The sequence below is a fragment of the Pseudoalteromonas sp. Bsw20308 genome (assembly GCF_000310105.2).
In the GTDB taxonomy this organism is placed as follows: domain Bacteria; phylum Pseudomonadota; class Gammaproteobacteria; order Enterobacterales; family Alteromonadaceae; genus Pseudoalteromonas; species Pseudoalteromonas fuliginea.
The window spans coordinates 1,672,472-1,787,814 of record NZ_CP013138.1 but is presented as its reverse complement, the minus strand read 5'-3'; the positions used below and the strand labels follow the sequence as shown (position 1 = coordinate 1,787,814).

The 115,343-nt window shown below is 38.1% G+C and carries 96 protein-coding genes and 1 pseudogene (2 of these 97 running past the window's edge); 29 read left to right on the top strand and 68 right to left on the bottom strand.

The genetic code is table 11. The features are described from left to right. The 9 genes from D172_RS07670 to D172_RS07625 all read right to left on the bottom strand — a co-directional run. Window positions 1–22, bottom strand: partial view of a CRTAC1 family protein gene (locus D172_RS07670; RefSeq protein WP_007375142.1) — the 5' end (the start) only. It extends 1,850 nt beyond the left edge of the window; 22 of the gene's 1,872 nt are visible here — the first part of the coding sequence; the start codon lies at window positions 20–22; its stop codon lies off the left edge, out of view. Between the two features lie 25 nt (window positions 23–47). Beyond that, on the bottom strand, window positions 48–1,490 hold the full coding sequence (locus D172_RS07665; RefSeq protein WP_007375143.1) for a sulfatase-like hydrolase/transferase: 1,443 nt from the start codon (window positions 1,488–1,490) through the stop codon (window positions 48–50). Window positions 1,491–1,559: 69 nt separating this feature from the next. Beyond that, window positions 1,560–3,083 (bottom strand): sulfatase-like hydrolase/transferase, encoded by a 1,524-nt coding sequence (locus tag D172_RS07660; protein WP_007375144.1) that lies wholly within the window; start codon window positions 3,081–3,083, stop codon window positions 1,560–1,562. 231 nt (window positions 3,084–3,314) lie between these two features. Next, on the bottom strand, window positions 3,315–5,741 hold the full coding sequence (locus D172_RS07655) for a hypothetical protein (RefSeq protein ID WP_007375145.1): 2,427 nt from the start codon (window positions 5,739–5,741) through the stop codon (window positions 3,315–3,317). Between the two features lie 1,156 nt (window positions 5,742–6,897). Then, complete coding sequence (locus D172_RS07650; protein WP_033022886.1) at window positions 6,898–8,046, bottom strand: N(5)-(carboxyethyl)ornithine synthase; 1,149 nt, start codon at window positions 8,044–8,046, stop codon at window positions 6,898–6,900. A gap of 400 nt (window positions 8,047–8,446) precedes the next feature. Then, window positions 8,447–8,962, bottom strand: a complete 516-nt coding sequence (locus D172_RS07645; protein WP_007375148.1) for a ClbS/DfsB family four-helix bundle protein — start codon at window positions 8,960–8,962, stop codon at window positions 8,447–8,449. 159 nt (window positions 8,963–9,121) lie between these two features. Further along, complete coding sequence (locus tag D172_RS07640; RefSeq protein ID WP_033022888.1) at window positions 9,122–9,562, bottom strand: hypothetical protein; 441 nt, start codon at window positions 9,560–9,562, stop codon at window positions 9,122–9,124. 773 nt (window positions 9,563–10,335) lie between these two features. After that, window positions 10,336–10,917, bottom strand: coding sequence for a hypothetical protein (locus tag D172_RS07630; RefSeq protein WP_007375150.1), 582 nt, complete (start codon window positions 10,915–10,917; stop codon window positions 10,336–10,338). A 532-nt stretch (window positions 10,918–11,449) separates the two neighbouring features. Beyond that, window positions 11,450–11,950 carry a nuclear transport factor 2 family protein gene (locus tag D172_RS07625; protein WP_007375151.1) on the bottom strand — a complete coding sequence of 167 codons (501 nt, stop codon included), beginning with the start codon at window positions 11,948–11,950 and terminating at the stop codon, window positions 11,450–11,452. Window positions 11,951–12,114: 164 nt separating this feature from the next. Between D172_RS07625 and D172_RS07620 the strand changes: the two genes are divergently transcribed. Beyond that, a complete protein-coding gene (locus D172_RS07620; protein WP_007375152.1) occupies window positions 12,115–12,999 on the top strand; it encodes a LysR family transcriptional regulator in 885 nt (294 codons plus the stop codon). A 456-nt stretch (window positions 13,000–13,455) separates the two neighbouring features. Here D172_RS07620 and D172_RS07610 read toward each other — a convergent pair whose 3' ends face one another. The 7 genes and pseudogenes from D172_RS07610 to D172_RS07580 form a co-directional block, all read right to left on the bottom strand. Next, on the bottom strand, window positions 13,456–14,034 hold the full coding sequence (locus D172_RS07610; RefSeq protein WP_007375154.1) for an NAD(P)H-dependent oxidoreductase: 579 nt from the start codon (window positions 14,032–14,034) through the stop codon (window positions 13,456–13,458). 72 nt (window positions 14,035–14,106) lie between these two features. Beyond that, window positions 14,107–14,445: a MerR family transcriptional regulator gene (locus D172_RS07605; RefSeq protein WP_008138200.1), complete on the bottom strand. Its 339-nt coding sequence runs from the start codon at window positions 14,443–14,445 to the stop codon at window positions 14,107–14,109. Window positions 14,446–14,871: 426 nt separating this feature from the next. After that, window positions 14,872–15,315: pseudogene (locus D172_RS21700) on the bottom strand (alpha/beta hydrolase); the annotation flags it as partial. Window positions 15,316–15,728: 413 nt separating this feature from the next. Beyond that, window positions 15,729–16,751, bottom strand: coding sequence for an acyltransferase family protein (locus D172_RS07595; RefSeq protein WP_007375156.1), 1,023 nt, complete (start codon window positions 16,749–16,751; stop codon window positions 15,729–15,731). A gap of 84 nt (window positions 16,752–16,835) precedes the next feature. Next, window positions 16,836–17,504, bottom strand: coding sequence for a hypothetical protein (locus D172_RS07590; RefSeq protein WP_007375157.1), 669 nt, complete (start codon window positions 17,502–17,504; stop codon window positions 16,836–16,838). Window positions 17,505–17,546: 42 nt separating this feature from the next. Then, complete coding sequence (locus tag D172_RS07585) at window positions 17,547–18,902, bottom strand: M23/M56 family metallopeptidase (protein WP_007375158.1); 1,356 nt, start codon at window positions 18,900–18,902, stop codon at window positions 17,547–17,549. After that, the gene (locus D172_RS07580) at window positions 18,902–19,279 is read right to left on the bottom strand and encodes a BlaI/MecI/CopY family transcriptional regulator (RefSeq protein WP_033022890.1); all 378 of its coding nucleotides are present in this window, start codon (window positions 19,277–19,279) and stop codon (window positions 18,902–18,904) included. Before D172_RS07580 ends, D172_RS07585 begins: the two co-directional genes overlap by 1 nt. A 280-nt stretch (window positions 19,280–19,559) precedes the next feature. Between D172_RS07580 and D172_RS07575 the strand changes: the two genes are divergently transcribed. Then, window positions 19,560–20,420 (top strand): alpha/beta hydrolase, encoded by an 861-nt coding sequence (locus D172_RS07575; protein ID WP_007375160.1) that lies wholly within the window; start codon window positions 19,560–19,562, stop codon window positions 20,418–20,420. A 518-nt stretch (window positions 20,421–20,938) separates the two neighbouring features. Here the strand turns inward: D172_RS07575 and D172_RS07570 are convergent. From D172_RS07570 to D172_RS07560, 3 genes are all read right to left on the bottom strand, one after another. After that, window positions 20,939–23,695: a glycosyl hydrolase family 8 gene (locus D172_RS07570; RefSeq protein WP_007375161.1), complete on the bottom strand. Its 2,757-nt coding sequence runs from the start codon at window positions 23,693–23,695 to the stop codon at window positions 20,939–20,941. A gap of 558 nt (window positions 23,696–24,253) precedes the next feature. After that, on the bottom strand, window positions 24,254–25,657 hold the full coding sequence (locus D172_RS07565) for a sugar porter family MFS transporter (RefSeq protein ID WP_420713808.1): 1,404 nt from the start codon (window positions 25,655–25,657) through the stop codon (window positions 24,254–24,256). Window positions 25,658–25,716: 59 nt separating this feature from the next. Further along, window positions 25,717–26,757 (bottom strand): LacI family DNA-binding transcriptional regulator, encoded by a 1,041-nt coding sequence (locus D172_RS07560; RefSeq protein ID WP_007375163.1) that lies wholly within the window; start codon window positions 26,755–26,757, stop codon window positions 25,717–25,719. Window positions 26,758–26,968: 211 nt separating this feature from the next. Here D172_RS07560 and D172_RS07555 point away from each other — a divergent pair, with 211 nt between their 5' ends. Beyond that, window positions 26,969–28,579, top strand: a complete 1,611-nt coding sequence (locus D172_RS07555) for a glycoside hydrolase family 43 protein (RefSeq protein ID WP_007375164.1) — start codon at window positions 26,969–26,971, stop codon at window positions 28,577–28,579. Between the two features lie 105 nt (window positions 28,580–28,684). Here D172_RS07555 and D172_RS07550 read toward each other — a convergent pair whose 3' ends face one another. Next, on the bottom strand, window positions 28,685–29,641 hold the full coding sequence (locus tag D172_RS07550; protein ID WP_007375165.1) for a Gfo/Idh/MocA family protein: 957 nt from the start codon (window positions 29,639–29,641) through the stop codon (window positions 28,685–28,687). A gap of 162 nt (window positions 29,642–29,803) precedes the next feature. Between D172_RS07550 and xylB the strand changes: the two genes are divergently transcribed. The 6 genes from xylB (at window position 29,804) to D172_RS07520 (ending at window position 37,147) form a co-directional block, all read left to right on the top strand. After that, on the top strand, window positions 29,804–31,261 hold the full coding sequence (xylB, locus tag D172_RS07545) for a xylulokinase (RefSeq protein ID WP_007375166.1): 1,458 nt from the start codon (window positions 29,804–29,806) through the stop codon (window positions 31,259–31,261). 30 nt (window positions 31,262–31,291) lie between these two features. Continuing rightward, window positions 31,292–32,611 (top strand): xylose isomerase, encoded by a 1,320-nt coding sequence (gene xylA, locus D172_RS07540; protein ID WP_007375167.1) that lies wholly within the window; start codon window positions 31,292–31,294, stop codon window positions 32,609–32,611. A gap of 36 nt (window positions 32,612–32,647) precedes the next feature. Further along, window positions 32,648–33,589 carry a transaldolase gene (gene tal, locus D172_RS07535; RefSeq protein WP_033022893.1) on the top strand — a complete coding sequence of 314 codons (942 nt, stop codon included), beginning with the start codon at window positions 32,648–32,650 and terminating at the stop codon, window positions 33,587–33,589. 58 nt (window positions 33,590–33,647) lie between these two features. Further along, the gene (gene tkt, locus D172_RS07530; protein WP_007375169.1) at window positions 33,648–35,666 is read left to right on the top strand and encodes a transketolase; all 2,019 of its coding nucleotides are present in this window, start codon (window positions 33,648–33,650) and stop codon (window positions 35,664–35,666) included. Between the two features lie 106 nt (window positions 35,667–35,772). Next, window positions 35,773–36,156 carry a hypothetical protein gene (locus D172_RS07525; RefSeq protein ID WP_007375170.1) on the top strand — a complete coding sequence of 128 codons (384 nt, stop codon included), beginning with the start codon at window positions 35,773–35,775 and terminating at the stop codon, window positions 36,154–36,156. Window positions 36,157–36,169: 13 nt separating this feature from the next. Then, window positions 36,170–37,147, top strand: coding sequence for an aldose epimerase family protein (locus D172_RS07520; RefSeq protein ID WP_007375171.1), 978 nt, complete (start codon window positions 36,170–36,172; stop codon window positions 37,145–37,147). Window positions 37,148–37,204: 57 nt separating this feature from the next. Here the strand turns inward: D172_RS07520 and D172_RS07515 are convergent, their stop codons facing one another. Beyond that, complete coding sequence (locus D172_RS07515) at window positions 37,205–38,344, bottom strand: endo-1,4-beta-xylanase (RefSeq protein WP_007375172.1); 1,140 nt, start codon at window positions 38,342–38,344, stop codon at window positions 37,205–37,207. A 157-nt stretch (window positions 38,345–38,501) separates the two neighbouring features. On the opposite strand from D172_RS07515, the gene D172_RS07510 reads away from it, so the two are divergent. Both D172_RS07510 and D172_RS07505 read left to right on the top strand, forming a co-directional pair. Then, complete coding sequence (locus D172_RS07510; protein WP_007375173.1) at window positions 38,502–40,349, top strand: DUF5060 domain-containing protein; 1,848 nt, start codon at window positions 38,502–38,504, stop codon at window positions 40,347–40,349. Window positions 40,350–40,363: 14 nt separating this feature from the next. Beyond that, a complete protein-coding gene (locus tag D172_RS07505) occupies window positions 40,364–40,801 on the top strand; it encodes a cupin domain-containing protein (protein WP_007375174.1) in 438 nt (145 codons plus the stop codon). A 58-nt stretch (window positions 40,802–40,859) separates the two neighbouring features. Here D172_RS07505 and D172_RS07500 read toward each other — a convergent pair whose 3' ends face one another. Beyond that, complete coding sequence (locus D172_RS07500) at window positions 40,860–41,747, bottom strand: LysR family transcriptional regulator (RefSeq protein WP_007375175.1); 888 nt, start codon at window positions 41,745–41,747, stop codon at window positions 40,860–40,862. A gap of 137 nt (window positions 41,748–41,884) precedes the next feature. Here D172_RS07500 and D172_RS07495 point away from each other — a divergent pair, with 137 nt between their 5' ends. Together D172_RS07495 and D172_RS07490 are read left to right on the top strand one after the other, a co-directional pair. Next, window positions 41,885–42,256 carry a DoxX family protein gene (locus D172_RS07495; protein WP_007375176.1) on the top strand — a complete coding sequence of 124 codons (372 nt, stop codon included), beginning with the start codon at window positions 41,885–41,887 and terminating at the stop codon, window positions 42,254–42,256. Window positions 42,257–42,522: 266 nt separating this feature from the next. Beyond that, window positions 42,523–43,476, top strand: coding sequence for an MBL fold metallo-hydrolase (locus tag D172_RS07490; RefSeq protein ID WP_007375177.1), 954 nt, complete (start codon window positions 42,523–42,525; stop codon window positions 43,474–43,476). 199 nt (window positions 43,477–43,675) lie between these two features. Here the strand turns inward: D172_RS07490 and D172_RS07485 are convergent, their stop codons facing one another. Both D172_RS07485 and D172_RS07480 read right to left on the bottom strand, forming a co-directional pair. After that, entirely contained in the window at window positions 43,676–45,901 is a 2,226-nt protein-coding gene (locus D172_RS07485; RefSeq protein ID WP_007375178.1) for an endo-1,4-beta-xylanase, read from the bottom strand. A gap of 570 nt (window positions 45,902–46,471) precedes the next feature. Beyond that, the gene (locus tag D172_RS07480; protein WP_007375179.1) at window positions 46,472–47,605 is read right to left on the bottom strand and encodes an endo-1,4-beta-xylanase; all 1,134 of its coding nucleotides are present in this window, start codon (window positions 47,603–47,605) and stop codon (window positions 46,472–46,474) included. Between the two features lie 115 nt (window positions 47,606–47,720). On the opposite strand from D172_RS07480, the gene D172_RS07475 reads away from it, so the two are divergent. After that, window positions 47,721–48,695 (top strand): SMP-30/gluconolactonase/LRE family protein, encoded by a 975-nt coding sequence (locus tag D172_RS07475; protein WP_007375180.1) that lies wholly within the window; start codon window positions 47,721–47,723, stop codon window positions 48,693–48,695. A 123-nt stretch (window positions 48,696–48,818) separates the two neighbouring features. Here D172_RS07475 and D172_RS07470 read toward each other — a convergent pair whose 3' ends face one another. From D172_RS07470 to D172_RS07425, 9 genes are all read right to left on the bottom strand, one after another. Continuing rightward, window positions 48,819–50,099 carry a glycosyl hydrolase family 8 gene (locus D172_RS07470; protein ID WP_007375181.1) on the bottom strand — a complete coding sequence of 427 codons (1,281 nt, stop codon included), beginning with the start codon at window positions 50,097–50,099 and terminating at the stop codon, window positions 48,819–48,821. 208 nt (window positions 50,100–50,307) lie between these two features. Continuing rightward, window positions 50,308–51,135, bottom strand: coding sequence for a ThuA domain-containing protein (locus D172_RS07465; RefSeq protein WP_007375182.1), 828 nt, complete (start codon window positions 51,133–51,135; stop codon window positions 50,308–50,310). Window positions 51,136–51,142: 7 nt separating this feature from the next. Next, entirely contained in the window at window positions 51,143–51,853 is a 711-nt protein-coding gene (locus tag D172_RS07460) for a DUF6445 family protein (RefSeq protein ID WP_007375183.1), read from the bottom strand. Window positions 51,854–51,858: 5 nt separating this feature from the next. Further along, window positions 51,859–53,343: a tryptophan halogenase family protein gene (locus tag D172_RS07455; RefSeq protein WP_007375184.1), complete on the bottom strand. Its 1,485-nt coding sequence runs from the start codon at window positions 53,341–53,343 to the stop codon at window positions 51,859–51,861. Between the two features lie 22 nt (window positions 53,344–53,365). Beyond that, window positions 53,366–54,376 (bottom strand): cupin-like domain-containing protein, encoded by a 1,011-nt coding sequence (locus D172_RS07450; RefSeq protein ID WP_007375185.1) that lies wholly within the window; start codon window positions 54,374–54,376, stop codon window positions 53,366–53,368. A 10-nt stretch (window positions 54,377–54,386) separates the two neighbouring features. After that, window positions 54,387–55,133, bottom strand: coding sequence for a SapC family protein (locus tag D172_RS07445; protein ID WP_007375186.1), 747 nt, complete (start codon window positions 55,131–55,133; stop codon window positions 54,387–54,389). A gap of 176 nt (window positions 55,134–55,309) precedes the next feature. Next, entirely contained in the window at window positions 55,310–58,339 is a 3,030-nt protein-coding gene (locus tag D172_RS07440) for a TonB-dependent receptor (RefSeq protein WP_007375187.1), read from the bottom strand. 385 nt (window positions 58,340–58,724) lie between these two features. Then, window positions 58,725–59,792 (bottom strand): glycoside hydrolase family 43 protein, encoded by a 1,068-nt coding sequence (locus D172_RS07430; protein ID WP_007375188.1) that lies wholly within the window; start codon window positions 59,790–59,792, stop codon window positions 58,725–58,727. Window positions 59,793–59,854: 62 nt separating this feature from the next. Beyond that, on the bottom strand, window positions 59,855–61,210 hold the full coding sequence (locus tag D172_RS07425) for an MFS transporter (protein WP_007375189.1): 1,356 nt from the start codon (window positions 61,208–61,210) through the stop codon (window positions 59,855–59,857). 364 nt (window positions 61,211–61,574) lie between these two features. On the opposite strand from D172_RS07425, the gene D172_RS07420 reads away from it, so the two are divergent. Then, window positions 61,575–62,303 (top strand): NUDIX hydrolase, encoded by a 729-nt coding sequence (locus D172_RS07420; RefSeq protein ID WP_007375190.1) that lies wholly within the window; start codon window positions 61,575–61,577, stop codon window positions 62,301–62,303. Between the two features lie 90 nt (window positions 62,304–62,393). Here D172_RS07420 and D172_RS07415 read toward each other — a convergent pair whose 3' ends face one another. The 5 genes from D172_RS07415 to D172_RS07395 are packed head-to-tail and all read right to left on the bottom strand — an operon-like array spanning window position 62,394 to window position 66,068. Beyond that, window positions 62,394–64,313 carry a DUF7305 domain-containing protein gene (locus D172_RS07415; protein ID WP_007375191.1) on the bottom strand — a complete coding sequence of 640 codons (1,920 nt, stop codon included), beginning with the start codon at window positions 64,311–64,313 and terminating at the stop codon, window positions 62,394–62,396. Continuing rightward, on the bottom strand, window positions 64,314–64,826 hold the full coding sequence (locus tag D172_RS07410) for a PilW family protein (protein ID WP_007375192.1): 513 nt from the start codon (window positions 64,824–64,826) through the stop codon (window positions 64,314–64,316). Continuing rightward, on the bottom strand, window positions 64,823–65,233 hold the full coding sequence (locus D172_RS07405; RefSeq protein WP_007375193.1) for a type IV pilus modification PilV family protein: 411 nt from the start codon (window positions 65,231–65,233) through the stop codon (window positions 64,823–64,825). Before D172_RS07405 ends, D172_RS07410 begins: the two co-directional genes overlap by 4 nt. Continuing rightward, a complete protein-coding gene (locus D172_RS07400; RefSeq protein WP_007375194.1) occupies window positions 65,227–65,679 on the bottom strand; it encodes a GspH/FimT family pseudopilin in 453 nt (150 codons plus the stop codon). The genes D172_RS07405 and D172_RS07400 overlap by 7 nt, the downstream gene beginning before the upstream one ends. Beyond that, on the bottom strand, window positions 65,670–66,068 hold the full coding sequence (locus D172_RS07395; RefSeq protein ID WP_007375195.1) for a type IV pilin protein: 399 nt from the start codon (window positions 66,066–66,068) through the stop codon (window positions 65,670–65,672). The genes D172_RS07400 and D172_RS07395 overlap by 10 nt, the downstream gene beginning before the upstream one ends. Before the next feature lie 798 nt (window positions 66,069–66,866). Here D172_RS07395 and D172_RS07390 point away from each other — a divergent pair. Continuing rightward, a complete protein-coding gene (locus D172_RS07390; protein WP_007375196.1) occupies window positions 66,867–67,739 on the top strand; it encodes a gluconeogenesis factor YvcK family protein in 873 nt (290 codons plus the stop codon). Here the strand turns inward: D172_RS07390 and D172_RS07385 are convergent. After that, window positions 67,718–68,068: an Hpt domain-containing protein gene (locus tag D172_RS07385; RefSeq protein WP_007375197.1), complete on the bottom strand. Its 351-nt coding sequence runs from the start codon at window positions 68,066–68,068 to the stop codon at window positions 67,718–67,720. The genes D172_RS07390 and D172_RS07385 overlap by 22 nt on opposite strands. Before the next feature lie 21 nt (window positions 68,069–68,089). On the opposite strand from D172_RS07385, the gene D172_RS07380 reads away from it, so the two are divergent. Beyond that, on the top strand, window positions 68,090–69,100 hold the full coding sequence (locus D172_RS07380) for a glycosyltransferase family 4 protein (protein ID WP_007375198.1): 1,011 nt from the start codon (window positions 68,090–68,092) through the stop codon (window positions 69,098–69,100). Window position 69,101: 1 nt separating this feature from the next. On the opposite strand, the gene D172_RS07375 is transcribed toward D172_RS07380, so the two are convergent. From D172_RS07375 to D172_RS07310, 14 genes are all read right to left on the bottom strand, one after another. Continuing rightward, window positions 69,102–70,502 carry a sigma-54-dependent transcriptional regulator gene (locus D172_RS07375; protein ID WP_007375199.1) on the bottom strand — a complete coding sequence of 467 codons (1,401 nt, stop codon included), beginning with the start codon at window positions 70,500–70,502 and terminating at the stop codon, window positions 69,102–69,104. A gap of 79 nt (window positions 70,503–70,581) precedes the next feature. After that, window positions 70,582–72,042 (bottom strand): SpoIIE family protein phosphatase, encoded by a 1,461-nt coding sequence (locus D172_RS07370; RefSeq protein ID WP_008135518.1) that lies wholly within the window; start codon window positions 72,040–72,042, stop codon window positions 70,582–70,584. Window positions 72,043–72,049: 7 nt separating this feature from the next. Beyond that, entirely contained in the window at window positions 72,050–72,754 is a 705-nt protein-coding gene (locus D172_RS07365) for a ParA family protein (protein ID WP_007375201.1), read from the bottom strand. Further along, window positions 72,751–74,832, bottom strand: coding sequence for an SLBB domain-containing protein (locus D172_RS07360; protein ID WP_007375202.1), 2,082 nt, complete (start codon window positions 74,830–74,832; stop codon window positions 72,751–72,753). Before D172_RS07360 ends, D172_RS07365 begins: the two co-directional genes overlap by 4 nt. 3 nt (window positions 74,833–74,835) lie before the next feature. Then, window positions 74,836–75,690, bottom strand: coding sequence for an OmpA family protein (locus D172_RS07355; protein WP_007375203.1), 855 nt, complete (start codon window positions 75,688–75,690; stop codon window positions 74,836–74,838). 16 nt (window positions 75,691–75,706) lie between these two features. Then, entirely contained in the window at window positions 75,707–76,015 is a 309-nt protein-coding gene (locus tag D172_RS07350; RefSeq protein ID WP_007375204.1) for an STAS domain-containing protein, read from the bottom strand. A 166-nt stretch (window positions 76,016–76,181) separates the two neighbouring features. After that, the gene (locus D172_RS07345; protein WP_033022900.1) at window positions 76,182–77,987 is read right to left on the bottom strand and encodes a sugar transferase; all 1,806 of its coding nucleotides are present in this window, start codon (window positions 77,985–77,987) and stop codon (window positions 76,182–76,184) included. 10 nt (window positions 77,988–77,997) lie between these two features. Further along, on the bottom strand, window positions 77,998–79,074 hold the full coding sequence (locus D172_RS07340) for a glycosyltransferase (RefSeq protein WP_007375206.1): 1,077 nt from the start codon (window positions 79,072–79,074) through the stop codon (window positions 77,998–78,000). 1 nt (window position 79,075) lies between these two features. Next, window positions 79,076–80,569 (bottom strand): GumC family protein, encoded by a 1,494-nt coding sequence (locus D172_RS07335; RefSeq protein ID WP_007375207.1) that lies wholly within the window; start codon window positions 80,567–80,569, stop codon window positions 79,076–79,078. A gap of 131 nt (window positions 80,570–80,700) precedes the next feature. Next, window positions 80,701–81,837, bottom strand: coding sequence for a glycosyltransferase (locus D172_RS07330; protein WP_007375208.1), 1,137 nt, complete (start codon window positions 81,835–81,837; stop codon window positions 80,701–80,703). A gap of 4 nt (window positions 81,838–81,841) precedes the next feature. Further along, window positions 81,842–82,546 (bottom strand): acyltransferase, encoded by a 705-nt coding sequence (locus D172_RS07325; RefSeq protein ID WP_007375209.1) that lies wholly within the window; start codon window positions 82,544–82,546, stop codon window positions 81,842–81,844. Between the two features lies 1 nt (window position 82,547). Further along, window positions 82,548–83,903: an O-antigen ligase family protein gene (locus D172_RS07320; RefSeq protein WP_007375210.1), complete on the bottom strand. Its 1,356-nt coding sequence runs from the start codon at window positions 83,901–83,903 to the stop codon at window positions 82,548–82,550. After that, window positions 83,896–85,308: a lipopolysaccharide biosynthesis protein gene (locus D172_RS07315; RefSeq protein ID WP_007375211.1), complete on the bottom strand. Its 1,413-nt coding sequence runs from the start codon at window positions 85,306–85,308 to the stop codon at window positions 83,896–83,898. Before D172_RS07315 ends, D172_RS07320 begins: the two co-directional genes overlap by 8 nt. An 8-nt stretch (window positions 85,309–85,316) precedes the next feature. Further along, window positions 85,317–86,468 (bottom strand): glycosyltransferase, encoded by a 1,152-nt coding sequence (locus tag D172_RS07310; RefSeq protein WP_007375212.1) that lies wholly within the window; start codon window positions 86,466–86,468, stop codon window positions 85,317–85,319. 204 nt (window positions 86,469–86,672) lie between these two features. Between D172_RS07310 and D172_RS07305 the strand changes: the two genes are divergently transcribed. Next, window positions 86,673–87,593: a glycosyltransferase family 2 protein gene (locus D172_RS07305; RefSeq protein ID WP_007375213.1), complete on the top strand. Its 921-nt coding sequence runs from the start codon at window positions 86,673–86,675 to the stop codon at window positions 87,591–87,593. A gap of 84 nt (window positions 87,594–87,677) precedes the next feature. On the opposite strand, the gene D172_RS07300 is transcribed toward D172_RS07305, so the two are convergent. The 3 genes from D172_RS07300 to D172_RS07290 are packed head-to-tail and all read right to left on the bottom strand — an operon-like array spanning window position 87,678 to window position 91,308. Then, a complete protein-coding gene (locus D172_RS07300; RefSeq protein ID WP_007375215.1) occupies window positions 87,678–88,628 on the bottom strand; it encodes an endonuclease/exonuclease/phosphatase family protein in 951 nt (316 codons plus the stop codon). A 35-nt stretch (window positions 88,629–88,663) separates the two neighbouring features. Next, entirely contained in the window at window positions 88,664–89,116 is a 453-nt protein-coding gene (locus tag D172_RS07295; RefSeq protein ID WP_007375216.1) for a hypothetical protein, read from the bottom strand. Beyond that, window positions 89,116–91,308 carry an LruC domain-containing protein gene (locus D172_RS07290; protein ID WP_007375217.1) on the bottom strand — a complete coding sequence of 731 codons (2,193 nt, stop codon included), beginning with the start codon at window positions 91,306–91,308 and terminating at the stop codon, window positions 89,116–89,118. The genes D172_RS07295 and D172_RS07290 overlap by 1 nt, the downstream gene beginning before the upstream one ends. Window positions 91,309–91,738: 430 nt before the next feature. On the opposite strand from D172_RS07290, the gene D172_RS07285 reads away from it, so the two are divergent. Together D172_RS07285 and D172_RS07280 are read left to right on the top strand one after the other, a co-directional pair. Beyond that, entirely contained in the window at window positions 91,739–93,229 is a 1,491-nt protein-coding gene (locus tag D172_RS07285; RefSeq protein WP_007375218.1) for a SulP family inorganic anion transporter, read from the top strand. 10 nt (window positions 93,230–93,239) lie between these two features. Next, complete coding sequence (locus tag D172_RS07280) at window positions 93,240–94,091, top strand: universal stress protein (protein WP_007375219.1); 852 nt, start codon at window positions 93,240–93,242, stop codon at window positions 94,089–94,091. A 76-nt stretch (window positions 94,092–94,167) separates the two neighbouring features. On the opposite strand, the gene D172_RS07275 is transcribed toward D172_RS07280, so the two are convergent. Then, window positions 94,168–95,073 (bottom strand): LysR family transcriptional regulator, encoded by a 906-nt coding sequence (locus D172_RS07275; RefSeq protein ID WP_007375220.1) that lies wholly within the window; start codon window positions 95,071–95,073, stop codon window positions 94,168–94,170. Window positions 95,074–95,189: 116 nt separating this feature from the next. Here D172_RS07275 and D172_RS07270 point away from each other — a divergent pair, with 116 nt between their 5' ends. From D172_RS07270 to D172_RS07260, 3 genes are all read left to right on the top strand, one after another. Beyond that, entirely contained in the window at window positions 95,190–95,813 is a 624-nt protein-coding gene (locus tag D172_RS07270; protein WP_007375221.1) for a glutathione S-transferase, read from the top strand. A gap of 535 nt (window positions 95,814–96,348) precedes the next feature. After that, window positions 96,349–96,519: a hypothetical protein gene (locus tag D172_RS07265; RefSeq protein WP_007375222.1), complete on the top strand. Its 171-nt coding sequence runs from the start codon at window positions 96,349–96,351 to the stop codon at window positions 96,517–96,519. Further along, entirely contained in the window at window positions 96,519–96,926 is a 408-nt protein-coding gene (locus D172_RS07260) for a type II toxin-antitoxin system death-on-curing family toxin (protein ID WP_007375223.1), read from the top strand. The genes D172_RS07265 and D172_RS07260 overlap by 1 nt, the downstream gene beginning before the upstream one ends. 87 nt (window positions 96,927–97,013) lie before the next feature. Here the strand turns inward: D172_RS07260 and D172_RS07255 are convergent, their stop codons facing one another. Beyond that, the gene (locus tag D172_RS07255) at window positions 97,014–99,158 is read right to left on the bottom strand and encodes a pyridoxamine 5'-phosphate oxidase family protein (RefSeq protein ID WP_007375224.1); all 2,145 of its coding nucleotides are present in this window, start codon (window positions 99,156–99,158) and stop codon (window positions 97,014–97,016) included. 394 nt (window positions 99,159–99,552) lie between these two features. Between D172_RS07255 and nirB the strand changes: the two genes are divergently transcribed. The 6 genes from nirB (at window position 99,553) to D172_RS07225 (ending at window position 108,979) form a co-directional block, all read left to right on the top strand. Further along, entirely contained in the window at window positions 99,553–102,126 is a 2,574-nt protein-coding gene (nirB, locus tag D172_RS07250) for a nitrite reductase large subunit NirB (RefSeq protein WP_007375225.1), read from the top strand. Further along, window positions 102,113–102,466, top strand: a complete 354-nt coding sequence (nirD, locus tag D172_RS07245; RefSeq protein ID WP_007375226.1) for a nitrite reductase small subunit NirD — start codon at window positions 102,113–102,115, stop codon at window positions 102,464–102,466. The genes nirB and nirD overlap by 14 nt, the downstream gene beginning before the upstream one ends. A 9-nt stretch (window positions 102,467–102,475) precedes the next feature. Then, window positions 102,476–103,339: a uroporphyrinogen-III C-methyltransferase gene (gene cobA / locus D172_RS07240; protein WP_007375227.1), complete on the top strand. Its 864-nt coding sequence runs from the start codon at window positions 102,476–102,478 to the stop codon at window positions 103,337–103,339. A 273-nt stretch (window positions 103,340–103,612) separates the two neighbouring features. Further along, a complete protein-coding gene (locus D172_RS07235) occupies window positions 103,613–104,875 on the top strand; it encodes a nitrate- and nitrite sensing domain-containing protein (RefSeq protein ID WP_007375228.1) in 1,263 nt (420 codons plus the stop codon). Between the two features lie 813 nt (window positions 104,876–105,688). Beyond that, a complete protein-coding gene (locus D172_RS07230; RefSeq protein ID WP_007375229.1) occupies window positions 105,689–107,200 on the top strand; it encodes a PAS domain-containing sensor histidine kinase in 1,512 nt (503 codons plus the stop codon). Window positions 107,201–107,263: 63 nt separating this feature from the next. Continuing rightward, a complete protein-coding gene (locus D172_RS07225) occupies window positions 107,264–108,979 on the top strand; it encodes a two-component system response regulator (protein ID WP_007375230.1) in 1,716 nt (571 codons plus the stop codon). Window positions 108,980–109,105: 126 nt separating this feature from the next. Here the strand turns inward: D172_RS07225 and D172_RS07220 are convergent, their stop codons facing one another. From D172_RS07220 to D172_RS07175, 10 genes are all read right to left on the bottom strand, one after another. Then, window positions 109,106–109,552 (bottom strand): response regulator, encoded by a 447-nt coding sequence (locus D172_RS07220; protein WP_007375231.1) that lies wholly within the window; start codon window positions 109,550–109,552, stop codon window positions 109,106–109,108. Beyond that, the gene (locus D172_RS07215; protein WP_007375232.1) at window positions 109,549–111,003 is read right to left on the bottom strand and encodes a sensor histidine kinase; all 1,455 of its coding nucleotides are present in this window, start codon (window positions 111,001–111,003) and stop codon (window positions 109,549–109,551) included. Before D172_RS07215 ends, D172_RS07220 begins: the two co-directional genes overlap by 4 nt. A gap of 166 nt (window positions 111,004–111,169) precedes the next feature. Then, on the bottom strand, window positions 111,170–111,832 hold the full coding sequence (locus D172_RS07210; RefSeq protein WP_007375233.1) for an MOSC domain-containing protein: 663 nt from the start codon (window positions 111,830–111,832) through the stop codon (window positions 111,170–111,172). Next, a complete protein-coding gene (gene moaE / locus D172_RS07205; protein ID WP_007375234.1) occupies window positions 111,832–112,290 on the bottom strand; it encodes a molybdopterin synthase catalytic subunit MoaE in 459 nt (152 codons plus the stop codon). Before moaE ends, D172_RS07210 begins: the two co-directional genes overlap by 1 nt. After that, on the bottom strand, window positions 112,290–112,589 hold the full coding sequence (locus tag D172_RS07200) for a MoaD/ThiS family protein (protein ID WP_007375235.1): 300 nt from the start codon (window positions 112,587–112,589) through the stop codon (window positions 112,290–112,292). The genes moaE and D172_RS07200 overlap by 1 nt, the downstream gene beginning before the upstream one ends. Then, a complete protein-coding gene (gene moaC / locus D172_RS07195; RefSeq protein ID WP_007375236.1) occupies window positions 112,567–113,037 on the bottom strand; it encodes a cyclic pyranopterin monophosphate synthase MoaC in 471 nt (156 codons plus the stop codon). The genes D172_RS07200 and moaC overlap by 23 nt, the downstream gene beginning before the upstream one ends. A 1-nt stretch (window position 113,038) precedes the next feature. Beyond that, entirely contained in the window at window positions 113,039–113,578 is a 540-nt protein-coding gene (gene moaB, locus D172_RS07190; protein ID WP_007375237.1) for a molybdenum cofactor biosynthesis protein B, read from the bottom strand. Further along, complete coding sequence (locus tag D172_RS07185) at window positions 113,575–114,255, bottom strand: molybdenum cofactor guanylyltransferase (RefSeq protein WP_007375238.1); 681 nt, start codon at window positions 114,253–114,255, stop codon at window positions 113,575–113,577. Before D172_RS07185 ends, moaB begins: the two co-directional genes overlap by 4 nt. 1 nt (window position 114,256) lies before the next feature. Next, window positions 114,257–115,228, bottom strand: a complete 972-nt coding sequence (moaA, locus tag D172_RS07180; protein WP_007375239.1) for a GTP 3',8-cyclase MoaA — start codon at window positions 115,226–115,228, stop codon at window positions 114,257–114,259. A 16-nt stretch (window positions 115,229–115,244) separates the two neighbouring features. Beyond that, window positions 115,245–115,343, bottom strand: partial view of a nitrate reductase gene (locus tag D172_RS07175; protein WP_007375240.1) — the end only. The gene runs 2,598 nt beyond the window's last position; only the last 99 of its 2,697 coding nucleotides appear in the window; the start codon falls outside the window, past its right edge; it ends in the stop codon at window positions 115,245–115,247.

Below are 115,343 nucleotides of genomic sequence, written 5' to 3'. Positions count from 1 at the left end.
ATACAATTGTTTTTACTTTCATAAAGCCTCCTTGAATTTGATGAAACTTACTTGGTTGTCTTAAACGTTTTATCAAATCGTGGCATGGCATCTAATCGCCAATTCGCACCTTCAGTAGTTTCGTGAAACCATTTTGGCTGTTGGTTATCCCAGCTCCATTTTTCCATTTCGCGAACCATGTCGGTTAACAGTGCCTTGTTAGATTTACTTACATCATGTTTTTCAGAAATATCGTTTTCGATATTAAATAACTGCCACGGTTGCTGGTTAACTTTTAATGCTTTCCACTGGTTCATACGAATTGCAGCATCGCTGTAACCTTTACGATGGCGAAGTGCATAAATAGGCTCATCTTTATGTGGGTTTTCATTTTTAATAAACGCAGGCCACATATTTGTACCGTCTAAATGTTGGTTTTCTTCAACTTTAGCGCCCGCTAAAGCTGCAAATGTTGGGTACAGATCAAGTGCCGATACAGGATGCGAAAAGCGTTTGCCCGCAGGTACATGCTTAGGCCAATGAAACAACATAGGGACTCTAAAGCCACCTTCTTGTGTACTGCCCTTACCTGCTTTAAGTGGGAAGTTATTAGCACCTTTACTTAATTTGCCACCGTTATCACTCATAAATACGATAAGCGTATTATCATATTGATTATTTTTTTTCAGGGTTTCTACTAGTTTACCCACGCCGCGGTCAACTGCGTAAACCATACCTGCGTAGGTTTTACGGTCTTTATTTTTTATATTAGGAAACATCGCCATATCTTCATCCTTAGCTTGCAATGGCACATGCGGTGCGTTGTAAGCTAAATATAAAAAGAATGGATTTTTTTTGTTCACTGCTTTGTCTACAAAATTAACGGCTTCGCGCGAAAGTGCATCAGTAATGTACTGCGTTTCTTTTACTTCTTTGCCGTTGTGCTCTAGCGGTGTAATGTACTCAAAAATATTTTTTAAGCCTTGTGCCTGTTGCTTTTTATACTGGGGTTGGTACTGATCAGGAAAGTAATTATGCCCACCCCCTAAAAAGCCATAGTATTCATCAAAACCACGTTTATTTGGATGATACTGCGGCGCATCGCCCATATGCCATTTACCTAATGCACCGGTAAAATAGTTGTTTTCGTTTAGTAGTTTACTAATAAACTTGGCGTCAGTAGGCACGCCTACGTTTGAGCCGCGTGTAGGTAAATTAAATTGTGAGCCAATCTTATGTGGATAACGACCGGTCATTAATGCCGCTCGGCTTGGGCCACAGAATGGGTGCGCTACGTAAGCGTCTGAAAAAGAGGTACCCGATTTAGCAAGATCATCAATATTTGGGGTAATAATGTCCTTAGAGCCGTTAAAACCGACATCTGCATAACCTAAGTCATCTGCAACAATAAGAATAATATTGGGTTTTTGTTCACTTGCGTGTCCCCCCGCAGAGCCAATTAATAATGTAAGCGATAATAAAGCGCTCAATAATTTTGTGTGTGTTTTCATAGTGCCAATCTCAATTTTGATAATAAAAAACAATAGGCCAATTAAGGCCTACCAAAGAGCATTACTCGGCTATAAAAAAGCTTTCATGTGGTGGTTAAATTTTGTTAATGATGGGTCGTCAATACGGTTTAACTCTCCCGCCATTTTATGCACTAAATCAGTAAGCTGTTTTTTGTATTTAGGATTATCTATTTGGTTTGTGATTTCGTACGGATCATTTTTTAAGTCGTATAATTCATCGCGGCTATCACCTGGATTCCATACAAATTTCATTTCAGGGGTACGTATAGCTCTAATACCAAACCATCCGCCGTTGTACCATTCGTAGGCATATAACGAAATATCATCTTTACCAGCATCTGCACTATCGCCTTGTTTCATTAATGGTAAAAGTGAACGCCCGTCTTCGTCGCCATCAAGTGGTAGTGTCATCCACTGGCGAAGTGTTGGCGCTATGTCGAGCATAGACACTTGGCGGTTAATTATTTTAGGCTCAAGGCTAGGGTCACGAATAATAAGTGGCATACGCATTAATTCGTCATACGCATATGGGCCTTTGTCATAAAGGTTATGCTCACCTAACATACTGCCCTGATCGCCGACTAAAATAATGTGCAGGTCGTCGTATAAACCTTCTTCTTTGGCCGTATTAATAAGCTCGCCAACTGCGTGGTCAATCATGGCAATAGCGCCATAGTAAAAACTATGTGCTTTGCGCCAATCGGTTTCAGTCATGTGACTTACATCGTGCCAGGGCCACCAAATATCATCTTGCGCCATTGGTTTATGTTTACGTTTTATACCAAAGTTTTTGGGAAGTTTTATATCTTTGTAGTCGTACATGCTGGCGTAAGGCTCTGGTACTCGGTACGGTGGATGAGGTTGTTCAAAGCTAACAATACCAAAAAATGGCTTGTCTGATTTAGCCGCATTTTGCAGCATTAGTTTGCCTTCGTTTACTTCTTTAGCCGTTACTGTATCAGCATATGTACCCGCAAGTGTTTTGTAGTAATCATGCTTTTCGCCATTTTTATCACGTTCTCCTGCGTTCATACGGGCTACATTTTTTTGCGTTTGATAAGGCGTAAAAGGACGGCCGTTACGTTCTTCATCTTTATCGTGTCCCCACATAAAGTTTGCACCGCGCAGTGCTGGGCCTTGTGCACCTAAATGCCATTTACCGACATAACTAACATCGTAGCCTATGCTGGTTGCACGTTTAATTACGCTGCCTTCACTGAGTGATAACTCCGAAAGACGAGAATGATAAAGACCTACGTTATCGTCAAGACCCGTTTTATGTCCCCAGCGCCCAGTAAACATAGCCGCGCGCGAAGGTGAGCATAATCCAGTAGAAGTCATCGCTTGATCAAATCGCGTGCCTTCGTTTGCTAATGCATCAATATTTGGCGTTGAAACTGGCCCATTACGGTATGAAAATGTGTCAAAACGCATATCATCAAACATTAAAATAAGCACATTAGGTTTTTTGGTTTCTGCTCGCTTATTTTCAGAATTATTTGCATATACATTAGGTGCGGTTAGCGCGCAGCACCCGATAAGCATCAATAACTTTATATTGGATACTTTCATTGTGTGTGTCCTTTTATGCTGAAAGTTATGCTAAGCCTATATGCTTAGCCCCGTAGGCTATTTAAAAAACAATATTGTAATGAGTGTATCTATTCGACACCAAATTGATAAAAACAATATAAAAATATGATGTTTAATCTTGCAACAAAAATACCTACTACGTTAAAAGCAATCATTTATGAGTTACAAAAAAACCAGCATATAAAATATATACTGGTTAATTTTCACTTGCTATTTAGCTGTAACTTCTAATAAAAGCACACCCTCTGAAGGGATATCGAACGTGTTCTCTAATTGATTACTCGTCATTAAATTTTTAACTGTAATCGCTTTGCCGTTTGTAAGTGATAATTTTAAATTTGCTGTTCCATGGCCCAAATTTAAAATATTAACCAGGTAGCTGCCGTTGTCTTGCTTAACCGTACGCCATGTTGTGGTTTTAAATGACTCACCATTGTCTACTTTTACAATAACATCAGGCGTGCTGCTCGAAACCTCTGCTAGTGCAGTTTGTTTAATGGCTTCAACGTCTGCACCTTTAGGCATAACAATAAGCTTACCTTTATTGGCTAACAACTTAGCATTACGCGTATGTCCGTACTCATCTAAAGACAAGCTTTTCGCTGAGTCTAAAATAACGGTACCACCTTTATTTAAGTACCCTTGAAGCGCACTAAACTCTTCATCTGTAACAAAGTTATTGCGATAAACCAGTATTGCATCCCAATTGTTGTTATCTTGCTTTTCAATTACATTTTTAGTGACAAAACCAAGTGGGAAACCTTCAAAAAATAGATTTTCGTAAAGCTTATAACCCTTCGTCATATAGTCATTTGTATTGATCGCTGTTGTTTCAGAATAAAACAATCGAAGAGGACGACGCTGCTCTCTAAGTTCTATAATTTCCTCAGAAAAACTATTAAGATCAAACATCACTTGAGTAACTTCGTTAGTTACATGTGGCTGCATGTTATTAGAGCCTGCAAATGCACCACCAAGACCTGGGTCAAAAAAGTCGAGATCACCTTCTAAGCGATCCTCAGGTGAACCATCTGGATCACGCGCCCAAAACCAACCCATATTGGCATCCATTCCAAGTAGAGTTGCAAGCCAATAAACACTTCGAACATAACTTGTACGTGTATCTAAATCTCGCCACTGACCCGAAGATAAAAAGTGAGATTCTGAATTTACATTAATTTTATTAGGTGCAACTGATTCCATAAAGTCATGAAACATCGTTACAATGCCCCAATTGTAAGCGTATTTCTCAATCCACTTAGAGGACTTACCAGGACGGATGTTTTCGCTTCCAAAAGACTTAGCATCGTGCCCTACCATAGTTGTTAACTCGGCTAATGCTTCTGTATCAATACCACCAGAACGCGAATCATCCATAAACATGCGCGGCATAATTTTTATATGGGTATCGGCGTTTTCATTTACAGAATGCAGCTCATTTTGAACGTAAGTAAACCAGTCAGTACTTCTGTCCATATTATAACGTGTCCAGTCGTACCACTTAGGCTCGCCTTTAATCGCAGGATCGATAGGTATCTCAATAGCTATATCTGAAAATTGACTAAAATGCGTTCCCCAGTTTTCATTTAACTCGTTAATATCACCTTGGTACTTTTTATCTAACCAGCTTCTAAACTTGTTTAATGTGTATGAAGAAATACTGGTCATTTCTTGGAATTTTTGTGTCCAGTGGCCTTTTTCAGCATACCAGTGTGGTTCATTAGCTAACACAAACCCTACTTCAGTTACTTTTTTACCTTTAGTAAGCTCGCCCGTTTTACGGATTATTTTACCCCAAATATCTCGCGCTAATGGGTTATCAATATCGAATCCAGTAAATAACGAGCGGCCTTTTCTAACTTCTGGTTCTTGCTCTTCAACCCACTTTGGAATGCCCATTAACCAATAAACCAAAAAGCCAATGTTGGTATCAGGGATGCGCGTTAGCTCTTTCATTAACTCTTCGTCAAAGGTGCCATCTTCACGTACTAAAAATGAATTAATAGCGCGGTCATGATCCACCGGATACAAATCTTCACCACCATGGTAAAGCGCACCTAAATGATCGTTATAAACATCTTTATTAGTAAGTGGCTGGCCAACACTCTTTGAAAAATAGTCATATAAAAAAATAGGCTTATCATTACTAACAAACATATTGTCTTGTGCTTTTGTGTTTTGCCAATCAACCTTATTTACAGGGCGACGTTTAATTTCACCTGAAAGCTCTTGCCCAAGCTCTTTAATGCCTTTATCTAAAATTTGGATGACTTTTTCGCGCTCAAAATTTGGTAACTCTTTTGCTAGTTTTTCTTTGTCGGCAGCGTAATGACGCTCGTAGCCAAATAACTTTACAACTGCGTCGTAATTATTTTCATCCCAGTTAGCAAATTTTAAGAACTGTTCTGCAAACCAGATAATGCTCTGCTCACGCGTTACATCAATTTGCTTACTTTGTGCTTGTTGCATCATTTTTTTTAATTTTGCTATTTTTAGAGTCGCAGTTTGCTCGTATTTATTTTGCGTTGCGCTTAGCGTTTCATTGTTATCAACTTTAGCTACGCTTTCTTGCTGCGAGCATGCTGTTGTAAGCAAAAATAAGGGGGCTAGTGTGAAGCCTAAAAGATGTTGTCTCATATTTTTCTCCCGTTGAGGTCGTTATCTGTTAACAGGTTTTTGCACTGTTGTTATTATTTAATATCGACAACATACATCATATGTTTATATTTGTAATTCCTTTTCTTTGCCAAAAGTAAAATATTTCATGGTGGGATCCCACACTTATTTATAATAAATATTTAAATATGAAATACTTTATATCTAATTTATATATGAATACTTTTTGTATTTCGATTGGCACTCTAGTTGATGATAAATTAGGGCATTGATAGAGAGAAGTTTATCTGGGCGCTTATATTTTCAAGGTCATTGGTGCCATCTACATCAATCTTTTTTGTACGTTCGTAGGAGAATCGACCTGAAGATCGAATGCTCAATTTGGTTTTTCACAAAGTACTGTTGTAGTGATAATGTAATCTATAATGGTATTAAAATTTAAGGACAAATAAATAGTAGTACGAACTTAATTACGTGGTTCATGCGCTACTTTGACATGGTAGAAAGTGGCAATTCAACCTACTCGAAAATACAAAGTAGTCATCAACTACTTAAAATAACATTCTGAATTTAAGAGTTTAATATCGACTAACAAACACTTCGCCTTAAAATTACTTGCATTAAAACGAAGTGCACACCCCTAATTAATCTATGGTCTGTTGATCTTTGCGGATTAAAATTTGTTCAAACTAGGCGCTATTTAATCGCGACGCGAGATTTGTAACCGAGTGGGCTCGATAGCTCCTGCGTTATTCTAATGGCTTACATCCATGTAAGAATAAGTAGCTCCTAGAAAGAACCCTTTAGGCAGCGCCTGTTTGGCATTAATGCTACGTTATTGCCCATTTATGGGGAATAACCACACTGCATAGGCTCTGCCTTGCCTAAATACCAAACAGACTACTGCAAATTTAACCTCTAAAGTTCAATAAACCCTTATGTAAAATTAGATTAGAGATAAATTTAATACCAGTTCGCTTAATTAAATGATCTATTTTGAGGATGGAAAAACGTGTTGATAGCTAGGCAAAAAATTCGCTATTTAGTTGTTCTCGGCAATTGCTCCTGCATTGCTCTACCTTCTGCATCCATGCAGTCGTAAATGAGAGTTTTTTAACACAGGTAGCGACACGTTTAGCCCCGTAAAATGATTAAGTATTATTGCGGATTGGTATAATCATTGTGTTATTACGTTATAAGGGTAAATATTTTCGCGGTTTTGGAATGCCAAAATTGCCGTATTTTTAATTATTCCTTGCTCAATGTTTATTGCACGGCGAATGGTTTCATCTTTTTGCCACTGCAAAGCACCTTTGAGTATCGTTTGTAAATATACAATGAGCGCCGCAGAGATTGAACGCGTCGCGCTTTCCCATAAATAACTCGGTGTATGATCAACGCCATAATAATCCGTGTTGTTATATCGAAATAAAGGGTTTTTAAACGTTGTCGGCTTTGCAAAAAAGAATCCCATCCCCTCATCACAGCTAACATCAATAATTAAGCTGTTTGGTTTTAAGCACTCGGCTTCTGATTCAATGACAAAGTTAACCGGATGAGCTGTTTCTTGATAAGTCCCGTTCACTATAATATCGGCTTCGCTAATAAGATCGCTAAGTGGCCGATTAGTCCCATCATGCTCAACAACCATCATGCGAGACTCTCCTTCAATACCTTCTCGTACCTTAACATAGTGACAATCTAATATTTCTTCACGCACTTCGTGATCAGGACGCTGAATACAAATTGTAATATCTCTAAAGCCATGCGCTTTAAGAGCGTAAATAGCGCCTCTACTCACTGCACCAAAACTAAATATAATCGTTTTACGTTGATCGCCATAATGACCATCAATACCCTTAAGTTGCAAAGCATGTATTACTGCGCAATACCCTGCCATTTCATTGTTTTTATAAAAAGTATGGCGCCCTACATTTCCGTTTGGTGACCACACATACATATCTTCAAAAGCAATTAAGGTAAGTTTACGTTCAATTGCCGCTTGTGTTATTTCATGCTGTTGAACGCAGTGGGCATAACCCCAAATAGTGCCTCCTTCGCGCATTTCTTCTAAATCAGCAAGTACAGGCTTTGCAATAATGGCCGTTCCAATATGGGTAAGTATTTCGCTGCGCGATGCAATGCCACCCGTTAACGTTGCAATATATTCATCGCTAACATTAAAAGCGGTGCCATAGCCTTGTTCAAACACCATTTGTTTTCTAAGGTTTTCTGGAATTCGTAATAAGTGCTCTGGGTGAATAGGATACCGTCTTTCATCTGTCTTGCGGGATGTTCCGATAACGCCGATAGTTAATTCACTCATGCTAAGTCCTGTTTATAAAGTAAGTACGCTTGAGTTCACCAACGAATCATCATACTTCGCCAATAAACTTAGGCGGTGTTTTTATGTACGTTTTTGGCTCGGATGAACCAACTCTATTTTACAAAGGTGTAATTTTGGCAATAAATAATGAAGAGCAGTGAGTTAACTTGCATTAAGTTGCAAGCTGAAGACTATTACCTTTTGAGTAAAAGTGCTGACTGAGTATATCAGAAATAAGTACTACTAACTTGAGTATCTCAAAATGAAATATAGAGAGTACTAGCCTGTAGAGCAGATTTAATCCACTTTAAATTGGGCTAGCTGAACGTTCAGCTTTTATATCAACTTCGGCTATGCCCATGAGCGAACGGTGGCACCAAAGTCACTTGTTATGTGATTTTTATCTTATATCATTGCTCTTCTTAAATTTTTTTACTTTAGCGCGCATATTTTTCATTGGTGATGAGGTATTAAGCTGGATCATTCTACCTAATGTATATTTTTTATACCAAGCAACACCGTAAAGATCATGCTCACTTAATGAACTAACTAGCGACAAAATATTATTTGTTGTTATTTTAAACTCAGAGATTAAGTCATTGTAGCTCCAATCACGATACTCAAAATAAAAACTTTGAGCTAGCCTTCCTAGTTCATTCCATTTATAACCAGTTGCAGGAAGCTCCACACATTGCTTAGCTGACGTAAGTTTATTCCACTGAATTACTAGCTTTCCCCAACCAATTAGATAAGCAAGCGTATCACTAACACTTATTTCTGTTCCTTTAACATTCCCTTCTACTCTAACAGTTCTAGATAGCTCTTCAGGAATGCTTGAGTAGTCCGCTAGAATTTTATCAAATATTAGTTGAATTGCTTGTTCCAATTCTTGTTTATTTTGGGGGACAGATGACAAGGGTGACTCCATTAACATAACGAGGCCGTAGAATAACTCCAACAGCCAAAATTAATTAAAAAACGAGCCCCAGCAATTAACTCTAAGCATTTTTAGAGCATTAGGTAATCCATTTGGATCCCATAAAACAGGCTGTTTTACTTCCATTTAAGTGCCTTGTTAACTGCTTTTTACTACGATTGCTAACGCAGCCACAATTAACGACGCAATAGCTGTAATCCAAGGGCCTAATTGCGCAATTTTATTGCGCCGTTCTTCGGCGGCCTTAAATATTACAAAGTCTAAAAGCTTAGTTAAATACTCCACTTCAAGCGGAGGTTTTTTAGAGTCTTCATTCTCATCGTCAGTTTCGTTTAGCCACTGTTTAGCATGCCGAATTTGTAAGCTATAAAAATAGTCAGCAGTTTTTTTGCTTTTATTCTTCGATTTCCTAAATAGACCTTTAAAAGAACTAAGAACTACTTCAATTTCATCTTTATCTATTGATAGTGCTTTTGCTAAATTTGATGGAGTGCGTGCAGACCAACTGCTCATTGATAAATGTGTAACCAAAGCAATTAATGATTCTTGATGTTCTGAATATTTGGGATTCTGACTCATGGCTACCCTTGGCAGTTAACGAGCCTGTAGATTAACTCGTTTTTTATTTATTTTTATTGATAAATCAACCATAGCTGAGTTCCTATTTTGGTTCAATCGATTACTGTATTTTTCATAGAATATAAAAGCTGGTTTGGTATTGTTTTAACTGGCGTTTTGGAAGGGTTTACGGGTGTTTCAGTGGCTTTATTTTAAGTTAAAAGGGCTTACCCTTCTCAATGCATCGTGTTTTTCAGCTTTTCTATATTATGAACAAGGCAATACAGTTGCCGCAGCGTAAACTAAAGGCATTCACTTTCATTTTGTCTACATAGCTCAGCTTTTTACGTGATTCATTATTTATAACAATGCACTCTTCATACTGTTTTTGTTGGCTTTTTAGTAATAATTAGGATGAGTGTCATCCTAATTGAGCTTTAGCGCTTGCTGTCCACCTCAGGGCGTATTGTTATAAGTTTACTTTATATCCTGTCGGCTAATCTTAGGCACCAATGATTCAAACAATACGCTATCTGAATAAGCGATATGTTCCGTGTGCCGTGAATAACTAAAACCTGGAATATTTGATTCTCTTGAAAAATAATGCATCATTGCACTTTCACATAGAACACCCAAGCATTTATTACTCATTCCTGCTTTAAGTTTTTCAAGTTTCTGCCTTATAAAGTTATTTGAAGCTCCTCGATGGATCGCTATTGTTGCTGACATTGAATCTGGGAAAAGCATATTCGTTTTTGGCAATAGATCTGTCACATTGATTGCAACCAAACCTTTTACTTTACTTTACTTGATTTGTGTAATTGAACTCTTTTAATAATTTGTTTGTTCGCTTTTTTTACATTTTTATCTATTCTGTTTTCAGATTTAATACGTTTACATTCAACAAACAATGTACCATCAATACCAAGATCTACGACTACATCACAAACCCCTTTTAATGAGACAGGAAAACCTGCTTTAATAAAGCGACACGCCACTGATAGTTCAAATAAAAAATCTCTAGCTTGATCATTATCACTGTTAGCTCGAAACTCTTGACCAGAAACAATTATTTTTATTTGTTCTATGAATTCTGAAGAGTTGATTGATTTTAAGTTATTGTAAATTCTTATTATTTCATTAACTTCAATGTATGCATTATCGAATTTTCTTTTAAATTTTATTAACTCATCTTTATCGTCTGGAACTGATGATGTTTTTGCCATTTCAATGAACTTATCAAAATGTCTTTTATACAAGCCATATCTATTTTTTGAATAAGAAAAACCCAATTCATTAAACCAGTCACATACTTCACCGTACATATCAATTACGTCTTCGAATTGATGTACAAAATTATCAGGGCGATTATCCACGAACCTTTCCTAAACTTATAACGAGCCTGTAGATTAACTCGTTTTTTTATTTATTTTTATTGATAAATAAACCATAGCTGAGTTCCTATTTTGATTCAATCGATTACTGTATTTTTCATAGAATATAAAAAGCTGGTTTAGTATTGTTTTAACTGATGTTTTGGAAGGAATTACGGGGATTTCAGTGGCTTTTATTTAGGATAAAAGGGCTTACCCTTCTCAATGCATCGTGTTTTTCAGCTTTTCTATATTATGAACAAGGCAATACAGTTGCCGCAGCGTAAACTAAAGGCATTCACTTTCATTTTGTCTACATAGCTCAGCTTTTTACGTGATTCATTATTTATAACAATGCACTCTTCATACTGTTTTTGTTGGCTTTTTAGTAATAATTAGGATGAGTGTCATCCTAATTGGTGATTTTGTTCAAAATTTAGGATAGGTGTCTTGTTAATTTTTATACATGTTGAATAAAAGCTTGATATCCTGACAGAGGGAGCCAAGCTTTTAAGATTACTTTGGTGAGTACAATTTATTTCTTGGCGTGATAGGCTTTTGAGATTGCGTAGCTATCCTCGAGCCAGTTCCAACTTTTAACCTTGCCATCCTCAACCTGAACGCGTACCGCCCAGCTGAATTTGCCAGTATCTACACCGGAATGGTTAAGAATTGCGCTCATGGTGCCCATAAATACGGCTTGGTTATCGTATGCAAAGCTGTAATCAGTCGTCCAGCTAGTGGTTTTAAGGGCTGCTCCAAATTCGGGAAAAAATTTATTTAGAACTGTGTCTTTTCCTTCCCAATTACCAATCCATGGCAATGACTTGTCGCCTTCGTTATGCCAAACAAAGTCATCGCTCATTAACGACTTAATTTTTTCCATATCACCAGAGCCCGCAGCCCATAAAAATGCTTGGGCCGTTTCAAGGGTTTTTGTTGAGTCAACAGTCTTTGCATCGCCTGCCTGTACAGCTGTTAGTTGGAACAAAGCAAAGAGGCTAGCGAGGCCAATGAGTAGTGTTTTTTTAGTCATTCTCTTTCTCCTGGTTGTCAGTATTCGAAGTCGAATGCATGAGAAGCAGGAACTTTTCGTCGCGTATGCTTAGGTTTCGCTCTCGCTCATTGCATTTGTCTAATAACTATACCTGTGCTAAATTTTAATAAAACTCGCTAATTAAACACATTAAGTATGCAAAAATGCACAACATAAGGTGGGGGGACCTTCAATACCTTCTCTCAGTTGCAAATGAGGGGTCGTTGTCTGCTGCTGCCCGGTCACTTGGGGTAAATCACAGCACCGTTTTGCGCCGGCTCGACACTTTTGAGCATCGCCACAAGTTAAGGGTATTTCATAAGCTTCCTACTGGATACAAATTAACGGTTGAGGGACAGAAACTCTTGGAGTCAGCAGTTGCGTTAGAGTCGACCGTGAAGGAGTTGGAGCGCAAGATTTTTGGACAAGAAATGAAGCTGGAAGGCTTGCTGCGCATAACCACAACAGACGCACTTTTCCGCTTAGTATTGGGTAATCATTTGGCTGCTTTTCACCAGCTTTACCCAAAAATTCAGTTAGATCTGAGTCTGACGTCACGTCGATTAGATATAGCCCATTTGGATGCAGATGTAGCGATACGCCCAGCTAGCGAGCTGCCAGATCCCTTAGCTGGTATGAAGTTGTGTGAGATTGCCTTTGGTGTATATGGAACTCCAAATTACATAAACAGCCTTCACGGTAAGCATCTGCTCGACTCAGCATCGTGGTTAGTCATGCACCAAAGTAAAGCATCGCTGCAGTTTTTTGAGCGCATATCGGAAGAAAAGATAGTGATGAAAACGGACTCTTTCGAGCCTCTGCTAATCGCGGCGGAGCAAGAGATGGGGCTGGCGTTCCTGCCCCGATTTATTGGTGATAGTTCTGGCACTCTGCAAAAAGTTGATGTGGAAATAAAACAGCAAAGTATAGATCTTTGGATTATGACGCATCGCGATCTTAAGAAGTCTGCCAGAATAGAAGCATTTTTTGATTTTATGAAAGAAGCAATTAAGCCAGATCATACTCGTTTGGCGGGTTTCGGCACTTAAACTCCGAGATTTCGGCACTCGATAATTTTTAACGTGTGCCTGCCCTACTTATTCAAGATTCGACGTCTCCCCGTCTTCAGTAGCAGATGGCTTTAGAGTCCTGGGTCAATGTAGCGGCTTTCGAGGCCAGTAGCTCTGTATAAGCCGATGGGATCATTTTAAAGCTCCTGTAAGTGTGCCACTCATCACTTGCGGCCTAACGAGGCTGTAGAATAACTCCAACAGCAAAATCCAATTAAAAATCGAGTTCCTGTAATTAACGCTAAGCGCTTTTAAAGCATTAGGTAATTCATCTGAAAACCATAAAATAAACAAGACAGCCACTTTAATTAAGCAACAAGATTGCACCATTAAATTTAATTTTTAGGTTAATAATTTATCTTTTATTACGGTAAAAATGGTCAAAAATAACATTAATACCTATTGACAGAGTTAAGGCTCATATATGATGTGAGTTTAGTTAGCAGTAGCCCCTAGTTTTGACATATCATAAATCCATTTAATTCTAGACTCTTTAGTAGAGCTTATAATAGGGCCAATCATTTTACTTTTCACAGAACCAAAACCAACGAATTTGAGTGTTGTTGTCTTTAATTGTTTGATAGCTGGGGCACCTTGAATCCAAAAGTAATACCATGGTGGGGTATCCATCGTCATCACAATTCGGGCTGTTTTCCCTTTAAGTAATTTTTTGGGAATAGAGTTACCTTTCTCGTATTCAAATGCAAAACCAGGCAGAAATGTTCGATCAATAAGTCCTTTTAATTTTGCAGGTACTGACCCCCACCAAATGGGTGTGAAAATAACTAAATGATCGCACCACTCAATATAGGCCTGAAATGACTTTAACGTATCTTCTAAGGAGGCTTTTTCATCATATCCGCTGGAAAGATCGATGTTGAACTCCATATCTGATATTTTTATCAGCTGGACCTCGTGTTTATTTTTAGCTGAATCTAAGTAAGCCTCAGCTAAAGAACTTACAAAACTATCTTTCTTAGGATTTCCCACCAGAACTAATACCCGCTTACCCATCTCATTATCCAATAATTAATTATGTGAGATGGAGTTTACCGTCTCCCCATTAGGGGAGAGTCAAATGTTTATTTAGGGATTTATCTGGTTATAGCATTTATCAATATTATTGACTTGCTTATTTATATCCTCAATTTTGCTAATTAATTCTTTTCTTATCTCGCTTAAAAATTGTTTAATTTTTTTCCAGTCAACTTTGTTATCATTGTAAACGATAACGCCTCTAAGTTTAGACAGCGTTATTCCTAAATCCTTTGCCTCTTTAATTAATATGAGAAGCTCTATATCTGTTTCATCATATACTCTATAGCGGCCTTTTCTTTCCGGCTGCCTTATCAATCCTTTTTCTTCATAGAATCGAATTGCCTTAATAGATAATCCTGTTTTTTTTGATGCTTCACCAATGTACATATAATACCGACTTATAACGAGGCAGTAGAATAACTTCAACAGCCAGATTCAATTAAAAAATGAGTCCTATAATCAACTTTGAGCATTTTTATTGACGTAATGCCGACTATCTATAAGACCTACTAGAAGCACTACTAGCCTCTATTTATTCTTTCACTTTACCTTTAGGAGGCCAAAAATGGAGGACACCTTCCCTATTTTAGCGCGAAAATATCCTTATTTTATAAGTTTTTATTAATACCAAAAAGTATAAGCTATTGCTATTAATAAATATTATGCTTGGGCTAGATTGTTTTATCATGTAAAGGTGAGTAAAGTTTCATTTAGCTAATGACAACTAATCCTCAATGACCGCTATTCGCTGAAGTACTGCTGGGTGCCATTAATGGCCATAAAAATCTTAGCCACTGGTTAGTTACCTTTGCTTTATTTAGAAATAGCTTTTTGAAGACCATAGGTTAATAACACTGCAAAAGCACTGCGGTGAGACAACCCTGCTAATACTTTGGATTGGATACTTAACCCTCGACAATTTCGTGACTTTAACTGAGTCTCAAATGCTAGCATTTCTTCAACCATGCTGCCCTCCTCACTACCAATGTATATAAACACTTGTGCTTTCATGGCCTTATTGCTTTTTGCATAGTTACTTTCCAGCCGAAACATCGCTTTATTGTCATACCAGAACGATGGACTACCTAAAATGTAATACTCAAACAATTCAGGATGAGTGATCAAAATGTTGGCGCCAAGCAACCCGCCATATGAGTAGACAACAAATATCTTTTTGTCCGGCTTAATTCGGTACATATGGTTAATAAGAGGTAAAACTTCATCTGAAATGAAACTTATGTACTGGTTGGCTTGACCAGAATGCTTTTGAGGTTGGAGCGAGTGCCCCCTTCATTTGAGGCATATGTTGGTGTGTAGTCACTTGTACGACTAATCAAAGGGTCATGTCCTTTGGAGTATGAAATCCCGACTATAATGACATCCTTAAAATATCTGCCCCCATTAGATGTACAATGCCACTCGCCGCTGCAACGAAGTAGCCCGTGTCTTTCAATAATACCAGAGGGTACTTTTTATTGCTTTGTGAATAATTGTTGGGCAAGCGTATATGAAGCTCATATTCTAATCCACTTTTTTCATGTTTGATTTCAAGGTATGCGTATTTCGAATTTTAACTTCTGTAATCTTCTTCGCACTTAACGCTATAGAGCAAAAAACAACAGCAAAGGCCAGCTTAAAAACATTCTTTCTTTTCCTTAGATGTGTAAAAACTAAATTTTTTGCTGCTTTTTATTCGAAAGACTTCTAATTTTATTTGCAATAGGCCTTTCGAAGAAAACATACGATACATACGCAAAAAACACACTTAAGTTCAGTGATAACAACAACTTAAGTTCGTTGTTTAAATTTAATTTATTAACTATTCCGATAATAGGCATATGCAATAAATAGAATGAGTAAGACACCTTCCCTAAAAAGTCACCAATTTTATTTGCTAAAACAATATTGTTATTTGGTACTAAAAAAACAACACAAAAGAATACTGTGCTCATAACAAATAAAACTTCATAACTAAGCCACATCTTTTTTTTGTCGCCCTCGTTAATAGGTGAAAACTCAGGATACAATAGAGGTATTAAACATAAAGCTAATATAAACCAGTTACTTTTCATATAACTTGGCACTTTAAGTGATTTGTAATGCAAACCAAATATAACGCCAATAAAAAAATACGGAAACGTTCTTAAAGTACTAAAAAAGTTGTAAGGAATACTTTCAATTTCACCAAATAACCTTGGGAAATCAGCTAAATACCAAAACATCATAAAGGCTACGATTAATAAATATATATACCCTTTCCTTTCGCCTGCTAAAGACCAGAAAGCTACAAATATAATATAAAATTGTATTTCTGGTGGAATTGACCAAAGCACACTTTCGCCATGTATAAACAAAAGGTGCCCTATTAACGAATTAAGATCAGTTATGTTGTATAAAATATCATAGTTATTTTGTGTTAATAAGTAAGAGCTAAATACAATTACAAGGTATAGGGGTAAAACTCGGCCAGCTCTGGCTAATAAGTATCGTTCAATATTTGCTCTGCTAAACTTAGTGTCTAAATAAAGAAGTGACATTAAAAACCCACTAAGAAGGAAAAATAACATTACACCATAGGCTCCAGAACCACCCCCTAGAGAGCCATTTAACCAATGAGTTATATCTGAAAAGTGGGTAACAAATACAATAAGGGCGGCTAAAGCTCTTAAAGAGTTTAATTTTCTAATTTCCATGAAGTTGATTTAATCCTTAGCTTATTACTTTTTAAGTTGTTCAAATTGAATTATCGGCTGTATGATCTTAGATCTTATACAATACTACTGAGGCTTTTTACGTTTTAACCAGGCTTTAACGGGTACTATCCATTCTTTTCTGGGGATAAAAAAAGCGCCATGTTCTTTACCCGTTGAAATCGAAACTTCTTTATAAGAACTAACAGTGCCAAGATTCCTAGCAACTACATTGTCACACGAACCAACAGAATCAGATGTTTCATATACTGATAATAAATGACCATAAATAGCGATTTCTGCTCTTTTAGCTAATCCGCTTGTACAAGCCGCTAAGATTACAAAGTTAATATCCATGTTTTTTAAATTACTCGATGCAATTGCCGTGATAAACCCACCACGGGAAAAGCCAACTAAGGTTATGTTACTTGCAAGTACGCCATTTTTTAGTAATTTAGTTACTTGTTTAGATAGCTGTTCAGCATATTTAAAAGGATGGGTTTTCGCTGGTCGATGAGTAGCAATTAAATGATAGCTTGAGTCACCAAGTTCCTTTTTAATAGCTGGAAAATTATATTGCCCCCAGCGCTCATGGACAGGTTTAGGATCTATGCCCTCTACAATGAATCCGTGAGAATAAAAAACATATTTATCAGATGAATTTATTGTGTCTGGGAGACTATCAAATATTTCACTGCCATAGCTAAATGAACTAAAAAGAATAGTAAAAATAATAAAACATTTTTCTTTAAACATATCATACCTTTATAAAGCTATAAGTGCCTGAAATAGAAGCTATTACCTTGTAGTTTTAGCGCCGAGCACTAAACTAGGATCAACTCTTTGATTGTCTTTAATTACTTCAAAATGAAGATGAACCCCTGTCGCTTTACCTGTATCACCAATAACGCCAATAACCTGCCCAGCTTTAACCCAAGAACCGACTTTGGCCTTACTCGATTCTAGATGTGCATATAACGTTTGGTAGCCATTCTTATGTTGAATTAATACAGTATTTCCATAGTTCGAATGCAAGGTTTTGTTATCTGAAATAACTATTATTCCATCAGCAGCAGACAGCACAGGGCTACCTCTTTCTCCAACATAGTCAACACCACGATGTGGCTTATAATCTCTAACCTTGCTGATGCTACGAAATGTTGAGCTTATCGTATGGTTATCTAGTGGGTGCTGCCAAGTTAGATTGCCTGTCATTGCGGAATCTTTTAAAAATATATGCAGACTAAAAATAACAAGTAACATTAAAAAGAACTTTAAAGTTAAAGTAAGTCGGCTTTTATTCGTTGGATAAGCAATGTGTGTAAGCCTCGCTTTGTAATCATCAGCGCAAAGCGCACCAGAATTAAATTGAGCGACTGGATTGTTGTTATCAAATTGAACGCTTTTTTTTAATGATTGCAACAGTGCCTTGGCATAATCATGTTTGTTAAAATTAAAGCGACATATTGTCAGCCTGTCACACTTGTGTTCCATAGCGCGAATAAACTGCCATTCCATCTTTTTAACAAATGGGTTTATCCATAAAAGGGTGCTTAAGACCCTCCATAAAAGAATTGTAATATGATCTTTGTTTGTAATATGCGTTAGCTCATGTTGGATCAAAATGTTTTGTTGATCCTTTTTTAGCGATGAAAAATAGTTAGGTAGCACGATATAGGGCGCCGCTATGCCAATGACAAAAGGGCTATGGTTTAGCGAGGAAATTACAACCTTCACTTTACTAGTCGACAGCTCATTTATTAACTCAGATGCTCTTGATAAGCTTTTGAGGTTTTGCCAAACAGCTAATAGTTTAATTAATTTTAAGCAGGTAAAACCAAAGTAACCAACAATTAGCGCTGTTGCGATTAAATCTACTTTCTGCAAACTTGCATGAGTAATACTGGCTTGTTTTACTATTTGTACACTTTCTAAGCTTGAGTTTATATAATCCAAATCAGCAATAGGTATATTAATAGTGCCAAGAGACAAAGGGATAAAGGGTAAAAAGCTAGCTAAAAGCGCTGACCACCAAATACTTGGCGAGGTATTATCGTACTTGGTTATATAAGATGAGTAAGCATAAGCAAAGCCAGAAAATATAAGCCAAGGAAAAATACGATTTACTATGAATTGAATAATGAAAGAGTCCACTACTTTTGTTTTTCATCCTTTGAGAGTTGATTTAATAGTTCCTCTAATTCATCGATTTCTGCTTTATTTATTAAACGGCTATCAGCGAACATAGTGACAGGTAGAGGTTCATCTAACTCTAAGACATTGGTTGCGAACTCCTGCATGTAGGATGCAAGCGTCGGTATTTTCTCAATTAATGCCTTAAAGGTTTTTTTGTTGCCTGAGGAACCTACTTCTAAAATTCCCTTATTGCCCATTCTTTCCAAGGTTTTACGTGTAGATGAGTATGACCATCCATACTTTAATGCCAAGTATTCATGGATTTCTTTGGCTGTGCGTGGCTGCTTTTTCCAAAGTAATTTCAGTATTTCTAACTCTGTTGAATTTGGCTTCATATAAAAATTTAAAAAGTGTGACTTGTGTCGCACTTTAACATTCGGTATGTTACAAAGCAACTTTGTGACACATGTCACACTTTGATTTTGGAAATTTATGAAAATTTATTTTAAATATGTGATTTATAGCTTCCGTTTGAATTTTTGTAACCCTTCACTCGGAAGAATCGAACTTCGAACAAGTTTTTGCAGACTGATTTAACTACTTTTTTAATCGCTGGGTATACGGCCAAAAATTCCAATATTAAACTTATAAAGCAAAATTAAGGAAAAATATCAGATGAAACTGTTTTTTGTAAAATGCTTAACTTTTATTATTATGTTTAACGTAAGCTGCAACAATGCAGCAGTTGCTGAAGATCGTAGTTTTGAAATTGCTAACAGCAAGGTTGTGACGATTGACTCTGAAGTACTGGGCAAGAAATATGATTTATTTATCAAAGTGCCTCGTAGTTACTTCTTGGAAGGAAATAAATCATTTAAGTATCCTGTACTTTACTTAAATGATGGTGCTTATACCTTCAAAGTTGCTGCTGGTGCAACTCACATGCGAAACATGGATAACGTCATTGTGGTTGGTATTTCATTTGCTCATGGAGAAAATGGCCAATTCAGTCGAGTTAGGGATTTAACCCCTGTAGTTAACAAGAGCTGGACAAAATACACTACAGGTGGAGCAAACAAGTATTTAGAGTTTATTGAAAAAGAAGTCTTTCAATACATTGATCACAATTACCGAGTTAACGCTAAACAGCGAATATTGTCTGGGCAATCATTGGGAGGTTTATTTGGCGCTTGGGTACTGTTAACCAGGCCGGAGCTGTTTTCTGCTTACATCTTAACTAGCCCTTCGCTTTGGTTTAAAAATGATTGGATATTTGAATTAGAAGATAAGTATGCCAAGAAGAATAAGTCCTTGAAGGCCAATGTGTTTATGGCAACTGGCGCATTAGAGACTTTAGATAATGGTATGAAAGAAGATATGGTCGCAGGTCATATGAAGTTTGCTAACCGTTTACGAGCACGCAATTACCAAGGATTAAAACTAGAGGATGAAGTAGTAAAAGGAACAGATCACTACTCAACTTTTCCTGTTGGACTTTCAAAAGGGTTGGTACTATTTTACGAATCACAAAAATAACGCTAGTGTGATAGTCTGCTTTTCACTGCAGACTATTAGCTTTATGTGCTTTTTAGTTGCTTATTACACAAACTGCGCAACTACGTCTTTTTACAAAAACTACGTCACGTCTAATGTTATTCATTTTCACAACATGGCCGAAAGTTGATAACCCAGTTAACAACCAAAAACAATAAACAAAGCGGTCACTCTAATTACTAAAACCCTCACTTAACAAGCGAATTCAATTCTAAATTAGGGTACGGAATGACAATTAAATCCCTACAAAAGTATTGATTCAGATCATGGTCGCATAGAAGAAAGGATAGTGACTTCATGCAACCAACTTGATTGGCTTATTGAATGGTAACGACTATATATCATAATTTATTCACTGCGATAAATTAAAAATCACTCTATTTTAGCTGTTTGTTAAACATCATGAAACGATTTAATGATAAGTATTAAGAAGGTGTTAGCAATTTGATTGCTAACACCTTTTATTTTTTCAGATTACAGACTAAGTAATAAACCTTTTTTTAATTACAAATTGTGCCCGTAACATTTATTGCTGGTGCTGCTGAACTACTCGTAGACTTAGAGTTCTGTGTACCAAACTCAATAGATTGTCCTGGTTGTATCGTGCTATCCCAGCTATTAGGTGTTGCTGTATATGGATTTGAACCTGTAACCGTTCCATTCCAGCTATTAGTAAGACCGTACCCTGAAGGATATGACCAGGTAACAGACCAATTGCCTGATACAGCAGTATCACCATTATTGGTTACTTTAATATTACCTGAAAAACCTGAATTCCAATCATCCCCTAATACAAATTCACAAGTCACACTGTTGCTTGGAGCTGGTGTAGGATCTGGATTAGGTGTAGTACCACCACCATTTTTAATGAACTTAAAGTAATTCACATTAAATAAGTAACCGCTACCCGTAAAATTAGTCCGAATAGTTTGATTACCCGCAGCTAAATCAACTGTTGTAGAAACCGTTTGATAGGTCTGCCATCCGCCAGTGTTTGATACGTTAATAGAACCAATACTGTTTGTTCCATTTAGTAAATACGTTAATGTACCACCATTAGAATCAGATGCTACACGCGCTTCAACGGTATAAGTACTCGCCTCTGCAACATTAACAGCAAAGTCTAAATAATCACCATTTTGAATATAGCCGACATTTAAACCACCACCTGAATCACCAGTATCTTCAGTTTTCGTACCACTTTCAAGTACAAACGCTTCAGCTTGAACAGTTCCTGGAATAGAAAGGCGATCTGTTGGTGTAGTGCCACCACCATCATCAGTAACACTAACCGTTACGGTTGCGTTGTTACTTGTTGTTGTACCATCGGTTATTGCATAGGTAAAGCTATCAGTACCGGTATATCCAGTATTTGGCGTATAAACTAAACTATTACCATTTTGGCTAACAGAGCCATTACCCGCTTGTGAGTAAGTAGTAATACTGATTGAATCACCATCTGCATCACTATCATTTGAAATCACATTTTTAGATACATTGGTATTTTTGGTTGTTGAAATTGAGTCGTTGTTGGCTACAGGTGCATTATTACCACCGTCTCCAGGTCCTGGATCAATTACGCTACCTTCACAGCCGTTATTTGGACAATAGATTCGGTAGTTACCACTCATCGCTAACATACCGAACATATATAGAGTTCCGTCATAATAACGATACTTTCCCTCCGGCACAGGTGTATTCCAAAATGCATCAACAAACTCCCAAGCATCTGACTTATTAGACGCTAAACTTGCTATCGCGTTCATAGCAACTAAACCGGGTGAATGGTCGGTATTATTTGGATCATATAATGAACCATTTAGGTTATATAAACCTGCGTAGGTATCAATCCCCTTGCCTTTAAAGAAAGATTGTAAACGTGTTGCCCACGTAACTTGCCACTCATCTTTTTTAAACCACGAATAATCCATTGCGGCATTGCTAATAGTACGCCATGCATCATATTGAAAAGTTTCTTTCCATTTTTGGAAACTGCCATGTGGACTACCATCAAAGTTGGCATAATCAGGTGATAAGCCGGTACTAGAATTTGCAGTTGTCTTAAAAAATTTACGACTTTCAACCGCCATTTCAGCCCATAAGTCATTATTATTATCAGCCCATCGAGCCCACAATTCATAAAAGGCAGGTAAATGATATGAAGGGTCGGTCCAGTTACGGTCAGTAGGGGTAGATGGCGAGAATACGATTTGTTTGTTCGCTTTATCAATTAAGGTATATTGTTCTAACTGCCCTTGATTGTTATAACGTGTTTCACCATTACCAACCATGTCTTTTAATATTTGGTTTGCGTGTGCTTCATAGTTATAAATACCTGAGCCATTACCCCATCGGTTAGCAGCAAAAAATAGTGCTGTTACAAAGTACTCTTCACCATCAGGCGCCGGCGCAGCATCTTGCACTTGGCCACTTGTACTTACTTTCCATGCAAAATAACCTTTATTGTTGCCTGATTTATTTAAAGAATAAGTATTGGCCCATTTCCATAATTTATTAAAGTCATCTTGGCGATCCATTTGAACAGCCGCCATCATACCGTATGACATACCTTCGGAGCGTACATCGTTATTACCCACATCCCAAATGTAAGCCATATCATTACCAGTAGGAATGAAAATCGCTTTATTAGCTGTATCGGTAGAATGGAATAATTGATCATAAACTTTATTTAAACGCGCTGTTACTTCTGACGAAGAATAACCAAACTCTTGGAACATACTACGATATTGACCAGAGTCGAATGCTCCTTGGCTTGGTAACGTAGGCGCAGCAGGCGCTGCAGGAATGTCGCCAACACGGTGTAATTCATAAAAATCTAAAAAGGTGTCATTGCCACCATTATCAGATTCTAAAACAAACTTAAGTTTTGTATTACTGGGTTGACTCGATAATTTAAAATCTATACTCGATACGCTAGCAGATGAACCACTAAAGCTGGTTGCGCCCACTTTTTTATCGCCAAGGTATACACTAATACCGGCAGCGCTGTTATCGGTACTTGCACCACGAATATCTAAACGAAATTTCCCCGGTATGCCACTCACTTGGGTATTTACTTCCACGCCATCATTGTTAGCAAATGCCGCGACACCGTTAAAAGGTGTATCTATAACACTAGAATAACCAGGTAGTAATGTACCGCCTTCTAATTCACCACTTGCCAATTGTTGAGCGTAAGCACTTGTTGTTAATATACTTACACCTAAAATCGGCAATAATAATTTATTAATTTTCATAACAATCCTATTTTTAATATTTGATTACTTTACGATCCATGTTTTTTATTATTTAGAAATACATGAATGTAGAGCTACTTGCTAAACACTTGTAATAAACTCGTAAAACACTGCGTACAACAATCAACTCAAATATCACAACCAGCAAAACCAGATTTCACATATCACCTAGTTTATTTATGTTGTTTTTTTGAATAATTAACAATCAATGCACAGATGATTACAGATGTTAATGTCATTTTGACAATAATAGCTTAAATAAATAATATTTTTGTCATTAAATATTAACAATTAAGGGGGGGGGACGGCGATGCAAGCAGATTAAATAGGAATAATAAAAATTGAAAAATGATGTTAAACGCTATTGCAAATCGTGATATTGAACAAGCGACTTACACTTTACTTAAATGCATTAGTAATTTAACTATTGAGAAGTGAGATAGTTGCTGCGAGTTTATAAAGTGTTTGGGTTTAGTAAAAAAAAAGCTTAACGAGTGAGGTAGTCTAACAACGCCAAAACTATTGCTTTAGTTTTGGCGCTTATTAAAGGGGTAATATTTACCCTTTCATTTGTTCAAGCTCTTTGCCTTTGGTTTCGTGTAAAAACTTAAATACAAATATAACTGAAACAAACGCGCAAAATGCGTAAAAACCATAAGCCCCAGCTAAACCTATACCGGTGAGCATAACAGGGAACGACCAGGTAATTAAAAAGTTAGCTATCCACTGGGCAAAGCCGGTAACTGCAAGACCAGAGCCGCGAATTTGGTTAGGGAACATTTCGCCTAACATAACCCACATTACAGGGCCCCACGATAAGTTAAAAAAGAATACATACGCATTAGCGGCAATTAAAGCAACTATGCCCTGCTCTCCTAATTCTAAGTTACCTGTTGAGCCAATATCTGCGTTTAAAAAGGCATAAACAATAACCGAAAGCGTCACCGTCATACCAACTGAGCCGGTTAACAAAAAAGGTTTTCTGCCAATTTTGTCTATAAAATACATGGTAATAAACACCGCTAAAATACTTACAAAGCCGCTTATTATATTAATGAGTAACGCGTCAGATTCAGTAAAACCGGCTGCTTGCCAAAGTACCGCGCCGTAGTAAAAAACAACATTAATGCCGACTAATTGCTGAAATGTAGCTAAGCCAATTCCTATCCAAACAATGGGGCGTAAACGTTTTTTAGGTTTATCAATAAGATCAGATAATTTAGGTTGGTGTTTATCGCCAGCAAGAGACTCTGCTATTTCATTTAATTTAAGAACGGCAGTTTCAGCACCATATAATGACGATAAAACACGTGCAGCAGCGTCTTTTTTACCAACCATAATTAAGTATCGAGGGCTTTCGGGAATAAAAAATAAAGCGATTAAAAACAAGCATGCAGGTAATAACTCAACCCAAAACATCCAACGCCATGTTTCAAAGTCGAGCCAAAATATAGCCGTAGAGCCGCCAGCCGTATTTGCTAAAAAATAGTTACTCACAAATGCGCTAAATAAACCAAATATAATAGCCACTTGTTGCAGTGTAGAGAGCGTGCCTCTGTATCGTGCGGGGGCAATTTCGCTAATATAAGCGGGGGTCATAACCGATGCAGCCCCTACAGCTAAGCCGCCTAAAATGCGATAAATCACAAATTCAAACGATGTGACCGACACACCCGAGCCCCAAGCACTTATAATAAATAAAGCAGCGGCAAAAAGTAAAATTGGACGCCGACCAAATTTATCAGCCAATCGACCTGCGCAAAACGCACCAATGGCACAACCAATTAGCATGCTCGATACGTTAAATCCCGTACCCGCACTACTGGAGCCAAACGCCGTTTGTAATCCATCAACAGTGCCGTTAATTACGCCGCTGTCAAAACCAAATAAAAAACCGCCAATGGTCGCAACAAAGCAAACCAGTACTATTAAAAGTACATTTTCTTTCTCGTTCATAAGTATCCATATTGTGTGTTGTTGTTATTTTATATAGATTTTGAAGCTCAAAAGGGTGTGCTTATTTAGTTGTTTTTATTGGTTGAGCTTGATTCTCTTTCTATTAATTCAAAATCTAAAATATGTCTTAAGTCTAAGCTTTTTACATTGCTTAAATCGTTGTACTGACCCGATGCAAGTAAAGTAATCGCAAGCTCAGCCATTTCATTAATGGGCTGTTTTACCGTAGAAATATTTGGCCAAACTATAGTTGCAAGTTGCGTGTCATCAAAGCCAACAACCGACAGTTCGCTTGGAATATTAATACCTTGTTTTTGAGCTATTGAGATTACAGCGGCCGCCATATCATCGTTAGCAGCAAAAATAGCTGTTGGTTTATCATCAAGCGAAAGTAATTTTATTGCCGCTTCCATGCCCGATTGATAAGTAAAACTGCCCTGCTCTATATACTCAGGTGGCGTTATTATTTTATTAGAGCGCAGTGCATCTAAATAACCTTGGTAACGCAAACGGCTAACACCTTGTTTAGTGTCGCCAATAATATGTGCAATTTTGCTGTGCCCTTGATTTATTAAATGCTCTGTAACATCAAACGCCGCTTGGTAATCGTCCATGCATATATAAGGGGAGCGATTTAATTTTGTATCTGGCGTTATTCTTACAAACGGAATATTTGCTTTAGTAAGTACATCTAAAACCTGTTCGTTGTCGCACATAGGAGGCAGTAAAATCATGCCATCAACCTGTGTAACATCAATAAGTTGCTTTACCGATTCAATTGTTTTGTCAATATCGGTATGCGCTTCGTCAACAACAAGGTGGTAGCCCAATGCACGGCATTTTTTAAGCGCTGCCAATAAAAATTGGCTTATGTAAGAGTCACTTGGGTTATCGTATAAAAGCCCTAAAAAGAATGACTTAGTACTAGCAAGGCGCCTAGCAGACACATTTGGCCTGTAATTTAATTGCTCAACAACAGCCATTACTTTTTCGCGGGTTTTGTCGCTTACTTTTTTGTCTTGGTTGAGCACGCGCGAAACTGTCATCATTGATACACCAGCCTGCTCGGCTACATCTTGTATTCTTGCTCTTTTAGGATCGGCCATTACTGTTATTACCTACTCACAATCAGTGGATTGTTATAATTAACTTTCTTAATTTTCATTATACATAATTGTAAAGCTTGATATTGTTTACAGCGCGTTTTAAATGATTACTTATTGACAAAGTCTTATACTACACTGAAAATGTTAGCGCTAACAACAAATTTATAATATTCACACCCAACAATATAAAAAACTTAAAAAGGCCTATATTATGAGCATGCTGCAAAACCCAATTCTAAGAGGCTTTAACCCAGACCCAAACATTGTCAGAGTTAATAACGACTACTACATAGCCACTTCAACATTTGAATGGTTTGGCGGTGTGCAAATTCACCACTCTACCGATTTAATAAATTGGCGAGTTATAGGCCAAGCACTTAACACCGTAGAGCAACTCAATATGCGAGGAGTGCCTGATTCTTGCGGCGTATGGGCTGCGCAACTTAGTTACAATAATGGCCGTTTTTATTTGGTATATACCAATGTAAAAAGCTTTGATGGCCCTTACAAAGACACGCCAAACTATTTTGTATCAACCACTGATATTACCGGTAACTGGTCACAAGCGACTTACTTAAATTCTAGCGGTTTTGATCCGTCTATTTTTCACGATGATAACGGTAAAAGCTATTTACTAAACATGCTGGTTGATCACCGCAACAACGCACTATTTGGTGGCATAGTAGTGCAAGAGCTTTGCCTAAAAACCAATAAATTAATAGGCGATGTTAAACCTATATTCTCAGGCACAAAACTTGGTTGCACTGAAGGCCCACATATTTTAAAACGCGGTGATTACTACTATTTGATTACCGCTGAAGGTGGCACTGGGTATGAACACTGCATTAGTGTTGCGCGCTCTAAAAACGTATTTGGCCCTTACCAAGTACACCCGCACAACCCCGTTATTACAGCAGCCCACGAGCCGAGTAATACGCTACAAAAATGTGGCCATGGAGATTTTTTTCAAACACAAACCGGTGATTGGTACACGGTATTTTTAACATCTAGACCACTGACTGAGCGTGGCCGCTGCATTACAGGGCGTGAAACAGGGATTGAGCAAATAATCTGGAAAGACGATGACTGGCCTTATGCCAAACACACAAATAAAGCCCCGAGAATACACGTACCCGTTGAAGGTTTAACGCTAAACCCACAGCCGCAACCCACAACACATATTGATTTTAGTAAAGATGATCTGACTGTTGATTTTCAGTCATTGCGCATACCTATGTGCAAAAATTGGGTGTATAAAAACACTCAAAAAGCATCGCTTACCCTAGTAGGTAAAGAGTCTTTAAGCTCATTGCATCAGCAAAGTTTTATTGCCAGGCGTGTACAGGCTCATCATACTGTTAGCAGCACATGCGTTGATTTTGCGCCGAGCAGTTTTCAACAAATGGCGGGGCTAGTATGTTATTACAACACCGCGCATTACTACTATTTGCATATAAGCGGCGGCGATGTAGGCGATGAAACCACACCGCGTTATTTAAATATAATAAGCTGCGATAAATACCAAACAAGTACGCCTGTTGCACCGCTTTTGCTTAAAACAAACAAACCTGTTTACTTAAAAGCTGATTTTAATGGCGCTCAGCTGCAGTTTTACTACGCCAACGAAAAAAACTGCTGGATAAAGTTTGGTCCAGTGCTCGATGGCAGCATTTTATCTGATGATTACGTGCAGCAATCACCGCAAGGGTATCGCCCGTGTTTTACCGGCGCTTTTGTTGGTATGGCTTGCCAAGACTTATCGGGACAAAATAAAGAAGCTCACTATTCATTTTTTAATTATGACGAACCTAGCGGCGAATAAATCGCCGCCAGTTAAGTTTATTATTTGATTGAAAGCTTTTTGAAACTGCTTTAAAGCTCATTCAAAACTCTTTTAAAGCTCTATTAAAGTTCTCTTAAAACTATTTTAAAACAGGGCTTTAATACGCTCCATTTGTGATTGTAAAAGTAAACTTTGAGAGTGGCTCATAATGTCACTCTCTCGTTTGTTTTCGCTCAGTAAGCGCCCTACTTCTTGCGCTTCAAAGCTATAACCTTGTGACTGCCTGCCATCTTCAAAATGCTCAATTAAGTCATCAAGCTCATACAAAGAGCACTCGTAAGCCCTAAATGCATCGGGTATTTTTATATAACCTTTGTCGCCAATAATATACGCGCCATTTCCTAACCGGCATTGAAATGACGTTGCTAAGCTCACCATTACATCGCCACAATTAGCAGTAATAAGTACATCGTCTTCCACGCCTTTGTAGCGAATATTTGCTCTTACGTGTAAATTTTCTAAGTCGTTATTTAAAAAGTAATTAGCGATAGCCAGCGGATAAATTCCCATATCAAGTAAACAACCGCCCGCTAAATCTGGGTTGTATTCACGCCCATCGGGATTAAAAGGCACAGGATAGCCAAAGTCAGCTTTAACATGTTTAATAGTGCCAATTCGCCCTTGCTCTACCCATTGTTTTGCTTTTTGTATTGCAGGTAAAAAGTACGTCCACATGGCTTCCATTAAAAATACGTCGTGCTTTTTAGCCAGTAAAGACAACTGCTTGCACTCTTCAGCCGAAACCGTAATGGGCTTTTCGCACAATACATGCTTACCTGCTTTAATAGCATCGCTGGCATTTTTAAAGTGAAAGTTATGCGGGGTCGCAATGTAAACTACATCAACGTTTTTATCGTCAAATAATGCCTGATACCCTTCGTAGGCATTGGCCGCACCATACTTGCTCGCAAAAGCGGTTGTATCATCCCCATTTCTTGCTGCAACTGCGTACGCAACACCATTATTTGTATGTGCTAAGTCTTCACAAAATTGTGCGGCAATTCGGCCACAACCAACAATACCCCAGTTTATTTTTTTCATAGTGTTTCCTTATGATCTTAAAAAGAAATTTAAGTGAACTCCAACAACCAAGCAATAAACTTGCAAATTAATTGTTAAACATAGTTTAAAACTAGCTTGACTTAACAATATCAAATCATTAATGTTAGCGCTAACACTAAAACAACATTAAGTATCACATTTATGTTCCTTGGTATCGATTTAGGCACTTCAGGTGTAAAAGTAATTATTTTAGACGAGCAAGACCAATTGCTTGCTCAAGCAAGTGGCTCTTTAAGCGTTTCACGCCCAGCACCACTTTTTTCTGAGCAAAACCCTTCAGATTGGTGGCTTGCTACCTGTAGTGCAATCGAGGATCTTAAAAAGACTCACCCTGCATTACTAAAATCGGTAAAGGCTGTGGGCCTTTCTGGGCAAATGCATGGCGCAACGCTGCTTGATAAAAACAATAATATTATTCGCCCAGCCATTTTATGGAACGACGGGCGCAGTGCTGCACAATGTGTAGAGCTTGAAAAACGCGAACCAAATTCTCGTAATATTACCGGCAACATAGCAATGCCTGGTTTTACTGCACCTAAATTGGTGTGGTTAAAAGAGTTTGAACCAGAAAACTTTGCAAAAGTAGCCAAAGTATTATTACCAAAAGACTACCTACGCTTTTTAATGACCGGTGATTTTGCATCAGACATGTCTGACTCAGCAGGCACACTGTGGCTAGACGTAGAAAAAAGAGCATGGTCGCAAAAAATGCTTAGCGCTTGCGACTTAACAGAGCAACACATGCCTACCCTTTTTGAGGGCACACAAATTACTGGCAAATTAACAGCCCAAGTTGCTGCTAAATGGGGTATGGAGCAAGTGCCTGTTGTTGCAGGTGGTGGCGATAATGCCGCAGGCGCTGCTGGTGTTGGCGTAGTAAGGCCTAAACAAGCGTTTTTGTCATTAGGTACTTCGGGCGTTTACTTTGTTGCTAACGATAAATACCTGCCTAACCCAGAAGGTGCTGTACATACTTTATGTCATTGCATTGAAAACACCTGGCACCAAATGTCAGTGGTGTTAAGCGCAGCAAGCTGTTTAACCTGGGTCACTAAATTAACCGGTTTTAAAAACGAAAGCGCATTGCTTGAACAAGTAAGTAAATGCGATTTTAGCAAACCAAGCTCAGTCATATTTTTACCTTATTTAACTGGCGAGCGTACGCCGCATAATAACCCCGATGCCAAAGGCGTATTTTTTGGTTTAGATAGCGATACCGATGCAGCAGCCCTTGGCCGCGCAGTACTCGAGGGCGTTGCTTTTGCCTTTGCCGATGGCCAACAAGTACTGCTTGATGCTGGTGCACAAATTGACGATGTAACCGTTATTGGTGGTGGCGCTAAAAGCCCACTGTGGGGAAAAATCATCGCAAGTGTACTCAACCGCCCCCTAATTTACCGAGAAGGCTCAGAAGTTGGCCCCGCATTTGGCGCAGCAAGGCTTGCCCGAATAGCAGTAACACAACTCCCTGCACAACAGGTGTGTGTTAACGGCAAAGTAACGCAAACAATTGAGCCAGACCCAGTCATGCAAAACTTTTACGCACAGCAATACACAACATACAAAGCACTTTACCAAAGTATAAAAACATACTTTTAATACACTATTATAAAATTAATGGAGCACATTATGAGCGAACAATTTTTTACAAACGTTGAAAAAATCAAATTTGAGGGTGAAAACTCTAAAAACCCATTTGCATTTCGTTATTACGACGAAAACCAAGTAGTGCTTGGCAAAACAATGAAAGAACATTTACGTTTTGCAGCCTGTTACTGGCATAACTTTTGTTCTACAGGGTTTGATATTTTTGGTGAAGGTACGTTTGACCGTCCTTGGATCCAACCTGTAGGCAATCAATTAGAACTTGCTGAACAAAAAGTAAAAGTAGCCTTTGAATTTTATGAAAAATTAGGCGTTCCTTACTTTTGTTTTCATGATGTTGATATTGCCCCTGAAGGCAAAACACTACAAGAAAGCCACGATAACGTAACGCACATAGCTAACATTATCGAAAAAGAAATGCAGCGCACAGGTGTAAAACTACTGTGGGGTACTGCTAACTTATTCTCAAATCAGCGTTTTTGTGCCGGTGGTGCAACAAACCCTAATCCTAATACGTATGCATATGCAGCAGCACAAGTTAAACATGCAATGGAAATTACGCATCGTTTAGGCGGCGAAAACTACGTACTTTGGGGTGGTCGTGAAGGTTACGACACGCTACTAAATACAGACCTTGCACAAGAAAGCGAACAGTACGCACGCTTTTTGAAAATGGTTGTAGAGCACAAGAAAAAAATTGGTTTTAAAGGCACATTATTAATTGAGCCAAAACCACAAGAGCCAACTAAGCACCAGTACGATTACGATACAGCAACGGTTGCAGGCTTTTTATACAAGCACGGCTTACAAGACGAAATTAAAGTAAACATTGAAGCAAACCACGCAACACTTGCGGGTCATAGCTTCCACCACGAAATTGCAGTTGCTTGCGCAGAAGGCATTATGGGTAGTATTGATGCTAACCGTGGCGACATGCAAAACGGTTGGGATACTGACCAATTTCCTAACGACGTAGCTGAGTGCACACTTGTTGTTTACGAAATTTTAAAAATGGGTGGTTTTACAACGGGCGGCTTTAACTTTGACACTAAACTTCGTCGTCAATCGTGTGAGCGTGATGACTTATTCATTGGTCACATTGGCGGTATGGATACGATGGCTAAAGCATTACTCAATGCAGCAGCAATGATTGAAGGCGGCGAGCTGACTGATTTTGTTGAAAAACGTTACGCTGGTTGGAAAGAAGACCTAGGTCAAAGCATTCTAAATGGTGAGCAATCACTTGAAAGCCTTTCAGCCTTAGTACACGAGAACAACATCGATCCTAAGCAAGTTTCTGGTCGCCAAGAACTGCTTGAGAATATTGTTAACCGCTACGTATAAGGACATCGCCTCGGTTTTAAAGCCGAGGCGTACATCATTATGAACTTGTTAGAACAACTCAAAAAAGTAACCACAGTCGTTGCCGACAGTGGCGATGTAGAGTCAATCAAAGCCCTACAACCGGTTGATGCAACAACCAATCCTTCGTTAATTTTACAAGCTGCAAAATTACCTCAATATAAACATTTAATTGAAGACGCTATACAAAAAGCTGGCAACAACGTTGACGCTATATGCGACCAACTTATTGTTAACTTTGGCTGTGAAATACTAAAAGTAATACCTGGGCGTATATCGAGCGAAGTAGATGCGCGTTTATCGTTTGATACCCAAGCAAGTATTGCCAAAGGGCGTAAGCTTATTTCACTTTACGAGCAAGCGGGTATTTCAAAAGACCGCGTACTTATTAAACTTGCTTCAACATGGGAAGGCATTAAAGCCGCCGAGCAGTTAGAAAAAGAAGGCATTAAGTGTAACTTAACGCTGCTTTTTTCGATGGCTCAAGCCATTGCGTGCGCACAAGCTAACGTAACGCTTATATCTCCGTTTGTTGGTCGTATTCTTGATTGGTACAAAGCCCGCGATAATAAAGAATACACCCCAAGCGAAGATCCTGGTGTGCAGTCGGTTACAGGTATTTATCAGTACTATAAAAAGTACGATTATAAAACCGTGGTAATGGGCGCAAGCTTTAGAAATACCCAGGAAATAATCGAACTTGCTGGCTGCGATTTACTGACTATCTCGCCATCATTACTTAATGATTTACAAAGCCAAGAAGGTGAACTGGTTACAAAGCTTGACGCTGCAAACATTGCCAAAGGACCGCAAAGCGACATAACCCCACTCACCCGCGAGCAATTTTTATGGCAGCACAACGAAGATCCAATGGCCAGCGAAAAGCTCGGTGAAGGTATTCGTAACTTTGCCAAAGATCAGCGTATTTTGGCTAAATTGGTTGAAGACTTACTAAACTAATTTCCCTCAAGCCTGCTACATAACGTGCGGGCTTTTTTAATTTTATTTGAGGTAATACATGACTCAACTTTCTTCTCGTGCGCCTTTTGCTAATGCCATTCGCGCACTCAGTATGGATGCGGTACAGCAAGCAAACTCAGGGCATCCGGGCGCACCTATGGGTATGGCCGATATAGCCGAAGTACTGTGGAACGATTTTTTAAACCACAATCCAACCGATCCAAATTGGCCAAACCGAGACCGCTTTGTACTTAGTAACGGTCACGGCTCTATGCTTATTTATTCTTTATTGCATTTAAGCGGGTACGAACTACCACTTAGCGAACTTAAACAATTTAGACAAATGCATTCAAAAACCCCAGGTCACCCTGAATACGGTTACACCCCAGGTGTTGAAACAACCACAGGTCCGCTTGGCGCAGGTTTATCAAATGCCGTAGGTATGGCTATTGCCGAAAAAGCCCTAGCAGCACAATTTAACAAAGAGAGTTTTGATATTGTAGATCATTACACTTACTGTTTTATGGGTGATGGCTGTTTAATGGAAGGCATATCGCACGAAGCATGTTCGCTTGCAGGCACATTAGGCCTGGGTAAACTTATTGCTTTTTGGGACGATAACGGCATATCTATCGACGGACACGTTGAGGGCTGGTTTACCGACGACACCGCTAAACGCTTTGAAGCGTACGGCTGGCATGTAATAAAAGATATAGACGGCCACGACCCAGAGCAAATTGCAAGCGCCATTGCACAAGCAAAACAAGTGAGCGATAAACCTACCCTACTGTGTTGTAAAACCGTGATTGGTTTTGGCTCGCCAAATAAATCAGGCTCGCACGACTGCCATGGCTCGCCATTAGGTAATGACGAAATAACTGCGGCGCGCAAATTTTTAAACCTACCAAATGAAGCATTTAGTATCAGTGATGATATTTACGCCCATTGGGACGCTAAACAAAGCGGTAATAAAAAACAAAAACAATGGCAACAACTGTTTAGCGACTACACCAAAAGCCACCCTGAGCTTGCTAAAGAATTTGAGCGACGCGTAATTAAACGCACCCTTCCTGACAACTTCGAAGCTATTGCAAACAACTATATTGCACAGTGCAACAATGACGCCGCTAACATTGCCAGCCGAAAAGCCTCGCAAAACACCATTGAAGCCTTTGCCCCGCATTTACCAGAGTTACTGGGTGGCTCTGCCGATTTAGCCGGTTCTAACTTAACGCTGTGGTCTGGCTCTAAAGGCATAAGCGCAGATGACGCCGGCGGTAATTACCTGTTTTATGGCGTGCGTGAGTTTGGTATGAGCGGCATTATGAATGGCATATCACTGCACAGTGGTTTTATTAATTACGGTGCTACATTTTTAATGTTTATGGAATACGCCCGTAACGCAGTAAGAATGTCGGCACTTATGGGTATTCAAAATATATTTGTGTATACCCACGACTCTATTGGTCAAGGTGAAGACGGTCCAACTCACCAACCTATTGAGCAACTAGCCAACCTACGTATGACGCCAAACCTAGTCACATGGCGCCCATGTGACGCAGTAGAAACTGCAGTATCGTGGAAAAACGCGATACAAAATCAGCAGCAACCTACGGCGCTTATTTTTAGTCGCCAAGGGCTCAACCACCAGCCACGTACCGCTCAGCAAATTAGCGACATAGAAAAAGGCGGCTATATTCTTAGCGATAGCAATAAAGCGCCTGAGCTTATTTTAATTGCAACGGGTTCTGAAGTTGATTTAGCAATGCAAGCCGCAAAAGAGCTTACAGCACAAGGCGTTGCAGTGCGTGTGGTATCAATGCCAAGCACCACATTGTTTGATCTACAATCAGACGATTACAAGCAAAGTGTATTGCCAAACTCGGTAGCAAACCGTATTGCAATTGAAACATCACACCAAGATTACTGGCTTAAATATGTTGGCTTACAAGGCAAAGTAATTGGTATGAGCACTTTTGGTGAGTCGGCGCCAGGTAACGTGTTATTAGAGCATTTTGGCTTTACCACCAAAAATGTAGTGAGCACCGCGCAGGCGTTAATTAAAGCCAACGCCTAATACATTTTGTACGCGTAATGCGCGCAATAATACAATTTTATCCAATTAATGCGCTAAGCCTTTCAAAGCTCGGCGCATTTTTATAATTAACTAACAAAGGTGAACTATGAAATACTTACTATTAATTATGCTTTTTAGTGCAAGTACTAGTTTTAACGCATGGGCAAGTGACGAGCAAAATGATGAACTAATGCTAACGATTTTTTTAAAGCACGACCAATCAAAAAACCTCTCTGAAATAAAAGAAATACTCAACAACGCTAACTTTTACAAGCACTTCCCGCCAGAAGGCGCTACAGTAGAATCTTGGAAAGTAATGATGGGTATAGGGCAAGTAGTTACCTTGCGCTTTCCGGCAGCGTTATTATCAAAAGTAAATTTATCGATTGAGCGCTATGGCTGGAAAGCCTACAGCACTGAGTTTTATCCAACATACGATCTGTACCCAATCGTAAAAGAAGAAATTAAAAAAGCTAGAGCGAACAATTAAAAGAGTAACCAACATGACAACTTCAATTGTTCAATACACACTAAGTAATGAAGCAAACGACACTATTTCTATTATTAACTACGGTGCCCGGCTTACCAGCTGGGTTACCCATGTTGATAGTAAAAAACGAAATATTATACTTGGCTATTCTAATATTAATGACTATTTAAATGACACATTTTACTTAGGCGCTGTAGCCGGCCCTTATGCAAACAGGCTAAGTAACGCCCAAATAAACATTGATGATAAAGCCTATGCACTTAATAAAAACGAAGGAGTAAACCAACTTCACGGCGGCCAAAAAGCATTAAGCGACTTATTTTGGCAGCTCGATTATCATCAAAAAAATGCGTTAAGTTTAAGTATTACTCTACCCGATGGATACAACGGCTACCCCGGTAAAACTATATTTAACGTGCTGTATACCTTTACCACTAACAGTAAAAACCAAAGTAATCTTGATATTAAATTTACGATTACCAGTAATAAAAAAACCATTGCTGGGCCTACAGCGCATCCGTACTTTAATTTAAATGGCATTACTAACAGCGCACAAGGGCATACATTAAAACTTGCCGCCGCGCATTATACCCCCATAGATACAAATGCCATTCCCACAGGTTTAATAGCCCCTGTAGCAAATACAACTTTTGACTACACAAATACGCGTGTACTTAATAAAACCGATAAACTCGATAAACTCGATCATAACTTTGTCACCGAACAAGTGCTTAATCTGCAAGCCAATAAGCAACACGCAGAGCTTACAAGCGCCGATGAAAAAGTAATGCTGAGTGTGCTTTCTAACTACCCTGCTATTCAAGTGTACACGGGGCAGCACTTAAAAAATCCGTTTAACCAATTTGACGGTATTTGCCTAGAGCCGCAATTTTGCCCCGACAGCCCTAATAACCCACACTTCCCATTTAGCTATTTAACACCACAAGTGCCTTTACAAACACTCATAAGTTATTGTTTAACTACTATGTAAACCAAAAAAGGATCGCTATTAAGCGATCCTTTGCGGGAGGTTAAATTTTTAGTGCGATTATAAATCGCTTACAAAGCTTTTAAGTTTTAGCTCACGGTCAATTAATAATGGGTAATCGGTGCGCCCTTGCATTGGCCAATCGTTGCGCCAAGTACGTGCATCGCTTATACCCCAAAAAGTAACACGGCTTACTTTATCGTCATGCTTTTTAAGTATGTCAAACACAGCTTTGTAGCGCTCGCCTAACTGGGTGTTTACTTCACTAGGTAAACCATTCGGGTATGGGTTAAATCGCTCTTGCAGCGCAATATCTAACGAAATATCAGCGCCTTGCTCTTCACCTTCAGGGAACGGTAATACCGAAATATCAAGCTCGGTTATCATCACATCAATACCCGTTGCAGCGTATGCCACAATAGAGTCTTCCATTAACGAAAGCTCTGGGTTATCAAGCGAATAATGCGCTTGCATACCAATACCATCTATTTCAATGCCTTTGCTTTGTAAATTTTTAATAAGCGCAATTGCACCGGCTCTTTTTTCTGGCTTATATAAGTTGTAATCGTTGTAGTATAGCTTGGCATTAGGCGCTGCCTGCTTAGCGTATTTAAAAGCATATTCTATAAAGTCGTCACCAATAATGGTGCTCCATTTAGATTCACGCAGTGTGCCGTCTTCGTTAAGTGCTTCGTTTACCACGTCCCATGCAAAAATGCGGTTTTTATAACGCCCTGCAACAGCATTAATATGGTTTTGCATGCGCATAAGTAATGCATCGCGGGTTAGCGGCTCGCCTTGTTCGTCTTCAAAAACCCAGTCAGGCGTTTGCGAGTGCCACACTAATGTGTGCCCAACTAATTCTTGGTTGTTCTCTTGTGCGTACTGAACTAACGCATCAGCGGCTTCAAAATCATAGGTTTCTAGCTCTGGGTGTATACGCTCCCACTTCATTGAGTTCTCTGGCGTAAAGGTATTAAATTGCGCTTTAGCCACATTTAAATCTTCAGGCAAAGCCCCTAATATTTGGTCGCGGCTAATCGCTGTGCCAATTTTAAAGTGCTCTTTAAATTGCGCTTTAAGCGTTAATTGCTCCGGCGCTTTTAATGTTGGTTTGCTTTGCTCTGCTGAGCCATTACAGCCAAGTGCGAGGCTCGACATTCCTAATAAAATAGCAATCGTAAATTTATTTTTATGCATGATGTACCTGTTGTGTGTTTTTTAGTGTGCAATCTAAACTTAACACCATGTAGTCTTTTTGACAACAACGTTTTGTTAAAATAGACTGAACAAAAATAACACAGTACACATTCCTTAATCACACACTTTACTAGCAACAAAATTAGCAAGGACACACATGAAAAAAATAACAATAAAACGGCTTCTGTTAATTAGCGCATTTTTCGCCTCATTTATATTCAGCGCCCTAATTCGCGCGGAGCAAACCAGCACTCACGTGCCTATCTGGCATAAATTAAGCTTAACCCTTGAAGGCCCGCACACCAGCGAGCTTGCCACGCCTAACCCTTTTACCGATTACCGCTTAGACGCCACATTTACCAGCCCCACTAATAAGCAATATACAGTACCTGGATATTATGCAGCCGATGCAAACACTGCTCAAACACATGCAACAGCAGGCAACAAATGGCAGGTTTTGTTTTCGCCCAACGAGCTTGGCAAATGGCGCTATACACTCTCATTTGTTAAAGGCAGTAATATCGCAAGCGTGCCATTAAATACTGTTACAAATGAGCAATCAGCCGGATTTTTTGATAAACAAACAGGCGAGTTTAATGTTATCGCCGCCACTAAATCATCCAGCAGTAAAGACTTTAAAAGCAAAGGTAAGCTTGAATACGTTAATAAACCCTATTTGCAGTTTAATGGCTCAAAAGAGTACTTTTTAAAAGCCGGTGCTAACAGCCCCGAAGTGCTGCTTGGCTTTTCAGGGTTTGATGCCACTCCCACAAAGCGTAACTACCAAGCGCACATAAAGCATTGGCAAAATAGCGACCCTACATGGCAAACAACCAATACAGAGACTGATAATAGTAGTCATCAATCTTCTAAAGGCATTATTGGGCTAATAAATTATTTAGCGTCGCTTAACATTAACGCGTATTACTTTTTAACCATGAACGCCTACGGCGATGGCGACCAAGTTTGGCCATGGCTTAGCAAAACCCAAACCACACGCTACGATGTATCTAAATTAGCTCAGTGGGATATTGTATTTAGCCACATGCAGCAAAAAGGCATAATGACTCACTTTGTAATGAGCGAAACCGAAAACGAATCACTGTTTGAATGGAACGAAAGCCAGCTTAAAAACGACTTTGCTGTTAGTCGTAAAATTTACTATCGCGAGTTATTTGCCCGCTTTGGCTATCATTTAGCAACCACGTGGAATATAGGCGAAGAAAATGGCTGGCAAGATCCAAGCGGCGACAATAAACAACAAAAAGCTAATACCACAAAACAAAGAAAGCAATTTGCCGATTACTTTCAATCACTCACCTACTACCCTGAGCATATTGTGATACATAACGGCCCGTCGCTCGACTACCACATTTACGATAAACCAAACGACAACATTTTGGGCTACCCCGCCTACACAGGGGCAAGCTTACAAGGTGAACTTAAAACAAACACCACTTATAACGATGTTTCAAAGTACCGCCAGCTTACTCAAAGCAACCCTCACCCGTGGGTGATCACCATGGACGAAGCCTATATTTATGAGTATGCAAATAATGTAGATACGTGGCGTAAAAGTAACGTGTGGGCCACATTTATGGCAGGTGGCGCAGGTATTGAGTTTTATTTAGGCGGTGGCGGCGACCTTGTTGAACAAGATTTAACGCCTTATAAAAATTACTATTTAGCGATGACTAACGCTGTTGCGTTTTTTCAAAAATATGTGCCATTTACAAAGCTTACACCAGCACCTGAGCTTACAAAAACAGGCTGGTCGTTAAGTGATAACTCAGCGTTTTACTTATTTTATTTTAGTAACGCAAGCCAAGCTCAGGTCACATTACCAAACGCGTGTTATACCCTCGACTGGTTTAACCCACGAACTAACAACTACATAAACGGCAAACGCTTTTGTATAAATACCGCAACGAGTACACAACTGGCAACACCACCCAACACACCTAATAACGACTGGGTTTATTTAATTAACCTAAGCGCTAAATAATAAGGATAACAAACATGAATCATTTAACAGCTAAACATTGTGTAACCGGCGTATTACTTTCAGCCGCAGCCATCTTTGCATTGCCTGTAAACGCAGCTGATAAATCCATTCAACTTACATCAGCTATTGTGAGTCAAAAAGATGCGCACATTACTCACTACGAAGGCGGCGATTTTCATACTTACTTTTACGGCGATACACCACTCACCAAGGGCGCTATTACAGGCGTTGCGGTTATTAAACCTAATAACGAAATACACCCCGCCCACCAGCATCCTGATGAAGAATACTTAATGATTTTAGAGGGTTCAGGTACCTGGACGCTTAATGGCAAAAGCCAGCCTGCTCATACTGGAGATATCTTATTTGCAGCCCCTAACGACGTACACGGCATTTATAATAACGGCGATGTGCCGCTTAAGTTTGTGGTAGTAAGATATCAAACTAAGTAGGTTTTAGTGGCTTTTTTAGGGAAGTAATTTAAATACGTTTTTCACATATATGTAATTGTTATATCTGATAGTTTTTAAATTGCTCCCACACGGCCTCTCCTACAGGTCCCAACACTTCTCCCCTTTTCTTAATAATGTAATATTTTAGAGGCGTTATATTTTGCACATCACTAAGTGACAGCATTTTCAGAGTATTATTTGCAATACCTTCATCAGCTAAATAACCTGGTAATTTGCCCCAACCCATTGCACTTTCGATAAGCATTTTTTTAGTTGGAAAGTCATTTACATACCATCGTCGCTGACCTTGCTGTACACCCCACTCTATGTTTTTTGAACCAGTGCCTGAGTCCTGCACAATTATTTGGTATTCGTTCAACAAATCAGTGGCTTGCCTTAGGTTTGGATTTCGCTTTAACAACAAAGGGGAAGCTACATTGATTAATGAGCCGCTATTTAACAAATGCTTTTCAATTTTCTCTTCTTGTACAGAAAATTCCATTGTTGGTGTTATACACAGATCGGCACCGCCATCAAGTAAGGCTTCAATTGCACCTGTTATGTACTCTTGCCTGATTATTATTTGAGTTTCAGGGAACTGATTTTGCATATTTTTTAGTAATGGTAAAATACCTTTTAAATTAAATGATGCTTCAATTGCAATCGTTATACTTACCTCGTTCCCCTGTGCTATGTGGTGTGCAACTTGTTTAAGTTGTGCTGCATCATCTAGCAATTTCATAGCCTTATGAAACATAGTTTTTCCTGCACTAGTAAGCTCTAACCGATAACCATTACGACTAAATAAGGCAAAGTTAAGGGTATTTTCTAGTTGCTTAATACCTTGGCTTATAGCTGGTTGAGTTTTGTGTAAAAGAGCACTTGCTTCACTCAATGATCCAACCTGAGCAACAGTAACAAACATACTAAGCTGTTCTAATTTCATAATTTACGCCAAACATGTAAAGCTAAAGTTTATATCTTATAAAAAAACATTCAATATTAATTAATAAGAACTGTGATTATTCTAACGTCAAAAGCTAAGCATCTGCTTAAATCACTCTTATTAAAGTTGGGAATAACATGAGCACAAAAGTAAAAATAATTTTTATGTATACATCACTAGGATTAACAACACTTGCCTTTATAGCTGCAGGCTCTGCAAAACTAGCAGGAGTTGAGCAAATGCACTTATCTTTTGCACTCATGGGTTTACCTGCTTGGTTTGGCTATTTTATTGGTGCAAGTGAACTAGCAGGTGCTATTGCTATTTGGATAAAAAAACTAAGCATTTTAGCTGCAAGTGGTTTGTTAGTTATTATGGCTGGTGCAACATTTTTTCATGTAGTTTACGACAGTGTTGCCAATGCAATACCTGCCGTTATTTTATGTGCTTTTTTAATTAATATCATAATTAACCGAGTCAATGATATAAACGCCTTGGATAGTAAGTAACCTAGAGCTATTTTCAATACAATGAATAACGATATATTCGCTTCTATCGTTATTCAAACCCTCATTTACAAAATGACAAATGCTTTCACATCTCTAATTTAGCCTAAAGATAACAAACTCGATCTCTAAACAAACAAAGGCTAAGGTTGTTTTATTCATTAAATTTTAATTTTGAGTTCATACCCTGTATTTAATAATTAAATAGACGACGTACTAAAGTTTATTACTTGGGCTTTTAATATGCCTAATTAACTAAGGTGTAAAATATGAAAAAAACATTTTTAGGCATTTTCTCGATTACAGTAATAACTTACTTACTGAGCGGCTGCACAACGTCAAATAACGGTAATATTACAAAATTGAGTGAAGATAAAATAAGTACTAGATTAAATAAATTACCTTCCTCGCTAACCTCTAGTGATTTGTTCAATACCACTGTTGTTGAACCCACTCAGCTATTTGATAACCTTTATTTTGTAGGATATATCAGCGTAGGCACTTTTGTTATCACTACAACTGAGGGCATTATTTTAATCGATACCATGTGGACCCCGCACGATGCCAAACATGTGATTGTTCCTGGACTAAAAGAGTTAGGCTTAAATCCTGAAGATATTAAATACGTTATAGTTACTCACGGCCACAGCGACCATTATGGTGGCGCTCACTACTTTGAATCACATTATGGCGCTAAAATTTTAATGAGAAAAAATGAGTGGGACTACATCCATAATCCAAATGCACCTGTATTAACTGATCCTTTCGGTAACTTTTCTACCGAAATACCATTACCTAGCACTTACACCCAAGTTATCGATGGCGAAAAAATAAGTTTAGGTAAAACTAATTTGACGGTACTTGCTACACCAGGGCATACGCCTGGTGGGTTGTCTTTGATAATACCTGTTACAGATAATGGCATACCTCATACAGTTGCACTTTGGGGAGGTACCGGTTTACCGGATACTAAAGAAGCAAATCAAACTTATTTGCACTCTTTAAATTATTTTCAAAAAATTGCAAACAAAAACGATGTTGATGGAAGTATCTCAAACCACCCGTTTTCACATGATCTAATTAATCAAATTAATACATTAAAAAATCGTAAATCTGATCAACGAAACCCCGTGGTAACCGGTAATAAGGCATTTAATGAGTACATAGACGATGTATTACGAAATAACGTTCAAAAGAAACTTTCGTCATTTGAGTCAAACTAATATAGCTTTTCACGCACCGGCGTTATCGCACCGGCGTTATCGTGCTAATGTATTTATAATGACGGTATATGTCGCTTTAAAGCGATACTCATTACTAATATAAAAGCATAGTGCACTTCTTTTTATGAAAGCCCTCAAAAAAATAGTCTGTATAAAAATACAGACTATCAAATGTGGGGTTAATTACTTTTAGTTTGGTTTATTGTTCTACCAAAGTGACCGATACGTCGTCTACATAAAAATCAGCAGTCAGTTCGTTTGACTCAACATAAAGTAAAGCGGCGCTTTCCTCGGTTGTTATTGAATGGGTATAAGTGCCCGAAAGCTGTACCCAATCGCCTGCAACTACGTTTTTAACAGTGGTTAGCTCGAGGTATTCAGTGCTCGCATGCTCAATTTGCAGTGTGAGCTTAACTCCTGGCGATACCGCTGCATTATCGTCAGATAACTTAACCCACGCAGATACATTATAGGTTTTACCTGCTGTAAATAGGCCTTTTGCATCTTTTTGTAACCCATTCCACGTTTCAGTTCGCCCTTGTACTAAAGCACTATTATTTCCGCTGTGAGCTTGGGTTGTTTCAAGTGAAATAGTAGCACTGCCTCGTGATTGCCATGAATCAAGACCGGCTTCAAAGTCACCATTAGTTAGCAGCTCTGCTGAAGGCTCTGGCTCTGCTACTTCAATTAGCTCTTGCAGCGCATCGGCAACACCTTGCAAAGCCGGTTTTGGTGTATAGTCATTAAAGAATAACAGTGGCCATTCAGTTGTCGGTTCTGGCCAAGTTTGTAACCAACTATCACCATCAATTACACCCCAAATAGTAATACCACCGCGCTGATCTTCAGGTACCGTTTCTAGGTAGGTTTTAACAATATCGTAATAGTACTGCTTTTGTTCATCCGCTCTTTCACTTGTTAAGTAAGTTAGAGGAATGCCGCCTTCGTTGTTCATACGAACATCTAGCTCGGTAATTTTCACTTTTATTTTAGGGCGAATATCGACCACTTTTTGAAGGTGTGCCTGAATGGTTGAAATGTCAGGGCTGTTAAGTGAAATATGAGATTGAAACCCTATGCCATCAATAGGCACGCCGTTGTTGTGAAAATCGTTAACCATAGATATAACGGCATCTAATTTATCGGCGTTCCAAATCAGGTTATAATCGTTGTAATATAAATCAGCATCAGGGTCGGCCGCTCTTGCTGCTTTATAGGCTAACGGTAAAAATTCGGCTCCTATATTTTCAAACCATACAGATTCATCGGCGCTGTCGTTTGTGGTTTTTTCACCACGATATTTACCATTTTCCATAAACGCTTCGTTAACTACATCCCAGCTAACTACGGTATCGTTATCGCCTTCTTCTTCAAAATGAGTGGCAACTTGAGTGATGTGATTTTCCATCATGGTTATCCACGCGGCTTTATCACCTTGAAAACTTTGCATCCAAGGCGCAATTTGCGAGTGCCAAACAAAAACATGGCCATGTACCGTGAGTGAGTTCTCTTTGGCGTAGTTAACTAGCTCATCAGAATCATCGTAAAAAAATCCGCCTTGGGTTGGTTGTAAATAGGTAGGCTTCATAATGTTTTCAGCAGAGAGCTGATTAAAGTGTTGTTCAATAATCGCTTTAATCTCTGGTCTGTCTATTATGCTGTTACCAAAACCACCCGCTGGCACAGCCACACCAATATTAAAATTAGGTGCTAATGCTTTTAAACTTTGTGCAGTTACTTCGCTGTATTGAACATCGGGTATTTCTTCTGCTGGGACATCGTCTAAAATAAAGCCTGAAAATTCGTCTAGGTATATAGGCTTGTTAATGTTCTCTTTTTTTGAAAAGTGAATTGCCAGCCTAACTAAGGAGTCAGCTTCAGCTGTTGCGGCTGTTAATGTTATTTTTTGCCACTCGCCTGTGAGTGTTTCTTTTACTAGGCTAAGTTGACCATAATCTGGCGCAGGTGTTTGAATCCAAAAATCGGCACTGGTTCCTTCTTCCCCTTTGGCCCAAACACTAAACTCGTAATTTTTACCTCCAGTGATAGGAAGGTCTTCATAAGCTATTTCAATTCCCCAAGGGTTGTCACCCAATGTATTAACAATAACCTCAGCTGCTTTGGTGCCTTTGTAAGTATTAACGCCTTCTTGCGATTCAATTACCTCTATAGTAGAAGTAGCGCTTGATTCTTGATCTGGTCTAAATACCCAATTCCCGACGGGCGTTGTTTGCCCTGAAGTGTCTTCTTCAAACCCACCATTTGTTATTTCAGCTGCTATTGGCGCTTCAGGCGCTGGAGTATCAGGGGCTACTACTTCAGGTATGGGTTCAGGCACTGGTGTATCTTTATTATCCCCCCCGCACGCCATTAATAGTGATACTAAGGTCACTAATCCGGTGTTACGAAAAATCGATTTATTCATTTTTTATTCCTTAGACTAAAGCAATAAATGAGTCGTTTTTGAACTAGGTGCAGTAAAGCCATTTGAGTGAATAAAATATGATAGAGTCTTTCTACTGCACCATAAATTATATTATTCAATATGACTATAACTAATTATAAAAACAAACAGTCATTTATATTTATTATTTTAATATCTCTTCAAACGTTAATATTTACCTTGTACAAGAGCACAAATATAAAATTAAAATCATCGAGTTATAGTTAAGGTTTAAATTAAAATTTATTGTTTTATATTGTGTGTGTGAATATACAATTATTAAATTAACCTAAAACCAACATTGTTATAGTCTATTTAACAATAAGTATCAAGGCTAAAATTTAACCCGTTGCATATTGAGTATGCTTTGAGTTTGAGAAAAATAATTAAATAGAAGGTGTAAGTGATACTTGTGCTTGTATTACTTCGGTAAGATCAAGGTTTACCAGCTCATCGCTTAGTAAAATGACTTTTATTAGCCCCTATGTGGAAATTTGCAAACAAAAAAAGCCGAGTATTTAAAAATACTCGGCTTTGACTACACAATGCGGTTTACTGAACTACATCAGCAATTGTTTTAATAACTGGCTTAGGGTTTAAATTACGATCCCATAGTAATGGGTAGTTTGTTCTGTTTGGGATTGGGTAGTCGTTTTTCCACGACATACCATCGTGTAATCCCCAAAAGGTTACGCGGTCTATCTTGTCGCGCTTTGCATAAAACAATTCAAACAAGGCTTTATAACGGGCGTTTAGTTGCGCCTCTACGTCGCTTGGCAAGCCATTTTTGTATGGGTCGAGGTAGGTTTCAAACTCTTCTAGCTGAAATTGTGGTTTCATCATATCGGTGCCGGTAATTTGCCCCTCTTTTGTTAACGGCAGCACGTCTATATCAAGCTCGGTGATCATCACTTTTATACCCAGCGCGGCGTAGGCGTCAATGGCTTGTTCAATATATTGCATTTTAGGAAAATTAAGCCCCCAGTGCGCTTGTATGCCTATGCCGTCGATTCGAATTCCTTCTTTTTGCAGCATTTTGATCATACGTATAATGCCGTCTCTTTTTTCTGGTCGCCATGCATTAAAGTCGTTGTAATAAAGCTCAGTATTAGGTGAATACTGCTGGGCGTATTTAAACGCGGCTTTTACCATCGTATCACCATTACCTATGCGGTTAACCCACACAGTTGGGCGATAAGAGCCGTCATCAGCTATTACTTCGTTTACTACATCCCACGCATCTACTTTGTTTTTATAGCGCCCTGCTACCAGCTCTATGTGTTTGCGCATTTGCTCAAGCTGCTCTGCAGGGGTATTTGGCTCATTTTTGCTATTTGTAAAAAACCAGTCAGGCGTTTGGTTATGCCACACTAAGGTGTGCCCTACCGTAAACATGTTATTTTGCTTGGCAAAATCTATAAACGCATCTGCACCACTAAAATCAACCTTACCTTGCTGTGGGTAAATTACTTCTGCTTTCATAGCATTTTCAAGCGTCACTGTATTAAATTGCTTAGCAATAATTGACTGTGCGGCGGTGTTTTGACCTGTCACTATATCTTGATTTACAGCAACCCCCATTTTGAATGAGTCTGCAAAGGTGTTTTTAAGGGCTGGGTCTTGTGCAGCGTCTACGCTTAATGATCCTGCAAGTAAAAGCAGGCTAAGTGTGTATTTTTTATGCATGTGTGTGCTCCGTTGAATCGTTATTATTTTCGATAAATATCATACAACGAAAAAAATAAATGATATAGTCAATGTGACCATTAATTATAAATTAAACAAACCTGAGTAAACGTCCATGCTAAAAACACACAAAAAAACGCTAAGCTTAGTTATATTAATGCTCTGTATAAATAAAACAGCGCTGGCACAACAACTTCAAAACCCAGCTTTGTTAAACGCTGTAAACAGCCAAAGCAATGAGCAATCACCGCTAATAAAGGGCGTAATACCCACACTTGTTAGTGACGATTTTTTGTTTTTAGAAGGCCCAACGTGGTCAAGCCAAGACAATGCGTTTTATTTTTCAGAAATGAACTTTGCAAGCCTGCAAGCACTAGGCCCCGACTCCACCATTTATAAATTGCAATTGCCTAATACCATCACCACTTATTTAAAACACAGTGGTACAAATGGCCTGTATGCAAAAAGCGGCAACCTTTATAACCTTAACCACAATACGCAGTCGCTTTCTAAAATTAATATAAAAAGTAAGACCAATACCGTAATAGTCAATAAGTTTGATGGGTTAAGCTTTAGCTCGCCAAACGATATGACTATGCACAGAAATGGCGATATTTACTTTACAGATCCTAATTGGCAACTAGGCGAACGCACTCAGCAAATACCTTATACCGGTGTGTATAAGTTAAGTAATATGGGCGTACTTAGTTTAATTGACGCTACGCTTGAAAAGCCCAACGGTGTTGCACTATCCCCAGATCAGCATACCCTTTATATTGGTGATTTTAGTAACCGCGTAAGCAAATACACTATTGATGAAAACGGTGATATTTCACCACGCGAAGACTTTATTAAAGTAACCTCCCCCGATGGTATAAAAGTAGATTCTGCTGGCAATATTTACGTTAGCAGCCACAGTAAAGGCGTTATTAATATTTATACGCCAGAAGGTGCATTCATCGATAAAATTGAACTGGGCCCTAATGTAACTAACCTTGCGTTTGGTGGTAAAAACCGAAAAACATTATTAATAACTACCGCTAAGGGATTGTTTACGCTTGATGTAAAAGTAGCGGGTTTGGCTAATTAGCTAAATTAGTTAAGCAACTTATTAACGAGAAAAGTTAGCTTACTCGTTGTACATAAAAAACCGGTGTAACTTGGTTACACCGGTTTTTTGCTGCCTAAGTTTTTGCTGCTTAGGTATTGTTATTTAATTAAACGTGTTGTTATAAAACTTAAAATTGCCCGATACATGCAGCATAGCTAACATATACAGCGAACCATTGTAGTAACGATAATCACCTGTTGGTTGCGATAAAGACCAAAATTCGTTAAAAAACTCATTTGCTTGCCCAGCGTTTGTTGAAGCAAGTAACGCTACTGCATTCGCGGCTTTTTGACCTTCGCCTGCACAGCCTTTGTTTTGCGCTCCACCGTACGAATACACTTGCTCGTAACAGTTATTGCTGTTGTTAGTTTTTGCATAACTTAAAAAGCCCAGTGCTTTATTTACTGCGCTTTTATGCCACGCTTGAGCACCCATTAAATGCGCGTCTAAACCCACATTCATAATTACGCGCCATGCATCAAATTCATACCATTGACCTGGGTTTGCTTGGTCGTTAAAAATGTAGCCAATAACAGGGCTGCCATCTAAGCGCGATAAAAATGTAGGTAAGTTCCAATGCGGGCTACCACTTACTTTTGTAAAATGGTTTTTAAGTAAGGTTCTACTTTTTGTGGCTACTTGTCGCCAGTAAGTTTTGTCTGCTTGGTTAGTTACGTTATTTGCAAAGTAGTCATAAAACGCAGGTATGTGATAAGAAGGGTCTGTTAGGTTATCAATGTAAGGCGAAAAGCGGATTATTTGGTTTTGCATCAGCTTGTTTTTAATTGTGTTTAACATGGTAATGGCATCAGCATAATAATCAAATTCGCCCGAATTACCCCAACGAGCTGACGCATTAAGTAATGCAAAAGCAAAGTATTCTTCGCCATCGGGAGCGGGGCCCTCATCTACTTTATAAACAAAGCCGTTTTGATTAAGCTTTAGTTTCCACGCGTAAACACCTTGTTTTTTTACATCAGGGTGATTGTCTGGATTTTTTTGATACGCTTTAGCAAAGCGCCACAGGTTATCAAATTCTTCTTGTTTATTAAGCATGACAGCGGCGGTCATTCCCCACGATTGCCCTTCTGTTCTTATATCGTCGCCTTCATCTGGGTTAATTGCTTTTATGTAGTGTGCTTTATAAACACCGTTTTCGGTGTACGGGTAGTAAAGTTGTTGAGTGTTGTTATAGCCAAACATATTGTCAAAAGTACTATTCACCTTTTGCTGTATGTTCGTTTTACCCATTTCTTGTGCAAGGTTACGGTAAGTCCCAGAACTGTCGGCGCCTACACTCGATGGGTTATTATTGAATGCAGCAAGTGCTTGATAGCTTATTAGTGTTAACAATAAAGTTGTTATTTTAAAAAATACTTTCATGTTTATCCTCTTTATTTGGATTATATCAGCGTGCAAATTAAATATAGTCTTTTTGACCATTTGATCAAGCAATTCTCAAAAATATTTGTTTTATAAACTAAGTGAAGTGAGTGAGGTGTTTAAATAGTGCCTAAAATGCAAAAGGCCGCTTAAAAAGCGGCCTTGAACGATGTAAATAATACTAAAAAGTACATTTATGAGTTATTCATTAATTAATGCTTTTTAACCCTTTACCTGTTGCAGCCCAATAAATTCCGCCATAAATATGCTCGGTTAAAAATTCACTTTTATACACTGCATTAGTATGCCCAAGGGCTGTGTAAAATGATCGACCACCATCGTAATTGTGATACCACGAAATAGGATGAAACGCCCCCATACCCGAGCCTGTTTTGTTATTACCCCAATCGGCAGCTGGGTTGTAAGTTTGCTCATCAACCGTGAGTAAGTAGTTTAACTTAGTTAGCTCTGGCCCAAATTCGTACCACTCGTCGGTCCAAAGCATTTCCTGCGGCATATGGTTTAAGCCAATAAAGTGAGTATTAGGTACTTTACTTAGTACGCCAGTTTGAATAATAGGATGAATGTTAAAGGTGCGCCCCACCAGCTTTTGGTACCACGCCCAGTCGTATTCGGTATCTGATGCGCTATGAATACCAACAAAGCCTTTACCTGCTTTTACAAATCGCTCAAGCGCGGCTTGCTCTTTTGGGTTTAAAATATCGCCCGTGGTTGATAAGAATACCACTACATCAACATTTTTTAAGTAATCGTCGTTAAAATAATGGCTTTCTTCGTGCCAAATTAAGTTGAAAAAGTGCTTATCGGCTAAGCCTTCTAGCGCTTTAACGCCTTCGGTTTGCGACTTATGGTGCCACCCTGCGGTTTTTGTAAATAGCAGCACATTAAATTGCTTTTTAGGGAGGGTATCAAACCCTGTAGCATTACTTTTTTGCACTGTTGCCATACTCAGTGCCAATACAACAAAGCTTAATAGCCAACCTTTATATGCGAATCTAGATAAAGAAAAAGACATAGTATTCCTATTTAAAATGAACAAACATATTAGCCGTTAGCCGCCCTGTTTGTGGACACGACGAAATATCGGTAGACGTGTTAAGTAAACTGGTGTGCAGCAAATACCCAGGAAACACAATAAGCCTATTTGGCTTATATTCTATGTGCTTGTAGCACTCAAACTCACTGTGCTGCGTGGTGCAGTAACTAGGCTTTACCTTACTGTGTTCAAGGATGTGTTGAGCATACATTAAATACGTGTTTTTGCGCTTTGTGCTTATTGTTTCAAACCCTGTTTTTTTATGCCTAAAAAACCCAGTGCCGCCATGCTCGCCTTCGCCAAGGTAATGAATAATGGCAATTAAGTTAGGATCGTTTGTATCAAAGTGTGGCAAGGTTTGTATTGGTGATAGCTGCTTCTGCGTTTTAGTAATTAACGATAAGGTATTATCTTTTGGGTATGGGGTAAGTGTTTGCCCAATATTAAATACGTTATAAAACCCCTGTATAAGCGGCTTTAGGTAATCAACCACACATTGCTTTGGCAGCGGCATGCGTAAACCTGGGTATTGAGTGAGTTCGTCAGGCTTAAACTCGTCACTGCTGTCCTCTGCACTTTTAGCTAAGTTTATAAGTTTTTGCGGCACACTCAGGTAGTTGTCAATTATAATAATTGGCGTTTGCTCTTGCCCTATCAACTCATACTGCGGCTGTAAGTTATTACCAAGTGTTAGCATAGTGCTTAGTTAGCCTTGCAATAATGATTAATAAAATCGATATGGCTCGGTAAACTATTTGCTTTTTTAGCCACATGGTTTTTTATTGAATCTAAAAAGTGCTTTAACTCATCATCGCTCATGCTATCAACAATCGGGTGATAATTTTGCGGCACTAGCCCTTGCCCTAACATCACTTGTAACCACGAGGCTTCACCAAATAACTCTTGCTCTACTTTATAAACATGCCCACTTTGCTTAAATAGCTCGATGCGTCTGGCAAGCGACTCTGGTATTGGCATGTTTTTACAATAACGCCAAAAGTCGCTGTCAGTGCGCTGCGTTACGTGGTAATGCAGCACAATAAAGTCGCGAATATTTTCGGCTTCAAAGCGCATTTTGTTATTAAAGTCATCTTGATAGCACGACTCGATTGCTTTGGTTGGCATGTTTTGCATTAATCTTATAATGCTTTGCTGAATTAAATGAATACTGGTTGATTCAAGCGGCTCAATAAAACCACTTGCCAAGCCAATAGCAACACAGTTTTTGTTCCAATGTTTACGCCGTGTACCGGTGCGGTATTTAATAACGCGCGGCTCATTAATAGGTTTGCCTTCTACGTTATTGAGTAGCGCTGTTTTGGCTTCATCATCGCTCATGTATTTACTACAAAACACTAAACCATTACCACGGCGGCTTTGCAGCGGTATTTGCCACTGCCAACCACATTTATGTGCCATTGCACGCGTATATGGCACTATTGGGCTTACTAATTCGGTTTGTACTGCTACTGCGCTGTCGCACGGGAGCCAATGGCTCCAATCTTCGTATCCGGTGTGTAGTGCTTGCTCTATTAATAAACCTTTAAAGCCGGTGCAATCTATAAATAAATCGCCCTCAATAATTTGCCCGTCACCTAAAGTAAGTGATTTTATAAAGCCATTAGTGGGCTCTAAGTTAACTTTGCTTATCATGCCTTCTATACGTTTAGCGCCGTTTTGCTGTGCAAAATTTCGTAAAAATTTAGCGTACAAACCGGCATCTAACTGATAAGCATGGTTACGGTCTTGATTCGGTATTACGGCAAATTTACCCAAGCGACTTGCTACGTGCTCTGTGCAATAATCACCAATATCGGCAGCTACACCTTGTTGCATACCTTTTAGCCAAAAGTGCTGAAAACCTGCAGCCCAACAACCTTGCCCCACATAACCAAATGAGTGAAAGTAGCTTTGCTGGTTTTGTTTCCAGCCCTCAAACGATATGCCTAATTTAAACGTGGCATTAGTGGCTGCCATAAATTCTGATTCGCTAATTTTTAGTAAATCATGAAATATATGCAGCGTAGGAATAGTTGATTCCCCGACCCCTACGGTAGGTATTAAATCGGATTCAACCAAGCATATTTCAATATTTTTACCTAGCAGTTTTGCCATTGCAGCGCTGCACATCCAACCTCCGGTGCCGCCACCTGCTATTACTATTTTTTTAATTGCATTTTGATTCATAATCCAAACCTTACAAGTACGCTTAGCGTCTTAATTTATTTTGTAATTCGGCTCTTAATTTACGCGCTGTTAGCTCATTCATCGGCTTTGTTAAAATAGCCTGTGCGGGCTCTGGTATGTGGGTAAATTCGTTATCAGCAAATACGTAGTAATTAAACAAACGTTGCCATGCGGCGCGCTCATGCTTTGGTAAGTTACGTATATTTAAAATTGCGTGGTGCAACGCATTAGTCGGCTGCCCATACACCGCTGGCGTATTTTTAAACCAATAATTAAACAGTATATTTAAACTGCCAAGCCCCTCTACTTGGTGCCACCACATGCTGGGTAATATAAGCGCATCGCCTGCTTCAAGATCAACGGTAATTGCCGCTTTTATTGCCTGCTCAAACTTAGGGTATTGCGTGAAGTTGGGCGCAGTTGTGGTAGTTAAGCTTATTGGCTGACCGCCGGGTGCTTTATCAAGCGGGCCTATGTATAAATTATCTATTTGATCGGGGGCAAATAAAGTAAAACGCCTTTTACCTGCAACGCAACATGCTAAATTTTGTGCTACGTCGTAATGTGCTGGTACGGTAACCTTTCCGCCTGCCCATACATTAAATAAACAGCCTTCGTTTAATGCGTTAACGTGGCAGTGATTAACCAAACCAGGTAAGCACTGTGCAATGCTAGTAGAGCCAATGTATAAAGTGTCGGCTTGTGGATTATTTGCAGTTTGCGTTATTTGCTCAAGCGCATTAATAAATGCCGCTTGCTGATTAGTAAAATTAAAACCACTCATATCGGGGTTATACCCTACAACCCCATTTTGACTGGCGGGTATTGTGCAAGTGTTAACTAAAAAACCTTCGTAAAACGGCGTTAAATAATCAATCGCTGCACTGTCTGACTTTTTGGCGGCAATAACGAGGGGCCAATCGCTCACAAACCCTTTCAGTACAATAGGCACAGGCGAGTTTAAAAGTTCCTTGGGTAACGTACTGGGAGTTAAGCCACTCAGGGTTTGAATATTATTTGCTAAATTTTCCATAGCTAATTACTTATACAGCGTGCTTTTGTAGCATAAGTTGCTCGTTTTTAAGCGCCACTAAATCACGCACATGTACTTGCGATGCAATGATCATGTATATAGACGCTAAATACCCTTGTGAGTGAAGCTGCGCAATTGCATCGCTACTTAGCTGGTTAAGCGAGTCTTCGTTTATGGTATAAAAACCGAGTAAGTTATGTTTAAGCCCGTTTAATAAATCAAGCTCTAGCGATACCGATTCAAGCAAACCATGTTTAATCAAAGTTTTAATAAATGGCTGATTTTCTTGCAAACCATGATGCAGGTTATCAAGCACATTTATTATGTTTTCGAGGTAATCGCTATTCCCGCCGTGTTCTAAAAATAAGTTAATACCCTGCTTTATTGACACTTTTGGCGAGTCTAAATCAATGCTAAGCATGCGCTCTTGCGTTGCCACACCGTTTTGCATTGTATTTTGAGTCGCTATAGCAAAAGGCAGTCGCTGCATACTTAGCGGAATGTAGTGTGCTTGCCATTGCTGCTGGTTTACTAAAAATAAGTTTTCGTCTTTATTTATGCCGTACAAACACACCGGCGAAAATGTATTTGTTGTATCGTCTTTGATAAAAAATATTGGGTAATGTGCTTGAGCGACTCTAAATTCGCTCACAAATGTTTCGCTATACCAAACCCCGTCACCTAAGTGTGTGCTGCGTGCAGGGTTTATTTTTAAATGCTGATGTTCAACATTATTTAATAATGCATGATTGGCCATGGATTGTGTGCTCCAATTGTTGTTGTGTGCCTTTACCTATTGCTACACATTAAATGTAACCAACAAGTTAAATTCATATTGACTATAACAGCTGGATATTATTATTACTAGGTTAATTTAGGCAAATAAAAAGCCGCAAAATGCGGCTTTTATAAGGTTACTACAAGTGTAATTTATTAAAAATTATAACGAACACCTAAACCGTAACGAGAGCCTGTTTGAGTGATGTTATAAATCAGCTCTTGCTTACGCCCGTACGATGTTACGTACTCGTCAGTAATGTTTATACCTTCAATAAATACGGTAAGTCCCTCTACTGCGGGTACTTCGTAACTTACGTTAAAGTCTATTTGGTAATACTCATCGGTGTAAATTGGTGCGGTTAAATCGCCATTTACACGACGCTCATTTAAAAACGAGTCGCGCCAGTTATACGCAATACGTGCTTGTAAGCCTTCTTTATCGTAAAAGAATACCACGTTTGCCGTGTCACTTAACCCGACAAGTGCTTCTGTATCCTCAAGTGAGTCATTGTCATATTCAAGACCCGAGTCAACCATGGTGTAGTTAAAAATACCACCAAAGCCTGACTCACCAAATAAGTGCTGAATATTAAATTCAAAGCCATCAATGGTATATTCTTGGTCGCCATTTACAGGCACGTTTATTCTAAAGTTAATTGGATCATCTGTTTCTGGGTCACCAACAATTGTGCCGCCGTCTAATTCACCATCTTCATCAAACTTAGGTTGCACATTTGGATCATCAGCAAAGTTTTCAAATATGTAATTTCTGATGTCTTCGTTAGATGCATTACCACCTAGTGCGCTTGATGCGGCTCTAAATTTTTCACCATTTAATGGGTCATATAAGTTAAATATATTTGAGTCGATAGTGCCTGTAGTTATCCAGTTTGTTACGTCTTTTTTAAAGTAACCAAACGAAATATAGCTACCTTCGCCGTAATACCATTCACTAGATAAGTCGTAGTTAATTGATTCAAGCGGTTTAAGTCCTGGGTTACCAGAGCCACCCGAATAACCACTTAAGCTACCACCGGTATTAATAGTTGTACCGCCTTGTAGTTGGCCGTAACCCGCTCTTGAAATAGTTTTGCTCGCTGCTGCACGAATCATTACATCTTCAACAATTTCGATATTAAAGTTAATATTTGGCAGGAACTGGCTGTAATCTGCAGATTGGCTTAGCGTTTCAATACCGGTAACACCCGTTACTGATGTGGCTGTATCTTCGTTCCATTCTACGCGGCTGTAACCGGGTGCAGTTGCTTTAGAAAATACATCTGTTTTTTCGTAGCGTAAGCCAATTTGCAGGTCGAAGAACATGCCACTCAATTCGCCTTTGTAATTTACTTGTGCAAAAGCAGACTGCGTTTTTTCTTCTGTAAAGCGGTTTGTTGCTGCATCCCAGTCGGTTGAGGCACAAAATTGTCCCTCGCCGTTTGGTCCTGCCGCTGCGCCGTCAGCTGCTTTACAATCACCGTAAAGGTTATCTACGTTGGCAATGGGATCTGCGTACTCTGCTGCATTTACAATCGCGTCAAAGTCGGCAAAAAAGATTGTATTAAATAAATCATATTCGCCTTGTGTTGCAGTGCCTTCAAAGTTGCCCGCCTTAGCTTGAAACTTATCTAAAATAGTATCTTGGCGCCAATCAATATCAGCAAAGTCGCCCTCAACACCAACTCCACCCCAATCTGGGCGCTGTACTTGCGTATGACGATAATGGTTATTTACTTTATTAACTGCAACACCAAAATCAATACTTAAACTGTCGTCAAAGAAGTACTTACCTGAGATTTGTGTTTGATCGATTTCTGAATCGTATTTGTCGTTTGCAAACCAGCTACCAGATAAACGCATGGTGCTCGGGTTAAAGTTTTCAATGTTACCAATAGCAATGCCGGGTAAGTCGCCGGTTAAATCAAGCCCGGTACGTGAACGTGTGTACGACGGTAACTGAATATTATTACGTGTACCGTGGCGTGGATCAGTTGCTTTCATTGATGCTTTTGAACTGTGATGATCAAACTCTAGATTAAGTTGATCCGATACCGCCCATTCTAGGTTAAAGCCTAATGAATCTGTTTTTTCTTCGCGACCCCAAGAACCTACCGTAAGCGACGTATCGCGGTAATCGGCATCACTTTGGATGTCATAAATTTCTGAGTAAATAAGTGGGTACGCGTTAGGCTCGCCCGCCCAAACAGATTCACTTCTGTCGCCAGCGTAGTTAAACCAAACTGAGGCATCAGTGTGCTGCTCTTCAACGGTTGTTTTAAAGCCTGTGTAATCAAGGGTTGCTGTAATGTTTTCAACAGGTTGATATTGAAATACCAACTGACCATTTACACGTTCACGTTGACGCTCTTCAAACACATAACGTGGTTGTTGCGGGTTTGAGTAAATACCTGATGTAGGTCTGTTTGCTCCGCCTTCTGCGCCTGCAGGTACACCACCCCATCCTGTATTTGTGTAATCAGATGCTCTGTAGCCTTGATCTTGTATAAACTGTTGCATACCGCTTTCACGGTCTTGATAGCTACCTGAAATAGATATACCAAATTTATCATCACCAAATGTTTGCGAATATAAACCGCTTAGCTCTGGTGTAATGCTGCCCTCGTCGGTTGATTGATCGTCTACAGCTTTTACGCCAAACGATGCTTTTATACCTGGGCTATTTAAAGGTCTGTTGGTTGTTAAGTTTATAGTTGCGCCAATGCCACCTGAGGTAACACTTGCGTCTGATGTTTTATAAACTTGCACGCCCGATACGCTTTCAGATGCGACATTTGCAAAATCAAATGTACGGTCACCTGTTGTATTTGGAAGTTGGCGGCCATTAATAGTAATTAAGTTATTAGCAGGTCCAAATCCACGTACTGTTACGCGGCTACCTTCACCACCCGCTCTATCAATTGATACGCCGGTAATACGTTGTAGCGATTCAGCAAGGTTGGTATCAGGAAATTTCCCCATGTCCTCAGCCGAAATAGCATCGACAATACCAGAAGAATCGCGTTTAACATCCATAGAGCGTTGCAATGAACCTCTAATGCCGGTTACTTGTATTATTTCTACATCTTCACCGACAATGGTTTCGGCAGCGTAGCTTTGGTGAGGAAGCGTAACGGTACCCATTGCAGCGAGTATGGCTGTTGAAATTATCTTTTTCTTAAACATCATGATGCCTTTTTCTTATTTAATTATTATTGACGTACTGCAAGACTTTAAGAATTACTCGAAACATAATTGTAAACTATTTGTTTCTATTTACGGTCAATTAATAATTATTGTGTGTGTATGTTTTAAACGTTTTACAAAGACCACAACCAGTTTTAAATATGTGCCACCTAACTAAAAACCGTTAAATAACAGCATGTTTATGCTAATTCTTTGTGCTAGTTTTTTGCTTTAAAATATTTTCATTTTGTCATATGCCCTCAACTTCCTCTTATTTAGACCATTAATAAAAAATTAATGGTCACATTGACTATATCTTTTTAATGCAAATAAAAGCTGTAGCGGTGCTTACGCAGATAATTTGCCTTGTTTATAACTATTTTTATTAAGCGTGTTCATATGGGCTTATTGTTTGAATTTTTCCGTTTGAGTCGTGTTCTAGCTTAGCCATTTTCATACTGCGTAAATGAGTTTGCCCGCCCGATAACGTACTGTCGTGATAAAATAAAAACCAATCATCATTGTGCTTAACAATTGAGTGATGCGTGGTCCAACCAAGTACTGGGTTTAAAATAACGCCCTGATAGGTAAATGGTCCGTATGGGTTATCGCCCGTAGCGTATACAATTTTGTGTGTATCGCCCGTTGAGTACGAAAAGTAATAAACACCGTTGTGTTTATGTACCCAAGGGCCTTCAAAAAAGCGGCGGTTGTTATCGCATACTGTAATTGGCGAGCCGCTTTCATCTAGTACAACAACCTCTTTTACGTCTTCGCTTAGGCTGATCATATCTTCCGATAATTTTGCAACGCGCGCAGGAATTGCAGGTTCACCATTTTTTGGATACGTGCTTTGTTCATTAAATTCGTTGGTTTGCCAATTTTGTAATTGGCCGCCCCACAAGCCACCAAAATACAAATAATGGCTTGAGTCGTCATCTTCAAATACAGCAGGGTCAATACTAAATGTCCCTTGAATGTAATCGTCTTCGGCTTTAAATGGACCTGTTGGACTGTCACTTTTTGCAACGCCAATTCTAAAAATGCCTTGCTGATCGCGCGCCGGAAAGTAAAGGTAATACTGACCAAGCTTATGCGCGGCATCGGGTGCCCACATTTGCTTGCTTGCCCATTTTACGTCGTCTACACAAAGTGCTACGCCATGGTCTATGGCTTTGCCTGAGCTTTCGTCAAGCGAAAACACATGGTAGTCGCGCATTGCAAAGTGGTCGCCGTTATCATTAATTTCATTTTTTGATTCAATGTCATGCGATGGATAAATATACACTTTGCCGTTAAACACATGTGCAGACGGATCGGCGGTATACATGTGATCAACTAACACATTGTGGTTTTGTATTAACGAGTTGGCTCGTTGTAGGTCTTTTAACTGTTTAAGTTCAGCGTCACTTAACCCATTAGATGGGGGTGCTACTTGCGCTGTATTTTGCATTTTTACTCCTAGTATTGCCTGCCCACTTTGCACTTTTAAAAGGTGCAAAATGGACTGCTAAATTAGTTTATAGTTTTGTTATCAGCCAGCTGCGTTTGAATGCGCTTTACTTCAGGCTCGGTAAGTTTGTAACGTGTTATAAAAATTAAACATGCCACGGTACAAATTACTGGAATACCAGCAAAGGCGAGTAAAATGCCTGATAACGTGTATTCTGATTGCTCTTGATTAGGCACGTATGCATAGCCAGATAATATCCACCCTGCAATAGCACCGCCAATTGCAAAGCCTAGTTTTATTGCCAATAAATGACCAGAAAACGTAACAGCGGTTAATCTGCGACCAATTTTTAATGCCCCGTAGTCAACCGTATCTGCCACCATCGAAAACATAATTGGGGTAATTATCATGTGGGCAAAGTTAGCAATAAAGTAGACGATAAAAATGGTGACTATGGCGTCGCTCTCAAGTACGTAAAACATGCTGTGAGAAATAATTACGACCACTAAAGCGACTATAAATAATGTCTTTTTTTCAATAAATTTGGTTAAAAAGTTGGTAGACACAGCGCCTAGTACTGAGCCAATTGCTGAGAGTGTTAAAAAGTTAGAAGTAAGTGAGGCTTCTCCTACGTAGTACTTAATATAATGCGGTGCTACAGAGGCTCTAACGCCAATTAATATTAATGTTGCTAGACTTATAACGGCTATTACAACCCATTGATCGTTTTTAAATAAGCTTAAAAACTCAAGAAAGGCATTCTTTTTACTTTGCGCGGGTTTAACTTGTTTGGTTTCTTTGGTCATTTTAAAACACAGTAAAAAACAAGCCGCTGCAAGTCCGCCTAAAAACACCATGGCTAGCGGGTAACCTACTACATCGTCGCCGTCACCAAAAAAAGCAACCAGCTTAGGCAGTGCCCATACAATTACAAGCAGTGCTGCCATTGCCATTGCAAATCGGTATGACTGAAGCGATGCACGCTCTTTAGGATCGTTTGTCATTACTGCACCAAGTGCGCCGTACGGTATATTAATGGCGGTATAACACGTCATTAAAAGCCCGTAAGTAAAGTAGGCATATATAAGCTTGCCCGTAGAATCAAAATCTGGGGTTATAAATGCTAAGCAAGCAAACACACCGTAAGGCACGGCTAAAAATAATATATATGGGCGGTAAGAGCCCCAACGGCTGCGCGTTCTATCGGCAATACTACCCATTATTGGGTCGGTAATACCATCAAATAAACGAACCGCTAATAATAAGGTGCCCGCAGCGGCTGCAGATAAACCGTAAACATCGGTATAAAATATCAACATAAAGTTAGCGACCATTTGAAATACAATATTACTGGCTGTATCACCAAGGCCGTACCCTATTTTTTCTTTAATTGTGAGTGTGTGTTTTGTGTTGTTCATGTGTGCTCAATTTTCAATGCAAATCGATATAGTCAAAAATACTATATGCATTTTTGGCGCATGTAAACATTTATGTTACATTTTTAATCTACTGGTAATTTATTTAATACATGGCGCTAATTAAGCGTTAAATTTACTAACATACAAAGGCATTATTCGTTCAATAAAAAACCAACACCAAACCTAAGTCGAATATCGGCGTTAACGCGTAAAAACAGGTACAGTGTATAAAGTGATTAATTAAATAGATGTGATTGTTTTAAATAGGAATTATAAAAGCTTTTTATTTGCGCTTTACCCACCTTTTATATACCCTTAATAGTCTTTATAACAATATCTTCGTATAGCTTTGGCTGAGTAATTTATGCACTATAAAACATCAAACATTTCTAACAACATCGACGAAGAATCGATTCCTGATGACTGCATTAGCAATCTAACCGTAGATAATATTGTATTTGCTATTCATGAAGGTAAATTAAAGGTGTTGCTGGTTAAATATAACCGCGGCCTTGCAACAAGCCAGTGGGGTTTAATTGGTCATTGGGTTCGTAAAGATGAAAACTTAGACCTTGCAGCTCTGCGTGTTGTTAAAAGTACGACCGGTGTTGAAAACCTGTACCTAGATCAGTTAGGTGCGTTTGGCAACGTAGACCGCTACCCTGCTAGACGTATTATTACTATTGCTTATTATTCGCTCGTTCGCTTTGAAGAAACCAACCTTGTGAGCGGCGACAATGCCTTAGAGTGTGAATGGTTTGATGTGAATAGTGTACCGGCTTTAATGTTTGACCACGCCGATATTTTAAAAAGTGGCTTAAACTACTTACGCTATAAAGTAAGGCACGAGCCGATTGGTTTTAGCTTACTTCCAGAAAAATTTACCCTGCTTGAGCTTCAAGAAATATACGAGTCGATTTTAAATAAATCACTCGATAAACCTAACTTTAGACGTAAGTTTCAAAAAATGAACTTACTAATAAACTGCAAAGAAAAACAAACAAATGTAGCTCACAGAGCCGCGACTTTGTATCGTTTTGACATAAACGTGTATGAAAAATTAAGAGAGTTTGGTTTTACGTTTGAGTTTTAAGTATGCAAATATTAGTCAAAGCAATTAATTAAACAATCTTGATAAATTCTCTTAGGGAAATGAGCTTTGAATAACGACCTAATAGCTTTGTTATTCATTGCTTTGTTCAACAGGGGTAAAGCGCCACCCTTTGAAAACTAACTTACTTGCAGATCCATTACCACCAGATGAAGAACCACCAAAGCTTGCTTCATTTAATGCCGTGTCAAAGTGAATACCACCGGCGCCGCTTACAATAACGGTGTCTCCTAAAATAGACCCTTTAAAACCGACAGCCGAAGTAACTTTTACTTTTGTAAGTGGTGCGTATATAACAGCGTAAAGCTCTCGTGTACCGCCTGAAAACTCTATCCCAGTGTCATTTCCATTGTATGAACTATAAATACTAAAAACGGGTCGGCCTTCATTTGTAACTCCATTGTCAGGTACGTAAACTTGTGCCCCATTTCCTATCTTAAGCTTTCCTTTAATTATGATAGTTAAGCTACTGTTATCAGGGATCGTTAGCGAACTTGCGCCACTCATTGTAAAATCGCCAGCAACAAACATAACTGCATTATGATTACTTTTTACCTGCATTCGCCCTTTAATTGTCACATCATCAAAATAAAATATTTGAGTTGCTGAATCAAGAAAAGTAGCAGTTTTAGCATTGATGGCACCATTTGGAGTGCTACCAAAATCTACTAAAAAGTTAGCCGTGTTAGTTTCTAACTCGAGTAAGTCACCAGCTCTGCTATTGTTATTTATAAAAAGGTCAGGGCTTGTTGTATTAACTGACACGCCATCAATTGCTGTTGCAATACCAAGTGGATCACACGCAGTTAACCCTCTATTATTTTCACTCTCTGGTGTTATTTTTTCAACCGGCTCAATAGTTGGCATTGATATTTCTGTACTTGATACCCTGTAAGGTGAAAAAGCATATTCAGGAGTATCACCTTTAAAAGAGCCACGACCTGCATACCTTAAATCTTTACCTGCAATAGTGCTGCCCCACTGTTTAAGCGTCACATTGCCTTGAACACGCACTCCACCGTAGACACTGCCACCTGTTTGCTCATAATTACCTGATGTATAAACGCCGTTACGTATTGTTGTTTGATTAAGAGCGACTAAATCATATGAGCGAACAGTTCCCAGAATGGTATTACCTGTAATAGAAATTGGACCTGATGAACTAATATCACCACCAACCTGAGTTTGCTTTACTGATATAGACTGGTTTGCTGAAATACTACCCGAGACAGTACCACTACTTTGTGTGAAGCTTAAATATGCTGATGCATCCCCCCCAATGACCACGCCACCAGAGAGTATTAAATTTCCATTACTATGAATATTGCCTGTGACATCTGCGCCTTGCCTAATTGATAAGTTACTAGAGGATAAAACATCACCTTCAATTGTACCGCTACCATTTAGAGTAATATCACCAGTATCGTTAACTGTATTGACGAAAGACTCTTCTGAAGTATTTTTACTGCCATCATCTAGAGTGTCGTTATAATCCCCTAAAGACGAATCATAACTATCAATTAAGCCACTACCAGTAATTGCAACACCAGAGCACCCTGTAACCCCTTGGGAGAAAACAGAATCACTGGTGGTTCCGCCTTGACCTGCAACAAATTCGAATATGGCTTGCATTTGATCCTCGCCTTCAAAGCGAGTACCTTCACTTGAAATTAGTACATCACCGTTGCTATCAATTTTGATAGTTGCGTTATAAGTACTAGATTCAAGTGAACCAGTGCCTGAAACTTGGGTATTGTTAGCAATTAAATCATTAATAGTTATAGTAGGGTCTGCAAGTATTTCTGCTTCAAGTTTCTCTATGCTTGAAAATACCCCTTTTTCAGACATTAATCTTGCGTTTAGTTTTTTTTGAAAGTTACCACTCAAACGCTCTTGAATAACACTATCCCTAATCGTGCTCAGTACAACAATTGAAGCCATTGATGTTAAAATAAGTACAGTAACAAGCGTAAAGCCGGATGTGTTTTTCATTTATTGAAACGCCTTATTCATTACTATCTGTGAAAGAGATATATCAATAACTAAACGCTTATTAAATTGGCTTGGTAGATTTATAGGCTCAACAAAAATGCTCACCATATTATTATCAATTGCATAGCTAATTGTATTAACGCCTTTTAATATTTTGACCTTGCCGTTGCCAATATCGCAAAATAATGAGTCGTTTTCGTGGCTATATTCTTCGGTAAATGCAGCATTAATTATAGAGCCTGTGCAAGCAAGTACACCCGCTTCTTGAGTAACTTTTAAAATTTTATTGCTATAAGTAGGAATTGAGTTGGTTTGCTTTAAACTTCGTGTAAATATCTTGCTGCTAAATCGGATCACATCTAGCGAATTTTCTAAGTCTTTCACCGTCGTGGTACTATTGTTAATTGAAGAATAAGCCAAACTCACACCGCCTAATAAAAACATACCAGCAGCAAGCGCGACCATAAGTTCGATTAAAGTAAAACCCCTGTGCTTATTAATTAACTGTTTCATGGAGTACATCCGGCGGGTAATGTTGGGAAACTGCCCGTAATTACAACGCGATTTTCTAAATTATCAGTCAAGCGCTTATCTTGCCATGTTACTTCAACCGACAGCTCATTTGAAAAATTAGCAGGTAAAGTGAGTGTATATGCATCAATTTGCGGAGATAAATAGCTTCTAAAACCAGCGTCATTGTATAAATCTGGATTGGTTTGTTGCAACTCACATAAGTGAGGCCAAATGCGCTCTAAAACATTATTAGCTTCAATGATGGACACCGTATAATTAAAACTATTTGTAATATATTGCAATGATTTTAATTGCCCTGATGCTAATCCTAATAAAGCAATGGTCGCAACAATTAATGCAATCATAACCTCTAAAAGAGAAAATCCTTTGCTGTAGTTTGTTAGCATATTTCAGGGTCCTCAGCTAACCAACTTTGTCCACTTTGTAAAATACATAGAACAAAATCGGCAGTTGTACTGTCGCTATCGCTCACTAAAATTTGATACGTTTTATCTAATTCACCTGAGTTTGTAACCTCAATATCTTTTAAATCTACAGAAATACTACTGTGTGTAATTTCAAAAACATTTAAAGTAGTTTGCGTCGAATTAATTGCCGTTTTTGCCAGCCATTGATTATTCTCAACTTTAAGGAAAGTAGTTTGGTCTCTCTTGATTGCCTCACTGCGTGCAAATTTAAAAACACTGTGCAGTTGATTCGAGTTTGTAACTAGTCTATCTCGCTTTATAAATGTAATAAACGAAGGAGTCGCAACTGCTGCTAAAATGCCGATTATAGTTATTGTTATTAAAATTTCGAGTAAAGTAAAACCAATGTTTTTTTTTACCAACATTGGGATTTACTCGCTGATTTAGTGCCGCTTTGGTTTACTGATAACTTGCCACACTCATCACCACTTTGCGCGCCTTTAGGTGTAACTTCTATTATGAATTCAGAACCATTTGAAGCGCCTTTACTTGCATCACTTGTATATTTAAATGAGTAATAATCTGAAGCCGAAAAAGTAAAGGTAGCAGGATAGCCACCAACACGAGTGTACTGTCTTTCTAAAACAGCCGTTTGCTGTAATAAAACCTGTTGAACATCGGCTCTGCGACTTTGTTGTATATAGCTCGTATAACTTGGAAGTGCAACTGCGTATAAAATCCCAATTATTACAATTACTATCATTAATTCAGTAAGGGTAAACCCACTATTTTTTTTTAGCCGCTGCGTTTTCAATTATTTCATTCCATTAATTTACAGTCAGGATACCGTTCTTAAAAATAAAGATGTGCGTATATTTATTAATACTTAGTAACTTTTATTTGGTCAATTATATAATAAGTTTAATTTTTTAGAAGCTTCAAGATAACTTTAGTCATGCCGTTATTTAATGAAACAACAAAATCATCCAATTAGTGTGAAGCCCAAAAGAGCTTACCACATATAAACCTCCCGTTGAGCTTGTTATATATTAACAAGCTTCTGAAAATTGTTATCATTTAACAATATACATCACTTATTGATATTTGCAGCAACATGTTTAATCTTTAGGCAAGGCAGAGCCTATGCAGTACGGTTATTCCCCATAAATAGGCGATAACGTAGCATAAATACCAAACATGCGCTGCCCGAAGGGTTCTGCCTAGGTGCAATTTACTCTGTGTTACCTAAATGGATTTAGGTAAGGGGCGTGAGCAGGACACGGAAGCTTTGCTCGGTTTTTACTTATTCTTACATGGATGTAAGTCATTAGGGTAACGCAGAAGCAGTTACCGAGCCCACTAGGTTACAAACCTCACGCCGCGATTAAATCGCCCCTAGATTGAACACCTTCCTATACCTATATTTGAATGACTCTGCATTGTAGTTTTTCTCATCAAAATGCATTGCACTTTGCAAAAAAGAGCAATAACAACCGGCCCCTTTTCTTTTAGAAATAATTAAATTATTATAAATCAATAGATTAAGAATTTATGTGTCTTGGAATAATTCCTGCTATATCAAATTAGGAAAATAAAACACAAAGGCATAACAATGAAAATAGTGTGTATAGGCGGCGGTCATGGATTAGCGCAGGTTTTAAGCGCAATTAAACCAATGTGTAATAGTTTAACAGCAATTGTCGCAACAACTGATAACGGGGGAAGTACGGGAAAAATAAGGGAATCTCAAGAATGCATTGCTCTGGGTGATATTAGGCGCTGTTGTCTGCAACTTGCAGAAAATAGAAAGGCACTTAACTCAATTTATGAACACCGGTTTTCAGAAGGTGTGTTAGACGGCCATTGTTTAGGCAACTTAACGTTATTGGGCTTAACTGAGCTCACCAAATCTCCCACCAAAGCTGTTGCTTACTTTAATGCAATACTTGGTAATTCAGAAACCGTTTTACCTATGACAGAGATCCCGACAGATCTAATCGCCACCCTTAAAAATAATAAAGAGATCTTTGGTGAGTGTGCTATTGATGCGTTAGACACATTACCAACAAAAGTGCATTTGTCTAAAAATGTGCCCGCAGCGCCAGGGTGCGTAAGTGCTATTTTGGAAGCCGATTTAATCATAATTGGTCCAGGCAGTATTATTACAAGTGTTATGCCTGCCTTTTTAGTAGAAGAGATCTCTTTGGCTATTCAAGAAACATCTGCCTGTCGTATTTTCATTGAGAACACAACACTAGAAAATAGCGTCATGAAACACACGTCAACTACTGGGATCGACTGGCTACAAGAGCACCTAGGTTTTAAAATATACGATTTAAGTATTTCACCTTCTGCAATTGAAGAGATTTTTAACGACAATAAAAATGCACTACAGTCCAGAGAACATTTACATGATATTGACGAACTAAAAAACATATTCTCGGAGTTACTTAAAGTACCAATTCAGCTTTGTGAGCAATCTTGATTGCTTGCAATAATAAATGCCATTTCGTTGAATGTTTGCTTGCTTTGCACTTCGACTATTTCTAGAAGATTATGTAAATCCTTTTTTGAGTGCTCGGTTTTTATAAGTTCCTCAATATATTTACATGTATCACCTAGCGCTATCGCACCAAAGCTATAACAACTGCTTTTAAGACTATGTGCGTTAATTTCTATTTCATCACGCTCATTTGAATTAAGTATTATCGCCATTGTTTTTTTTGATTCGTCGACAAAAAATTTTAGTAGTTCAACAGCTGTGTCGTCGCCAATATCATTCTTGAGCTGTTCTATTACCGCTAAATCTATCATATCTACCTTTTGGAGTTTATTATGAATTACCAAGTTATTTTGTTTGTTGACTCTTCCATGTTGGGGGGGATTGAAACCCACATCGTTGAATTATCAAAACTACTGAGTAAAAATAATGTTCGTAGCTCAATTTTATTTTATAAAAATCATGGCAATCAAAAATTTTATGATTTATTGATTAAAGAAAACATAAGGTATGACTTTTTACAAGGGAAAATTAAAAACCTCGCTAATAAACTACTCAGTTATGATAACAACACTGTCGTTCATACGCATGGCTATAAGGCAGGTATATTAGGCCGATTAGTATGTAACATTATAAACAAACGCTGTATTAGCACATACCATGCTGGCGAAGTTGGGAATGGAAAAGTTAAATTTTATAATAAACTAGATCAATGGCTTTCATCGTTATCTATAAATTTTGCGGTCTCAAACAAAATAAAAAATACAATTAGCAATGTAAAATTACTTGAAAATTTTATCTCTTTACCAGCGCCTTCAAAACCGGTTATTCATACATCAACTATCAAGATTGGGTTTGTTGGCAGGCTTTCTTATGAAAAAGGACCAGATATATTTTTTCAATTAGCTGAAAACATGAAACAGTCTAACAATGTTGAATTTCACATTTTTGGTGACGGCCCTCTAAAAAATAAAATACCTGTTATAAATAACCTACATTATCATGGCTTAACTGAACGCAATAATATATGGAATCAAATAGATGTCTTACTTATTTGTTCTAGAGAAGAAGGCTTGCCTATGACATTATTAGAAGCAATGTCTCAGCATAAACTGGTTATAAGCAGTGCTGTTGGCGCTATACCAAGTATCATTAAAAATAACAAAACTGGTTTTTTAATGAGTGTTGGTGATGCTAAAGATTGTCAAAAAAGCATAGAGCAATTAATTGATTTCCCTCCCCAAGCAAAAATTAACTTATTAAATGACGCATATAACATGCTAGAGGAGCGTTTCTCTGGTAAAAAACAATTTTTATTGCTTCACCAAGCGTATACAGGAAAATAAACTATTCATTTTCTTCCCAGCTTTTAATCTTTCGATAAAGTGTCGATGGGCTAACATCAAGTAGTGAAGCGGCTTTAGGTATATTTGATGAACATATTTTTATTACACGTTCAATATATTCTTTTTCAGCTAGCCATAATGCTTTAACATCATTTTGTGTATTCGGTAAATCGTCAATTAATATATTCGCAGGTTTAGTTTGAAGACTCATTGGCGCTGGTTCAATCGCTTTTTTTGAATTTTCAGGTAAAGCGGGAAGCATATCAATATCTATAAATGCCTCTGGATGGAGTACCAATACATTACGAATCACATTTTCTAACTGCCTTACATTACCAGGCCAACTATATTGCATAAGTAATTGCTTAACCCCCCCTGCCATGCCTTTATATGGATGACCTTCGTCTTTCGCTATTTTAACAAATAAAGCTTCAGCAATTTCTATAATATCTTGGCCGCGCTCTCTTAGTGGCGGTAATTCAATAGGTATAACATGTAATCTATAATATAAATCTTCTCTAAACCGGCCACTTTCCACTTCAACTAATGGATCTCTATTTGTTGCACACACAAATCTAACATCTACTTTTACAACTTTCTCACTGCCAACTTGTTGATAGCTACCTGTTTGTATAAAGCGAAGTAATTTACTTTGTAGGTTAATGTCCATTTCACAAAGTTCATCTAAAAACAATGTTCCACCATCGGCTTGACCTGCAGCGCCAACGCGATTCGCAATTGCCCCCGTAAAAGCACCTTTTAAATGACCAAAAATTTCACTCTCAATTAAATCTTTAGGGATAGCCGCGCAGTTTAGTGCAACAAAAGGTTTATCAGCGCGATTTGAAGCTTGATGAACTGCACGAGCACATAGCTCTTTTCCCGTACCACTTTCACCTGTAATAAATGCAGTGGCTTTACTGGCGGAAGCAGAACTTATAATTTGATAAACAGATTGCATCTGTTTTGAACTACCAATCAAATCAAAGTATTTTCCGTTTTCGTATTTGTTTTTGTATTGGCTAACCGTTTGTTTTAAGTTTTTAATTTTTAACGCATTATTAACTGTAATCCGAAAACGGTCGGCTTCTATTGGTTTTTCTAGGAAGTCACATGCACCTAGCTTTATTGACTGAATCGCTATTTCTTTTGTAGCATGCCCTGTTAATACAACAACTTGTGGACAGTTTTCTGGATCAAATGTAGCAAGGATGTCTAATCCATTCATATCCGGTAGCATTACGTCGAGCACGATTAGATCAGGCTGCACCTTATTAATAATCGCTATTGCAGTTGCACCATCACTTGCCACGAGTGTATTTACTCCTGTCGGTAATAAATATGACTGGTACATCATTGCAAGAGATTGAGTATCTTCGACAATTAACACTGTTGGTGGCATAGTTAATTCCTTGTTAGTAAGCCAAAAAGAAGCTGTGAATCTGTAATGATTTAACTATAAAAGGTTAATTAAAGCAAATTCAATTAATTACAATAAGCGAAGCATCATCAATTTCTTTTGAAAGCGTAACCTGTGAGTTTTCCCATAACGTGTTAGCAAACTCAGCATGAGCGTGTTTATCTAACGGTATAATTTTAGTTAATTCACATATTTCATCTTTATCGGTAAAGCGGTTTTCAGTCCAGCCATCCGTGTATAGTAAAATATGTTCAACGTTATCAAGCGCTGCTTCATAAAGTGTATAACTATGATCTTGAGCGAGACCAAGCAGTGGACCGGTGCCTTTTAATTGACAAATTTCGCCTGTTTTTCGCAAAACGACAGGTGGAGGATGACCTGCATTTAACCAATATATTTTATTATTTTTTAAGAAAAATATGACAAGCGTAACTAAACTAGATTTACATAGCTGTTGTTTATAGATCGCGTTATTTAAAGCCACTAACATTTTTTGATAAGGAAGACCGGTTGCCAAAAAGCCACTTATAAAACCTTTAATAGCAAAGCTTTCTTTTAATGCTTGTAATCCGTGTCCCATCATATCACCTAGAATAAAAGCACTGCATTCATCATTAATGGGCATAAAAAAATCACCGCCGTTACCCAAACTAATTGAACCAAAAATATGAGCGGTTTTCTCATCTTGTAAATGAATTTTAGAAGGCGCTGACTCAAAAGTAGTTTGATAAGACAAGTAAGCAAAACGATGAGTTACACGTTCGATGCTTTGTAGTAACTTATTTTTTTTAATCGGTTTAATTAAATAATCGTCAACACCTAAGCGATTTATTTTATGTATCACTTCATCACTGTCATCGCCAGTTAACATAACAACTGATAGTTGCGACTTTAAATTAGACTTATTAAGTTTTTCTAATAAGGGCTCACATGTCCCATTTTTTAATTTATGATCCAGTAATAAAATACTTGCGTCAGCGGTTAAAATTGCCTGCCATCCTGATTCTATACTTTCACAGGCAATCACTTGAAATTTATCATTTAGATAAGCGCTCATGAGGGCAAGCTGAGTGACATCATCATCAACATAGATAATCGTTGGACGCCTATCTATTTGCTCTAAAGGGAATGAAAAAAAGTTTTTGCCATTTTTCGTTATATAATCTGCGTCCTTAAAATAATAACGAATTAACTCAACTCCCATTCCTCCTTCAACGAGTTTTCCAGAGTCTATTTTCCACGATGAATTGTTGTTTTTAAAAAGGTTATATGGGGCTAGCTCATCAATGAATGTTAATATGTAGCTGTCGCTACTAGGCTGGCTAATACGTAATAAAATTTGATGCTCAGAACCTTGGTTGTGTCTAATTAGATTTGTTAAATACTCTGTAGTAACTAAGCCTGCGGCATCCACCTCATCCTTTTTTACATTGAGCGCTCTTAAAACGTGCTTTAGAATGAGGCGAATCTCAGTCAATGTTGGCCATAGTAGTTCAAAGCGTCTTTCAAATAATATATCCATTGCACCCTCAATGATGTTCAAACAACCATCTTTGTTTATTAATTCTTGCTTTAAGAGTAGTACATAACTTTGGCCATTTTGTCGTATGCTTTTCTAAAAGTTTAACTATACGCTCACCTAATGGCGCAAAATTATGTTGGCTTATCAATATTTTGATATTGCTATGCCCTGCTTGCTTTAATTCTCTCACACCTTTGCAAAGCGACTCTTCATCGTTAACCCCCAGCCCCACGGTAACGAAGGTTAATTCACTGCATAAACTTAAGGAATGCAGTGGCACATTATTCCTGTTCAATTTTAACACCGGTGACATGTCAATTAATATATAATCGTATTCTTGCTTTAGCCGATCAACTGCGTCATTTAGTACATGTTTGTTCTTCGCCGGTTCAATCCTAGCTAGGTTTTTAATGGTTAATAAACTGATACCTTCATAATTAGTCACGCCTAATTGACAAGAAATATCATCAAAGCACCATGGTTTAGAAATTGTTGGTAACTTATCATCTGAGCAAAATGTATTGATTGGGTTTAAATCAATTATTAGCACTGATTTAAGTTGGCTTTGTAATCGCTTAGCAACACTAACACATGCACTAGATGACCCTTCTGAACCTGATAAAGAGATAAAAGTGATACAACGAGCTGAATTATCAATCATCATGTTACATATAACTTCCAGCTCATAATACTGTTTTGGTATTAATTTCATAAGCCCACCACTAATGCAAGAATAGTAATAACATCTAAAAAGTTATCTTTAAATTGACTAAGTAAATCCTGCCCTTTCTCTGGTATGTAAAGCGTATCACCCGCTCTTAATACTGGAATATTTACTGAATTTGGTGATTTAATAAACGCCTCTAAATCAAATACACGAGACTGTTCTTTACAACATGAATGATTAACAACAACTATTTTATCTATCAATGCTGAGTTAGAAGGGCCGCCTGCTTCAGCTAATACATCTAAAATGGACATTGTATCGTCAAAATTGTATCGACCCGGTTTTTGTACAGCCCCCATTATACGTACTACCCGTTCTTTAGGTGTACGGAGCCAATCTTTGTCTTTTTCAGGTACAAAAATGGTGTCTCCTGGTAATACATTAGGAAACAAAGTTTCATCGCCTGTTTCAAAGTACATGGCGAGATCTAATTTACTTACTTTAGCTCGATTACCATTACGGTGAGTGATTCTAATATTACGAATATCTGCCGTCGCTGTTGGGCCGTCTGCTGCAGCTAAAATATCAATAAAGTGCATGTTTTCGTTAAACGAGTAACGACCTGGCGAACCTATTTGCCCCATAATATAAATAGACTTACTCGACTCTTGGCGGATCCATTGGGATTTATTATCCGACGGATCAACTGGTAGCTCTTCAAATATAACTGTATCACCCGCAACTAAATTTGGCAGCGGTGTGTCACCATTAGTAATAGTATACTTTTCAAGATCAAAGCGTTGTGTAACATCACCATTACGCAGTATTTTTATATCATTGATATTAGCGCTTTTTGTAGGCCCCCCTGCATGAGCTATTAAGTCTGTAAAATCCATTTCATTACTCCATTCATATCGACCTGGAGAATGTATGGCACCAATTATTTTGATAGCTCGTTTAGTTGGAATTTTAAGCCAGCTTTTTTCGTTAACATCTGTTTTTTCAGGTACAAAAATTACATCGCCAGGGTTTAAATCTGGTACTTTGGTCGTTACACTGCCTTCGCTATAACGCTGTAAATCAAATAAAATACTGTCTCCTTCTGGTGTTAATATTTTGATATGGCGAGTTTCAGCAAATCGTGTTGGTCCGCCTGCATTGGCTAAAATATCTAAAAAGTTTGTGCTATCGGCCGCTTCGTACGCGCCTGGTTTTTGCACTTCTCCCATAATATAAACCGTACGTGACGTTGTGTTTACGTCATCAACCATAATAGGCACATACACAGTAGAACCAGGTTTTAGCAGTTGCATAGTGCTATTTGAGGGTTTATCTAGGTACCCTTTCAAATCAAAAATAACAGGTGTTTTATCAACAATGACTCTTATTTTAGTTACATCAGCATAACGAGTGACCCCTTCTGCGCGCATCAGTGCATCTAAAATACTCATATTTTCTTTAAAGGAAAAACTCCCTGGATTATGTACTTCACCTAGAATAGTTATCGCGCTGCTATCACTGGCATCCCCTGTTGCACTGAGTGTTTGCGCATCAAAGTCTATTTGCACATTACCAAGCAAAGGCGATACCGGCACAAACACAGTATCTTTGCTTTTTAGAGAAGGTAACAGGCTAATATTTCCTGTATCTAAATATGATTTATAATCAAATTCAATTACCTCATTACCACGCCTTATCTGTATTCTATCTAGCTGAGCACCGGGTTTTAAACCGTTTGCTTTAGAGATAACCATTTGAATATTGCCATCATCAGGAATACTCACTTGCGATGGTGTCACTACATAACCAAGTACATTAATAAGAATATCTCTGCTGTGGATCGCTACATAAAAATCATCCATTGCAACAAATAGTTCAGCAAGTACGGGGGTTAACTCACTTTCAATTTGCATAGTCGTTTTGTCAGCCACATTAAATTGGCCTATTTCTGGGAGGTTAATTTGTCCTCTTTTATCCACTTCAAACGTTGTATCAAATTCTGCTTCACCTGGAATATATAGAAAAAGCTTATTTCCCACTTGCACTATGGCATTACTTTCATCAGAAGCTGAGTAAACACTGAATGATAAAATAAACACCGCAATCGCGAATATATATTTCATAGTTTACTCCTCTTTGCTTTTAATAATTTTTGTCCAATTAACAAGTGCTTTAGCGTTATCATCTTGCATATTATTATTGCTTGCATTGAGGACTATCGCTTCAACTCGCCTATCAGAATGGCGGACACTTTCCGTTGGGGATTGCTTGCTATAGGGCTTTAAGCTTCCTTGTGTAAGTGTGGTAATACTTTGAGTTTTAACACCATAAACGACGAGCCAATGTTTTACTGTTTCGGCTCTTTTTAATGCAAGCTCATAATTATTATTCCCTTCACCAACTGAATCAGTATGACCCACTAACAAAATTGAAATACTATCTAGTTGCTTAGCTAAATCAGCCGCTTGAGCAAGCCTTGCTGCATATTTAGGGGTTATTTCAAACGCATTAAATGCAAATTGATTATCACTATTTAGTAAATCCGCTACTTGTTTTTTAACACTAGATACAGTCGTTTCTGAAGTGCTATTAACTGCACAATGAGTGAGCTTTTGAACCGTGTCAAAATGGTTTGTTAGTTGATTGAGCCCATGGTAGTGAATCAGTAAGTCATGCTCTGCATCTTCCCACATTTGCGCAGCTATAAGCCTTCGAATACGATTTTCGTAAATTTGAGCTTTTAAAAGCTGTGCTGGCATACATGCTTTTATATCTTGTGATTTTAAAAGTTCTAATTTAAAAACAAGGTGTTCAAATTCACTTCTCACCACATCTTCGGGTTGTGTAAAGTTATTATCTGTTTGCTCATCATTTAATGGATAGTTTTGATATTTTTCGGCCCAACCCCCTTGCCCCTCATCAGGCCAAGAAGCACACCCACTTAAAAGCAAGGTTATGATGAAAAAAATGTGTGCTTTCATATCGCTCTCCTTATCGTTAAAGCGAATCAATAAATGGAATGGTTTTATCCACTCTTAGAAGATTCATTAGCTTAAACGGCTGCCCTGTTACATTGAGTAATGACAATTTATGGCTTCTTTTTTCTATTCTTTTATAAAGAAAGACAATCGCGCCAATACCCGAAGAGTCAATAAACTCAGTCTTTGAAAAATCCAAGATAATAAAGTCTGTACCTGTATCAACTAGCTCTTCAAATTCATCTTTAAATCCATCAACAGTAAAACCTGAAAAGTCATTTGGAAGCGATACTATTTTATGTTCATTTTCACTGGTTAAATTTATCATCGTAGTTACCTATTAAATATTAAATTCAATATAACTATTACAAGAAACGAACCAACTTTAAGGCATTGATAATTAATGGCTTTTAATTTAGCGGTGGGAACGCTTGAGGATAGTAAAGCATAATGCAATTCCCTTTTAAAAGTAGGATTGCATTATGCAAAAATAATTATTGCCCTTTTCCAGTAAATATAACAACGAGTGTTTTCAAAAAAATAGTCAATTCCATATAAAACCAACTACGTGGAGATGATGTACTTAACATATAAGCATAATCCCAACCTATTTTTTTCCTTGCATCATCAATACTTTCATCATATCCATTCATTACTTGAGCAAGCCCCGATATACCTGGCTTTATACCGTAGGTACGCTGAGAGAAATAAGGAATATCTTTTTCAAGCTTGGAGTAAAATACAGGTCGCTCTGGTCGAGGACCAATGAGTGACATATCGCCTACCAGCACATTCCATAATTGAGGTAATTCATCTAAGCGCGTTTTACGAATGAAACGCCCTATAGGTGTAATTCTAGGGTCGTCCTTACTTGCCCATACCGCGCCACTTGCTACTTCAGCATCAACCACCATCGAGCGAAATTTAAGGACATTAAAAAGGGCAACAAAGTTATCATTACTCTCTCCCACTCTAAGTTGATTAAACAGTACCGGTCCACGTGAACTTACTTTAATTGTTGCAGCCACTAAAAGCATGATCGGAGACAGTAAAGTTAGTCCTACCACAGAGCCAACAATATCAATTATGCGTTTTATAACTTTAATGCTGACGTTTGGTTCAGCTTCTCTATCATGAACCCTTTCCCAGTGTTTTTTATAATCACCACGTTCAAATTTAATAATGCCCCATAACGCTAAAAAATAAGCATTAAGAATATAATTAACTTTATCAACGATAGGGATCTTGGCCTTAATGTTGAGGGTACTTTTAATCACAAAGAGACTATGGACGGCTACAATCACGCAACACAACAACTTAACTAACAATAAGCTCGAGAAAAATGCCATTGAAAACAGTAAAATATAAATTAAAGCAAGCAATATTGGCATTACGCCACGCAAAACTTTATGTGAAATAAAGTTAAAACTAACCCACCCTAATCTAGGATTGAATAGCTCAAATAATATTTTAATTTGTTGCCAATTGCCTGCTCCTAATCTCACTCTTCTAGCATAGTCATGGCTTTGCTCATCGCACTCTCTTTCAATAATGTTAATATCGCTATTTACGACCGCTTTGCCGCCATTTTTTAAGGCTTTCATAGACAATATAAAATCATCATTTATTGTATTTTCATCCAATATATCTGTGTATTTTGAACGAATAGCAAACATGGCTCCTGGCACACCAATCACCGCACCAAGTGATGATTCCATGCTTTTTACATTATTTTGATACTGCCAATAGTGTTGTTGCTCTGGGGTTGCGTGTTCATCTAGAACATAAACACCTGTAATGACCTTAATATCAGGATCTTTAAAATCAGTATCAATTTTATTTAATACATCAATACTTAATAAGGCACTCACATCAGTAAACAGCAAGACGTCGTAATTTGATTTAGTTAGTGTAATTAACTCGTTAATACCATGTGCTTTGCCTTGGTTTTGTTTATTATAATGCAAGTGGCACACTACGTTTTGCTGAGCAAGATGTGATTGAGCTAACATCGCTTCTTCGTATGTGTTATCTGTACATCCATCTAAATAAACATGAATGGCATAAAGCTCAGTGTTATAGAGCATAGCGCCGAGGTTATGTAATTTTTCTTTAATGTGCTCTTGCTCATTAAAAGCACACACCAAAATACCAAATCGATTATTTTTTCTTGTATTCCCCTCAGGGAATATACGTTTATGATCCCGTCGACTAACCAACTTTAACAGCGCTAAATAGCCAACGTGATGGTACACAACGGTTACAATCAACACCATGAGAACAATTATTAAATAAGTCATGATTTTCCCCTTACGATGGTAAGCCATTATAAAAATGGTCGTACTCTTCACTCATTTTATTAGCATCAGCGATTGAAAAAATATGCTCCCTTATACATTCTCCCTGTTTCATATTAATCGCTTTAATAACCGCAAGTTTAAGCCCCATTTCATCGCCTGGTTTAACCAATACACCTTGCTTATGGGTTAATACTTCGCTGATCCCCCCAACATCAGTGGCAACAATAACTTTACCACACGCCATAGATTCCAAAATTGATAGCGGTAACCCCTCTCTTTGAGAGTAAAGACACATTACATTGATTGCAGAGTAAAATAATTGCATGCTTTGTACATTGCCTAAAAAATGCACTCGCTCTGAAACACCCAATGAGCTAGCATAATCAACGAGTTTTCTGCGTAAGCTACCACTGCCAGCAAACACTAATTCGATGTTTGCTGGCAATGAAGATAAAACCCTTATAAGCGGAAAATGCCCTTTCCCTAGCTCTAAACGAGCAGAACAACCAATCAAACTCACCTTTTTAGGTAAATTTAATTCATGCCGAGCGTCCAACTCATTGGTACTAAAAAACTGTTTAAAATCGACTCCATTTAGGATTGTTCTATCGGTTCTAATTGCTGTTTCGGTATAAAAATCTTTCGCCACAACTTGTGCATCCGCGACCCAGTATATTTTTGTTAGCTTATTTAATAATTTAGTTATTAAACGTTGCTTAAAACTTTTTAAATACCACGCGTCATGGATAGTCGAAACGTGTTTTATCTGGCGATTTTTTAAACTTACAATACTTGCATAAAGCATTGGCCCTATATGATGGCTATGGATGACATCTATATTGTGTTTTTTTAAAAGAGCTGACAGTTTTCGAACTGTATTTAGATCAAATTTTTCAGCCTTATTTAGGCAAATTAATCTGTGCTCAAACGCAGCTAGCTGCGGCCAATCTCTAACTGCTTCACTAAAACTTCCTTCGAGTGAAACAAAAACACTCGTATCAGAAAATTGACTTTTTTGCATTAGTGTCGCGGCCATTTTCTCAAGGCCACCTATTTTGAAATGTTGAACCAAATGTAATACATTCATGTTATTTCCTCTGATCAATAGAGTTCACTGATGAATTGAAAACCAAATCCACAGGTGTATTTCTAACAATGGGTAAAATAGTCACGACCTCAAGAGCTGAGAGCTTCTCTATGGTTTGAATATCCTTAAGGTGGCTATCGAATAAAGTCGCAACAAACACTATTGTGCTACTTGTAAAGATACCTAAAATGATGCCTACAATAATTGATACGGCAAAAGATGTGTTGATAGGTTGTGTCGGACTATATGCACGCTCGATGTTTTTTACTTTATCTGGGCCTTCATATTTAACTAACTTTCCTGTTACCTTCGCCATTTCGTAACGGCTTAACATATCTTTATATAATGATTGCTTAACATCGTAATCACGTTCTAATTTTCTTAATTGCTTTTCAATATCACTTGTCACTAAAAGTCTTTCGCTTACTGTATTAACTTGCTGTTCGAGCATGCTGTATTCTTGCTGGTGCTGAGTAACTGAGTTTTTTGCTTCTTCTAAATTAAGAATTTGAGAGACAAGTACACTGCTTTCGTTATCCCCGCCACTGGGTAAGGTATTGGCCATCTGCCAAAGCTGATCAAGGTTAGTAAGGTCAAGCTCCTTGCTACTTTCAATTAATGACTGTTGACGATTTCTTATACTTTGCATCTCTCTTTTTTTTGAAATTACCTTACTGTGCTTTTCTGTATAACGTGTTTTTAAAAAGCTAAGTTCAGACTCTACTGCAATAATTTTTTCTTCAATACGCCCTAGGATTGGATTGGCTTGTCCCATTTTTGTTGTCAACGCTTTAAGCTTGGCTTGCGCACCCGATAAAACGATGGATTTTTGCTGTTGGTCACTCAATAACTTATCGAATGTTTGTCGATTACTGTGTAAAACGGCAGGCAAAGTATTGCTATTTTTAGCTTTGAACATAGCCAGTGATTCTTCCGATACCTCAAGCTCATCCCGAAGACTGACTAGTTGCTGATAAAAAAACTGTTCCGATGTATCAAGTGATGCTCTTGTTGGGGCTAATAAACTTTCAATAAATTTTTCGACCACTTTCTCCAACACCATCTTCATTTTTGTCTGGTCATGCCATATGAAGTTCACACGAACAAGTTCATCGCCAACAAGTGATAAAGAAAGTGCTTGAGAAAGCTCTTGGTGGATTTTTTCTATCTCAGCTGAGGTAGCCGTTTCAGAAATCAAGCCTGTTTCTTTTGCAACAGCTATTAGTACTTTTCGGCTAATTACAAGTGTTCTAAGTGCCGCCATTCGATTTGATAAATCGAAAGAAAAAGATAAATCATCTAGGTATGGATTAAGTAACGAAGACTCTTCAATTAAAATAGTTGCATGGTTTGTGTATTGCTTTTGCGCAGTCACAGCCAAGATAATCACGACTGAAGGAACAATCAAAAGTGGTAAAATGAACAGCTTTGCCCTTGTATAAACACTATACAAGGTTAAATAAAGTAACCTTTTTATTTGCTCTCTTACTAACATAAACCCTACCTATACATTTGCATATTGCTATGCGAAATTTAGCTGCTATTTGCATAATAAAAATTTAAGCTGCAAATAGCGTACTTTAATAAGGTAGTTGCACAGGCTGCGCCAAGATTATCGTTTACTGCCTAAGGCGCTTTATTTAACATTAAAATATCATGTTGAACGAGCAATGCTTTTGACTCCCAACTATGATCTTTAGCGATGTCCTGTTGCGCTGACTTAAGAGAGCTTAACTGTTCTTTATCTAAGGCAATTGCCTGATCTATTTTATTTATAAAATCGAATTGATTTTTTGCTATGTAAATATTCGACTTATAACGTGTTACGGCTGGAAAGTCCGTAGCAACAATCGGGCTTCCTGCGGCTAAATACTCTTTTAACTTTAACGGATCACATGCTCTAATTTGCTCATTATCTACAAATGGTAAAATAGACACATCCCAATGTGCCGAAAACTCCACTAAACGCTCGTGATCAACAGCTGGCACATGTGTAACGTTTTTAAACTGCATTAGCTCAGATGTGCAAGCAACAATATCTCCGACCAAAAGCAGTTGATAATTTGGTCGCTCCGCAACAAGCGCTGTTAATAAACTGATATCTAACCACTGATTAATACTTCCATAAAACCCAATTACTGGTCCATTTAAAACATCTATTTCTGGGGCTCTCTTTACATCAGACGTAAATAAATCATAACTCACACCATGGGGAAGTAGCTTTGTTTTATGAGCCGGCATTTTATTGTTTAAAAAATCACTCACAACATAAATTAGGTCGGCTTTCTTAATTAAATTTTTCTCAAAGGATGACACTAAATTAGGATCGACACCTGCCAATGCATTAAAATCGTCACCACAGTAGTAAATAAGGGTGTCTTGTGCTTTTTTAGTGAAAAAGTATTCTGCGGTAGGCACACTTAACCAATACGTTAACGGGCCATTACTTTGAATATCTTTAAAATAAAAAGAAAAAACCCACCTATTATAACGCCTCACAAAGCGATTATCGTGCCATGGCAAGACTGGTAATCGGTAAACTTGCATCGTCGAAGGTGTTTTAATTGCCGTATTTTCAGGTTTACTAAAAAGCTGCTTAAACTTTCCCCAAACTCGTTTTATATCGTGTAATTTAAAGCGAGGTTTTCGCATACCTATTGAGTTAACCCAATGTATTTCATGATTTTTAGCCAATTGAGAAAATAAATGTTGCGTACTACTCGGGTGACTTGCCCAATCTTCGCCAAAAACGATAAATTTCATATTATTATTCCTTGATGTGTTTGACCACTTTAGCCGGATTACCTGCTGCAATAGTAAAAGGCGGAATGTTTTTCGTAACAACGCTTCCTGCGCCTATAATTGCCCCCTCGCCTATAGTAACGCCAGCAAGAACAGTCACTCCAGTACCAAGCCACGCACCACGTTTAATAATAATGTCGCCAATTTGAGACTCATCATCACTCTCCCCAAGTGCTCTTCGTTCACAATCAACTGGATGGCCAGGAAAACCGGCTAAAAAAATACGTCCCGCGAGCCGCACATCATCTTCTAACGTAATATTTCGACCTACCGAAAATGCATTCTGCCAACCTATATCTACATTATTACCAATAACTAGAGTTGGCGTGGTAACGCTACCCATCCGCCCACAAAAAGTCGATATACCCGACATCCGTACATTATCGCTGCACTCAATTTTAAGCTCCCCCAAAACTTGTGGCATACCTGAGTAAAGAAACAACTGTTTTTTACTCCCTTTTATCTGACTTTTAAACAGTGGGGTGTAATAAAGTATTCTTAGTAATTCATGGGAAAATGTTTTTAAAAATTGATGTAGGTAATAGAATCCAGAGTGAAATAACGGAATAACCACCATTTGTGGATTGCGAAGATAAGTTGCAAAATAAAACAGCGATTTCGCAACAGGGTGAGGGCTATTCTTAAGCCAGTATTTAAAATGTATTAACATACTATGATTCCTTATTGCTTTGTATTGTGAGCTTTTCTAGCGCAATTGTTAGTGCCAGAATAATATATAAAGGCCAAGTAAATGCTTGTGTTAGGAATGTACCAGCAACCATAAACCCAATAATGCCAGCCTTTAATGCATTAGCATTAACAACAACTTGGTGGTTGTAGTTAAGTTTATTAATGCAATAAACTCTCGAAAGACTTCGGTAAATACTGGCAATTAAAACCAGAAATATACATATTCCAACAAAACCTGTTTCACCTAAAACCTGAAACCAGGTGCTATGTACTGCATGATTCTTGCCATCCCAATGAGGACTGTAAAAGTAATAATTTACAAAAAAGTTATCTACACCAACGCCTGTTAAGGGGTTCGACAGCGCCATATTAATTGCCGCTTGCCACGCGTATATTCGCCCCATTGCAGATTCATCAACCCCATCCTCTGCAGCTCCACCGCTTTGCCTGTCGCTTATACCAGCAAAAACCATCATAGCTAACATCGCAACACCTGCACACATTGCAACAACGACAGGATTTTTTACTTTTTGATATAAAAAGAAGCTTAAGATAGCCGCAATTCCGAGTACCCCACCGCGACTTTGCGTAGCAATAACACCGGAAATAGTAAAAATTAAACCGATTCCTGCAAATATTCGACGGTATATATTAACTTGTGAATTGAATAACTCAGCGGCTAAAAAAGAAACGGGAAACATTAACACTAAAGATAAATCGTTTGGATCACCCAGTTGTGAGCGATACTCACGAGAAATAGTCACCCGAGTACCTTCAATTAGACCAATGCCATTAATTTTGTTGTTTAAAGCAACCAATGCAACAGCAACACCAGAGATCATGATCCCCATGCGAACAAAACTAAAATGAGAGAACCGTGTTAGCCACCAGCTGATAGCAAACACCATAATAAATACCTTAACCAGTACCCCTATCCAATACTCTATTGCCAGCCCTTTGTTTGTTGCACTAAACACACACACCGTAAGCCAAGCAAACCAAATAACAAAAATCAGATGTGTTGAGCTCCAATGTGGCTTTAAGGTTTTTGAAATAAACAAATGCCATGTAATTCCTAACAGCGAGGCGAGCGCCAACATTTTAGGTATTTTGAGGGGCATTAAAAAAACAAAGGCTTCGTGTAATCTAAAATAACTAAATAGAATAAAAAAAATAATAAATACAGTACTTATCTTAACCGCTAAGTATCCTGCAAATGGCAGCAGTAATAATGCAAATGCAGCAATAGGACCAAATAAAATATACAGCACAAGCGTTAGCGCTGTAATAAGCAACCCATTTATAATTAAACAATGTTTTTTATACCAATTAATCATGCACTCTGCCCTTCAATATGTGATGAATGACATTGCTAATTATTTGATTATATTTATGACAAAGGATCATTAAAAAACAGATAAATGTGATGAGTTGGCAGATTACATATTGTGGAAAGTCAAAAGCACTCATCATATAAATGACTAAAAAACATCCCCAGCTCGGCACAAGGTTTTTTACACTAAACGATAAATATTCAAGCTTTTGACTTATAACAAAAAAAAGTATTGCTTTTAATAACTGGGCTGCCATTAAAGCAATAACAGCACCCAGTACAGCTAATTCAGACACCAAAAAGAAAAGCAGTATCAGTGCTGTTAAAGCACTAATAACATTCACTACAGTGACAAAAAAACCGTTGAATTTGGTATAACAACCAATATTTAATAAATCACTGTGGTGTCTTAGTACCACAATCACAATTAAACTCGGTAACAGCCATATATTTAATTGATAGCTATCGGGTAAGACTACGGCTAAAAGATGAGGCGCCACTATCGTCATAAACGCACAAAGTAATATACCAATATCCAAACTAAGTTCGCATAAAAATACATAACGAGTACGATCTTGTGCTAACTCATTAAAACGACGAGAAAACCACCACATTCTAATCGGTTCAAAAGTAAACGACGCCATTAATGCAAACTGCACTGCAACGTAGTATTGAGCTAGTTTTTCTTTACCTACACTTGCTACAATAAACCAGTTTTCAGCACCGTTATTTGCGTATACAAACAATGAAGAGATAATAATGCTTAATAAGAACAGACTATTTTTATAGCTAATATTCCAAGGAATATATTTAAAGCCGATGCTAATCTGCTGAAAAACAACTGATAATGCTATAAATAATACACAAGCACTCGATACAACACCCGACACCATCACACCGGTTACCCCATAGCCTAAATAAAGCAATACAAGCGTACACACAGTTTGAACAATGCCCTGTAGTATAGCTAAAATACAAAACTGCTTAGCCATCTCGTAGTATCTAAAGTAACAAAATAAAATTGAAAGCAGCGATGATAGTGCTAAATTAACAGCCAACAGTTTTATATCTATCAAAGTTAATGAAACAGGCAATAACGCGCTAAACGGCTCTACAAAGTAAACACATACACACACAACGATACAGCTGAAAAAACCACATAAAATAAATGCATCTCTAAATAATGCTCGCTTTTTTTGAGGGTTGTTTATTTGTTGCTTAAAAAGTAATTCCGGTAAGCCTAAACATAAAAGTAATGACATAACCGCTGATATTGACACTAAAAAAGTTAGCTCACCAAACTCAGTTTGACTCAAAATACGTGTAGAAATAGGTAATAAAGCAAACCCCAGCACTTTAAGTGATAAGGTAGATAAACCAAAATATGCAATTTGCTTAATTCCATTCATAATTTCACCTACACAGTTTGAATCCAGTTAGATAGCTTTTTAGCTTGCGAATTTGCATCAAACTTTTTAGTCACTAATTTTTTAGCATTTAGTCCTTTTTCGTATCTTTCATACGGGCTAAGATCACAAAATTCAGTTAAAATTCTTTCGAGACCGCCAATACTAGAAGGCTCACATTTAAACCCAACGGAGTCATTAACAATTTCTTTTGCTCCCATCAGTTCTGTCGTTATTACAGGAATGCCACTGGCCATCGCCTCTTTTAAAACCACAGGACCGGTATCACGGTCACCATTACTAGACACACAAAAAGGAGCCACTAAGGCAGAGTAATCACTGGTGTTTTTTGCTAGCCATGTGGGGCTTTTTGCACCTAAAAACTTAACTTCATTAACAATATTAAGTTCTTCACATAAATAAATTAGATCATTTAATAAAGGCCCTTCCCCTACAATATCTAGCGAAATAGAGTATTTTTTATTTAACTTTTTTATTGCTGGTAATAGAAATTGCAGACCTTTTTTTTCAACTAATCGCCCTACAAATAAGAGCTTTACTGACTCATTTAGACGACTTGGTTTGGCGTTAAACATACTTAAATCGATACCACAGTGCAGTAATTGAACCTTACCTGCGCTGTAATTATTTAGCTTTATCTGCATGTCTTTACATACCGCAACTGAGAAAGCACACAGTGATAATTTAAGTTTTAAATCAGAATCGTTCACGTAAACATCGTGACCGTGCCCTATTGAGGACACGCTAACACCTGCAATTTTGCTGGCAACTATTGAATATGTGAGCGGGGCATGCATGAAATGGCAATGGATATGAGAGATTTTACGAGAATGAATTATCTCAGCCATATTCAGTCCATAACCCATTAGCGATACAAGAGAGATAGCGCTAAATTTACTGGCCAATATGCTACTTTTAAGTGCCATAACAGGGTGTTGTAATGCAAAACTAATAGCAGACTGAGTCGATTTTTTTATTACAATAATACGAACGCTATTATCTAAATTGATGCACTCATTCAAGTTTTCGAACGTCAGCACACTTACTTTATGTCCTGCTTTAACTAAAGCATTGATTTCAGTAACGACAAACGTTTCTGATGGAATGTGAAAGCTGGGGACAACAATACCAATATGTTTCATTTTAAAAACTCCAGATAAACTTAATGTTACTTCGCAAGAACTATGCCCTGCAAAAAACGGCTTAAATGAGCATTAAAAAATCAATATGCGAAGATAAATCGCAATATGCAAACCATTAAACAAAAAATCGCCCCGAAGCGTATTAAAATCGTTGGCGCTTATCTTGCGTAGTCTAACTACCTGAGAAAATGAAGGTTACTTAATATGAGCATTGAAGTAAGCGTTATTATTCCTAATTACAACTGTAAGCCCTATTTAGCAAAGGCAATATCAAGCATTGTTAGACAAGAGAATATTAGCTACGAAATACTCGTCGTCGATGATGGTTCAACTGACGGCAGTGTCGAATGGTTAGAAAACCTTCAAAAAACACTGCCTGAAATTCGAGTCATTGCACAACCAAATACAGGGGTTGTAAAAGCGAGAAACAGAGCAATATCTGAGGCTAAAGGCGATTACATTGCCTTTTTAGACGCCGATGATTACTGGACAGACGACAAGTTATACAATCAAATTAACTATATGAAACAAAATAGTGACTGTGTTTTAAGTTTTACTAATTACATGCATGTAAATGAAAAATATGAACCAATTATTGATTGTTTCTCTTATTGGCCGGAGTTCTCAAAATTTATAGATAAAAATAGCACAGGGTATCAAAACCTTAAATCACCTATGGACTTACTCCTATTTGCTAATGTGATAGGCACGTCTTCTGTGGTGGTAAAAAAATCAGCTATCAGCTTCGTTGGAAAATTTGATACTTCACTCAATAGCGCAAGTGATTGGGATTGTTGGTTAAAATTAGCTCGAATTGGTGATGTTGCATTTTCACTTCAAACATCAATGGGCTATTTAATGAGGGCAGGCTCAATCACAGCAAATAGAAAAAATAGACTTAATGCAATGAAAGTAATCATTTCTCGATGCAAAAACGATACTGGATTTGATACAAAGCTTAAAGCTAAAGCGAGAATGTTAGAGTGTTATGGTGAGTACTACAGGGAAATCGGGCTTAAATTTAAAGCCTTACGTATTACAGCGGCTGCTTTTATGTTATTTCCCCACAAACGAAATTTTCAGCACCTATTACATGATATAAAACAGACGATTAAGCCATCGTGAGCAATTTTTATATACCAAAGCCCATTAAATAGCTTACGCAAACCGACTTTTAAAGGCTCAGCATAAAATCCTGAGCCTTTAAGGTTAATCAATAATTAAATCATAACTAAGCATTCTATGATCACTGCCTTTAAAGTCACTCACTGTTAATCTTTGCAAATTAATGCCTTCACTTATTATACAATGATCTATGGCTAAGCCTGTAAAAATAGATCGCCCACGTTCAAAAGGCATAAAGCTCACATACCGCTCACTTTCTCCGTAACACGTTTTACTATCATCCCAATTAAAGTATTGAGACCAAGGGACAATATTTAAGTCACCAGCGATTACCCAAACGCCCTTTTCATTATGTGCTGCCGTGTTTAGTGCTGCTAATAACGTATTTCTATTTTGCCAATGTTGTCTTGACCGTGGGGAAGGAGGATGAGCTACAAAAACCGTGACAATGCGATCTATAAATAAAAACTTCAATTTAATGTAACCTAATCTATCAGCATCCAGTTTAACTTGATGCTTATACACCATAGGTATTCGTGATAAAACAACTATGCCATAGGGAATTCCTTCTATCTCTTCATAGCCAAACATATCAGTTGTACTTAAAAATTGGTTCAGTAAATTACGATTTTTGTCGCTGAATTCTTGTAAAATCAACACATCCCATTTTTTTTGCAACAACGTTGCTAAATGAGTTTCTATATATTTATTACTATAGTTTAAGTTTATTTGCTTAACAGATAATACCGGTCCACTGTAGGATGTTGAGCTAGATAGATTAAATAACACAGGGGTAACCCCTACAATACACACAAGTAGTAATGCGGCTCCTAATTTAAATAGTTTGAGGGTAATTAATAGCAGCGCACACACTAACGCAGCTGACAATAATTGTAAGCGCAGAGACACAAACACATCTGCATAAAAATGCCCTAAAGGATTATACGCAAGTGCAATAAATAACAATGCGGCTAACAAAAGAATAATCCGCAAAAAAAATCGTTGCGGATTATTAATACCTAAGGCTCTAAACATAAATTTTTGACCCCGTGAGTGAAAACTTTCAAAGGTTATCGCATTATAAATAACTGTTGTTGTTCGCCTGAATTATATTTCCATGAATATAAAAGTGGCTGAGTAGAGCTATCGTAAAACCAAATTTCGGCTATTAACTCAATATCTTCGCGACTCAGTGTAAGCTGTTTTTCAAGCATACTATTGACCAATGGCCCTCTATAAACGCAGTTATTATAATCTGCCCGCTGTGCTGATATTTTCTTTTGGCATACATTTAAATACGCTCTAACCTCTCCCAATCCAAGATCAACATCAAGATTAAGTGAGTATTTAGTGGAAAGGTTAAATTGTTCATCAATTTGTAAAGCTGCTATTCCTGCAGGTTCATTTGAACTTCCCAAAGGTAGAGATACCGTTGCCTCAGGAGCTTTTGATTCTTCTGAACCCGAGCCGCCACATGCAATTAAACCTAGTGATAACATTGAAATTATAATAGCGTTATTCATTATTGATCCCCTTTTACAACATTATTAATACTGTAATCATTAAACCATTTTGTTTTTTGCGCACCCGATGACTCTGCAAATTCGGCAAAGCTGCCATAGGCATCAGTTATATCAACACCCTCAAGTGGATGGAGCCATTGCATACCAACTTCCATTGCCCAAGGTAAGCCACTTTCACTAAGGAAATACAAACCTTTACTCTGATCGCTCACATCATCAGAGCCAACATAATTATAAAATGAGGAGTCAAACGCTTCAGTCGGCGCTTGATTTTTGATATGCACTTCCCAGCTTCTGGATTCTTTTCCTACCAAAAAGTCTCCATGATAAAAACCATCTGTTGCAAAAATAAAGGGGTCAAGAAGCGTACCTGGAGAGGCTGTGATTGCTTTTGGTAATTTTAATGGAATGGTCATGCTAAATGTGACTTTAACGTTATCATCACAGTTATTTTCTGTTCTAAAGTATTCACAACCAGACTGTTTAGAAACATACTCCCACGTATCTTGCATAAAAATTAGAATAGCTTCATCGCGGTTTTCTTCTAAATAACGGCCATTTTGCAATTGCCCATCAATAACCAAAGAAATAGCACTCTCATCAACTTCATTTCTTAAAATTGAGAGTGGATTACCATTTACCGTTTCCTTTAGCCTCACAGCAAAGCCATTATGATAGGTCGCACCAATACCTATAAGTTGACCATCTATTTTGTAGCCAACTACACTGCTGCCTTCTATTAACTGAGTCGTTCTGTAATTTAGTACGACATCATTAAAATCGTAATCACCTGCAAACGGCCATTTATCTTCGTAAGCAAGCGTTACCCAATCACTCTCACCTGGATACACAGCACTGGCAAATGTAGTTACTTCGTAATCTTCAACTTCGCCGCCAAGTACTCCCCCTGTTGCAGTGATAAGCGAGGCTTCGGTACCATCAGTTACTCTAAATCGAGCCCATGTTTGGCCTGACTTTGTATTACTAGGAACACTGACAAGAATACTGTTATCACCCTCATTAAGCTGAAGTTTGGTGACCGTTCGTTCATCTTCACTAAATACTCCGTTTTGATCCCAATCAAACCATGCATATAAAAAGCTAGTCGCTGATGCCCTAACTATGATTTGGCTATCTTGACCTGCAGATATAGCAGTTACAAAACTAACCCCATCATCCGATCCATCAATCGGAAAATTAACTAAATCAGCTTCTGTATTTATATTTTCGCCATCAACAGAATCTCCTAGATAAATTAACTCACTGCCAGTGCTATTAGGATCAAACAGATGCCTAGCGCCACTTTTTTCAAGACTCGTGTTATACGGTGCTGGTGCATCACCAAAATCAATTGAGCTATCGGTGACTTTAACCTCAGCTATGGCACAACGTGCCCCATCGTTTTGGCTTGATTTAGGGCCTGATGTAAATACGTTAGCAACCGGCGTATAGTCAACAACTGGGCTAATGCTTAAATCAACCTTATGAATTTTACCGCTTTTGTTATTACTGAAATAAAATTGCCCATTTATATCAAAGTATGCAGCTCCAAAAGCCCCAGTATCATCACCAATGTCTACTTGAGTAATAAATCGAGCGGTATTAGCTGCTATGTCTATTTCATGCAAGTCACCATTAGATTCTACAGCGTATAATAAATTACTCTTTGGGTGAAAAGCGAAATCAAATATACCTAGCTTCCATGTATCTGAATCAGGTAGAAGTGTGGCCGTAATAGAGGCATCTAAATCACCATCTAGGTTGATAGAATAAAGACCAAAATTTGGAGTATAAACATAATATGAAGCGCTCTGAGTTCCTTCATCTTCAATGACTTGAATATCACCAACGTAAAAATTTGTTGCAGGAAGACCAGCAACATCTAAGCGTTTCATTTCAAAATCATCACCAATTTGCACAACACTACTTGGTAATTGCTTACTAAACCCGTATAAATATTGATCTTTATAATTAAAGCCTATTGCGTTAACACTTTCATTATTAGCCTCATTTGCAAACGTCAGCTCTGTCGTTAAAACGGTAGGTTTAGCAGACACTAAATCTATTCCATACAGTTGTGCTTTTGAGTTTTGCATTAAAAAAGCCTGACTTGGACATTCATCAAATGGCTGACTTAAAACAGCACACGGAACTAATGATAAAAGTGCTGTGGATAATTGGGTTAATTTCATAATTAGTTGCCCTTATTTATTAAGTAAATAAATCAGTGCAGACTTCATTCCAAAATTTAGTACATTGAATTCTTTATAAAAAAATAAAATAGAGCGATTTCTATGCATGTTGCAACTCTATTAATTTGCATTATGCGAATTAATACCGTGTTTATAAAATAGATATGACGGAAAAAGTTCTAAGCATAAGAGGTGTTAAAATCATTAGTATCGCAAATAAAACAGCTAGCTTATGAACTCTATAAATACCAAGATCTTAACTTTTCATCTAACCATAGGTGCTTTTTAAAATTTAAATGCCCTTAGGTAATCTATCTTCCTTGTTTGTCAGCGCTTTATCTGTAAGCTTTATTTAGGTGTGCGAGAATCACTGTTATTTAAATAAAATATTCCCTTATACTTTGGGAAACTAACTCATTAGGTTATTTACATGTTTGATCACGTAAAAAGAGATTGGCTCTCTAATGTTCGTGGCGATGTGCTTGCTGGTATTGTTGTGGCGCTTGCCCTAATACCTGAAGCGATTGCCTTTTCTATTATTGCCGGTGTTGATCCAAAAGTAGGTTTATACGCCTCATTTTGTATCGCCGTTATTATTGCCTTTGTAGGCGGACGTCCTGGCATGATATCGGCGGCCACCGGTGCAATGGCACTGTTAATGGTGACGCTAGTTAAAGATCATGGTTTGGAATACTTACTGGTTGCTACCTTACTCACTGGTGTACTACAAATATTTGCAGGCTTTTTAAAGCTCGGTGAATTAATGCGGTTTGTATCGCGATCTGTTGTAACAGGGTTTGTAAACGCGCTGGCGATTTTAATATTTATGGCGCAGTTACCTGAGCTGACTAATGTTACTTGGCATGTTTATGCGATGACCGCAGCGGGCTTAGGTATTATTTACTTATTCCCATATATTCCAACTATTGGCAAAATACTTCCCTCTCCTTTAGTGTGTATTGTTGTTATTACACTGGTTTCAATATTTTTAGGTCTTGATATAAGAACCGTTGGCGACATGGGCGAACTGCCAGACACTCTACCTATATTTTTATGGCCCGATGTCCCCCTAACACTCGAAACACTGCAAATTGTATTACCGTATTCAATTGGTCTTGCTGTTGTCGGCTTACTTGAGTCAATGATGACCGCCACTATTGTTGATGACTTAACTGATACAACGAGCGATCGTAATAAAGAATGTAAGGGCCAAGGTATTGCTAATATAGGCGCAGGCTTATTTGGTGGTATGGCGGGTTGCGCTATGATTGGGCAATCAATTATTAACGTTAAATCGGGGGGGCGCGGCAGGCTTTCTACCTTTATTGCAGGCTCTTTTTTAATCATCATGGTGGTGTTTTTAGATGAGTGGCTGCGTTTAATTCCTATGGCAGCCCTAGTTGCCGTAATGATTATGGTATCGATTGGTACATTCTCTTGGACCTCTGTTAAGGATTTAAAAAAGAACCCGCTTTCATCAAACGTAGTGATGATTTCCACCGTTATTGTGGTTGTTGCCACGCATAACCTAGCCATTGGCGTTTTAGTTGGTGTGTTGTTAGCTACGTTGTTTTTTGCCAATAAAATTGGTCGCTTTATGGTAGTTAAAACCAAGCATGATGAAAGCAACGATAAAATAACCTATGAAGTCGTTGGCCAAGTATTTTTTGCCTCAGCTGAGCAATTTATTGCATCGTTCGATTTTAAAAATGCAGTTTCTAACGTCGTAATTGATTTAACCCATGCACATTTTTGGGATATAACTGGTGTATCGTCACTCGACAAGGTGGTCATTAAATTTAGGCGTGAAGGCGCAACGGTTAATATTATTGGTATGAATAGCGCAACCGAAACTGTAATTGATAAATTTGGTGTGCATAACAACCCTGAAGAAGTCGAAAAACTACTTGGCGGACATTAAGGAGAATGCAATGACTAAAATAATTACCTATGTAGATGGCTCAGCCATTACTAAAAATGTAACCGACGCTGCTATTTGGGCTTCAAAAAAGCTAAATAAACCAATTAGCTTTGTGCATACAATTGAAAAAACGCAGCAAACTAATATCGGCGACTACTCTGGCAGCATCGGGCTTGGTGCGCATTCGACACTTCTTGATGAAATGACTAAGCTTGACGAACAACGCTGCAAAGTAAGTTTAAAAATGGCTGACGAATTATTAAACTCAGTAAGTGAGCATGCTAAATCGGCAGGTATTACTAATTTTGAATTAATTAAGCGCCACGGTGATTTGCTCGATACCGTTATAGACTTAAAAAACGACACACGCCTTATTGTTATTGGCCAAAACGGTGCGGGGCATAGTAATAGTTTTGCGGTGCTGGGCTCACATATAGAAACCTTAGTGCGCAATGCAACACAACCTATTTTGCTTATTCCAGAAACATTTAAACAGCCTAAATCATTTATGATTGCGTATGACGGCCGCGAAACAGCCGACAAAGCGCTACAACAAGTGATTGATGGCGGCTTGTTACATGGTTTGCATTGCCATTTAGTGAGTATTAAAAACAACGAAAAAGACCTTGAAGAAAAATTTGTTAATGCACAGCACAAGCTTATCAGTATGGACTTTGAAGTGTCGGCAAGCTTTTTAGAGGGCAATATTTTTGACTCGTTAATGCAATATAAAGAGCAAAATAATGTAGAACTAATTGTAATGGGTGCATTTGGGCACTCTAAACTAAGGCAGTTTTTTGTGGGCAGTAACACCATTAAAATGCTCGAAAACAGCGATGTGCCTGTGGTTATTTTAAAATAAGCAGCTATTTTAAATAAGTAGCTATTTTAAATAAGTTTAAAATCAATCTTAAAAGCCTAAAATCACTTAACTGATTTTAGGTTTTTGTTTTTGGCTTAGCTTCAAACTTTTCAAATAAAAACTGAATAAACGACGTGACCTTTTGAGCCACAAACTTTCTATGCGGATAAATAGCAAATAAGCCAAACTCAAAGGTTTTATAGCCTTGCATAACCTGCACAAGCTTGCCCGATGCAATATCGTCTCTCACCACTATTTCAGGGATCAAGCCAATACCGCCACCCGCTACAACCACCTCTTTTACTGCTTGCGGATTATTAACCGAAACACGCGAGTTTACGTTTGCCGTTAATGCCTCACCAGTAGGTGAAACAAGTGGCCAATGGCGACCTATTTTAAAGTTGCTATCAATCACCGTAGCATGTTGTTCAAGCTCGTTAACACTCGCTGGTGCGCCAAAACGCTGAATGTATTCGGCTGACGCACATAAAATTAGAGGGTAGCTGGTAATTTGCCTCGCGATTAAATTAGAGTCAGACACACTGCCAATTCTTATTGCTAAATCAACCCCCTCTTCTAGCAAATCAATTGTTTTGTCTGAAAGCACTAAATCAATACTTAAATCGGGGTATCGGCTCAGTAACTCAGGCATTAATGGCGCAAGGTTTGATTCACCAAACGACACCGGCGCACTCACTCTAAGTTTGCCGCTAGCAAGCGCTGTTTGACCCGATAAGTTATCGAGCATTTCACTGTAGCTTTCAATTACAGGTACTACGCTTGTGTAATAACTTTGCCCCGCTTCGGTAATCGAAATTCTGCGCGTGGAGCGGTTAAATAATCTAACCCCTAAGTCTTGCTCTACAATGCCCACGTATTTACTAACCAGCGCCTTTGAAAGCCCTAGTCTGTCGCCTGCGGCTGTAAAAGAGCCTGTTTCAACAACCGCTATGATTGTTTTAATGCCAATAATAGTATCCATGATTGTCAATATAGCATTGACATTTATTCCTTACTAGCTCGGTTTTTCAAAACTGATAATAGTGAAAGAATAGCGTTATTAAAAATCACTATTTAAAATTAAAAACAGGACAACCCATGAGCAATCTAACGCTATACCGTTTTACTTTATCTGGTCATTCACATCGTGCAGAGTTATTTACATCGCTTTTAAAGCTTGATGTAAATATGGTTGATGTGGCACTGCAAAACGGCGCACAAAAGCACGCTGACTTTCTAAAAATGAATATTTTTGGACAAGTACCGGTACTAAAACATAACGACGACATTATTAACGATTCAAACGCTATTTTACTGTACTTGGCACAAAAGTTTGATGCTAACAGAACCTGGTACCCAGAAGATATTACTGTTCAAGCGCACATTCAGCGCTGGTTGAGCGTTGCTGCAGGGCTTGTGGCTTCAGGACCGTGTGCAGCGCGTTTAGTTTCGGTATTTGGCGCAGAGCTTGATCATCAAAACGCGATAAACATTGCCCATACATTATTTAAAACAATGGATGCATACTTACAAAATCGCGAATACTTAGTAGGCACTCAGCCAACTATTGCCGACATTGCCAACTTTTCGTACATAGCGCACGCACCGGAGGGCGGCGTATCGCTTGAGCAATACCCAAATATTTTAAGATGGCTAAACAACGTACGTAAACTTGATGGTTTTATAGCAATGCCTGAAACAAAAGCGGGTTTGCTGGCTTAGTTTTAAGTTTTTAATACTGTTTTATAAGAGGCTATTAAGCCTCTTTTTTTGTGCTTGTTTAAGCGAAATCTGAAATTTAGTGTAAGTGAATAGGCCGACATTTTGACTGGCAGACAACTATAAATTCAATTAGTTGATACAAATCTATGCGAATAATTCTGTGAGAAATTTCATGTGAAAATAAGGGGAATTTTTTCTGATAGAGCAGTTAGAAGATATCTAAAATTTGGCGGTAGGAATAAATATAGGGGAGCACTCAGATATTCGCGAAATGTATGGCGGTGTCACAATGCCTAAAACAAAAATAGGTTTACTTGCCCAGTGATAACAGCTTACTACTGCTTTAAAAGAAGTCATCGTGCTTTTTTTTATAAGTTTCAAATGTACTATTTACATGTTTAAAAACTTAAAGATTATTTCATAAGCTCATTTTTTAATTAATTTTCGCTGTTAGAGTTATTCTACAACCTCGCCATGTTCTCTTTCATGATATAGATGTATACTCAACTTAATACGTTATCAAAAGGTGATTGTGATGAATAAGAAAGTAGAAGCTTACGGTGTTTCAGCAGTTGCTAGACCTAAGATTAAAGCAACTAAAATTTTAGATTTATCTGGGGAATCAGGTAAGCAAATTGTAAAATCTGAAGCTAAACTAGCTATAAGAACGCACAGAAAAACATTTACTAAATTGGCTCATATGTAATGGAAATAATTTGCTTTCCATTTGAAAGGGTTATTGAAATTAATGCTTTTATTTTAGAAAGTGAACCCGGTATGAAAGGTGCTGTCGACATTCCTAAATTACAGGGTGCTTTAGGGCGAATAGATAATGCAATTATCTACGATGGATTGGATGATGTATTTGAAATAGCAGCTAAATATACAGCAAGTATAGCTATAGCTCATGCATTACCTGACGCAAATAAACGAACAGGGCTAGTTGTTGGTCTAGAGTATTTGTCATTAAATGAATACGAATTAATTAGCGATAACGATTTAATAGCTGATGCTGTAAAAGATTTAGTTATCGGTGAAATTAGTGAAAATGATTTTGCTGATGTATTGTATGCACAGTATTTCCAAGAAAACCCTACCAATAAAAATACATAATCGGATAGCTAAATAGTCATTACCTAAAACAGTATTAATTCCATTTTGGGCTTCGCAAATTTTTTACACCTCAAGTGCAATTTTAACCTACAGCTCTAAATCAAGCTCATCAACGCCTTTAGCAGGTACGGCGCAGCAAATTAGCGCCTGCTCTGTCTCTACTGGGTAACTTACGTTATTGCGATAAACCACAGCGCCTGCATTTATTCTTACGGCGCAACTGCCGCAGCTACCGTTTCGACAGCCAAATTCAGGTTCTAAACCATGGGATTCGGCTACATTAAGTATAGTGTTATCGCCTTTATTCCAGCGTTGTTCAAAGCCCGATTTACTAAATTTAATTACAGTGTTGTCTGCTTCTTCAGCGCTCATCTCTTTGCTTTTATTAGGCGCTTCGTTTGTGTTAAGTACTTTGCGCTTAATACTGGAGGGTCCAAATGCTTCAGCAAATATGTTTTTATCCTGCACACCGAGCAATAACAGTTCGTTATATACGTGCTGCATAAACGCAGCAGGTCCGCATAAAAAGAACTCGTAATCATCAAGTGGTAAATAGTATCTAAACACATCCGCATTTATGCGCCCTTTTAAATCAAAGCTTTCGTCTTTTAAATTAAAGCTCTCATCTTTTACGTTAAAGCCATTGTCTTGCTTTTCATCAAGTTCAGGCTGAGATAAAAGTGAGTAGTAATCAATTGCGCCGCCACTCGTATCTGCTAACGTTTTTAGCTCGTTATAAAACGCACGCTGTTGGGTGTTTTTAGCACTGTGAAAAATATGTAAAGGGCGTGTATAGCGGGTTCTTAACCCTTCATTGGCAATATGTTTAGCCATTGAGATCATAGGTGTAATACCTATTCCGCCACCAATGAGTACCGCTGGTTTAGTATTGGTTGAGTCAATAAAAAATTGCCCTTGTGGGTATTTAGCTAAAATAACGTCACCTACTTTTACGTTATTATGAAAGTAGTTAGACACCTCACCACTGAGTTCTTTTTTAATCGATAACCGATAAAAGAGTTCATGAGGGCTTGATGAAACGGTGTAGGTTCTAATAACAGGTTTGTTATTACTGTTATTACTACTACTTGGTATTTGTACAGTTAAATGCTGCCCAGCTTTAAACGGTAACAAGGTTGTATTGTTATGCCCTTCTAAATAAAAGGAGGTAATTACATTACTTTCTTTCGTTATTTTAGTTACTTTTAAAGGCTGCCAAGTATGTTTTAGTTTTTCGGCTTGTTTGTTTTTATCAGCCTCAAGCCACGTGCCCGTCATTTTAGTGTTAGGGGAATAAGCATCAAATTTAGCACTAAACGGGAGTAAGTTTTTTAGCCACATTCCTTTAGTGAGGGTAAATTTCCAGCCTCGGTCTGCGCCAATAAAGCCCTCTAACTCTGGATGCCCGTCCCATAAGATTTCAACGCTGCCGGTAAGCATTAATACATTACCCGTGTCAAAATCAGGAAATAACAAACCTGCTTTTGGGTTTAATAAAAAGTTACCCAAGGTATTAAAAAAATTGTTACCTGCGTAATCAGGAATCGTTAATGTGTTGCCTTCGCGCTTTACAAAGCCCGGCAACCCACCACGGTGAGAAACATCAACACCTTCAATTTTTGGATTGTTTTTAGCGGTTATAAAACTCGATACAAAAAATGTATCGGTTGTGTCAATTAACACACTAGCTGCGTTATCAAGTGTATTAAATTCAACTTTTTGTACTGCACTACTTTTAACTAAAGGATCTCTATTAAACGTTAAGTCGCGCGTTTGAATATACTGCGGGCAATTTCCAAAGGATTGATCAACATTAAAACTCACCTGATTATCACTAATTGCCTCACCAACGCGCACATTTAAACGGTTACGCCTACGCGTGCCTAGCTCAATGCCTAATAAACCAATTGGCGAACCGGCAATATTTAACGTGTTATGTAAGGGGTCGTTTTTATCAACCGCGTGGGTCATTAATAACGACGTAGGAGTTGTGGCGCTTAAAAAGCCTGGCTGCCCTGAAACAATAGATACCCACGGATTAGCGTTTTCATCAACACTGCCTGCAACCACAAATGGTAACTGCTCAAAAAATGCTTGATGCTGCTCTGGCATAAATGAGCGCACGCCACGTTTACCAAATGCTGCCATTATTTCTCGTTTACCGAGTTTGTCTTGTATTGCCAGCTCGCCTTCATGAAAAGGTGAAGCACCTATTGAGTCTGTGTTTATCATTTTGCTTGTAATTCGTGTGCGTATTTCATGGGCTAAATTTAACTCAATACACAATGAATGATAATGGGTGTTTTATTGACTGATAATGCACAAAACAATGACAATACTTGCACCCTCTTAGTGCCAAGCGCGCACCAACATATATCAAAACGGGTTTTTCACTCACTCTAAAAAAACATTAAATACTATTTAAACAATAACTTAAAAAACTGGCTATATTTTTGCAAACACTCTGTTAACAAGCCAGTTTTACTTACGGCAAAAATTTAGGTTGTTGGCACTATAGCTATTAGCAACCATCGGCAAAGAAGCCCGCACACAATTATGCATAATGCGTATTTGTGGCGGGCTTTTTTGTTATTTGTATTTAAACCGTCACTTTAAGGAATGCCATATGCAAACCTCGCAAAAAATACTCATTATTGGTAATGGTATGGTCGGACACCACTTTGTTGAGCAAATGCGCCAAAGCGATGCCAACGCAGACATTACTGTACTTTGCGGAGAAGCAAATCTTGCATACGATCGCGTGTATTTATCAAGTGTATTTGATGGCAAAACAGCCGCCGATTTAGCACTCACCACTCACGACAACTATAAACAACTTAATATTAATGTGCATACCAGCCAGTGGGTTGAAGACATTGATAGATCAGCAAAAATAGTGACCACATTAACGGGTGAGCAATACCCGTACGACAAACTTGTACTCGCGACAGGTTCGTTCCCATTTGTGCCGCCTATAAAAGGTAACGACCAACCCCATTGTTTGGTGTATCGCACATTAGAAGATTTAGAACAAATAAAAGCCAGTGCCGCTGTAAGTAAAAGCGGTGTTGTTATTGGTGGTGGTTTGTTGGGGCTTGAAGCCGCAAATGCGATTAAGCAACTAGGGCTTGATACCCACGTAGTTGAATTTGCGCCACAACTTATGGCTGTTCAACTTGATGGACAAGGCGGTACGCTACTAAAAAATAAAATAGAAAAACTTGGCGTAACAGTACATACATCAAAAGCAACCAGCGAAATAGTAAAAGGCGAAACCAGTCGCTTTAGATTAAATTTTTCGGACGAGTCATTTTTAGAAACAGATCTAATTTTGTTCTCAGCCGGTATTCGACCGTATGATCAGCTAGGTAAAATTGCTGATTTAGAACTGGGTGAGCGCGGCGGTATTATTATTAATAACCAATGCCAAACATCTGATCCTGATATTTTAGCCATTGGCGAGTGCGCCCTGTGGGACAAAAAACTATTTGGCTTAGTAGCGCCGGGTTACAACATGGCGCGCGTTGCAGCAAGTCAATTAAGTGGTGGCGAGCTTGAGTTTTTAGGTGCCGATATGAGCACAAAACTTAAGTTATTAGGCGTAGAAGTAGGCTCGATTGGCGACGCTCACGCAAAAACGCCAGACTGTAAAGAACTTATATATCAAGATGCTATTCGCGGCTGTTATAAAAAAATCATACTAAGTGAAAAAGGTAATAAATTACTGGGTGCTGTACTTGTTGGCGATACCAGCGATTACGATACTTTACTGCAGTACATGCTTAACGACATGGACTTACCAGAAAACCCTGAGTGTTTAATTTTACCAGACAGCGGCGGCGCGCCGTCGTTATCGGGCAGTGCCCTACCCGACACAGCCACTATTTGTTCGTGTCACAATGTGAGTAAAGGCGACATTGTAGGTGCAATTGATGGCGGCTCGTGCGATTTAGCCTCGGTAAAATCATGCACTAAAGCAGCAAGCGGCTGTGGCGGTTGTGCTGCGTTATTAAAATCAGTTGTTGATAACGAATTAGCAAGTCGCGGTGTTGAAGTAAACAACCATGTATGTGAGCACTTTGCGTATTCACGCCAAGAACTACTGCACATGGTAAAAGTAGAAAGCATTAAAAGCTTTGATGACTTACTAACTAAACACGGCAGCGGTCATGGCTGTGAAATATGTAAACCTGCCATTGGCTCTATTTTAGCTTCAACATGGAACGACTTTATTTTAGAACCCGCTCATGTTGGCTTGCAAGACACTAACGATACATACCTAGCAAACATGCAAAAAGATGGTTCGTACTCTGTAGTACCGCGTATTGCTGGCGGCGAAATAACCCCCGACAAACTCATTGTAATTGGACAAGTAGCCAAAGACTTTAACCTGTACTGCAAAGTCACTGGCGGTCAACGTATTGATTTATTTGGTGCGCGCTTAGAAGAGCTTCCTGTTATTTGGGAGCGACTTATCGAAGCCGGATTTGAGACCGGTCATGCCTATGGTAAGTCTCTTAGAACCGTTAAATCGTGTGTGGGTAGTACGTGGTGTCGTTATGGTGTGCAAGATAGCGTTGGACACGCAATAGAAATAGAAAACCGCTACAAAGGGTTACGTGCGCCGCATAAATTTAAAATGGCGGTATCGGGTTGTACCCGCGAATGCGCCGAAGCACAAAGTAAAGATATTGGCATTATAGCCACCGAAAACGGCTGGAACTTATACGTGTGTGGTAATGGCGGTATGCGCCCTCGCCATGCTGATTTATTTGCGACCGATTTAGACACACCTACTCTTATTAAATACATTGACCGCGTAATTATGTTTTACATTAAAACGGCTGACAAATTACAACGTACATCGGTATGGATGGAAAACCTTGAAGGCGGTTTAGACTACCTTAAAAGCGTAGTAATTGACGACAGCTTAGGCATTTGCGACGAGCTAGAAGCGCAAATGGAGTTAATTACACAAACCTATGCGTGTGAGTGGAAAAAAGCGATTGAAAGCCCTGATGCAGCCAAACGATTCCGCCAGTTTGTTAATAGCCCCGAAACCGACGATAACATTTTGTTTGTACAAGAGCGTAACCAAATCCGCCCTGCTACAGAAGCCGAAAAGCGTGAGCAACGTAATACACAAAACCGTATTCCAGTAATGGAAGTTGAAGAGGAGCAAGCTGATGTCTTGGCATAATATTGGAACAATCGACAACCTAGTGGCTAATAGCGGCGTATGCGCATTAGTTAATAATCAGCAAGTGGCTATTTTTTACATTCCGCAAAACCCAACGGCTGTGTTTGCCATTAGCAACTACGATCCTATTGGCAAAGCTAATGTATTATCGCGTGGCATTATTGGCTCAATCGACAATAAATTAGTTGTTGCATCGCCTTTATATAAGCAACACTTTTGCCTAGAAACAGGCGAATGTTTAGAAGCACAAGCAATACACTTACCGGTTTTCAATGCAAAAATTGAAAACGGCAGTGTATTTATAAGCTCTGAACCAAAAGTTACAATAGCTGTGGCTTAGGGGAATAGTATGAGTGTATTGTCTTATTTTTCGGGTATTGAAAACGTGTGGCTAAATAAGCTCGTTACTAAGCTAACAAGCACAAATAGTCGCAGCGTCAAAAGCGGCAACGTTTATATAATTGGTGCGGGCCCAGGAGACGCAGAGCTAATTACAGTAAAAGCGCAGCGTTTAATTAATGCCGCCGATGTTGTTTTATATGATTGGTTAGTAAGTGATGATTTGTTAAAAACGCTACCTAAAAAAGCGCAGCGTGTATTTGTAGGTAAACGTGCGGGTAAGCATTCGATGACCCAAGCCAACATATGCGAACTACTGGTTAAATACGCGCAACAAGGCTTAAATGTAGTGCGTTTAAAAGGCGGTGATCCGAGTATATTTGCACGTATTAACGAAGAAGCCGATGCGCTTAGTAAGCATAATATTAATTTTGCTATTGTTCCGGGTGTCACAACGGCTTGCGCTACTTCCGCTTATACGGGTATTCCGCTCACTGCACGCGATGTAGCGCGTAGTGTTACATTTTTAACGGCGCAGTTTGCCGATCCTAATAAGCAACCTCATTGGCAAAATTACGCGTTTATGCCTGCAAACAACAACCCAACTTTAGTGGTTTATATGGGGCTTTCGCGCTTACAAACGCTAAGCTGCGGTTTGCAATCAGTGGGTTGGCCAAGTAATACACCCATTGCACTAATAGAGAATGCCACTACCACTAAGCAAAAGGTAATTACCAGTACGCTTGAACTGATAGTAAATGAGCATGCTAAACACAACCTTCAAGGCCCTACCCTAATTATGATTGGTGAAGTAATAAATCATAAAATGGCAATTAGTCCTGAGTTATTAAACAGTATAAATGTTAACGCATGATACAAAATGAATAATGCACTTTCGCGCTTACTATCTCCCCAGGAGTAAGCGCTTTTTTTGTTTTTAATTTGGGTTCAAGTTGTGTGCAATAACATGTTTAAATGCACCAAATAAGTTAAAAGTAATGGTAAGTTAAATTATAGAAACACAGTGACAAACAAAAATAACACTTTAAGCAATTGTATTAGCTTGATTTTAAATTCAATGATGAAATTTATTAATGATTGGAACAATGGTTGCACTTTAAAAACAAAAAAGTGTGGAATAATACCAATGGCGACAAGCAATCCTCTCACAAAACAGTTTTTATTAGCGGCTAAATATCAAGAAATACACGCGCTAAAGCAATTACAAAACAGTTGTGCCTCGCTTACTAAATTAGGCGATTTTGTACATCAGTTACAAAAAGAGCGCGCGATGAGTAATATATTTTTAGCCTCAAATCGTGAACGTTTTAAAACCCAATTACAAGAGCAAATTCCTTTAAGCAGCAGCGCACAAACTGCATTTTATGATTCTCTTAAACAAACATTTATAAAAGACAACGCCGATACTGGTCATACTCGGTTATTTAATTTAATTACCTATAGCCTGCAAACACTTGAGGCATTGCCCGTACTACGCAACCAAATAGCACACCAAAACATTAGTGCAGTGCATGCTACGCAGTCGTTCACGCAGTTAATTGCTAGTTTACTCAATATTATTTTAGAAGCCGCAGACGGCGCAAGCGATCCTAAAATAACCCGCCTATTAGTTGCATTTTTTAACTTTATGCAAGGCAAAGAATACGCAGGACAAGAGCGAGCATGTGGTGCACAAGCATTTGCAGCGAGTAAATTTACCACTGAGCAAAAACAACAACTCGCGCATTTTGTACAAGAACAAAACCACAGTTTTGACTTTTTTAATGAGTACGCCGATGCGCACCTTTTAAAATGCTTTGCCACATTAACAACACATCAGGTTAATAATCAGGTAGAGCAACTTAGAAGTTTACTGCAAAAACTCGATGACGAGAACGCCCAACCTCTCTCACAACTGAGTGAAGTATGGTACGAAGTAACCACCACGCGCATAGATATAATGCACAAAATTGAACAAAATATAGCAGATCAATTAATTGATACCGCAGCAATGCAAATAGCCTGTGCTCAACGCAGTTTAAATACCAATAAGCAGGTACTTAACAATATGGCAGAGCAACACATAGCCCCGACTTTTGGGCAATTAGCCATTAAGCAACCAGAGCCAGAAGTAAGCCAAAATATAGCGGCCGATAAGCTCAATAGTAATAAAAGTATGTATGATTTAATTATCGAGCAAAGCCAGCATATTAAACAAATAAACCAAGCGTTACTTGACGCTAAAAAAGTTATTAGTGAGCAAAAGGTCATTCACCAAGCCAAGTACATACTTATTGAGCAGTTAAAGCTCACTGAAGAACAAGCCCATAAACAACTTCAAAAGCAAGCGATGAATTCACATAAAACGTTATACAGCGTAGCGCAAACAATTGTGGAACTGAGTGATTGAAGTAATAAATAATCTACTTTCTGGTTAATAAAATGGTCAATACTACAATTCAAAAATTTTACTTAGCCTGTATTGCAAGTAGCATTAGCTTTGTTCAATTTCCACTAAACCCAAATTTAGCCGTGTGATTAAACTTCATTAATTAAAGTTTAATTTTGCGAGCTTAACACGCCCTATTATACCTTTTCTGATTAAACTAATTATGACCAACTCCCTTAATTAAGTGAGCTACTTTGAGATAAGAAAACCTGATAGATAACAAGACAGAAATTTCTGTTATTAGTAGTTCTCGACAGTTGCCTCTGCATACATAGTCGTAAACCAGTAATTTTAACGCGGTTAGCGTCAGAGTTAATTCTCAAATTGATTAAGCATTACTGCGAACTGATATTAAACCGTATATTAAAATGCCTGTGTAATTGCTTTTAAAAACCTAAAACACGGTGTATTTAAATTAGGTAAGCTTTTAATTTAAAAAGTTAATTTATAAAAATAGATTATTTAAGCAAACTCATAATAATCAACTACAATAAGTTAATTGCTTGTTACATAGCGTTTTAATGTGAGGGCATTTTATATTAAGGCCTGTTCATCTTTCGAGGTTGAATTGGCAGCAAACTGTTTGGTATTTAAGCAAGGCAGAGCCTATGTAATGTGGTTACTCCCCAAAAATAGGCGATAACGCAGGAGCAGTTGCCGAGCCCACTAGGTTACAAACCTCGCGCCACGATTAGACAGCTCTTAGATTGAACGAATTTCAATCATGAAAGTTCAACAGGTACTAGTTAAGTGATTAGATTGAAGGAAGTGTTAATGCCTAATGTAGGACGCTATATTGAGAATATATTACCAACAGATTCGAATTTTTTTGTTGATAACGACATTCAAAAAAACTTAGAGCACATTGTTGAACTAATCTTAAATGTTTTTGATGCTACGGCATGCTCTATTATTGCAAATTCACCACAGGGTCAAATTGAGTTGTACCAATATGGTTCGAAAATAGCCATAGCCGCAGAGGCGCTAAATAGTGAAGTATTTAATGAATCTATTATCGAGGGTAACTCAAAAAGCACTTCAAATACTCCCTTAAATGTAAACTCCAAAATGCGCAGGGTTATATCACTCATTATTTTACCATCGAACTTAAAATTGGGTTGGTTGATATTTGAACGAAAAAGTGAGTCCGCATTTACAGAAAAAGATAAAACGATATTAGCCACCATACAAAAAAATATTGTAAATCAATTACTCCAACTTAATTTTATATTTAAAAAAGAAAAAGATGCTGAACTTCATTCAATGATCTCTGAGCTAAATAGAGATTTTGTTTTTATAAAGGACGAAAACTTTAAAATTGTATACGCAAATGATGCCTTCAAAAATAGTTATCCAAAAGAAATGCAAAACAAAATAATCGGCTTTACTACAATTGAACACTACGAAGAAGATGCGGCTACTGCATTTTTAGCGCAAGACAAAATTGCTTTAGATTGCGGCATTAGTAAAACAGTCGAAAATTTAGCAATGCCTAATGGCATGCAGATTACTGTAGAAACTATAAAACAACGCTTTGAAGATAAGTCTGGTAAATATTATATTTTAGGTGTGTGCAGAGACATAGCTGAAAAAGAAAATTTAATATCTAAATTACAAAAAGCAAACAGTGAACTTGACGAGTTTACCAGTATTGCTTCTCACGATTTAAAATCGCCATTAAATGCAATTAAACGTTTACTAGAGTGGATTTCGGATGACTGTAAAGATCTGCTTCCTGAAGAGCATTTAGAAAACTTTCAGTTAGTAATTAATCGCACTAATAGAATGCAGGTGTTACTAGAAGATTTACTGAGCTATTCGAGAGTAGATCGCTGTGATTCTACCCGCTCTGACTTGTCTTTAGAAAATGTCTATCTTGAAATCGCTGAATGTTTAGAGATCCCAGAAACGGTAACTGTTCATATAGATGCAAATGATAAATTATTAAACATACCTGTAGTCCCCTTCAAAACAGTCATTTTAAACCTTATTAGTAATGCTATAAAACATAACGATAAAGAGCTTGGTGTTATACACGTTTCTCTGCGGCCTTCTCATCATTATTATCTTATTGAAATAACAGATAATGGCCCTGGAATAGATCCAAAGTATTTTTCACTCATTTTTAAATTGTTTCAAACTCTGCGATCTCGTGATGACGTAGAAGGTAGTGGTATTGGTCTTTGTGTAGCAAAAAAGCTCATTATTAATTATGGCGGTAAGATTGAAGTAGCATCTGATGGAAAGCTTGGCAGTACATTTACTATTTTTTGGCCAAAAATTTAGCAATAAAATTGTTTTATTAATTAAAGATGAGTATTGGCATAGTGCTAAACCCTTAAGGAACTTATGTATATTTTAATAGTTGATGATGACTTAGTAGATCGTAAATTAATTAAAAAGATGCTTATTTCAGATGGCTCTCAACTTCATGATATTACTGAAGTAACATGTGTTACCGAAGGTTTAAACGCTATTGAAAGTTCGCATTTTGACATAATACTACTCGATTATAATATGCCTAAAGAAGATGGTATCGAAATGCTTCTTGAGATGCGAGCAAAGCCAAAACTTGGTAATACTGCAATAATTATGATTAGTTCATCAGAGAACTCAACCCTCGCAATTGAGTGTATAGAAGCCGGTGCACAAGATTTTTTACCTAAGGGTGATATTACACGTAGTAGTTTAAATAAAGCACTTATATACGCTAAAAAACGCTTTGAAGCTGAACAACGCATGCATGACAGTTACCTCGCTGTAAAGCATATGGCAGAAAGGGATCAGCTAACGGGTTTGTCAAACCGATACCATTTTGAAGAAATATTAAAAGTAATGATTGCCAATAATAAACGGACTAAAAATAGTGTCGCGCTTTTGGCATTGGATTTAGATAATTTCAAACATATAAACGACACATTAGGGCATAATGTAGGCGATCAGATTTTAATACAAACTGTAACAAGAATTAACCACTGCCTAAGAAGAGACGAAGGGTTTGCTCGATTAGGGGGAGATGAATTTGCTGTTATTATTGGTGGTATAAGTAATATTAATCAAATAGGTATGATAGCAAATAGGATCCTAGCTAATGTTTCTGAGCCTTTTTTACATGATGGTAGAACGATTAACTGTAGTGTGAGTATTGGCAGTGCTATATATCCTCAAGATGCGACGGAGTCACATGAACTGCTTAAATGTGCTGATATTGCAATGTATCGCTCTAAGCAAAACGGTAAAGCAAAAATTAGTTTTTATAAAGAACAATATCAATACGAGTTTAGTCGTCGCGTTGATATTCAAAACAAAATTAAAGAAAATTTAGAACAAGAAAACTTTCGAATATTTTACCAACCTGTTTATTGCTCTAAACGGCAAAAAATATCAGGTGTAGAAGCTTTAATTCGCTGGCCAGATTCCGATATTAGTTATACTCCTGATGAATTTATACCCATTGCGGAAGAATGCCGATTAATTGTGACGCTTGGCGAGTGGATTATTTCAACAGCTCTACAGCAATTATCATTATGGCAAACTCGTTTTAAAATTCCGCTAAATTTATCAATAAACATTTCCCCAATACAGCTTCAGAGTGAAGGATTGCTCGCTTATTTACTCGCAGCTGTAAAGCAATATGATGTGAATGTTAATAGTATAATTTTAGAAATAACTGAAACAGCCTTTATCAAAGATAACGAAGAAGTTACTGATATATTAACCACCTTATCTAATAATGGCTTTAGAATTGCTTTGGACGATTTTGGTATGGGCTATTCATCTATATCTCATCTTATATCTTACCCCATTGATATTGTTAAGTTAGATAAAAGCATGCAATCATCTGATGGTGAAAAAGGGAAACGACTAAAAGTAATAGAAGGGTTGTCTCTGATGCTTAAAAAATTAGATTTTGATATTGTCGCCGAAGGTATTGAAACCCAAGCACAGCACGATTTATGTAAACAATTAGAAATAGACTATTTACAAGGCTTTTTATTTTCAAGGCCCATGCCTGCAAACGACATAGACTTATTACTCACTAAGAACGCCGACGATTCAATCTAGAAATATTACCTATATTGAAATCGTCAAAATAAAATAACAGAGGCTGTATTTTGCTAAACCGAAAAACACCTAAAACTCTATTTTCACTCAATATAAACTAATAATATATTGAGATCGTAATAATTTTTAATCTCCCTGTATTGGAGTATCAATAACAGACAGTACCTTCTCTTTTAGATCTTCAGCCTTAAAAGTTCCCTTAACTAAATAGCCTTTAACAAAATCATGCGCCATAATAATTTTTTTCTCTTCTTCTCGTTCTGATGAGCTGAACATCATGACTACGCAAGAACTTATTTCAATGACTTTCCTGAGCTTGGCAAACTCGTCTAAAAATTGAATACCATTAACTCTGGGCATATTAATGTCTAAAAAAATCAATATTGGGGGAAAGCCATCTGGGTGTTCTTTTCTATTCGCTTCATAATTTTCGAGAAATTCTAACGCCTCTTGACCATCTTTTTTTTCAAAAATGGTAAGCTCTAAGTTAGCTTCTTTTATTAATCTTTTAAGGATATACCGATCAACTTCATTGTCATCGATAATTAATATAGGTGGTTTTACTTTTTTCATCTTAATTTATCCATAGGTATTGTTATTTTGAATGTTGTACCGCTATTAAAACTTTGCAATGATATTTCTCCATCTAAATACTCTATATGTTTTTTAACTAGTGCCATACCCAAACCTGAGCCGCTACTTGTCTCAACATGAAATCGCTTGAACATATCAAACACTTCGCTTTGATGCTTATCAGGTATTCCAATCCCATTATCGGTAACTGTAATATTGAACGTCTCTTGTTCGTTAAAAATATCGCAGTGAACATAAGGCGCATCCTTATTTGTGTCGTAATATTTCAACCCATTTGATATCAAATTTTCGATGATTTGAGCAAAACGCGCTTTTTCTGATTTGATAGGTGTCGATAAATTAATATTCGTTGTTAATGTACAAGGATTATCTTTCATTAACCAAGCCAGTCGTTCTTCCATATCAGTAATTAACTGATTAAAATCAATTAATTCTTCGTTTTCATTACCTATATCTGCTTTTGCTAATAATAAAATATCAACAACAAGTGTTTCTAACTTCTCCATTTGTTGGTAAATAATTTTCGCATTTTGACAGGCCTCTTTAATATCACCAGCTTCTATATCTTGAATAACAAATTGAGCCAAAGATTTAGCGCCCGATAACGGTGACTTTAAATCATGTGATGCCCGATAAGCAAACTGAGCCAGTTCATCATTTGCCTGCTGCAAAGAAGCTGTTTGGCTGTTTACAATAGCTTTTAGCTCTATACTATTTTCTATGTTTAATAAATCATCTTTGATACGCTGTCTTGCTGCTATTACCAATGCTTTTAATTCACCCGTGGTATTTTTATCAAGTTCGTCATCTAAATTAGTACTATCTTCAGGTTTACTAGTTAAAAGAATGGTTAAATTGCGTATAGAGCTAGATATGGTACGTGACAGGTAACTGATTAGAATAATATTAAAAAGGGATATAATTAAAACAAGTGGTATTAAAGTGATCAATATAAACGACACTGTTTTTCTGATTGGTTCTTCAAACATTTCTGAATGTTGATTGAATCCATCAAGTGCAACATTAAGGTTTAGTAAAAAATCATCTCTACTGAGTTCACCTTTCTTATATTGAGTAACTGACAGTAGTGCTTTATCCGCAATTTCTATATCATTTTCGCAAATAGTTAAAGCTTGATCAGTCTTAATGACTTTCATAATAACACGGTTTAAATAATTAACTTCATCAAGACAATCAATAGGTTGCTGCTTTATAGCCAATATATCAAACTCTATTGTATTTATGTCTACAGGGGTGTCGTTTTTTATTTTTTTTACTGTCTTTGTTAATTGGTTAATATACTTTAAATGAAGAAAATTAAGCTGATGAAACTTAGCGCCTTTAGCTATTTCAAAGGCAGAAAAAACGGTAATACTTACTTCGGCTGTCGTTAAGATTACTATAAGCATCAATTTGTTAGTTATATTCATATACGAAGCCTGTTTTTCTATTCGCTATTGGTTAATAACCGTAACACTATATTTATTATAGTTTTTCTAACCTTAGTTATAGCAGGCATTCTTTTTTTTACTAGTTAATGTATAGGTTTTGCTCTTATTTAGAGAATTTAATTACTGCATAAAAATTACACAGCATTCATTTGGCCGATTCAACTTTAATAGCAAGTTTCTTTTTTAACTTTTCTTGCCACTCTACAGCAAGCTCTGGCAGAGTTAGGGCCTCTAAAAGTACGTCTTCGTAACCTACGTATTTTTTGTCAAAAAACGCCTGAAACAGCTTTTTAACTGAAATTTTATGCGCCGCTTTTTTTTCTATAGTGACTGCGTCGCCTGTTTTGGCAACACCTTGCTCAATGACTCTAAAATATATGCCCGTGCAGTAATACTGCGTGAACAGTTTAAGGCTGTTTTTATTATTAAGGGCGATAGCCAATTTAAAACAGGGTACACGAGGCTGGCTTACTTCAAGTAATGCAGTACCAATTCGAATATGATCGCCTATATGTATATTCGCTTCATCAAGGTCTGAAATCGTGAAGTTTTCACCAAATATGCCACTGGTTAAATCCTCGTTTGCAAGCATTCTCCTCCAATAGTCATAATGATTGTGCGAAAAAGCATATACCGCTTTATCTACGCCGCCGTGGTAAACTAAATCAGCTTGCTCATCACCTATAATACTTAGCTTTTCAATAGTTACCGGTTCGTTAGTAGCCGTTTTAAATATACCTGTTTTGACTTCTTTGCCGTTATGCACAACCGTTTTTATTTTAGAGATATTGGTAGAGATTATTTTCATTAAGACTCCCATTTACCTAATGCTTGTTTGTCACTTTGTTTAAACTCAACCCAGTTTGATGAGTCTTTAAAGTGCTCTTTTTTCCAAAACGTGGCGTGGTTTTTTAAATAATCCATTATAAATTGTGCGCCTTCGAACGCGGCTTGGCGATGGCGGGACGTTACGCCTACAAATACAATTTGCTCGCCAAGTGCTAAGTAACCAACGCGGTGAATAATGCATATTCGCGCCAGTTGCCAGCGAGTTTGAGCTTGCTCTGCAATAGATTGAAGCAGTTGCTCGGTCATACCAGGGTAGTGCTCAAGCTCAAGTGCAATAACATTATCGCCACTGCTGAACTCTCTTACCAAACCTGTGAAAGTGACAACAGCGCCATCGCTTTTATTATTACTACAAAGCGTATTGTGCTCGTCACCTACATTAAAATCATCGGTTTGTACTTGAATATGTATGCTCATTAGCCACCTGTAACCGGCGGGAAAAAGGCAAGCTCATCCCCTGCTTTCACTATTTCATCGCTTGATGACATAGTTTGGTTAAGCGCTGCAAGTAGCTCACGCTCCTCCAGCCACGGTTGCCAATGCGGGTATTGGCTCACTAAGCTTAATTTAAGCTCTGAAATAGTAAGCGGCTGCGTAATCTCAAGGCTTAATTTACTGCACTTTAACCGCTCTTTTAGTTGCCCAAAAAACAATAACTCTACATTTTGGGCGCTAGATATAACATTGTTTGGATTAATCTCGTTGCCAACTGCCATTTTTTCCCCCAGCTTTTTGAGTAACACGCATGCCGCTAATTTCCATTAGTGGGTCGGCTGCTTTACACATATCAAACAAAGTAAGGCTAGCCACAGATACCGCTGTTAACGCTTCCATTTCAACCCCCGTTTTACCGGCAAGTTTGCAGTAGCTGGTTATTTTAATTTGGCTGTTTGCTTCATCAAGTTCAAAATCAACAGCGACTTTACTAAGTGCAAGCGGATGACAAAGCGGAATTAAATCAGCGCACTTTTTAGCGCCTTGAATACCCGCAATACGTGCCACACCTAACACATCACCCTTTTTGTTTTGATTAAGCATTACTTGCTCAAAGGCAAGCTTACTCATGCTAATAAATGCTTCAGCTGAGGCATCGCGCAAGGTTACGTCTTTGAGCGATACATCAACCATATTCGCTTGGCCGTTTTCGTCAACGTGGCTCAGCATACTATTGCTCACGCGATTCACACTTTTTACCAATGGTAATGTGCGGTGCAAAGTTACACGGTTTATGTATTGAGTTAAGTTGATCTTTTATTATGCCTGTCCACGCAGTTTTACATGCGCCTGTAGAGCCTGGCATACAAAAAATAACGGTGTTATTAGCAAGTCCTGCCAATGCACGAGATTGAATAGTAGAGTTACCAATTTCACCGTACGATATATGTCTAAATAGCTCGCCAAAGCCATCTACGCTTTTATCAAACAGCGGCGCAAATGCCTCAGGTGTTGAATCGCGCTCGGTAAAACCTGTACCGCCAGTCACTAAAATAGCGTGAATGGTGTCATCGGCTATCCACTGCGATGCAATAGCGCGCATTTGGTAAACATCATCTTTTACAATTTCTTTATCCGCTAAGTGATGACCCGCCTCAGTTAGCGCTTTAATTAAGTAATGACCAGAAGTATCGGTAATCGCATCGCGCGTGTCGCTTACTGTAAGTACGGCAATGTTTAAAGGTATTTGTGACTCAGTTGTGTGGCTCATAATGTTCTTCTTAATTGATTAATGCTTTGGTCAAAATGCTCATTTACAGCTTTAAATTGCGCCGGTGTATTGGTGTTTATTAATGCGTGCGCTTTATTACATAAAAGCGTTTGCACACCAATGCTTTGGGTAAACTGTTTTATTGATTTATGACTGTTAGCGTTTGTGAGTATGTGTTTTAAATGATTTTTTACACTGCTTGTATTACGAATATACAGCGGTAGTGGTTCATTTTCAAAGTGCCAAGCATGTATTTGTGACTGATTTAATTGATTGCTCACACTTTGTACTTTATTTGACTGAGAAGCCAGCACAATTGTGCTTAACAAACTACTCGTAAGTAGAGGCATATCTACCGCAGTAATAAGTAAGTCGTGCTCAGTGGCTATTAATGTGGAATAAATTCCGCCAAGGGGTCCACTATTTGGGTATATATCTTTAACGTACTTTTCTGAGGGATAATCGCTCGGTGAATAATGGCTCGATGATTTAACTGGATTTGTAACGTTGCGACTTATAAGTATGTTTTTAGCGCCTGCGTCTTTTAATAAATCACACGCATTATGCAATAGCGTTTTATTTTTTAAAACTAAATCGGCTTTGTCTGTGCCCATTCTTGATGACTTACCACCAGCAAGCACAACGCCTGTAAAATCTCGCTTAGCTTTTACTTCCATATTAACCACCTAACATGGCTAAGTGAGTTGTCGCACCTGTTAAGCGTTTATCTAGCTCATGGCTTATTTCTTTATTGCCCATAGCGGCTCGAATTGCCTTTACGGTCGCTGCAGTATCGTCCTCGTTTAGTAGTTCGCGTAAATCTATACCTTGCTCGGCAAACAAGCATAAGTGTAATTTACCCAGCGCCGACACCCTTAAGCGATTACAACTTTCACAAAAGTCTTTACTGTAAGGCATTATTAAACCAATACGACCATCGTAATCAGGATGACAAAACTCCTCAGCGGGTCCATTTAATTTCCCCCTAACGACTTGTAACCAGCCTTGAGCTAAAAGCTGGGCTTTAACTGTTTGCCCACTTAAGTGGTTTTCTTCAAAAAATGTTGCGCCGTCACCTGTTTCCATTAATTCTATAAAGCGCACTGTAACTTTGTGGTGTTTTACCCACGCTAAAAAATCCTTCAATTGGTTTTTATTAAACTGCTTGGCAAGCACTGCATTTATTTTTATATCTTTTATGCCCAGATCTACCGCGCGTTCAATCCCTTTTAAAATAAGGTTAAGTTTGTCGTGCCCTGTTATGAGTTTAAACATACTCGGATTTAAACTATCAATACTAACATTAAGCGCATCAAGCCCGGCTTCTGCAAATTCATCAATTTTATTTAATAAATTAAACCCGTTGGTAGTAATGGCTACTTTTTCTATACCAGGCGTATTTTTACAGAGTTTTATAATATCGGTTACGTCGTTTCGTAAGCATGGTTCGCCACCTGTAATACGCACTTTTTTAGTACCTAGTTCTGCAAACGCATTTACCAGCGTGCTAATTTCGTTTTTATTTAAAAAATTACGCGGCGTATCGCACTGATACCCGTTTGGTAAACAATAACTACAACTAAAATTACATACATCGGTTATTGAGAGGCGCAAATAGTTAAACTGCCGACCAAATTGATCATTAAGCATATGCTTCCTTTTTTCTTTACATTACAACCGCAACATCAATGCTGCTAGAACCTGCTTTGTAATGTTGTTTTATTAATTGGCTTAATTGTGTTTTACACGAACCGCAGTTCGTCCC

What these genes read in the sequence shown, in the direction of transcription:
- D172_RS07665 (WP_007375143.1), bottom strand. Translation starts at nt 1,490, where the DNA reads ATGAAAACACACACAAAATTATTGAGCGCTTTATTATCGCTTACATTA.
- D172_RS07660 (WP_007375144.1), bottom strand. Translation starts at nt 3,083, where the DNA reads ATGAAAGTATCCAATATAAAGTTATTGATGCTTATCGGGTGCTGCGCG.
- D172_RS07655 (WP_007375145.1), bottom strand. Translation starts at nt 5,741, where the DNA reads ATGAGACAACATCTTTTAGGCTTCACACTAGCCCCCTTATTTTTGCTT.
- D172_RS07650 (WP_033022886.1), bottom strand. Translation starts at nt 8,046, where the DNA reads ATGAGTGAATTAACTATCGGCGTTATCGGAACATCCCGCAAGACAGAT.
- D172_RS07640 (WP_033022888.1), bottom strand. Translation starts at nt 9,562, where the DNA reads ATGAGTCAGAATCCCAAATATTCAGAACATCAAGAATCATTAATTGCT.
- D172_RS07625 (WP_007375151.1), bottom strand. Translation starts at nt 11,950, where the DNA reads ATGACTAAAAAAACACTACTCATTGGCCTCGCTAGCCTCTTTGCTTTG.
- D172_RS07620 (WP_007375152.1), top strand. Translation starts at nt 12,115, where the DNA reads ATGCACAACATAAGGTGGGGGGACCTTCAATACCTTCTCTCAGTTGCA.
- D172_RS07610 (WP_007375154.1), bottom strand. Translation starts at nt 14,034, where the DNA reads ATGGGTAAGCGGGTATTAGTTCTGGTGGGAAATCCTAAGAAAGATAGT.
- D172_RS07605 (WP_008138200.1), bottom strand. Translation starts at nt 14,445, where the DNA reads ATGTACATTGGTGAAGCATCAAAAAAAACAGGATTATCTATTAAGGCA.
- D172_RS07595 (WP_007375156.1), bottom strand. Translation starts at nt 16,751, where the DNA reads ATGGAAATTAGAAAATTAAACTCTTTAAGAGCTTTAGCCGCCCTTATT.
- D172_RS07590 (WP_007375157.1), bottom strand. Translation starts at nt 17,504, where the DNA reads ATGTTTAAAGAAAAATGTTTTATTATTTTTACTATTCTTTTTAGTTCA.
- D172_RS07580 (WP_033022890.1), bottom strand. Translation starts at nt 19,279, where the DNA reads ATGAAGCCAAATTCAACAGAGTTAGAAATACTGAAATTACTTTGGAAA.
- D172_RS07575 (WP_007375160.1), top strand. Translation starts at nt 19,560, where the DNA reads ATGAAACTGTTTTTTGTAAAATGCTTAACTTTTATTATTATGTTTAAC.
- D172_RS07570 (WP_007375161.1), bottom strand. Translation starts at nt 23,695, where the DNA reads ATGAAAATTAATAAATTATTATTGCCGATTTTAGGTGTAAGTATATTA.
- D172_RS07560 (WP_007375163.1), bottom strand. Translation starts at nt 26,757, where the DNA reads ATGGCCGATCCTAAAAGAGCAAGAATACAAGATGTAGCCGAGCAGGCT.
- D172_RS07555 (WP_007375164.1), top strand. Translation starts at nt 26,969, where the DNA reads ATGAGCATGCTGCAAAACCCAATTCTAAGAGGCTTTAACCCAGACCCA.
- D172_RS07550 (WP_007375165.1), bottom strand. Translation starts at nt 29,641, where the DNA reads ATGAAAAAAATAAACTGGGGTATTGTTGGTTGTGGCCGAATTGCCGCA.
- xylB (WP_007375166.1), top strand. Translation starts at nt 29,804, where the DNA reads ATGTTCCTTGGTATCGATTTAGGCACTTCAGGTGTAAAAGTAATTATT.
- xylA (WP_007375167.1), top strand. Translation starts at nt 31,292, where the DNA reads ATGAGCGAACAATTTTTTACAAACGTTGAAAAAATCAAATTTGAGGGT.
- tkt (WP_007375169.1), top strand. Translation starts at nt 33,648, where the DNA reads ATGACTCAACTTTCTTCTCGTGCGCCTTTTGCTAATGCCATTCGCGCA.
- D172_RS07525 (WP_007375170.1), top strand. Translation starts at nt 35,773, where the DNA reads ATGAAATACTTACTATTAATTATGCTTTTTAGTGCAAGTACTAGTTTT.
- D172_RS07520 (WP_007375171.1), top strand. Translation starts at nt 36,170, where the DNA reads ATGACAACTTCAATTGTTCAATACACACTAAGTAATGAAGCAAACGAC.
- D172_RS07515 (WP_007375172.1), bottom strand. Translation starts at nt 38,344, where the DNA reads ATGCATAAAAATAAATTTACGATTGCTATTTTATTAGGAATGTCGAGC.
- D172_RS07510 (WP_007375173.1), top strand. Translation starts at nt 38,502, where the DNA reads ATGAAAAAAATAACAATAAAACGGCTTCTGTTAATTAGCGCATTTTTC.
- D172_RS07505 (WP_007375174.1), top strand. Translation starts at nt 40,364, where the DNA reads ATGAATCATTTAACAGCTAAACATTGTGTAACCGGCGTATTACTTTCA.
- D172_RS07500 (WP_007375175.1), bottom strand. Translation starts at nt 41,747, where the DNA reads ATGAAATTAGAACAGCTTAGTATGTTTGTTACTGTTGCTCAGGTTGGA.
- D172_RS07495 (WP_007375176.1), top strand. Translation starts at nt 41,885, where the DNA reads ATGAGCACAAAAGTAAAAATAATTTTTATGTATACATCACTAGGATTA.
- D172_RS07490 (WP_007375177.1), top strand. Translation starts at nt 42,523, where the DNA reads ATGAAAAAAACATTTTTAGGCATTTTCTCGATTACAGTAATAACTTAC.
- D172_RS07485 (WP_007375178.1), bottom strand. Translation starts at nt 45,901, where the DNA reads ATGAATAAATCGATTTTTCGTAACACCGGATTAGTGACCTTAGTATCA.
- D172_RS07480 (WP_007375179.1), bottom strand. Translation starts at nt 47,605, where the DNA reads ATGCATAAAAAATACACACTTAGCCTGCTTTTACTTGCAGGATCATTA.
- D172_RS07475 (WP_007375180.1), top strand. Translation starts at nt 47,721, where the DNA reads ATGCTAAAAACACACAAAAAAACGCTAAGCTTAGTTATATTAATGCTC.
- D172_RS07470 (WP_007375181.1), bottom strand. Translation starts at nt 50,099, where the DNA reads ATGAAAGTATTTTTTAAAATAACAACTTTATTGTTAACACTAATAAGC.
- D172_RS07465 (WP_007375182.1), bottom strand. Translation starts at nt 51,135, where the DNA reads ATGTCTTTTTCTTTATCTAGATTCGCATATAAAGGTTGGCTATTAAGC.
- D172_RS07460 (WP_007375183.1), bottom strand. Translation starts at nt 51,853, where the DNA reads ATGCTAACACTTGGTAATAACTTACAGCCGCAGTATGAGTTGATAGGG.
- D172_RS07455 (WP_007375184.1), bottom strand. Translation starts at nt 53,343, where the DNA reads ATGAATCAAAATGCAATTAAAAAAATAGTAATAGCAGGTGGCGGCACC.
- D172_RS07450 (WP_007375185.1), bottom strand. Translation starts at nt 54,376, where the DNA reads ATGGAAAATTTAGCAAATAATATTCAAACCCTGAGTGGCTTAACTCCC.
- D172_RS07445 (WP_007375186.1), bottom strand. Translation starts at nt 55,133, where the DNA reads ATGGCCAATCATGCATTATTAAATAATGTTGAACATCAGCATTTAAAA.
- D172_RS07440 (WP_007375187.1), bottom strand. Translation starts at nt 58,339, where the DNA reads ATGTTTAAGAAAAAGATAATTTCAACAGCCATACTCGCTGCAATGGGT.
- D172_RS07430 (WP_007375188.1), bottom strand. Translation starts at nt 59,792, where the DNA reads ATGCAAAATACAGCGCAAGTAGCACCCCCATCTAATGGGTTAAGTGAC.
- D172_RS07425 (WP_007375189.1), bottom strand. Translation starts at nt 61,210, where the DNA reads ATGAACAACACAAAACACACACTCACAATTAAAGAAAAAATAGGGTAC.
- D172_RS07420 (WP_007375190.1), top strand. Translation starts at nt 61,575, where the DNA reads ATGCACTATAAAACATCAAACATTTCTAACAACATCGACGAAGAATCG.
- D172_RS07415 (WP_007375191.1), bottom strand. Translation starts at nt 64,313, where the DNA reads ATGAAAAACACATCCGGCTTTACGCTTGTTACTGTACTTATTTTAACA.
- D172_RS07410 (WP_007375192.1), bottom strand. Translation starts at nt 64,826, where the DNA reads ATGAAACAGTTAATTAATAAGCACAGGGGTTTTACTTTAATCGAACTT.
- D172_RS07405 (WP_007375193.1), bottom strand. Translation starts at nt 65,233, where the DNA reads ATGCTAACAAACTACAGCAAAGGATTTTCTCTTTTAGAGGTTATGATT.
- D172_RS07400 (WP_007375194.1), bottom strand. Translation starts at nt 65,679, where the DNA reads ATGTTGGTAAAAAAAAACATTGGTTTTACTTTACTCGAAATTTTAATA.
- D172_RS07390 (WP_007375196.1), top strand. Translation starts at nt 66,867, where the DNA reads ATGAAAATAGTGTGTATAGGCGGCGGTCATGGATTAGCGCAGGTTTTA.
- D172_RS07385 (WP_007375197.1), bottom strand. Translation starts at nt 68,068, where the DNA reads ATGATAGATTTAGCGGTAATAGAACAGCTCAAGAATGATATTGGCGAC.
- D172_RS07380 (WP_007375198.1), top strand. Translation starts at nt 68,090, where the DNA reads ATGAATTACCAAGTTATTTTGTTTGTTGACTCTTCCATGTTGGGGGGG.
- D172_RS07375 (WP_007375199.1), bottom strand. Translation starts at nt 70,502, where the DNA reads ATGCCACCAACAGTGTTAATTGTCGAAGATACTCAATCTCTTGCAATG.
- D172_RS07370 (WP_008135518.1), bottom strand. Translation starts at nt 72,042, where the DNA reads ATGGATATATTATTTGAAAGACGCTTTGAACTACTATGGCCAACATTG.
- D172_RS07365 (WP_007375201.1), bottom strand. Translation starts at nt 72,754, where the DNA reads ATGAAATTAATACCAAAACAGTATTATGAGCTGGAAGTTATATGTAAC.
- D172_RS07360 (WP_007375202.1), bottom strand. Translation starts at nt 74,832, where the DNA reads ATGAAATATATATTCGCGATTGCGGTGTTTATTTTATCATTCAGTGTT.
- D172_RS07355 (WP_007375203.1), bottom strand. Translation starts at nt 75,690, where the DNA reads ATGAAAGCACACATTTTTTTCATCATAACCTTGCTTTTAAGTGGGTGT.
- D172_RS07350 (WP_007375204.1), bottom strand. Translation starts at nt 76,015, where the DNA reads ATGATAAATTTAACCAGTGAAAATGAACATAAAATAGTATCGCTTCCA.
- D172_RS07345 (WP_033022900.1), bottom strand. Translation starts at nt 77,987, where the DNA reads ATGACTTATTTAATAATTGTTCTCATGGTGTTGATTGTAACCGTTGTG.
- D172_RS07340 (WP_007375206.1), bottom strand. Translation starts at nt 79,074, where the DNA reads ATGAATGTATTACATTTGGTTCAACATTTCAAAATAGGTGGCCTTGAG.
- D172_RS07335 (WP_007375207.1), bottom strand. Translation starts at nt 80,569, where the DNA reads ATGTTAGTAAGAGAGCAAATAAAAAGGTTACTTTATTTAACCTTGTAT.
- D172_RS07330 (WP_007375208.1), bottom strand. Translation starts at nt 81,837, where the DNA reads ATGAAATTTATCGTTTTTGGCGAAGATTGGGCAAGTCACCCGAGTAGT.
- D172_RS07325 (WP_007375209.1), bottom strand. Translation starts at nt 82,546, where the DNA reads ATGTTAATACATTTTAAATACTGGCTTAAGAATAGCCCTCACCCTGTT.
- D172_RS07320 (WP_007375210.1), bottom strand. Translation starts at nt 83,903, where the DNA reads ATGATTAATTGGTATAAAAAACATTGTTTAATTATAAATGGGTTGCTT.
- D172_RS07315 (WP_007375211.1), bottom strand. Translation starts at nt 85,308, where the DNA reads ATGAATGGAATTAAGCAAATTGCATATTTTGGTTTATCTACCTTATCA.
- D172_RS07310 (WP_007375212.1), bottom strand. Translation starts at nt 86,468, where the DNA reads ATGAAACATATTGGTATTGTTGTCCCCAGCTTTCACATTCCATCAGAA.
- D172_RS07305 (WP_007375213.1), top strand. Translation starts at nt 86,673, where the DNA reads ATGAGCATTGAAGTAAGCGTTATTATTCCTAATTACAACTGTAAGCCC.
- D172_RS07300 (WP_007375215.1), bottom strand. Translation starts at nt 88,628, where the DNA reads ATGTTTAGAGCCTTAGGTATTAATAATCCGCAACGATTTTTTTTGCGG.
- D172_RS07295 (WP_007375216.1), bottom strand. Translation starts at nt 89,116, where the DNA reads ATGAATAACGCTATTATAATTTCAATGTTATCACTAGGTTTAATTGCA.
- D172_RS07290 (WP_007375217.1), bottom strand. Translation starts at nt 91,308, where the DNA reads ATGAAATTAACCCAATTATCCACAGCACTTTTATCATTAGTTCCGTGT.
- D172_RS07285 (WP_007375218.1), top strand. Translation starts at nt 91,739, where the DNA reads ATGTTTGATCACGTAAAAAGAGATTGGCTCTCTAATGTTCGTGGCGAT.
- D172_RS07280 (WP_007375219.1), top strand. Translation starts at nt 93,240, where the DNA reads ATGACTAAAATAATTACCTATGTAGATGGCTCAGCCATTACTAAAAAT.
- D172_RS07275 (WP_007375220.1), bottom strand. Translation starts at nt 95,073, where the DNA reads ATGGATACTATTATTGGCATTAAAACAATCATAGCGGTTGTTGAAACA.
- D172_RS07270 (WP_007375221.1), top strand. Translation starts at nt 95,190, where the DNA reads ATGAGCAATCTAACGCTATACCGTTTTACTTTATCTGGTCATTCACAT.
- D172_RS07265 (WP_007375222.1), top strand. Translation starts at nt 96,349, where the DNA reads ATGAATAAGAAAGTAGAAGCTTACGGTGTTTCAGCAGTTGCTAGACCT.
- D172_RS07260 (WP_007375223.1), top strand. Translation starts at nt 96,519, where the DNA reads ATGGAAATAATTTGCTTTCCATTTGAAAGGGTTATTGAAATTAATGCT.
- D172_RS07255 (WP_007375224.1), bottom strand. Translation starts at nt 99,158, where the DNA reads ATGATAAACACAGACTCAATAGGTGCTTCACCTTTTCATGAAGGCGAG.
- nirB (WP_007375225.1), top strand. Translation starts at nt 99,553, where the DNA reads ATGCAAACCTCGCAAAAAATACTCATTATTGGTAATGGTATGGTCGGA.
- nirD (WP_007375226.1), top strand. Translation starts at nt 102,113, where the DNA reads ATGTCTTGGCATAATATTGGAACAATCGACAACCTAGTGGCTAATAGC.
- cobA (WP_007375227.1), top strand. Translation starts at nt 102,476, where the DNA reads ATGAGTGTATTGTCTTATTTTTCGGGTATTGAAAACGTGTGGCTAAAT.
- D172_RS07235 (WP_007375228.1), top strand. Translation starts at nt 103,613, where the DNA reads ATGGCGACAAGCAATCCTCTCACAAAACAGTTTTTATTAGCGGCTAAA.
- D172_RS07230 (WP_007375229.1), top strand. Translation starts at nt 105,689, where the DNA reads ATGCCTAATGTAGGACGCTATATTGAGAATATATTACCAACAGATTCG.
- D172_RS07225 (WP_007375230.1), top strand. Translation starts at nt 107,264, where the DNA reads ATGTATATTTTAATAGTTGATGATGACTTAGTAGATCGTAAATTAATT.
- D172_RS07220 (WP_007375231.1), bottom strand. Translation starts at nt 109,552, where the DNA reads ATGAAAAAAGTAAAACCACCTATATTAATTATCGATGACAATGAAGTT.
- D172_RS07215 (WP_007375232.1), bottom strand. Translation starts at nt 111,003, where the DNA reads ATGAATATAACTAACAAATTGATGCTTATAGTAATCTTAACGACAGCC.
- D172_RS07210 (WP_007375233.1), bottom strand. Translation starts at nt 111,832, where the DNA reads ATGAAAATAATCTCTACCAATATCTCTAAAATAAAAACGGTTGTGCAT.
- moaE (WP_007375234.1), bottom strand. Translation starts at nt 112,290, where the DNA reads ATGAGCATACATATTCAAGTACAAACCGATGATTTTAATGTAGGTGAC.
- D172_RS07200 (WP_007375235.1), bottom strand. Translation starts at nt 112,589, where the DNA reads ATGGCAGTTGGCAACGAGATTAATCCAAACAATGTTATATCTAGCGCC.
- moaC (WP_007375236.1), bottom strand. Translation starts at nt 113,037, where the DNA reads ATGCTGAGCCACGTTGACGAAAACGGCCAAGCGAATATGGTTGATGTA.
- moaB (WP_007375237.1), bottom strand. Translation starts at nt 113,578, where the DNA reads ATGAGCCACACAACTGAGTCACAAATACCTTTAAACATTGCCGTACTT.
- D172_RS07185 (WP_007375238.1), bottom strand. Translation starts at nt 114,255, where the DNA reads ATGGAAGTAAAAGCTAAGCGAGATTTTACAGGCGTTGTGCTTGCTGGT.
- moaA (WP_007375239.1), bottom strand. Translation starts at nt 115,228, where the DNA reads ATGCTTAATGATCAATTTGGTCGGCAGTTTAACTATTTGCGCCTCTCA.